Origin of the sequence: Bifidobacterium sp. H6bp9 (assembly GCF_032193695.1) — a bacterium.
GTDB classification, from domain to species: Bacteria; Actinomycetota; Actinomycetes; order Actinomycetales; family Bifidobacteriaceae; genus Bombiscardovia; species Bombiscardovia kimbladii.
In genome coordinates this window covers 115343-230685 of sequence record NZ_JASTZY010000002.1, presented here as the reverse complement: position 1 = coordinate 230685, position 115343 = coordinate 115343, and the positions used below count along the sequence as shown (strand labels likewise).

Genomic DNA, 115343 nt, shown 5'->3' with positions numbered 1-115343 from the left:
CAGCCCCAAGTGGCGGCAGGCAGCGGGTGCCTTCCTGGCCTCCTGGCTCTTCTCCGCAGTCAGCCTCATGGTCGCCTACATCTTCGTCCGCACAGTCTGCGGCGTGCAGACCGGCGGTCGCGACCCGATAGCCCTCATAGCCATCGCCGTGGGCACATTTATGGCGACCGCTTTCGGCTCTATGATGGGCGCCATTCCCAAACTCCCCACTGAAACGAAGGTCGGCCTGGTAATAGCGATCGACTGCACGCTGAGTGCCTTTATCGGCCTCTATGGCAGCCTGGCTATGGACCTCAACAATGCCATCCAGGAACATGCTCCCATCTTTCATCTGCTCAACCCCGTCAAGCAGGTCTCCAACCTCTTCTACGACATCGTCTACTACGACAGCCTGGCACCCTTCGCCCGCACCTGCGGCATCCTGGCCATTATGGCCGCTATCTTCCTGGCCATCTGTGGTCTGCTCCTAAGGAAACAACGGTATGAATACTTGTAAAACAGCACTGCGCGTCGTCTGGGCGCATAAGTTCTACCTCCTCCTGTATCTAGTGGGCATGAGCCTGATCATGATTGTCATCGGCTCCACGAACGTGCAGGCCGCGGTACGTGCCAACACCTCAAGCTCGATTGGTCGCTTTGAGCCCGCACGTGCGAAGGTGGTCGTCATCAATAGGGATTGCGGTAACCAGGCTGGCTGCGAGCTGGGCCAGGGTCTGAAGAAGTATCTGGGCAAATCGGCCCGATTGGTGACAGTCGAAGATAAGCCCCAGGCCCTGCAGGACGCCAATGTATCGAGTAAAAGCGATTTGACCGTCATCATCCCAGCCGGATATGGACAACGGTTCCTTGAGACGCTTGAAGACACTGCTGCCCAAGCTCACAGCGGCGGCAAGACGACTGCTTTCCCTAAGGTTGAAACGGCTGCCTCCTACAATTCCAGCCGTGGCAGTCTGGCACAATTGCAGGTGGACAGTTATTTTGATGCTCTTCGTGCTGCTTTGCTGAGCGGTCTGGGCCAAAACGGTTCGACGGATCTGCACTCGCCGGCTGCGGTCAAGGATGCGGCTGCCTATGCAGTAGCCCACTATGCCGGCAACCAGCCACATGTGGGCATCCATGCCAGCCCCAAGACTGATAACCATGGAGCTTTGTTGAAAGGCTTCGCTACGACAGTCGGCCTGGCCGCTTTTCCCTTGATGACAGCGCTGACGGTCTGCGTTGCCACGCTCTTCGGAGCCTTCAGTTCTCCCGACCGACATCGACGCCTGCTTGCCTCTCCAGAGCGGTCAAGCAGCCTGAATGGACAGGAGCTCATGGCAGCCCTCATTCTGGCAGGCATCTCCTGGGCATACTATGTGGCACTCGTTGCCTTCAGCATGACGGCATCGGGGGTGTCCTTGGCTTCGCTTGGCTGGGGGAGGGTGCTGCTGAGCTTTTTCGCCATGCTGGTATTCGCTGTGTCGGCGGCATCCTTTGGATTCATGCTTGCCCAGTTCAATCCCTCCTCTTCGCTCATAAACTCAGTAGGCGTCACCTTCGGCCTGGTGGTGATGTTCACCTCCGGGTCCAGTTCTGGCGGCCCCCTGCCTCCGGTCATGCAGACCATCGGCAAGCTGACTCCGGGCTGGTGGTACAACACTGCAGTCCAATCAATCATGGATTCAAGCGCAGCAGGTCTGGCCTCCTGGGCTCTGCCGCTGACCGTGGTTGCCCTGTTCGCTCTGGCCTATGCCTGTATCGGCCTTATGGTCTCACGCCTTACACGCACCCGTGCCACCCTGGTCGCTCCCGTCAGCTCCGACCCCAGTATGATCGGGTAGTTTTTCCGCATTCATATCATCTTTCTGTCAACGGTTTTGCTTTCGGTAATCTACCGAATATAAAATAATTTTGGAGAATAGAGCCAAAACCAAATGCAGCACAACTGAAGAAGTAAATGATATGAACATACTCGTTATTCAAGGATCACCCTATGGAGGTAGTTTCAGCCACACCAACGCCCAGGCTTATGCACAAGCTGCCCGGCGTAAAGGCCACACGGTCGAAATGATCGACCTCAGCCAGGAAGACTTTGACCCAGTGCTTCGCTACGGCTATGTCAAGCACATGGAGGACGAATCAGCGCCTAAGCGTTATCAAAACATGGTTGCACGAGCCGATCATCTGGTCTTCGTCTTCCCCATTTGGTGGGCGGGCGAACCGGCCATCCTCAAGGGCTGGCTGGATAGGGTACTCACGCCCCAATTTGCCTACAGATATGAGAGCAGCCTTAAGTCGGAGGGGCTGCTCAGAGGCAAGACGGCGCAAATTATCAGTAGCAGCCATGGGCCGGCCTTCGTCTCCAAGATGTATGGCTCCACCGTGACCCGATGGAAGTACTCCATCCTGAAATTCTGCGGTATCAAATTCACCGGGGCCAGCATTCTGGGCTGCATAGATTCGAAGATTGATACACCTGAACGCCGCGACGCCTTCACTCGGAGGATTTGCGAGACAGTCCCCTCAGCAAAGTAAGGCCTGTCAGCCTTATTGAGACGCTTTTGTGTCTATGTCGCTAAGCGATGGATCCTTGGTCGCCAATGGCGAAAAAGCGCCGGCGCGGCATTCAAAAGGCCTTCACCTCGTTGATCATTCATCCGGCTTCATGGCCAGTCTGGCAATCAGACATGTCAGCAGTGTCACCATGACAACACCAGTGATGATCAAGGTCATGGGGCAGTGGTCGATCAGCGGGCCGAAGGAGGCTTGCCCCAACGGAATCGCGCACATGCATAGACTGTTGGTCAGCCCTATCACTTTGCCTATCAGCATTGCAGGGGTATGAATCTGCTCATAGGACAGGGAAGTGATGTTGACTGTCTGCACCATTCCCGCAGCCAGAGCCATGCACCCGGTTACCAGGGCGAAGAGGGCATATGTAGGCAAATGCAAAAGCAGTCCTGCCGCAATGGGCAGGAGAACCAGGGCGCTGCCCGAGAGCAGTATGGGTATCCGTTGCAGATAGAACCAGTCTGGACGGATGGACACCAAGATGGCTCCAAGCAGGCTCCCGCAGGCCAGTATTCCTTCGGCCAGCCCCTGCATTGCATTGCTCAGACCCAGCGTCTGAGTGACCATATAGGGCAGGGCCACGTTGATGTAGGAGGCAAAGATCAGGTTGGCCGCCAGACTGAGTCCTATGACCACTTTGAGGTTGCTATTCCTGACCAGAAATTGTGCAGCTGTTTTCGTGTCCGCGACCAGATGGCTCACGAGTGCTCTTGGGCCTTGGGAGTGGCTTTGTGCTGGTTCGGGAATTCTGACGGCGATCCTGATCCAGGCAGCCGACAGAAGGCAGACCGAGGCCGAAACCCCGACTACCTGCATGATTCCGAAGATTCCCATGACCATGCCGGCCAATACTGGTCCGATCATTCCCACCAGGGAGATCGCCTGCGAAACCAGTGCCGATGCGCGGGTCAGGTCTTTGCTGTCTACCAGGCAGTGAAGGGCTGCTTGCACCGTTGGGCTGTAACAGGCCCTGTAGGCATTCACCAGCATCATGCAGGTCACAGTCAAAAAAACCGGGTCGATCTTGTGACTGATCAGGATATATAAGAAGGCAGTCAACGCTGACAGAATGTCCAGCACTGCCATGGTGGACTGCTTGTGCAGCCGGTCGGCCAGAGCTCCGCCCAGAGGCGTCAGGAGTATGGATGGAAGGACGGCCATAGCGGAGGCCATGCCATAGAGGGATACTGATCCTGAGATGTTCAGCAGATGAAGCGGAAGGGCGAAGACCAAACATGTCTGCCCTAGATTGGAGAGAATCTCAGTCGTCAGAAGAGCAATGAATGGCGGTGCCAGCAGTCCTTTGCTTGAAGTTTGGGCCTGATCGGGCGGGTTCATATGCCGGCTTCGCCTTTGGCTTCGGTGCCGAAGGAGGCCAGAAGGTCGGAGAACCCCTGATCCTCCAGGGGGATGCCCAAGCCCTGCATGATTGAGAAAAAGCAAGCGGCTCTGGTGCGCAGCTCAGCCTGTGTTCCCTGGCGGAAGAAAGGCAGGAGCCACATATTAGCTAGCAGCCGGAAAATCTCTGTGGTTTGTTCGACATGGTTCACGTGCATTGAGCCGTCCTGATTGCCCTGCTTGAAAAGGTCGACAAAGTCATCCCTTTCATCCACCAAGGCCGTGAACTCCATGCCGATCATCTTGGGATTGGCCTTTGGGTTGAATTTGCGGAACATCAGGTCCGCGGCCTTCAGCCTCTTGCGAGCTCGCTCAGGGGAGAAGAGCGACTGCAGCTGTTCCAATGCCGTGCCTTGCTTCGACCTCGCATTGGTCTTGCCGGTCTCCTCGCTCATGGTGTTCATCAACCTGTCGGCCACAGCGTCGAAGAGGTCTTCTTTGGACCGAAAATGGTGGTAGACGGCCCCCTTGCTCAAGCCTCCGGTTGCATTGATGATGTCCTGCATGCTGGTTTTGTCGTAGCCCTGGCTTGTGAAGAGTTCGGTGGCGGCTTCGATGATTCTCTCCTGTGTCAGCTCTGGATGTGCGTTGCGGGCCATGGTCGTCTTCCTTTCAGATCGCTGAGATGGGTCGTTGTTGATCGGTCGGGGGAGTCTGCCTGCCTTGGATCAATATCATACCGACCGTTGGTATGAATATAGCACAACATACATCTACTCCCAGGTCGGGCTCATGTGGTTTAATAAACACTTGGTTTGCGTGTTTGTGCGTGAACCTATCTGGAGTCTCAGCCCATCAATGGGTCGGCGGCCGCAAGGTCGTTCGTGCTTGGCACGGTGAAGCATTGGAGAGGCCTGACTCGACGGTTCCGGCCGTCTTCGTTCAGATAACGACAGAAGCAAGTAAGGATTGCATCAATGACTAACATTCAGCGTGCGCGCCGCCAGGTTCGCCTGTCCCGCGCTCTGGGCATCGCCCTGACCCCTAAGGCCCAGCGCCTGTTCGAGAAGCGCCCCTATGGCCCCGGCGAGCACGGCCGCAGCCGCCGACGCACCGAGTCCGACTACGCTGTCCGTCTGCGCGAGAAGCAGAGGCTGCGCGCTCAGTACGGTGTCTCCGAGAAGCAGCTGCGCGCCGCCTATGAGCGGGGTACCCACGAGTCCGGCCAGACCGGTGCCGCCATGCTTCGCGAGCTGGAGTGCCGCCTGGACAACCTGGTCCTGCGCGCCGGCATCGCCCGCACCACCGCCCAGGCCCGTCAGTACGTGGTTCACCGCCACATCCTGGTCGACGGCAACATCGTGGACCGCCCCTCCTACAGGGTCAAGCCCGGCCAGACCATCCAGGTCAAGCCCAAGAGCCAGACCATGGTGCCCTTCCAGATCGCCGCAGAAGGCGTCCACCGGGACGTGCTGCCCGCGGTCCCCGGCTACCTGGACGTGGACCTGGCCTCCCTGAAGGCCAGCCTGGTCCGCAAGCCCGAGCCGGAGGAGATCCCGGTTCAGATCAACATCCAGTACGTGGTCGAGTTCTACGCTCGCTGACCACCAGGAACTTTGGGGCCCCGGTTCGTCCGGGGCCCTTTGCGTGTCAGGATCTGCCACTCCTTCATAGGTATGGGTGGGATAATAGGGACATGTTGCTCCATCTGTATGCCGTCCGCCATGGGCAGACCTATTTCAATCGTTACAACCGTCTCCAGGGCTGGTCCAATTCACCCTTGACCTTATCGGGGCTGGAGGATGCCGACCGTGCGGGCCAGAAATTAAGCAAGGTGAGCTTTGCGGCAGCCTACTGCTCGGACACCACACGCGCCCAGGAGACAGTCCGCAGGATCCTGGCCCAGAACCAGTCGGAGAAGAAGCCTGAGCCGGTCAGCGACAGCCACTTCCGCGAGCAGTTCTACGGCTACTTCGAGGGGCAGGACATGGCCATGGCCTGGTGGGCCGCAGGCGCGCCTCATGGAGCAGGCACCTACCAGCAGATTGTGGACCAGTTCGGTCTGGCCGCCACCAGGGACTTCCTCAAGCAGGCCGACCCCTTTGGCGATGCCGAGTCCGACAGCGAGTACTGGACTCGCATTGCCGGCGGATTCGCCCTGATCGCCGCCGACCCGCATCTGAAGAATGCCGACCGCGTCCTGCTGATCTCGCACGGCAACACCTTGCTCAGTCTGGTCAACCGCTTCGGCGGCGGGCGTTACGACACCAGCAGTCGCCCAAGCAATGGAAGTGTCACCATATTCGACTTCGATACGGAGGCCCCCTTTGACCGCGCCCTCCAGGTCCGGTCCTTCAATCAATGAACCGGCTTCAATAGGCTAGTCATGGCCTGGACTGATAGACGGCGCGTGCTAGCGTTGTCCCCAGTATCGTACCAATGGAAGAGAGGTAGCAGATGGACGTAGGACAGATTGCCGGCCTGATAGCGGCCATTGCCTTCGCTATCCTGGCGGGGTTTCTGATCTATCCCCTGATTCGTCTGGGGAAGCTCTTCGATCAGCTGGCGCAGACCATCAAGCAGGCGGGCGACCATGTCGTGCCCACCCTGGACGAGTCTACCAGCACGGTCACCCAGCTCAACCAGACCCTGACTGACGTCAATCGCATCTCAGCAGCGGCTTCGACCACGGCAGGCAACGTTGGCGCCCTGACAGACCTGTATGGATCAATGCTGGGCAAGCCGGTCATCAAAGTGGCGGCCTTCTTCTACGCCCTGCGCAAGACGATCTCGTCATTCCTTTCAGGAGGCCGCAACAGCGCCGAATCCAAGTCCTCCACCGCACAAAAGTCCACCGCACAAAAGGCCAATGACGGCCAAGGGAACGAGGGGAGGACCCGCTGATGTTCAAACGGATCTTCTGGATGGGGCTGGGCGTCACGGCAGGCGTGGTCCTGGTGACCAAGGCCGAGGCCTATGTCAGGGCCAATACCCCCAAGCGTGCAAGGGAATTCGTGCTGGGCGAGGATCAGGACCAGGTGGCTTCACGGACCCTGTCCGGCCTGGTGCGCCAGTTCACCCAGACAATGCACCAGCGGCAGGAGGAGCTGGACCGCCGCTATCTGGACCGTTTCCAGGGCTGAGCCTGGGGCGGACAGGCCAGGACAGATGCGCCTGGCCGGTGTAAAATCACCATATTCAGCTATGAGTCCGGAGTGCGGGCGACTTGTTCGCGCCCCGGACAACCGAGTCATTTGGACAACCCGCAATCCCCTCGGCGTTCAACGGGTCTGAAGGAGCAGAAGCAGCATGCGCACATCGGAAATCGCCAAGCGTTTCCTCGATTATTTCCAGGGCAAGGATCATCTGGTGGTTCCCTCCGCCTCCCTGATCTCGCCCAATCCCACCACGCTCTTCACCATCGCCGGCATGGTCCCCTTCATCCCCTATCTGCTGGGGGAGCAGACCCCGCCCAGGAGCCGGATGGCCAGCAACCAGAAGTGCGTGCGCACCCTGGACATCGACGAGGTGGGCAAGACCACCCGTCACGGCACCTTCTTCCAGATGCTGGGCAACTTCTCCTTCGGAGACTACTTCAAGGAGGAGGCCATCCACTACGCCTGGGACCTGCTGACCAAGCCCCAGGACCAGGGCGGCTACGGCTTCGACCCCGATACGATCTGGGTGACCACCTACACCGATGACGAAGAGGCCCGCTCCCTGTGGAAGAACGAGGGCTTCGACCCCGAGCACATGGAGATCCTGGGCATGGAGGACAACTTCTGGACCACTGGCGGCCCCGGCCCCGGCGGCCCCTGCTCCGAAATTTACGTGGACCGCGGCCCTGCCTATGGCAAGGAGGGCGGCCCCTCGGCAGACGAGAACCGGTACATCGAGATCTGGGATCTGGTCTTCGAAAACTACGAGGTGGACAATGTCCGCTCCAAGACCGACCTGCACATCGTGGGGGAGCTGGAGCACAAGAACATCGACACCGGCGCCGGCCTGGAGCGGCTGGCCTACCTGCTTCAAGGCAAGCAGAACATTTACGAGACTGACGAGGTCTACCCCGTCATCCAGGCTGCCGAGAGCCTGTCTGGTCGGCACTACGGCGACGATGCCCAGGATGACGTGCGCTTCCGTGTGGTGGCCGACCATGTCCGCTCGGCTTTGATGATCATGAGCGACGGCGTCCGCCCCAGCAACGTCGGCCGTGGCTACGTGCTGCGCCGTCTGCTGCGCCGGACCATCCGCTCCATGAAGATGCTGGGCGTGGACCAGGAGGTCCTGCCCCAGCTCTTCCCGGTTTCCAAGGAGGCCATGGCCCCCAGCTACCCAGAGCTCAACGACACCTTCTCCGAAGTGGCCGAATCGGCCTACGGCGAGGAGCTGGCCTTCCGCCGGACTCTGGACAAGGGAACCACCATCCTGGACACAGCCGTCAACAAGGCCAAGAAAGACAAGGGTGATCCCGAAGTCTCCGGCAAGGATGCCTTTACCCTGCATGACACGTATGGGTTCCCCATCGAGCTGACCCTGGAGATGGCTGCCGAGCAGGGCGTCAAGGTGGATCAGGACGAATTCCGAAAGCTCATGAACGAGCAGAAGTCCAGGGCCCGCGCCGATGCCATGAAGAAGCGGCACAACGTGGATCTGAGCGTCTACGACGATATGCGCAAGACACTGGACGAGCCTCAGGTCTTCCTGGGCTACACCGACTTTTCCAGCCGCTCGACCGTCCTGGGCATCATTCAGGAGGGCAAGGGCGCGGTTCCGGCCGTCAAGGCACCTGCTCAGGTTGAGGTGATTTTGGACCGCTCGCCCTTCTACGCCGAGGCCGGTGGCCAGCTGGCCGACCAGGGTGAGATCCTGACCGACGACGGGGCCGTCCTGGAGGTGGACGATGTGCAGAACCCCGTCAAGGGGCTGACCGTCCACCGCTGCCGGCTGACCGAGGGAACGTTGACCCTGCAGGCCAAGGTTACGGCCACCATTGACCGGAACCGGCGTGGGGCCATTGCGCGTTCGCACACTGCTACGCACATGGTTCACAAGGCCCTGCGCGAGGAGTTGGGCCCCCAGGCCACACAGCGCGGCTCCGAGGATGCGCCCAACAGGCTGCGTTTTGACTTCCAGTGGTCGCAGGCCCCCAGCCGCCAGGCCATGGATGCGGTGGAATCCCGTGTCAACGATCGCCTGCGTGACAACCTGGCTGTGACCGCTCAGGAGATGAAGTACGACGACGCTATCGCCCTGGGTGCCATGCATCTGTTCGGGGAGAAGTACGGCGATGTGGTCCGTGTGGTCTCCATAGGCGAGGACGGCTGGAGCCGGGAGCTTTGCGGGGGAACCCATGTGGATCACGTGGGCAAGATCGGCGCGGTCTCCATCATGTCCGAGGCCTCGGTGGGCACCGGCGTTCGTCGCGTTGATGCTGTAGTGGGCCAAGGGGCCTACGAGTACAACGCCCGCGAGCACGCCTTGGTCTCACAGCTTTCAGACAAGCTCAACGCCCGCCCCGATGAGCTGGAATCCAGAATCTCGGCCCTGCTGGCCAAGCTCAAGGAGTCTGACCGCCGACTGGCGGCCACCTATGAGCAGCAGATGGCCCAGGCTGTGCCCGAACTGGCCAACCAGGCCCTGCATGCCCCGGAAGATGTCAAGATCGCATCCCGGAATATGGGCCGTTTCGGTTCTGTGGATGCCCTGCGCAAGACGGTGACCGACCTGCGGGCCCGCATGGGCGAGGAGTACCCGGTTGTGGTCGCCCTGGCCGGTGTCAGCGAGGATGACAAGCCGGTCATCTTCGTAGCCACCAATCAGGCTGCCCGTGATCGCGGCCTCAGGGCTGGCGACCTGGTCAGGACAGCCTCCAAGGTCCTGGGAGGCGGCGGAGGAGGCAAGCCTGACTTCGCCCAGGGCGGCGGTCAGGATGCCTCGGCTATTGATCGGGCCTTGCAAGCCCTGAGTGATCAGGTACGAGAGGGCTGAGCTTCCCGTGCGATCACATACAGCCGTATGGCTGGGGGTGGATCTTGGCGAAGCCAGGGTGGGTCTGGCCCTGTCGGATCCGGAGCTGACCCTGGCCTTTCCCGCTGGCAACATCAGGGTTCAGGGCGACTACTTCCAGGCCCTGGACCAGGTGGAAGACCTGATCCTGGACAAAAGCGTGTCCAGGGTCGTTGTCGGATATCCTCTGCTCCTGAGCGGTCAGGCTGGTCGCAGCGCCAAAAAGGCGTCCCGTTGGGTGCGCGCCTTGACCGGACGCCTTCAGGAGGCTGCCCGGGATGCCGACATTGCCCCTGACCAGCTGCCCAGTGTAGTATTGCGAGACGAACGACTGACGACCGTCAGCGCCCATCGTCAGCTATACGATGCCCGCGTGGACGGGCGAAGACATCGTCCTGTGGTCGATCAGCAGTCCGCTGTTGTGCTGCTGCAGTCGGCCCTGGACAACCAACGTGCCGACAAGGAGTGGTAATTGGCCGACGACATGCAGGAATTCTTCCAGGATAAGGTCCAGTGGGTGGCCGATGGGCAAGCCCCGGTCTCCGCTTTGCCGCCGCGCCCTCCTCGTTCGCGTCGTGAGATGCGTCGTCGGCGTGAACGTCGCCAGCGCCGTCAGCGGATCATGGTTCTCCTCATAGCTTTGGCCGTGGTGGTTGCTGCCTCCTGCGTGGTGATTCTGGTGGGCGGGCTACGCCATGGAACTCCCAGGATCGTAGCCACCAAGGAGGTCGCCCCTGATTATCCCGGCCCTGGCGGAGCGCCGGTGGAGTTCACGATCGAGAGCGGCCAGGGGGCTGATCAGGTCGGTGCCAACCTGGTCAAGGCTGGAGTGGTCAAGTCCACGGAGGCCTTTTTGCACGCCATCACCAGCGCCCAATCCGAGTCCAGGCTGGTGCCCGGCACCTTCGATCTTCGTCTGCGAATGAAAGCCTCCGATGTCGTGACCATTCTGACTGACCGGAACAAGGCAGGCGGCTTCCTGCAGGTGCGGGCCGGCGAGCGGGTACGTGATGTGATTGCCAGGGCCGCTCAGCTCTCTGGTGTGCCGCAGAGCGAATTCGATGCCTTGGTTCAAGCCAAGGGGGAGGGGATTCTGCCCCAGGAGGCCCAGGGAGACTTTGAAGGCTGGCTGCAGCCCGGGGAGTACGATGTGCGCAAGGCCGGGTCGGCCAAGGCCATCCTGACCAACCTGGTCTCCAAGCGTATTGAGCATCTGGATCAGCTGGGCGTACCCGGAGGTCAGGAACGGCAGACCATCCTGAATACAGCCTCGATTACCGAAGCCGAGGTCAACAAATCGGAATACTACGGCAAGGTGGCAAGGGTCATCGACAACCGCTTGGCCAAGGGAATGCCCTTGGGCATGGACAGCACGGTGGCCTACTCCAATAATGTCTCGGCCTTGAAGCTGACCGACGCCATGTTGCAGAACGCCGGCGACCCCTACAACACCAGGGTCCACCAGGGCCTGCCTCCAGGCCCCATCGGCAGCCCGGGAGACGAGGCCATCCAGGCGGCCATGCACCCGGAGTCGGGCAACTGGCTCTATTTCGTGACTGTCAACTTGGACACGGGAGAGACCAGGTTCAGCGACAACCAGGATCAGTTCAACCGCGACGTAAAGGAATACAAGGCCTGGGAATCCCGGCACAACGAGCAGAACGACTAGCGCCCTGCTCTTGGACCGCAATTGCCTAGACGGCGTCAATGATCAGGGCCGCTACTGCTGCGGCGAGGATGACCGGGACGTAGGCCAGCGAGAGCGGGTTGCGTGTTCCGGCCGAACCACGCCGACGAGCCAACCAGGCCAGTGCCAAGGCAATCAGCCCCAGCAGCCCCATCATCGCCCACCAGACCAGAATCGTTGCCCATCCCAGAACTGACAGGCTCAGGGCCACCAGACCTGTGGCCGTCACGTCGCCCAGCCCCAGGGCGCCGGGTCGGATCAGGGCCAGCAGGAGCTGAAGGCCTGCAGAGGCCAGAGTCAGCAGCAGGCACTGCACCAGCAGCATCGGCTGAGCCTGGAACAGTGAAAAGACCAGCAGGGTCACAGTCTGCAGAACCAGTCCCAAGAGCACTGGAAGACGTGGGACTCGCCGAGAGCGGATGTCGATCAGGGCCAGGAGGAGGGCGGTCAGCAGTCCCGGCGCTGGGATGAGGTAGACCATCTTCTAAGATAATCATACGTAGCCCTAACCTGGCAAACGAGGAACGAACGAGGAGCTTGAATATGTTGCGCTGGCAGACGGCAGGGGAATCCCACGGAGAGGCCCTGGTGGCCATGATGGAAGGTCTGCCCGCAGGGGTCGCCGTGTCCACCAAGGACATCGAATCAGCCCTGGCACGTCGCCGGCTGGGCTATGGACGCGGAGCCAGGATGGGCTTTGAACAGGATCGGGTTCGGCTGCTGACCGGGGTCAGACATGGACGGACGCTCGGCTCTCCGGTGGCCATCGAGATCGGCAATACGGAGTGGCCCAAGTGGGAGCGGATCATGAGCGTGGACGAGCTGCCTGCCGACCAGGAGCCTCCGGCGACCGGCCGCAACGCCCCGCTGACCAGGCCCAGGCCCGGCCACGCCGATCTGACCGGCATGCGCAAGTACGGGTTCACGGATGCGCGCCCAGTCCTTGAGCGCTCATCGGCCAGGGAGACCGCCTCCCGGGTGGCCCTGGGATCGGTGGCTGCCGACTTCCTTCAGCAGGCTTTGGGCATACGGACCGTCTCCCATGTCATTTCCATAGCCGGGGTCGGCCGGGAGGGCCATGAAGTCACGCCCGGCCCTGAGGACGGACCTGCCCTGGATGCCTCGCCGGTCAGGACCTTGGATAAGAATGCCGAGAAGCGGATGATGGCCAGGATCGACCAGATCAAGAAGGACGGCGACACCGCCGGAGGAGTCTTCGAGGTTATTGCCTATGGTGTGCCGGCAGGTCTGGGCACCTATGTGGAGGACGATCGCCGTCTGGATGCTGCCCTGGCCAGCGCCTTCATGGGCATTCAGGCCATCAAGGGCGTGGAGATCGGCGATGGTTTCAGTGAGGCTGATCGCCCCGGCTCGCAGGCCCATGACGAGATGGAGCCCGGTCCGGACGGCACCATCCGCAGACTCAGCAACCACGCAGGAGGCTTGGAGGGCGGCACGTCCAACGGCCAGCCCATCAGGGTCAGGGCCGCCATGAAGCCCATCTCCTCGGTGCCCCGGGCCCTGCGCACGGTGGATGTGGCCACCGGCCAGCCTGCCCAGGCCATCCATCAGCGTTCCGACGTGACCGCCGTGCCTGCTGCAGCAGTGATCGGCGAAGCCATGATGAACCTGACCCTGGCGCGATTCGTCTTGGAGAAGTTCGGCGGCGACTCGCTTGAGGAGGTTCGGCGCAACGCCCAGGCCTACCTCCAGTCCTGGCCCGAGCATCTACGGTGAGGGGCGGACTTCCATGATTGAAAGCAGCAGCATGCCCAAGGCCGTCGTCATCGGCATGCCCGGTGCGGGCAAGACCCGGCTGGGCAGGGAGACGGCCGCCCTGATCAAGGCGCCCTTCCGGGATACGGACCAGTGCATCGAGGAGGAAGCAGGCCAATCGGTCAGCGGGATCTTCGATACTCAGGGCGAGCAGGCTTTCCGCGGCATGGAGACCAGGACGGTCCTGGACCTCTTGAAGGACTTTCCTGGCGGCATCCTGTCCCTGGGAGGAGGCGCTCCCATGAGCACCGAGGTCTTCCAGGCGCTGCAGGACTATCGGCTGGCAGGAGGCGCTGTGGTCTACCTGGAAGTCGACCCCGAGGAGGGGGTCAGCCGAGCAGCTCGGTCGGATCATCGCCCCCTTCTACGCGGCGGCGCATCGGAGCGCTGGATGGCTCTCTATCGTGAGCGTCGCAGCGTCTACCAGGAGCTGGCCACCATCACCCTTAAATCCAGAAACACCACCCCCCGGGCCCTGGCCAGACGGCTGGCCGATGCCTTGACTGAGCGGGTTGTTCACGTCAGCGGTCCCGACCCCTACGACGTGAGGATCGGAGCAGGGGTGACCGGGCGACTGCACGAGCTGCTTGGCGACCAGACCATGCGTGTGGCCCTGATCCACACCCAGCCGGTCCAGCGTCATTCCGACCATGCCCGGGCCCTGCTTCGCCAGGCCGGGTATCAGGTGGTGGATCTTACCATTCCCGACGCAGAGGCCGGCAAGACCATCCAGGTCAGCCAGGGCATCTGGGAGCGTCTGGCCACCGAGGGCTTCACCCGTTCCGACGCGGTTGTGGGACTGGGCGGTGGAGCGGCCACAGACCAGGCCGGGTTCATCGCCGCCACCTGGATGCGGGGCATCCGCTATGTGAACTGCCCCACCTCCCTGCTGGCCATGGTCGATGCCTCCACCGGAGGCAAAACCGGCATCAACCTGGAGCAGGGCAAGAATCTGGTCGGCAGCTTCTACACCCCTGCCGGCGTCCTGGCTGATCTGCGGACCCTGCGGACCCTGCCCAATGACATCTTTGTAGAAGGCTTGGGCGAGGTGGCCAAGTCCGGGTTCATCATGGACGGAGGCATCCTGCGCGAGCTGGAGGAGCGGGCTGAGTCCCTTCGTTCCTTCGACGGACAGGAGTCCGACCAGTGGCTTGGCACGGTGGTCCAGGATCTGATCGAACGCACCGTAGAGGTCAAGGCCCGGCACGTCTCAGTGGACCTCAAGGAGTCGGGCTTGCGGGAGTTCCTCAACTACGGCCACACCCTGGGCCACGCCATCGAGAAGATCGAACACTTCACCTGGCGGCATGGCCAGGCAGTGTCCGTGGGCATGGTTTTCGCAGCCGAGCTGGCCAGGATCACCGGCCATCTGGATCAGGATGCGGTCGACTACCACCGGCAGCTTCTGTCCTCCCTGGGACTGAGAACCTGGTGGAACGGGGGCGACTTCGACCAGGTGCTGGCCCTCATGCATCGGGACAAAAAGGCCCGTGGCAACAAGTTGAGGTTTATCATTCTTGATGGTTTGGGCAAACCCACCCACCTGGACGACCCGCCGGTCTCGGCGCTCAAGGAGGCCTTCCAGGCCATACGCAAGGAGGAATGACATATGGCGGATGCCGACAAGGGCAGGCAGACGGTTCTGGTGGTCAACGGACCCAACCTGGGTCGGCTGGGTGTGCGGGACCCTGATGTCTACGGTCGCCAGGATCTGGCGACGCTGACCCGGGACTGCGAACAATGGGGTCTGCAGCTGGGTCTGGATGTCCAGATGCTGCAATCAGATGACGAGGGCCAGGTCATCCGCTGGATGCATCAGGCAGTGGACCAAGGCAGTGCCGTAGTGCTCAACCCGGCCGCCTTCACCCACTACAGCTATGGGCTTGCCGATGCCGCCGTCCAGGTCACCCAGGCAGGGCTTCCGCTGATGGAGGTCCATATTTCCAATCCTTCATCCCGGGAGGCCTTCCGCCGACGCAGCGTCATCTCGCCGGTAGCCACCGGCACCATCACCGGCATGGGCTTCTACGGCTACCGGCTGGCCCTGGAAGCTGTGGCCCACCTGCTGGAGACCGCATGAGCGACAGCGGGGAGACCAGCAAGAAAATCTCCGCACCGCCCAAGGCCATCCTTGTTCGCGGCGCCCGGGTTCACAATCTGCGCAACCTGGATGTCGACATTCCTTTGAATCACCTGGTGGGCATCGCCGGGGTCTCGGGCTCCGGCAAGTCCTCCCTGGCTCTGGGGGTCCTTTATGCCGAAGGCTCCCGCCGCTACCTGGAGTCCCTGTCCACCTACACCAGGAGGCGGATGACCCAGGCCCAGCGTCCCCAGGTGGAGTCGGTGCGCTTCCTGCCCCCCGCCCTGGCCCTGCGTCAGCGGCCGGGCGTGGGCGGCATGCGCTCCACCTTCGGCACCGCCACGGAACTGCTTAACGTGCTCCGGCTGATGTTCTCCCGGCTGTCCAGCCACGTCTGCCCCAATGGCCATCGCCAGGAGCCCACCCTGGCTGTCGCAGCCGAGATGCCCATAACCTGCCCGATCTGCAGCGCTAAGGTGGAGCCTCCCAGCGCCGAGGAGCTGGCCTTCAACTCCCTGGGAGCCTGCCCCACCTGCCAGGGGACCGGGACCGTGCGCGAGGTGGACGATGCCACCCTGGTCCCCGACGACAGCCTGACCATCGACCAGGGGGCCGTGGTGCCCTGGAGGACTTTCGGCTTCAACGTCCAGCCCGACATCGTTCGCGAGTTCGGAGTCCGCACCGACGTGCCCTGGCGGGATCTGACCGATCGGGAGCGGAGGATCGTCTTCGAGGGGCCGGCCGAGAAGAAGCACATCACCATTACTTCGATCAAGGGGGTCCACGAGCTGGACTTCACCTTCCGCAACGCACGGCTGACCGTGACCGAGGAGCTCAAGAGGGCCAACGACGACAAGCGTTTGGCCAAGGTGGCCAAGTTCCTGACCGAGCGGACCTGCCCGGACTGCCAGGGCACCCGCCTCAACCAGCGGGCGCGTCTGCCTCAGATCAACGGCGACAATCTGGCAGAGGTCACCTCCTGGCCCCTGGATAAGGTGCTGGACTGGGGTCGGCAGCTGCCGCCCACGCTGCCTGAACCCATGCAGCCCATGGCTTCGGCCCTCTGCAAGACATTGGATGAGATGGGCAGGCGGTTGATCCAGCTGGGCCTGAGCTACCTGACCCTGGACCGCTCCAGCGCCTCGCTGTCTACCGGGGAGCGGCAGCGGGCCCAGTTGGCCAGGGCTGTCCGCAATGAGACCACCGGTGTGCTCTATGTGCTGGACGAGCCCTCGACCGGTCTGCATCCTGCCAACCTGGAGGGGCTGATAGGGGTCATGCGCGACCTGCTGGCCGACGGCAATTCGGTGGTTTTCGTCGACCATGACGTCAAGGTGTTGCAATCAGCCGACTATCTGATCGAAATGGGTCCCGGAGCAGGGGAGCGCGGTGGCAGGATCCTGGCCCAGGGGGCTCCTGAGCGAATCGCCGCTGATCAGGACTCGCGCATCGCCGGTTTTTTGGATGGCAGCGAGCCCGTTTTGGTTCGGGATCGGCATCCCATGCCTGCAGAGCGTGACTGGATCCGCATGCAGTCAGGGCCCATTCATACGGTCCATCCTCTGGACCTGGCCATTCCGCGTGGATGCATGACGGCGGTGACCGGTGTATCCGGCTCCGGCAAGACCACCATGATCCTGGAGTCTCTGGTCCCGGCCCTGCAGGCCCGCATCCAGGGCGACCCCATGCCCAAGCATGTGCACAGTCTGGACCCGGCCGGCATCGACAGGGTCCGCTTGGTGGATTCCTCGCCCATAGGCATCAACGTGCGCTCCACAGTGGCCACCTATTCGGGGCTGATGGATCGGCTGCGCCGTCTCTTCGCGGCCACTGACCAGGCGAAAAAGGACAAGCTGGGCCTCTCGGCATTCTCCTACAACACAGGATCCCTGCGCTGCCCCCAGTGCGACGGAACCGGGCAGATCAGCCTGGACGTGCAGTTCCTGCCCGACATTCCCATCACCTGCCCCAGCTGCCATGGTCGGCGGTACCGTCCGGAGGCCGAACACTACCGCCTGTCGACGCCGGCACACCCGGAGTCTATGAGCCTGCCTGATCTGCTGGCCATGGAGGTGGGCCGGACCTTGGAGGTCTTCGCGCAGGGCCGCGAGTACACGGCCATCCGCCGAGGCTTGCAGACCTTAAAGGACCTGGGCCTGGACTACCTGACCCTGGGGGAGGACACCCCATCCCTGTCTGGCGGGGAGGCCCAGCGGCTGAAGCTCTCCAACGAGTTGGGCCGCAGGCAGAATGGCTCCATGTTCGTCCTGGACGAACCCACCACCGGCCTGCATCCCTTGGATGTGCGAGTCCTGATCGGGGTGCTGGAGCGCCTGGTCAGCAAGGGGGCCACAGTGGTCTTCATCGAGCACGATCTGGACATGATCGCCAATGCCGACCATGTGGTCGATATGGGCCCGGGCGGCGGCGACCGTGGCGGGAGCATCGTGGCCCAGGGCGACCCTGAATCAGTGGCCCGTAACCCGGATTCAGTGACCGGCCGCTACCTGGCCGACCACCTGCATCTGAGCCGTGCCTGAATCCGTCCCTTCTCCTCGAGTGTTGGCCGCTTTCTGGTCGCTCCTGCCTGATAGGCTGAAGTTCCATGGTCAGAGAACATGGAAATTCGCAAGGGCATATCACCAAACACATTTTCGTCACCGGCGGCGTGGTCTCTTCACTGGGCAAGGGGCTGACCGCATCCTCTCTGGGCCGACTGCTGAGAAGTCGCGGAATCCGCGTTCTTCAACAGAAGCTGGATCCCTACATCAACGTCGATCCGGGGACCATGAACCCCTTCCAACACGGCGAGGTCTACGTGACCGAGGACGGGGCCGAGACCGACCTGGACATCGGCCACTATGAGCGTTTCACCGATGTCTTCCTCTCCCAGAAGGCCAACGTGACCACCGGCCAGATCTACCAGTCCGTCCTGCGCAAGGAGCGGGCGGGGGAGTACCTGGGCCAGTGCGTCCAGGTCATTCCCCACGTGACCAACGAGATCAAGAGCCGCATGCGGGCCCAGGCCAGCGATGACGTGGACGTGATCATCACCGAGATCGGCGGGACCGTAGGCGACATCGAGTCCCAACCCTTCATGGAGGCCGCCCGCGAGGTGCGTCGGGACATCGGCCCGGACAACTGCATGTTCGTCCATGTCTCCCTGGTGCCCTACGTGGCCGCCGCCCACGAGCTCAAGACCAAGCCCACCCAGCACTCGGTCATGGCCCTGCGCCAGCTGGGCATCGCCCCCGACGCCCTGGTGCTGCGCTCGGACCGGCCGCTCAACCAGGGCATCAAGGACAAGATCTCCCTGATGTGCGACGTGGATGCCGAGGGCGTGGTCAACTGCGTGGATGCGCCCAGCATTTACGACGTGCCCAAGATCCTCTACAAGGAGGGTCTGGATGCCTACGTGGTGCGCAAGCTGGGACTGCCCTTCCACGACGTCGACTGGAACGAGTGGGAGGATCTGCTGGACCGGGTCCACAACCCCCGCACCAAGGTGGCCATCGCCATCGTGGGCAAGTACATCGACCTGCCTGACGCCTACCTGTCGGTCATCGAGGCCCTGAAGGCCGGCGGCTTCGCCAACCGGTCCCAGGTCCAGGTCAAGCTGGTGGCCGCCGACACCTGCGAGACCATGGACGGCGCCCGCAAGGCCCTGGAGGGCGTGGACGGCATCGTGGTCCCCGGAGGTTTCGGCATCCGCGGCATCGAAGGCAAGATCGGCGCCCTGCGCTACGCCCGTGAGACCGGCCTGCCCGCCCTGGGGCTCTGCCTGGGCCTGCAGTCCATGGTCATCGAGTTCGCCCGTCACGTCCTGGGTCTGGAGGACGCCAACTCCTCGGAGTTCGAGCCTGACTGTGAGAACCCGGTCATCGCCACCATGGAGGAGCAGAAGGCCATCGTGGCCGGCCATGGCGATATGGGCCACACCATGCGGCTCGGCGCCTACCCGGCAGTGCTCAAGCCCGACTCCCTGGTGGCCCGGCTCTATGGTTCCACCGAGATCTCCGAGCGCCACCGCCACCGCTATGAGGTCAACGTGGCCTACAAGGAGCGGCTGGACAAGGCTGGCCTGCACATCTCGGGTACCAGCCCGGACGGGCAGCTGACCGAGTTCGTGGAGCTCTCCCAGGACCAGCACCCCTTCTATGTGGGCACCCAGGCTCACCCCGAGTTCAAGTCCCGGCCCACCAAGCCGCACCCCCTCTTCACCGGCCTGGTCAAGGCCAGCCTGGAGCACGGAGGCCAGGAGGCGGCCTGAGGCCGATCCTTTTCGAACATTTTCGGTATGATCGCTCGTTTCCCTCTCGCAGGGAAGCGGGCGATCGTCCGTATCGACGGCTTTGTCAAGAGGGCCGGCTGGATTCCTTAGAGAGCGTAAGCCCAGGTCTGGCGGTTTACTACTGTCCTGGTTATTCTGTAAAGGTGTGATCGGCCGCATATGGCGGCCGTGCGTGTGTTAGGAGGTCTCAGCTCGTGGACAGCACCTCGCAGCGGACAGACACATCGCGGGATGTGGAAATGAGCCAGTACGTGGCCGACCGCTCCCGCGTCAATGAAGAGAAAATCAAAAAAGACGACCAGATCATCTCCGAGTTCGGCGACTATACCTATGGCTGGCACGACTCCGACGATGCCGGGCGCAACGCCCACAAGGGCATCGACGAGGACGTGGTCCGGGCCATCTCGGCCGACAAGGGCGAGCCTGACTGGATGCTGCAGATGCGTCTCAAGGGCTATCGGGCCTTCATGGAGAAGCCCATGCCCAAGTGGGGCGTGGATTTGAGCGGGTTCGATGCCGACGACTTCAAGTACTATGTCAAGCCTTTGAAGGAGCAGGCCAAGGACTGGAAGGACCTGCCCGACGACATCCGCACCACCTATGACCGGCTGGGCATTCCCGAGGCCGAGAAGAAGCGGCTGGTCTCCGGCGTGGCCGCCCAGTATGAGTCCGAGGTGATTTACAACTCCATCCGCGACGATCTGCGCAAACAGGGGGTCATCTTCCTGGATACGGACACGGCCCTGAAAGAGTACCCGGACCTCTTCCGCAAGTACTTCGCCACGGTCATCCCTCCGGACGACAACAAGTTCGCCGCCCTGAACACGGCGGCCTGGTCGGGCGGCTCCTTCGTATACGTGCCCAAGGGCGTCCATGTGGACATCCCCTTGCAGGCCTACTTCCGCATCAACACGCCCAACATGGGCCAGTTCGAGCGCACGCTGATCATCGCCGACGAGGGCTCCTACGTCCATTACGTGGAGGGCTGCACGGCCCCCATCTACTCTACCGACTCCCTGCATGCGGCCAACGTGGAGATCGTGGTCGAGCCCCACGCCCGCGTGCGCTACACCACGGTCCAGAACTGGTCCAACAACGTCTACAACCTGGTCACCCAGCGTGCATATGTGCGCGAGGGCGGCACCATGGAGTGGGTTGACGGCAACATCGGATCCAAGGCGACCATGAAGTACCCGGCCTGCATCCTGGCTGAGCCCTATGCCAAGGCCGAGACCCTCTCCCTGGGCTTCGCCGGCAAGGGACAGTACCAGGACACAGGCGCCAAGATGATCCACCTGGCACCCCACACCTCCTCCACCATCGTCTCCAAGTCCATCTCCCGCAACGGGGGAAGGGCCGCATACCGGGGCCTGGTCAAGATCATCAAGGGAGCCGAGAAGTCCTCCTCCTCGGTGGTCTGCGACGCCCTGCTGGTGGACGACTACTCCCGCTCGGACACCTACCCGCACGTGGACGTCCGCGAGGACGACGTCTCCATGGCCCACGAGGCCACCGTCTCCAAGGTTTCCGAGGACCAGCTCTTCTACCTGATGAGCCGTGGCCTGGAGGAGAAGGAGGCCATGGGCATGATCGTGCGCGGGTTCGTAGAACCCATCTCCCGGCAGCTGCCCATGGAGTACGCGTTGGAGCTCAACCGCTTGGTCGAATTGCAGATGGAGGGTTCGGTAGGCTGATGTCACAAAACAGCGAAATAACCATTCCGCATGCGGATCCCAAGGATCCCTATGCTTTCCCGGCCACCATGCCGTCCAGCGCCGACAAGGAGCCCCGCTCCTTCAACCCTGACGACTTCCCCATGCCCACCCGCAAGCAGGATGACTGGCGGTTCACCCCCATCGACCGGATGGAGGAGTTCTTCACCGTCTTCCAGCCCAGCGGCCTGACCAAGGTCTCAGTCACCATGATCGACGGGTCTGAACCGCCTGCAGATCAGGTCAGCTTCAGCCAGGTTCCCATGGATCAGGCCCCCTGCGGCACCGTCCTCAAGCCCAGCGACCGAGCGGCCGCTGTGGAGTGGGCCAGCGGCAAGCAGGCGACTGTGGTCAACCTCAGGGGCACCCTGGATCAGCCTGTGCTGGTCCGTGTCAACGGCGGCGGCCCCGAACTGGATGCCTTCCACCTGGTCATCAAGGCCGAAGCGGGCACCAAGGCCGATCTGGTGGTCGAACACCAGGGCCAGGCACGTCTGGCCGAGGGGGTTGAAATCGACATCGGTGACAATTCGCAGATGTCGACCACCTTCATTCAGGAGTGGGACAAGGGCAGCAAGCACATAGGCAACCACCGCATCCACCTGGGAGCCGAGGCCTCCCTGCGTCACTCGGTGGTCAGTCTGGGCGGCGATGTCGTGCGGCTGCGCATGGACCAGGACTTCGGCGGCGAGCAGGGCGACCTGAACATGCTGGGCATCTACTTCGTCGATCCCGGCCAGCACATGGAGCACCGGACCATGGTGGTGCACAACCATCCCAACTGCAAGTCCCGTGTGGTCTACAAGGGGGCCCTGGACGGAATAGGCGCACACACCACCTGGGTGGGCAACGCGCTCATTCAGCCCACCGCGCCAGGAACCGACTCTTACGAGCTCAACCGAAACCTGGTGCTCACCCCCGGGGCCATCGCCGATTCCGAGCCCAACCTGGAGATCGAGAATGGCGACATCATCGGGGCAGGCCATGCCAGTTCGGTCGGCCGCTTCGACGACGAGGAGCTCTTCTACCTGCAGTCCCGCGGCATCCCCGAGCAGGAGGCCCGCAAGCTGGTGGTTCGAGGCTTCTTCGGCGAACTGGTGGAGGAGATCGACGTCCCCAGCGTCTCCGGGCACCTGATGGGGGTCATCGACCGCAGGCTGGCGGCCGGCGAGGATCAAGAGATGCAGCACGTTTTGGAGGAGAACTGACATGTCCACATTGGAAATCAAGGATCTGCACGTCTCAGTGGAGACCAAGGAGGGTCGCAAGCAGATCCTCAAGGGGGCCACGCTGACCGTCAACTCCGGCGAGACCCACGCCATCATGGGGCCCAACGGGTCTGGCAAGTCCACCCTGGCCTATACTTTGGCCGGCCATCCCAAGTATGAGGTGGATTCCGGCCAGGCCCTGCTGGATGGGAAGGATCTGCTCAAGATGACCCCGGACGAGCGGGCCAAGGCCGGGCTCTTCCTGGCCATGCAGTACCCGGTCGAGGTGCCGGGCGTGTCCATGACCAACTTCCTGCGTACGGCCAAGACCGAAGTCGACGGCAAGGCCCCGGCCATCCGCCAGTGGACCAAGGACCTGAATGATGCCATGAAGCGGCTGCGCATGGATCCCAAGTTCGCCCGGCGCTCCGTCAACGAGGGCTTCTCGGGCGGCGAGAAGAAGCGGGCCGAGGTTCTGCAGCTGGAGCTGCTCAAGCCCAAATTCGCCGTCCTGGACGAAACCGACTCCGGGCTGGACGTGGACGCCCTGCGCATCGTCTCCGAGGGGATCAACAGGGCCAAGGAGAACACCGGCATGGGCGTGCTCATGGTCACCCACTACACCCGAATCCTCAAGTACATCAAGCCCGACATCGTCCACGTCTTCGCCGACGGCCGCTTTGTGAAGACCGGCGGCCCCGAGCTGGCCGACACCCTGGAGGAGACCGGGTACGACCAGTATCTGCCCGAGGGCGCCGACTCGGAATCAGCCCTGGCCTGAGGATAAGAGAAGAGGTCCGCAATGGTCATCGATGACAGCATTCGGCAGCAGTTTCCGATTCTGGACCAGCAGGTGCATGGCCACCCCTTGGTCTATCTGGATTCGGCCGCAACGGCTCAGAAGCCCCTGGCGGTCATCGATGCCGTTCGGGACTTCTACCTGAAGGACAACGCCGGGGTGCATCGGGGCGCGCACGAATTGGCCGCCCGCAGCACCATGGCCTTCGAGCATGCCCGCTCCCGCGTGGCCGCCCTGGTAGGCGCAGAAGGCCAGGAGGGCGGCGAGGAGATTGTCGTCACCGCCGGGGCCACAGCGGCTCTGAACCTGCTGGCCACCGCTTTCGGCAACGCCAGCCTGGGCCGTGGAGGCAAGGCGGCACGTCGATTCGCCCTGAAGCCGGGGGATGAAGTCGTGGTCAGCAAGGCCGAGCACCACTCGGTCCTCCTGCCCTTCCAGGAGCTCTGCTACCGGAGCGGAGCCGTCCTTAAGCATTTCGATCTGGCCCCGGATGGCCGTGTTCTGGCCGATACAGCCGACCAGGTCATCACCGAGCGAACCAAGGTGGTCGCCGTCACCCACGTCAGCAATGTGACCGGCGCCGTCACTGATATCAAGCCCATCGTCCGTCGTGCCCACCAGGTGGGTGCCTTGGTGGTGCTGGACGTTTGCCAATCGGTGCCTCACCTGCCTGTGGATCTGCATGCCATGGATGTGGACTTCGCTGCCTGGAGTGCTCACAAGATGTATGGCCCCACCGGTGTGGGCTTCCTCTACGGCCGCCGTGAGTTGCTGGAAGCCCTGCCCCCGGCTTCATTCGGCGGATCCATGGTGGAGCTGGCCTATCTGGACCGCCCAGCCAGCTATATGGATCCTCCGGCCCGGTTCGAGGCCGGCACCCAGCCGGTGGCCCAGATGATCGGCGCTGGCGTAGCTGCCGATTGGCTGATGGATCTGGGCATGGAGAACGTGGCCGAACACGAGAAGGCCATCACTGCAGGTCTGCTGAGGCTGGGGGAGTTGGACGGGGTACGCATCCTGGGGCCGACCACTCCCGAGGACCGGATAGGCACGGTCGCCTTCGACGTTCAAGGGGTCCATCCCCATGACGTAGGCCAGTATGTGGATTCGCGCGGCATTGCCATCCGCGTAGGACACCACTGCGCTCAGCCGGTCCATCGGCACTTTGGCCTGATGGCCTCCAACCGGGCTTCGACCGGCGTGTACAACACCGTGGCCGACACGGATGCCCTGCTGGATGCCGTCGCCGGGGTCCGCAGGTTCTTCCGGGTGGCCTGAGGGTCTTCACCGGCAGCGCATAGACGGATTTGGCAAAGACATACTGGTAGGTTTGAGGACATGGCGGATTTCGGGATGGATGACGAAGAACTGGAGCAGATGTACCAGGAGGTGATCCTGGACGCAGCCCGGGATCCTCACGGGCGTGTAGGGGATCAGGCTGATGGGGGAGAAGACCCTGATGGCGACGGCGTGACCATCAGGGTGGAGCACGAGGCCTGCCTGGCTGCCGAGTCCCACCAGTTCAATCCCACCTGCGGGGATCAGGCCACCATTCATGTGGAGGTGGCGCCCGGCGAGCAGGGCGGTCCCGACCTCATCCAGCGGATCGTCTGGCAGGGTTCGGGTTGTTCAATCAGCCAAGCCAGCCTGTCCATCATGGTGGATCTGGTCCAGGGACAGACCGTTGACCATGCCATGGATCTGGCTGCAGACTTCCGCCAGCTTATGGAATCGCGGGGAGCCGGAATCGAGGACGAGAGGAAGCAGGACGCTCTCGGTGATGCCATGGTCTTCCAGGGCGTGTCCAAGTATCCTATGCGAATCAAGTGCGCCCTGCTGGGCTGGGAGGGCATGAAGGCCTCGGTGGCCCAGGCCCTGTCAGCTGGGCGAGAGGGCGACAAAGGTGAGAAGGAGGAGCAGGCATGAGCGGCAATACGAATCTGGTACCCGAGCCCCAGGACTCCATCCTGGCCTCGGTGGGCAGGGCCATCAGCGATCCCGGCACGGCACAGGCCCTGGCCAGCAATCCCCTGGGCGCGGAAACGGTGCTGAAGTCGGCCGCAGGCGGTTCCATGCGTCAGGTCGACGGCCAGGCGGACAAGAAGTCCGATTCGGCCAAGTCTGACGATCAGCGTGCCAACTCAGCTAACTCTGAAGGCTCCCCTGAAGGCCCGTCAGCGGACCAAGGCTCGAGTGCCCAAACCCCGGCCAGTGCGTCGGCCGCCAATGGTGGGAAGACTGCGGATCAGAATGCCGCTGATGCTGAGGCCGCCGCTGAGGAGGCCATCCCTCTCAAGGCCGTCGACGACATCGGCCGGGCCACTGCTGAGGATGTCAGGGAGGCCCTGCACCAGGTCATCGATCCCGAGCTGGGCATTGACGTGGTCGATCTGGGATTGGTCTATGGCATCGAAATCGACGAACTGGGACGGGCCATCATCACCATGACCCTGACCACGCCGGCCTGCCCGCTGACCGATCTGATCGAGGACCAATGCGCCAGCGTCTTGGCGGGCCTGGTCGAGGAGTTCCGCATCGACTGGACCTGGTCGCCGCGTTGGACCCTGGACATGATCACTCCTGAGGGTCGTGAGCAGCTGGCCGCCATCGGCTTCAACTTCGAGAACATGCCCACCTATCAGTGAGGGTGTCCGCCCGGTAGACCGACCCGGGTCCTCCCATGCGAATATACTGATGTTTCCGGTCCGCCGTGACCGGCACGGCGCATGAGAGAAAGCACAGTGAAATGGCATTGTCCATGGGCTGGAAACTGCATGGCGACGGGAAAACATTGGCTCCGGGCGAAGTGGTGGAACCCGATGAGCGACTCACATGGCCACGAACAGCTGGCATCGGCGCCCAGCATGTCATCGCCATGTTCGGCTCCACCTTCCTGGTTCCCATTCTGACCGGATTTGACCCCTCTACCACCCTCTTCTTCACGGCCATGTCCACGGCCCTCTTCCTGCTGATCAACCGCAACCGGCTGCCTTCCTACCTGGGCAGCTCCTTCGGCTTCATCGCTCCCGTCCTGGCAGTGACCACCGCCCACAAGGGTCTGGCTGTAGCCTCTTTCGGTATCATGGTCACCGGCGCCCTGCTCTTCCTGATCGGCCTGATCGTGCACTTCGCCGGCTCGCGATGGATCGATCTGATCATGCCCCCGGTGGTGAACGGCGCCATCGTGGCCATCATCGGCTTCAATCTGGCGCCCTCAGCCTGGAAGAACTTCAAATCAGCCCCGCTGACCGCCCTGGTCACCCTGGTGGCCGTCATGCTGATAGCCGTCCTCTTCAAGGGCCTGATCGGCCGGCTCAACATCCTTTTGGGAGTCATCGTCGGCTACATCTTCGCGGTCACCCAGGGCCAGGTCGACTTCGCGGCTGTGGAGAAGGCCGCCTGGTTCGGTCTGCCTCACTTCCACACTCCTCAGGCCGACCCATCAGTCCTGGCTATGTTCATCCCCGTGGTGCTTGTCCTGGTGGCCGAGAACATCGGTCATGTCAAGTCAGTGGCCCTGATGACCGGCCGCGATTATGACGACCAGATCGGCACCGCCCTGATGGCCGACGGTCTGGGCACCACGCTGGCCGGGCTGGGCGGTGGCTCGGGCACCACCACATACGCGGAGAACATCGGCGTCATGGCCGCCACCAAGGTCTACTCCACGGCCGCCTACTGGTGCGCCGCAATCTTCGCCTTCCTGCTCTCCCTCTGCCCCAAGTTCGGGGCCATCATCAACACCATTCCCACTGGCGTTCTGGGCGGGGTCACCACCATGCTCTACGGCATGATCGGCATGCTGGGCATCCGCATCTGGGTGGAAAACAAGGTGGACTTCGGCAAGTCCGTCAACATGACCGTGGGCGCCGTCGTCATGATCGTGGGCATCGCGGACTTCACTTTTGCTGTGGCCGGGGTCAGCTTCAACGGCATCGCTATCGGCTCTGTGGCAACGCTGGTCATGTACCACGGCCTCAAGGCCATCGGCCGCTGGCGGGGAACCATCGATCCTGACGACTACATTCATGAGGATTCGCAGGCCGTCTCCCAAGAGCGCTGATTGCGTCAGGTTCGTCTGGCCTTCCGTGGCTTCCCGACTGACACTCGAAGATGCCTGATGCCAAGGTTTGCCTGTTTGTGCAGCTGGCAAGGCTCAGCCAGCCTGTTCGGGTCTGGTCGCGTAGAAGGCCACGGCACTTGAGGCAGCAACATTCAGGCTGTCCACGTCGTGGCTCATGGGGATGCGCACAGTCAGGTCCGCCCGGGCGATGGTTCTGTGGCTCAGCCCGTCGCCTTCGGTACCGAATATGAGGGCCAGGCGATCGATCCGGTCCGGACCTGGCCTTAGCCGTTCCGCCAGCTCATCCAGGCTGATGGCATCCCGGTTCAGGGCCATGGCCGCCGTGGTGAAGCCCAGATCATGCAGCTGGCTCATGCCCTGGTCGGGCCAGGCGTGGATGTCGTCGCCGCCAATCCTGGTCCAGGGAACCTGAAAGACCGTGCCCATGGAGACTCGTGCGGCCCTGCGGTAAAGAGGGTCGGAGCATGAGGGAGTGACCAGGACCGCATCCACCTGCAGGGCTGCCGCCGAACGCATCATGGCGCCGATGTTGGTGTGGTCTACAATGTTTTCCATGACGGCCACCCGCTTTGCCGAGCGGCAGATCTGCTCCACGGTTGGCAGGGGCCAGCGTCTCATGGCGGCAAGCGCGCCCCGATGCAGCCGGTAGCCGGTGATGGCCTTGAGCTGTGCGGGGCTGGCTACGTAGACGGGAATGTTGGGCCCGAAGGCTGCGTCCACCTGGTCGAACATGGGGCGCATCCCCTCCAGCCAGGGCTCTTCCACCAGGAAGGAGATGGGCTCGACCCCGGCATCCAGGGCGCGGGCGATGACCTTGGGGGACTCGGCGATGAACAGGCCCTTGGCTGGCTCCAGACGATTGCGCAGCTGAGGCTCGGTCAGCCTGGTGTAGGCCTCGATTCTGTCATCCTCTATGGAGTCGATGTTCACCCTGAGCACGCCTGCCGCTCCTCCTTCTCGTTCTGACAACAGCATAGGCGGCGCAACCGAAAACATACGGTCGCGCCGCCTAAGGCAGTCGGAGTTTCAGCTCTGCTGAGCTATCACTTCTTCTCTTCTGCAGCCTGACGGTCGGAGGCAGCGATGCGCTTGGCGATCTCGCCTTGAGGGCCGAGCTCGGGCAGGAGCAGAACGAAGACATCGGAGAGCAGGAAGATCATGCTTTCCAGTCCCAGGTTGAGCACGTAGTTGCCCTTGCTGACCGAGGAGATGATGATGGGCAGCAGGAAGGCGCAGAGAAGGCCAACAGTGCTGACCAGACCGCCGGCGCTTCCGGCATACTTGCCGCGGATCTCAGGCAGGGCGAAGGGCATAGCCTGGACGATGGGGCCGTTTATGGCACCGAAGGCGCCCGAAACAAACATGATGCAGCAGAGCAGACCCACGACCGGGGCCTTCTTCAGCATAAGCACCACTGCCCAGAAGTAGACCATGAGTGCAGTACCCACCAGAATGGTGGCGAAGAGGTAGCCCTTCCACTTGCCCAGACGAGAGCTGATCATGGGTCCGATGATGGATCCTGCGATGGATCCCAGGGCAGCTGCAGAGGCAACCAGACCGGCTGAGGTCTTGTTGAAGCCGTTGTTGTTGATCAGCGTCTGGGGAATGAATCCAGCGAAGGCGGTGGACGCGGCCATGGAGCAGCCGTAGCAGAGGGCGATCAGCCAGACATTGCGGCTCCTTGCCGCGACATTGAAGTACTTGAGCGGAGAATCGGTGGCTGGCGGCAGCTGCACTCCTTCAGGAGCGTCACGAATCAGGAAGACCCAGAGCAGGCTTGCCACGGTCAGGATGATGGCTGCGCTCAGATAGGAGGTGCGCACCGAGAACCGGGGAGCAACCATCTGGGCCAGGATGACCCCGATGCCGGCCGAGCCGTAGAAGAATCCCATGGCGATCTGCGTCTGATCGCCGAACCAGACGCTGAAGATCTTGACCAGGTTGGCGTTCAGGGCAGCGATGCCAGCCCCCAACAGGAACATCGAGAGCATCTGCAAGGGGAAGTTGAGGCCGAAGGTCCTGATGTAGGCGCCGACCACGGCGATGGCCAGACCGGTCAGCACTACCTTCTTGGGGCCGACACGGTCACCGATGGTGCCCATGGGGATGCTGAGGAATACTGCGGTCAGCATGGGCATGAGCAGCAGGGTCGAGAATCCGGCCTGGTCGATGTGCAGCATGGGCATCAGGTAGACCGCAAGGGCGGATATCTGGTACTGCATGTAGTTGGACAGAATGCCGATCAGGCAGACCACGGCCGCGATGACCCAGCGGTAATTGGATGATTTTCGAGTGTTCATGTTCTCTCCCTCCACGATTTACGTGGAACAGGCGGCCTAGTGACGGTCTCCGTCCAGCAGGCACTCCTCGAATGCCGGCCGAAGCAGGTCGATGTTCTCCTTGTTGACGTCGCGGCGCAGGTTCCAGCCGTTCTCGTCGATGACCATGGTGTCTGGATGGTCGACGCTGTAGGACTCCCAGGCATCCCCGGCGCCGCTGACAGGACGGCCGGTGGTTGCGAAGGAGCACCAGGCGTCGTTCATCTCATCAGACAGGTGCATGGGCGGCACCTCGCCGGTCAAGGTCTTGGGCAGGTCAGGCCGCTGGGTGTTATGCAGCACGAAGGGCAGCTCAATGGCATGGCAGGAGCCCATGCCGGGGATCTTGGAGGCGTAGGTGAACAAATACTGGTAGACGGTGTTGTACTTGGACTGGTACTCGCACATGAGGTTGGTGCCAACCCTGAAGCCGATCTGGTTGGTGTACTCCAGATAGCGCTCGGCGGGGTCTTCTCCGGGGTGAGCCTGCTCCCAAAGCTTCTCGTAGCGCTCGGAGTCCAGCTTGCCGTCAAAGTGGAAAATGGCCTGATGGTGCCAGAAGTCGGGCATTTCGTTGGCGAAGTCCTTGAAGTAGAGCTTCCAGTAAGCGAACTCGTCGGCGTTGCAGCCCAGCATGATCTCCACGTCCTTTGCGGTACCGTCCTTGAATGCCTGGAGAGGCTTGGCCGGAAGGTAGTCGCCGTCGGTGGTAGGAGCGAAGATCAACGAGATCTCATGGATATGCTTGGCGAAGAAATCTCCGGTGAACTTCATCATGATGTCGCCGACGGGCAGGGCCGCCAGCTCCTGGGCAGTCTTGCAGCCCATCATCTCCATGAATTCCTGGGCATAGGGAGCCGTGGATTCCGGGGTGTTGTAGAGCTGGATGGGGCCGGATTCGCCAATGGCCCTTTGGAAGAGTCCCTTGGCGGCTGGTGCGACGGTCAGCAGCATGGTGGAGCCCGAACCGCAGGATTCGCCAAAGAGGGTGACCCGGTCAGGATCTCCGCCGAAGGCAGCGATGTTCTCCTGGACCCACTGCAGGGCAGCCACCTGGTCCATGAGCCCTAGATAGCCTGACTGCCGGTATTCGTCGCCTCCGGGCAGCCCCGCCAGGTTCATGTACCCGAAGAGGTTGACCCGGTAGTTGATGGTGACATAGACAACATCGTTGCGCTTGGTGAAGTTGCTTCCGTCATACATGGGGTCGGACGAACCACCCTCCACGTAAGCGCCGCCGTGAATGAAAACCATGACGGGCAGCTTTTGGGCGCCCTCATGACCGACCCAGACGTTCAGGCTCAGGCAGTTCTCGCTCTGCTGACGGCGAGAGGCATACATGACGGGATCGTACTTCTGCAGGGCGGAGTCACCAAAGTGAGTGCAGTCGTAGTCCCGGTGCTCAGGATCAAGATGTTCCGGGGCCTTCCAGCGGCGTGCGCCGACGGGAGGCTTGGCGTAGGGGATGCCCAAGTAGGCGACGGTCCCCTGAGAGGTGGTGATGCCATGGTAGGTGCCAAATTCTGTAGTGACGGTTGGCATGATTTTCCTTTCCGCGAGGTAGTGCTCGGTCGGCGGTTGTGTCCCCGTCGACCTTGTATGAATTTCACCCTATGGCCTGGTGTGAGACGAGGGTCAAATCGAGCAAACGGTCATTGCGGAAGTTTGAATCTGAAGATGCAGACAGGGGGCAAAACCTTGGCAGAGCAAGGTTTCTAGGCTGATATGATGGATCACGTCCATAAAAGGTCCAGGTGAGAGGGGCATGAAAAACCTTAGGGTCGGACCAGACCCTTGCAGGAGGTAGTTATGGAAGTCAAGGATGACGAAACAGCAAGCCTGATAGAGGAGGGCTACACCATCCGTCAGACGGCACGCTTGTATGACATCACCACAGAGACCCTGTATTACTATGAGCGGATCGGCCTGGTGGTGCCCCGGCGCAATCCGGTCAACGGTTATCGACTCTATGGGCCGGAGGATTTCGCTCGGCTCAACGTCATTCAGGCCCTTCGGAAGCTGGATTTCAGCCTGGACCGCATCGGTCATTACTTGGAGAATCGCACCTTCGACGCCACCCTGTCCTTAATTGACGAGGAAGTGGAACATGTGGACAGCCAGATGCGATATTTGGCCTCCATCAAGCGGGGACTGTTGAGCAGCCTGCAGAAGTATACGCAGGCCATGACCTCCATATCCCCGGCACGGACCGTAATCGTCCACCGTCCCCTGCGTCACTGCGCTCTGGTGGCGGACCACATGATCGGCTATGACCGGATTCCCTTTGCATTCGCCCACTACACGGCATTGCACCATGAGGCGCTGCAGATTCTCAATACGCTGACCTGCTATCAGGTGGATGCCTCGCATCCGCTTAAGGGCTGGTTCCAGCCCAAGGCCATCCTGCTCTACTGTCCCGATCCAGGGTTCCGTGGTGGCTACGATCTTCCAGCAGGCACCTATGCCTCTTGCACCTTCGCGGGCAGTTTCACCCGGTGCAGACAAATCCATGCCAAGATGCTCGAAGATCTGAAGACCATGGGCTACCGGGTGGACGGAGATCCTCTGGAATTCTGTCTGATTGGCGAATACGAGTCCAATGACTTCGATGAGTATGTGAGCAGGATGGAGATCCCTGTAGTCCCCATTGATAAGGAATCGAGTGTCCGGAACGGGAGTTGAACCCGTACGCCTGTATATATATAGGCACTAGCACCTCAAGCTAGCGCGTCTACCATTCCGCCACCCGGACAGGTGCGTAATCGCAACGGAGATAATCATAGCATCTCAGACGATATTGCGCACTGGGCGATTGGGGGAGCGTGTCGTCACGGAAGAGCGCTTTTCGGCGGCGGGCTGTAGCCTAACACCATGACTGCACCCCTCTTCCTGCTGGATCCCGACCACGATGATTCCCCACTGGCCAGCGATGAGCTCCATACCGGCTGGCGCCTGACTCTGCCCGAGCGCATCCGTCGCCATGCCCTGGGCTCTATGAGGCTAAAGAACGGGGACCAACTGGATCTTTCCGACGGAGACGGACTACATATCAGCGCTCTGGTCAGGGATGCTTCGACCGGCCTGGTGGAGGTCACCGCAGTAGGGCGGCAGGCACCACCCGAGCAGGAACTGATTCTGGTCCAGGCCCTGGCCAAGGGCGGCAGGGACGAGCAGGCCATCGACATGGCCACCCAGATCGGAGTCGATCAGGTCATGCCCTGGCAGGCTGACCGGTCCATAGCCAAATGGCGGCCGGGCCGCAACGACCGGCACTGGCAGTCCGCCTTGGATGCCGCGACCGAGCAGAGCCGGAGGGCCTACCGTCCTCGACTGCTCAATAAGGTGGACAGCCATGGTCTGGCCGCCTGGTGCCGGAAGGCGACCGATCAGGGAAGTATGGTCCTGATACTGCACCAGGATGCTGACCTTGGATGGGATGCGGTCCGTAAACGTGTAGACAATCTGCCGGCCGGTTCGTCCGTAGCCGTGGTTGTGGGACCCGAGGGCGGGATTGCCGATCAGGAGATTCAGGCCATGATGAGGGAGGGGGCTTTGCCGGTCCGGCTGGGCGGCAACATCCTCCGGGCTTCCCTGGCCGGATCTGTAGCCCTGACCCTGCTGGCGGACATGATGGGCCGCTGGCAGTCAGCAGCCCCTGAGCCCAGCGCATGAAGTCGCGCGCAATATACAACCTCGACAATAAGATGGAAAACAGCGAAAATACCAAAAACAGCAACGTCGGCAAAGAATAAGGAGTGGTCATGAGCGATGACGATCGGCAGGAGGACTGCATTTTCTGCAGAATCGTGGCAGGGGAGGTTCCCAGCGAAAAGGTCTATGAGGATGAGACCGTCTACGCTTTCAAGGATGCCAACCCCAAGGCAGCCGTCCATGTCCTGATCGTCCCGCGGCATCACTACGCGTCGGTGGCCGAATTGGCCAAGGCCGACCCTGACACTCTGGCCCACATCGTCCAGGTGGCTCAGCAGATCGCCGACCAGGATTTCCACGGAGCCTACCGACTGATCTTCAACACGGGGGAGGATGCCGGCCAATCGGTCTTCCATGTCCACGCCCACGTCCTGACCGGACAGGTGCTGCCCGAGTGAGGCCCATGTCCACCATCGTCATCGTGCAGGAAGGGAATCCGTGGCGGTAACTACGCGAACCCTGGAGATTCCGGAGGGGATCGACCCGGTTCAGGTGCTGGGGCCGGAGGATGCAGTCATCGACAGGATCGAGCGCGCCTTCCCAGCGGTCTCCATCCTGGTTCGGGGCAACCGGATCATGCTGAGGGCCCGGGATCGACAGGGAGATGTGCAGGCGGCCCAGATCCGTGACCTGCTGACCGAACTCATGCAGACCGCCGATCAAGTTCCCCTGGATGCCGATCAGGTGGGACGAATACTGGACCACCGCCGTCTGGGGACCGCCGATGCAGCTGCAGCTGATTACTCACCTCCAGCAGAGCAGAAAACTACGGACAGCAATACGGCAGACCGAACCTCTGTAAGCCGCAAATCTCAGGATCGCAATACGACGGACCATACTTCGGTAGACCGCAATTATCAGGAGACGGCTCTTGCAGAGCCGGAGAGGTTCAAAGCCATCGAAGACATCAACCAGTCGAGTCAGGCAGCTCCTGCTGCAGTTCGTCGCCGTCCCCTGACCCAGGCCTCCAAGGGCCCGATCAGGCCCAAGACCGCCGGCCAGTCCGCCTACGTGGCCGCCATTGAAACGCATACCATCACCTTCGGCATCGGACCGGCAGGCACCGGCAAGACCTATCTGGCAGTGGCCAAGGCTGTTCAGGAATTCCGGGCCGGACGCATTGGGCGCATCATTCTGACCAGGCCTGCCGTGGAGGCGGGGGAGAGCCTGGGCTTTCTGCCCGGCACCCTCAATGAGAAGGTGGACCCATACCTGCGGCCCCTCTACGATGCCCTGGCCGACATGCTGGGCACCTCGCGGCTCCACCGCCTTCTGGCCGATGAGACCATTGAGGTGGCCCCGTTGGCCTACATGCGCGGGCGCACCCTGAATGATGCCTTCGTCATTCTGGATGAGGCGCAGAACACCACCGGCAGGCAGATGAAGATGTTCCTGACCCGCCTGGGCTTCAATACCAAGATGGTCATCACCGGCGACGTCACCCAGGTGGATCTGGGCGGGCCTGCATCTGGTCTGGCCACCATCGAACAGGTGCTGCACGGCATCGACGACATCGCCTTCGTGCACCTGCAGGCGGCCGACGTGGTGCGCAATCGGCTGGTCGGGCGGATTGTCCGGGCCTACGACCGTGCCGATCAAGCCCGCAGCCGGAGACGGGAGCAGGCATGAGCGTGGAAGTGACCAACGAGACCCAGTGGCTGATCGATGCCAAGACCTTCTCCGACCTGGGAGTATGGGTGCTGGACCAGATGCGGGTGAGCACCCAGTCCGACATGACCATCATCTTCAACGACCCCGAGCCCATGGCGGTGCTGCACGAGCGCTGGATGAACCTGGCCGGCCCAACCGATGTCATGAGCTTCCCCATGGACGAGCTGCGCCCCGGCGACGAGAACCATCGGCAGGAGGGCATCCTGGGCGACATCGTCATCTGCCCTTGGGTGGCGGCACAGCAGGCCCTGGCAGCCGGTCATTCCACCATGGAGGAGATGCTGCTGCTGGCCATCCACGGCACCCTGCATCTGCTGGGTTACGACCACACCAGCAGGGAGCAGGAGGAGCAGATGTTCGGTCTGCAACGCCAGCTGCTGCTGACCTTTCTGGCCCTGAGGCAGGGGCCCATTGCGGAGGCCGGGCTGCCGGCCGGGGCCACCAACGCTCTGGAGATCTATGAGCGGTATGGCCGTGGTGCCCACCGGAGAGGCAGATCCCATGAGTGACCGGGCCATAGTTGCCTTGGTGGTCATGGCTCTGGCCGCCATCGCTCTGGTCGTGCTCTCCCTGGCTCTGGCCGAGGCCCAGGGGGCGCTCAACAGGGTGACCCGATCCAGTCTCAACAATCTGATTTTGGGCCTGCAGACCGACCAGGAGCTCAGCCAGTTCTCCAGGATGAAGCGGATCGACCGCATTCATCGGGCCCAGAGTCTGATCTCCCAGCGTCAGGTGACGGGCAGCGCTTGCGCTTACGTACGCATCATCTGCGACATCCTGGTCGGTGTCCTGGTGGCCTGCATGGCTGCCCTTGGCGGTCTGCCCCTCTGGGAGCAACTGCTGTGCGGAGTGGTCATGGCCGTCCTGGTGGCCGCCATCTCCGTCACCCTGGGTCCTCATGGACGTTCCCGCCAGCCCATGGAGGCACTGCTCAAGCATGTTCGCCTGGTCGGGCTGGCTGTTCTTCTGACGCCTTTCAAGCGTCGGCGGCAGGCCGAAGCCCGCTCCCGCAAAAACCATCGCGGCGACCTTTCCGACGACGAGGAGCTGGAGAAGATCCAGATCGAGCAGGGTCGAGCCATGGTCGACCAACTGGTGGAGGCCGGCGCCTTCGATCCCGAGATCTCCGAGATGCTGAAGAACGTGTTGACCCTGTCGACCACGCTGACGCGCGAGATCATGGTTCCCCGCACCGACATGATCTGCATCTCCAAGGATGCCAGCCTGGATTCGGCCCTGAAGCTCTTCTCCCGGTCGGGATTCTCCCGCATACCCGCCATTGGGGACGACGTGGATGACCTGGTCGGCATCGTCTACTTGAAGGACGTGGTCCGCGCCCTGGCCTTCAACCGCAAGGGCGACAGATCAGTCGCCTCCATCATTCGCCGGCCGGTTCTGGTACCTGAATCCAAGCCGGTGGACGACCTCTTCCACTACATGCAGCGCTCCCGCCACCACCTGGCCGTGGTCGTGGACGAGTACGGGGGCATCGCCGGTCTGGTCACCATAGAGGATGCCATCGAGCAGATCGTGGGCGAGCTGGAGGACGAGCACGACCGGGTCCAGCACGACGAGCCCAAGCAGATCGGCCCGCACACCTGGCAACTGCCGGTCCGCACGCCCATCACCGACCTAGAGGAGCTCTACGAGATCACCATCGACGAGGACGATGTGGACACAGTCTATGGCCTGCTGACCAAGCTGCTTGGTTCAGTGCCCGTCTCGGGCGCATCGGCGGTGACACGCGGAATCAGGCTGACCGCAGGCGAGGCGGTCGGCCGCCGCAAGAAGATCGCCACCATCGTGGTCGAGCCAGCCAACGGATCTAGCATCGCCCTGGAGGACGGTGCAGAACAAGAAGAAGAACAGGCCGACGGGGATCAACCCGAGCAGGACAGTCAGGAGAATTCATGACCAAGGAAGAACAGAGCGATGCCAAGGCGCCGGCCCACCGATCGGGGTTCGTGGCAGTAGTGGGCCGACCCAATGTGGGCAAGTCCACCCTTATGAACGCCCTGGTTGGCCGACCCATCGCCATAGCTTCCTCCCGGCCGGAGACCACCCGCAAGGCTATCCGGGGGATCATGACCCGTCCCGAGGCCCAGGTGGTCCTGGTGGATACACCGGGCATCCACCGTCCGCGCACCCTGTTGGGCCAGCGGCTCAACGACGTTGTGGAAGCCTCCCTGTCGGATGTCGATGCCATTGCATTCCTGCTGCCTGCCGACCAGGCCATCGGCCCCGGCGATCGCCGCATTTTGAGCCGGCTTCGGTCCGAGTTCGCCCGCAAGGACAAGGACGGCAAATGGATCTGGCGAAAGCCATTGATCGCCGTGGTGACCAAGATTGACCAGCTGAGCAGGGGGCAATTGGTGGACAAGCTCCTGGAGATAGGCGCCTTTGCCGACTTCTCCCAGATTGTTCCGGTCAGCGCCTTGGAAGCTGACAACGTGGACGAGGTGGCCCAGGTGTTGATGGATGCCATGCCCGAGGGCCCTCAGCTCTACCCTGACGACCAGCTGACCGAGGAACGTCCCGAAGACATGATCGCCGAACTGGTCCGCGGAGCCTACCTGGAGGAGCTCAACGACGAGTTGCCCCACTCCCTGGCCGTCCGCGTGGAGTCCATCGATCCGGATTCTCAGGGCGGGCGCGACACCATCCATATAGGGATTTATGTAGAGCGCGACTCCCAGAAGCCCATCGTCATTGGACGGGGGGCCGAGCACCTGGTTCGGGTGAAAAAGAAGCTGCGCACCGCCGTCAACCGGACCATGGGTCGCAAGGTCCGGCTGGATCTGCATGTCAAGGTGGCCCGCAACTGGCAGACCGACCCCAAGCAGCTGGAGCGCCTGGGGTTCTGATCCTGCTCAGCGGCGCGGTGCCGGGGTGCGCTTGGCTGTGTACATCCGGGTGTTCAGAAGGTCGGCGTAGCGCTCGATGACCTTGGGCCGGATCACCTTCATGGATGGCGTCATCAGCCCGTTGTCCTGGGTGAACTCCTCGGGCAGGATGATGAACTTGCGCACTGACTCGGCCCGGGAGACGCCTTCGTTGGCCCGGTCCACATACTCCTGGACCTCTGCCCGGACCACGGCGTTCTGGGCCGCCTCCTGCAGGGACATGTTGCGATCCAGTCCCTTGGATGCCAGCCAGGGCCGCAGGGCGGACTCGTTCAGGGTGACCAGGGCCGAGATGAAGGGACGCTTGTCGCCCAGAACCAGGGCCTGGGAGACGATCTCGGAGCGCTCGATGACCTCCTCGATGGGCCCGGGGGAGACGTTCTTGCCGCCAGCTGTGATGATCAGATCCTTCTTGCGCCCGGTCAGGAAGAGGAACCCGTCGCGGGAGAGCCGGCCCAGGTCGCCTGTGGCGTACCAGCCGTCCTCGGTGAAGGATGCACGAGTGGCCTCCTCATTCTTGTGGTAGCGGTGGAATACGCAGACGCCCTTGATCTGCACCTCGCCGTCCGAGGCGATGCGGATGGTGAATCCCGGGAAGGGGATGCCCACTGAGCCCCGGTGGTAGGGGGTGCCCAGGGGGTTGAAGGCGCAGGGTGCGGTGGTCTCGGTCAGGCCGTAGCCCTCATAGACCGGAACATTGGCGCCACGGAAGAACCCCAACAGTTCAGGATCCAGGGGAGCGCCTCCGGAGACGATCCACTTGGCCCGCCCGCCCAGGACCTGGCGCAGGGAAGCGTAGACCAGCGGGTCATAGATGGCTCGCCGCAGGGCGCTGCGCTTGGTCGGCCAGCCCTTGCGGGAGATGTCCTCCATGTAGGTGCGCGCCGCCCGGGCCGCCCCGTTGAAGATCCTGCCCTTGATGCCATGCCCGGCCTTCTGGGATGCGGCGTTGTAGACCTTCTCGAAGACCCTGGGCACGCCGATGATGACCGTGGGCTTGGACTCCTGCAGGTCGGACAGCAGGGTGGCCAGCCCGGAGGAGATGTACACCTGCATGGTCCCGTAGACGACCCCGTAGCTGATGGCCCGGGCGAAGGTGTGGGCCTGGGGCAGGAAGAGCAGGATGGATCCATCCGGGTCATGGGTCAGATTGGGGATGAAGGCGTTCAGGTTCCTGGCCAGCTGGCAGTAATGCTCATGGGTCATCTCCACGCCCTTGGGCGCCGCTGTGGAACCGGAGGTGTAGACGATGGAGCAGAGGTCGGTCTTGCGGATGGAGTTGATCCGCTCGTCGAGTTCGGCGTCGCTGACCGACTCCCCGTAGGCCTGCAGCTCCTGCAGGGCCCCGGACTCCAGGCAGGCGATCCGCTCCAGGGTGGGGCAGTCCTTATCGGCCCCCTCGGCCTTGGCGCGCATCTCGGTGGTCTGCACCACCAGCAGCCTGGCGTCGGAGTTGTTGACGATGAATCGGATCTGTTCGGCCGAATCGGTGTCGTAGATGGTGGCGATGACCCCGCCGATGGACAGGACCGCGGCATCCACGATGTCCCACTCATAGCTGGTCCTGCACATGAAGGCCACGGCATCGCCCTTCTTCAGCCCGTAGTGCATGAAGCCCTTGGCAGTGGTCCTGATGTCATGCAGGATCTCCCGGCCGGTCCGGTAGGTCCAGCTGCCGTTTTCCACAAAGTGCAGGACCGGCTGGTCGGGGGTGCGGCGGGCCCGATCAGCGTAGATGTCATAGACGGTCATGTCGTCAGGCACCGGACCCATGCCGGCGGTGGTGGCCGAGAGCAGTCCCGAGGCCGGATCCATGCGCGTGGTGGTGGCGTAGTCAGCTGACCAGAAATGCGTATTGGGCAGGGCGAGGGCTTCCTGGGCGGCACCTGACGGATCCGCGGCCTGTTCGCCAGTCGGTCCCTCCCCATGACCCACCTGGTGTGCCACAAAAGATTTGACCGATGCTAGTAACGACACGTTGTCTCCTTCAATAATCGCGGGATATGTCCAGAATAGCCGCCTACTTGGAGAAGGGAGGGCCCGGTGCTAAAGTAGGCACGTTGCTTTGGCGAGGGAGGCTTCATGGCCTCCGTTATCGACTCGGCTGGATCATCGGCGGCCTTTCCTTATGGGCGGTCCGGAATCCGACGCGGCGATGCGCCAGGACCGGCCCAGGTCGGTCTTGAGGAACTAGACAAGGAAGGAAGCCAACATGGCTAACACCATTAAGCTCGAGGGCGAAGTCCGCGATCAATTCGGCAAGGGGGCGGCACGCCGCATGCGCGTGGCCCAGCAGATTCCCGCCACCATCTACGCCGGCGGCGCCCAGCCCGACTACATCAAGCTGCCCATGCGCGAGACCACTCTGGCCCTGCGTCGCGCCAACGCCCTCTTCTCCATCAGCTTCGGCGGGCAGACCAAGACGGCCGTGGTCAAGGACGTGCAGCGCAACCCGGTCAAGCGCCAGGTGGAGCACATCGACTTCTATGAGGTCCGCGCAGGCGAGAAGGTCACCGTGGAGGTGCCCGTCTTCGTCAGCGGCGAGACCAAGGGCGCCGCCGTGGCCCTGATCGACACCCAGAACCTGCAGGTCCGGGCCGACGTGTCCAACCTGCCCGAGCGCATCGACATCAGTGTGGAGGGCCTGTCCGAGGGCGACAGGATCCTGGCCAAGGATGTCAAGCTGCCCGAGGGCTCCGAGCTGATCATCGACGATATGGAGGAATCCATCGTCTCCGTCGAGATCCCCAAGGAGGAGAGCCTGGAGACCCCCACCGAGGAGACCGAACAGGCCGATGCGGAAGCCGCGCCGGAGGCTGACGCCCAGAGCGAGTGAACCCAGAGGTTCGTCACTGCCAAGGCGTTTGCTGCTAAGGCCGTGGGATCATCACGATCCCGCGGCCTTTTTGCCTATGACGGTCACTATGCGAAATGCGCTGAACAGGTCAAGGCCTGCCTATGCGATAGTTCGGGTACCGGGCATCGCCATAAGCATTGCACCCGAGCAAACAAATACAGCAGCAAGAAGAAGTGGTAGACAATGGCAGAGCAATCACATCACGACCCGAAGGCACTCAATGAGTTGGCGGACGCTTTCAAGGTCATTCCCAACGATCATCCCGCCTCTGACGAGGAGCGTGCCCGGCTGATTGACAAGCCCGCCTTCGGCCAGCTCTTCTCAGACAACATGACCCACATGGGTTGGACTTCGGACGACGGCTGGAAGGATCGCAGGGTTGAGGCCTACGGACCGCTCAGCCTGGATCCGGGGGCATCGGTGCTCCACTATGCCCAGGAGGCCTTCGAGGGACTCAAGGCCTACTACCACGACGACGGCTCCATCTGGCTCTTCCGGCCCGATGCCAACGCCCAGCGCTTCTACAATTCAGCCAAGCGTCTGGCCCTGCCTCCGCTTGAGCCCGATGACTTCCTGGGATCGGTCGCGGCCCTGGTCCGCCGTGACGCGGCCTGGGTGCCCAAGCGGCGCGAGTACACGCTCTATATGCGCCCCTACATGTTCGCTTCCGAGCCTTTCCTGGGCGTGCGCGCCCCGCATGCGGTGGACTATTGCGTCATCGCCTCGCCCTCGGGACCCTATTTCGCCGGCGGGGTCAAGCCGGTCAGCATCTGGGTGGAGGACAAGTGGTTCCGCACCGGCCCTGGCGGCACCGGCTTCGCCAAGTGCGGCGGCAACTATGCGGCCTCCCTGCTGGGTGAGAACCGCGGCGCCGAGCATGGCTGCGAGCAGGTCTGCTTCGTCGACGCGGCCACCAAGACCTACCTGGAGGAGCTGGGCGGCATGAACATGTTCACCGTCCACAAGGACGGGCACCTGGAGACCCCCAGCCTGACCGGAACCATTCTGCCCGGCGTCACCCGCAACTCCCTGATCGCCCTGGCCCAGGATCACGGCAGGGATGTGGTGGAGACCATGATCCGCCTGGACACCCTGCTGGACGACATCCGCTCGGGCGAGGTCACCGAGGTGTTCGCCTGCGGAACCGCCGCCATCATCACCCCCATCGGACGCTTCAAGTCCGAGAACTTCGACGTCCAGGTGGCCGACGGCGGCTCTGGCAAGGTCACCATGGACCTGCGCAACGAGCTCCTGGGCATTCAGCTGGGCGAGATCGAAGACCCGCACGACTGGATGTGGAAGGTCTGCTGAGCGCTGACCCCATTCCTGCCTGACAGGTCTTGAATGGAAGGCGACTTCAGGGCGACGTTTTGCCTTGGGTCGCCTTCCTTCATATTTGTGGCCTTGCGCACATCACCGGCCTGTTCAGCTCTGTGCTTGGCTAATCTATAGACAGACTTGAGTGCGGGACGATTCCAGGAGGAGAAGCGCGGGATGAAGACGGCCTTGGAGGGGAACCTGATCTTCATGGTCATCGAGTACCTGGGCATATTCAGCTGCGGGCTTTCGGGTGGCCTGGCTGCCGTGCGCAAGGGCTACGACATCATCTCCATTCTGCTGGTCTCCTGGATCAGTGCCCTGGGAGGCGGGGTGGTCCGAGACGTTCTTCTGGGTCAGGTGCCGCCCAGCGGCATTACCGACAAGGGCTCGGTCATCGTCACCCTGGCATCCGGCCTGGTGGTGGCTGTCGCCCATCCTGAAATCAGCAGGATGACCTGGTCCATGCTGGTCACTGATGCCATGGCCCTGGGATCCTTTGCCGTCAACGGCACGGCCAAGGCGCTGATGAGTGGAACCGGTGGCATGACGGCCATCTTCATGGGCATGGCCACGGCCCTGGTCGGCGGCCTGCTGCGAGACATCCTCCTCAACCAGGTGCCTGCGGTCATCCAGGACCAGCATTGGTATGCATTGCCCTCCCTGATCGGCTGCATGCTGACCCTGGCCTCCACGCGCGCCCAGCAGCATGGGCTCTATCCGGCCCGGGTCGACATGGCCCTGGACCTGGCCATCGTGGCCCTGGTGGTCGTCCTGCGCATCATCTCGGTGAAATTCAACATTCTGGTGCCTGGGGCGGTGGACCGGCGCTCGGCCCGGCTGCCGCTCAACGATGCCCAGCTGGCCAGGGCCATCCGTCATCTGATGCGTGGCCGGTCGAACATCAGTGTCACCATCAAGCACACCGACGAGGATTCCGACCTGAAACCGGATACGAAGAAGGGCCGGTGACCCAAGCGCTTGGATCACCGGCCCTTCTGGGCACCCGGTTCAGAGGGCGTTGACGGCGTTGGCCAGACCGGACTTGCGGTTGGCGGCCTGGTTGCGGTGAATAACACCCTTGCCGGCGGCCTTGTCCAGACGGCGGGCGGCCACCTGGTAGGCAGCCTGAGCGGCCTCCTTGTCACCGGCATCCACGGCCTTGCGCACGGAACGCACGGAGGTCTTGATTGCGCTCTTGACCTCCTTGTTGCGCAGGTGCGCCTTTTCGTTGGTGATGACCCGCTTCTTCTGCGACTTGATGTTTGCCAATGTTGCTCCAAACGATGAATGTATCTGTACAGACAACCCACCATAGTAGCACCCGACCGGGAGAAGAATCCGCCATAGGCGGGCGCTTCGGCCCAGGGCATCGTCTAGAATCGTTAGACCAGACGTACGTGAGGAGAGCAGACCGGTGCAGGAAGCCAAGAACCAACCAGGATTCACCGACCAATCGCTGATCCGCAACTTCTGCATCATCGCCCACATCGATCACGGCAAATCCACGGTGGCCGACCGGATCCTGCAGCTGAGCGGGATTGTGCCCAAGCGCGAGATGCACGACCGGTTCCTGGACAGGATGGACATCGAGCAGGAGCGTGGCATCACCATCAAGTCCCAGGCCGTTCGCCTGCCCTGGGTCAAGGACGGCGTCGAATACACCCTGGGCATGATCGACACCCCGGGCCACGTGGACTTCACCTACGAGGTATCCCGGGCCTTGGAGGCCTGCGAGGGCGCGGTTTTGCTGGTGGACGCCACCCAGGGCATCGAGGCGCAGACCCTCTCCAACCTCTATATGGCCCTGGAGGATGACCTGACCATCATCCCCGTCCTCAACAAGATCGACCTGCCTTCGGCCGAGCCGGACAAGCACGCCGAGGAGATCGCCAACCTGATCGGCTGCTCCACGGACGAGGTGCTCCGGGTGTCGGGCAAGACCGGCCAGGGGATCCGTGAGCTGGTGGACCGCATCGTGGACCAGGTGCCGGCCCCCAAGGGGGATCCCAAGGCCCCGGCCCGGGCTCTGATCTTCGACTCGGTCTACGACTCCTACCGGGGAATCGTCACCTACATCCGGATGGTGGACGGCGAGCTCAAGGAGCGCCAGAAGATCCGCATGATGGGCCGGGCGACCGTGCACGACCCCATCGAGCTAGGGGTGATCAGCCCCGACATGACACCCACCAAAGCCCTGGGTGCCGGGGAAGTCGGCTATGTGATCACCGGCGTCAAGGACGTCAGCCAGTCCAAGGTGGGCGACACGGTCACCACCGAGGCCAACCCGGCCAAGGAGCCCCTGCCCGGCTATCAGGACCCCCAGCCCATGGTCTATTCCGGGCTTTTCCCCATCGACAACGCCCAGTTCCCCGAGCTGCGCGATGCCCTGGACAAGCTCAAGCTCAACGATGCCGCCCTGGTCTACGAGCCGGAGACCTCGGTAGCCCTGGGCTTCGGCTTCCGCTGCGGCTTCCTGGGGCTGCTGCACATGGAGATCGTCACCGAGCGCCTGAGCAGGGAGTTCGGCATGGATCTGATCGCCACGGCCCCCAACGTCACCTATCAGGTGACCATGGAGGACGGCAGCGAGCACACGGTGACCAACCCCAGCGAGTTCCCCGACGGCAAGGTTCGCCGGATTCTGGAACCGGTGGTCAGCGCCGATATCATCACCCCCAAGGAGTTCATCGGACCGGTCATGGAGCTCTGCCAGGACCATCGCGGGCAGATGGGGACCATGGAGTATCTGAGCCCCGAGCGCGTCGAGATGCACTACAGGATGCCCCTGGCCGAGATCGTCTTCGACTTCTTCGACCAGTTGAAGAGCCGGACCAAGGGCTACGCCAGCCTGGACTACCAGCCCGACGGCACCCAGTCCGCCGACCTGGTCAAGGTGGACATCCTCATCCAGGGGGAGAAGATCGACGCCTTCTCGGCCATCGTCCACAAGGACAAGGCCTACGCCTACGGGGTGATGATGACCAAGAAGCTGCGCAAGCTGATTCCGCGCCAGCAGTTCGAGATCCCCATCCAGGCGGCCATAGGGTCGCGCATCATCGCCCGGGAGACCATCAGCGCCCTGCGCAAGGACGTGCTGGCCAAGTGCTACGGCGGGGACATCACCCGCAAGCGCAAGCTGCTGGAGAAGCAGAAGGCCGGCAAGAAACGCATGAAGATGCTGGGACATGTCGAGGTGCCCCAGGAGGCCTTCATCGCCGCCCTGAGCACCGGCCAGGCCCAGGACCGGGACACCAAGGACAAGATCCGGGCCGCAGCCAGGAAGGAGGGCTGAACGGGTGGGATCCTACCAGGTCTACATCCATGTGCCCTTCTGCATGCGCCGCTGCGGCTACTGCGACTTCAACACCTACACGGCCCGCGACCTGGGCGGGGGCGCCAGCCGGGAGCACTATGCCGACCTGGCCATCCAGGAGATGCGCATGGTCCGCGACTGGCAGACCTCCCGAGGCCTGATAGAGCCGCCCGTGTCCACCATCTTCTTCGGCGGAGGCACGCCCACCATTCTGCCGGCCCAGGATCTGGTGCGCATGGTCGAGGCCGTGGCCGACCTTTGGGGGCTGTCCCCCGGGGCCGAGGTCACCACCGAGGCCAACCCCGACACCGTTGATCGGGCCTATCTGGAGCAGCTGCTTCGGGGCGGCATCAATCGGGTCTCCTTCGGCATGCAGTCAGCGGTGCCCAGCGTCCTGGCCACCCTGGACCGCACCCATACCCCGGCCAATGTGACCACAGATGTGGCCGCCGCCAAGGACTTGGGACTCAGGGCCAGTGTGGACCTGATCTACGGAACGCCGGGGGAGCGGCTTGAGGATTGGCGGACCAGCCTGCAGGCGGCCCTGGACCTGGGCGTGGACCATGTCTCCGCCTACGCCCTGACCCTGGAGCCCACCACCAAGATGGGCCGAGCCGTGCGCCGGGGCCAGCTGCCCGCCCCCGATGATGACGACGAGGCAGCCAAGTACGAGATGGCTGACGACATGCTCTCCCAGGCAGGCCTCTACTGGTATGAGATCTCCAACTGGGCCCGCCCCGGCCAGGAGAGCCGCCACAACCTGGGCTACTGGCACAACGTGGACTGGGCCGGCATCGGCCCCGGCGCCCACTCCCACTATCGTGCTCTGGAAGGCCAGGACACAGGCATGGCGCCGGTGGATGAAGCTCGGGAACAGGAGCCTATGCCGTCCGTCTCGCCCGGGTTCAGGGCCACAGGAACAGCAGCGGCGCAAGAGGCCGATACCGGGGCACGCTGGTGGCTATCGCCGGAGCCCGGCCTGGGGGAGCGGCGTGCCAGGGCCATTCGCTCCTGGGACATCGCCCACCCCAGGGACTGGGCCGCCGCCATGGACGCCGGACTTGTGCCCTGGCAGGATGCCGAGCTTCTGGGCTTCAGGCAGGACCTGGAGGAGACGGTCATGCTGGCCCTGCGCCTGCCGGAAGGCCTGGGGCTGGATCGGCTGACCAGGCAGGCGGGTCGTCCGGCCGACCCGAAGATTCTTAAGGATCTGGTCGATCAGGGCCTCCTGCTGCCCGTGCGTGACCGAATCCAGGTGACCCGCCGGGGCCGCCTGCTCAACGATCTGGTCATCGACCAGGTCCTGGAGGCGGTAGGAATTCGTTAGACACTGCGGAACGTTACACGGATGTCACCTGTGGATGCATTATTCTGTTGATTCACCATTGACAAGGCTCCTCAAGGGTGGAGCATGCCGGCCCCGCCCCCGTCCACGAATGAGGTGATTGCGGTGTCATTCACGGCCCCTCTCGATCTGCATGTCCACGGCCCGCAAGGGCTCTACGACCCTGATACGGAACACGATGCCTGCGGTTTCGGCATGGTGGCCACCCTGAACCGACGGGATGAAAGACTGATCGTCGAACAGGGCATCCGCGTCCTGGTCAACCTGGACCACCGAGGGGCCGTGGGAGCCGAGCCCAACACCGGCGACGGGGCCGGCATCATGCTCTCCATGCCTGACGAGTTCATGCGCACCCGGGTCTGCCGGGATCTGCCCGAAGCCGGCCACTATCTGGCGGGCATGGCCTTCCTGGACAGGGACCCGGCTCAGGCTGCCAGCCAGGAGGAGGCCATAGCATCGATCGCTGGCCAGGAGGGGCTGCGCGTCCTGGCCTGGCGGTCAGTGCCCACCGATCCTGACGGACTGGGTCTGCAGGCTCTGGCCTCCATGCCCAGATTCCTTATGCCCATCATGTGCGACGCCGGGCCGGATAGCCGCGGAGGACTGGATCTGGAGCGGCTGGGCTACCGGGTCCGCAAGCGGGCCGAGCACGAGCTGGGCGTCTACTTCGCCTCCCTGTCCTGCCGTACCATCACCTACAAGGGCATGCTGACCACCAAGCAGCTGCAGGGCTTCTTCCCCGATCTGGGTGACTCGGTCTTGAAGGCCCGCCTGGCCATCGTCCACTCCCGCTTCTCCACCAACACCTTCCCCTCCTGGCCGCTGGCCCAGCCCTTCAGGATGATCGCCCACAACGGTGAGATCAACACCATCCAGGGCAACCGCAACTGGGTGTCGGCCCGCGAGGGAAAGCTGAGCTCGGAACTGCTGGGCGACATGGCCCCGTTGCTGCCGGTCAACACCCCTGGAGCCTCGGACTCAGGCACCTTCGACGAGACCCTGGAGCTGCTCCACCTGGCCGGGCGGTCCCTGCCCCACGCCGTCTCCATGATGATGCCTCCGGCCTGGCAGCAGGATCCGGACATGGATCCGGACCTGAGGGCCTTCTACCAGTACAACGACGCCCTGATCGAGCCATGGGACGGCCCGGCGGCCATCGTCTTCACCGACGGAACCCTGGTGGGCGCCCAGCTGGACCGCAATGGCCTGCGCCCAGGCCGCTGGCAGCTGACCGAGGACGGCCACCTGGTCCTGGCCTCGGAGGCCGGCGTCCTTGAGGATACGCCCCAGGAGTCCATCGTCGCCAAGGGCAGGCTGGAGCCTGGACGCATGTTCCTGGCCGACACCAAAGAGGGCCGGATCGTGCCCGACAGCGAGATCAAGCGCCAGCTGGCCGGTCTGCACCCCTACAGGAAGTGGATCGCCGAACGGACCGTCCGCCTGGACGACCTGCCCGAGCGCGAGCATGTCAATTACTCGCGCATCTCGGTCCATCGCCGGCAGCAGGCCTTCGGCTACACCCGGGAGGACCTGACCATGCTGCTGGGGCCCATGGCCGAAACCGGCAGCGAGCCCATCGGGTCCATGGGCAATGACGCGCCCATTGCCGTGCTCTCACGCCGCTCGCGCATGCTCTTCGACTACTTCACCCAGAAGTTCGCCCAGGTCACCAACCCGCCCCTGGACTGGGAGCGCGAGGAGCTGGTGACCAGCATCGCCTCGGCCATCGGGCCCGAGCCCAACCTTTTGGAGGACACCCCCGAGCACGCCTGGAAGATCCACATCGACCTGCCGGTGGTGGACTCCGTCCAGATGGCGCAGATCAAGCGCCTGGACCGGGCGCCGGTCCTGGAAGGCCGCTTCCGCCCCCGTCTGATCCGCGGCCTCTACCAGGTGGCCGGAGGCGGCAAGGCCCTTGAGGAGCGTCTGGAGGCCATCGAAGGGGAGGTGGATCGGGCCATCGAGGAGGGCTGCAATGTGCTTGTCCTGTCCGACCGGGACTCCAACCACATCTGGGGGCCCATACCCTCCCTGCTGCTGACCGGTGCCGTCCAGCACCACCTGCTCCGTCGGCACACCCGCACCCAGGTCTCCCTGGCAGTGGAGGCCGGCGACGTGCGCGAGGTCCACCATGTGGCCCTGCTGATCGCCTACGGCGCCGCCTGCGTCAACCCCTACCTGGCCCTGGAGTCGGTGGAGAACCTGGCCAACAGCGGCGACCTGCATGTGAGCGCCGAAAAGGCCTCCGCCAACCTGGTCCGGGCCCTGAGCACCGGGGTCCTGAAGATCATGAGCAAGATGGGCGTGAGCACCATCATGTCCTACCGGGGCTCCCAGCTCTTCGAGGCCGTCGGGCTGAGCCAGGAGGTCATCGACCGCTGGTTCACCGGCACCACCTCCCTAGTGGGCGGCATTGGCCTGGATGAGATAGCCGCCGAGGTGGCCCAGCGCCATCGGGTGGCCTACCCCATCGAGTGGACCGCCGGATCCGGGCATGATCTGGAGACAGGCGGCAACTACCACTGGCGACGCACCGGCGAGGACCACCTGAACGACCCCGAATCCATCTTCCTGCTCCAGCAGTCCACCAAGCGAGGGGACTACGGGCTGTTCCGGGCCTACACCGACCATGTGAACGCGGCGGCCAAGCAGGGCATGACCCTGCGCGGCCTCATGGAGCTGCACTCCGACAGGGCGCCCATACCGCTGGACCAGGTGGAGCCCGCCGAGTCCATCGTCACCCGCTTCTCCACCGGCGCCATGAGCTACGGGTCCATCTCCCAGGAGGCCCATGAGACCATGGCCCTGGCCATGAATCGGCTCGGCGCCCGGTCCAACTCGGGCGAGGGCGGCGAATCCCCGGACCGGATTGCAGACCCGGCTCGGACCAGCCGCATCAAGCAGGTGGCCTCGGCCCGGTTCGGGGTGACCAGCGACTACCTGGTCTCGGCCACCGACCTGCAGATCAAGCTGGCTCAGGGAGCCAAGCCGGGGGAGGGCGGCCACCTTCCCGGTGCCAAGGTCCCGCCCTGGATCGCCCAGGTCAGGCGTTCCACACCCGGTGTCGAGCTCATCTCGCCTCCGCCCCACCACGACATCTACTCCATCGAGGACTTGAAGCAGCTGATCCACGACCTGAAGATGGCCAACCCCCAAGCCCGCATCCACGTCAAGCTGGTCTCCGAGCACGGGGTGGGAACCGTGGCCGCGGGCGTGGCCAAGTGCCATGCCGATGTGGTCCTCATCTCGGGCCAGGACGGCGGCACGGGGGCGGCGCCGCTCAACGCCATCAAGCACGCGGGCACCCCCTGGGAGCTGGGTCTGGCCGAGACCCAGCAGACCCTGGTCATGAACGATCTGCGCTCGCGGATCGTGGTCCAGTGCGACGGGGAACTCAAGACCGGCCGCGACGTGGTCATAGCCGCCCTGTTGGGGGCCGAGGAGTTCGGCTTCGCCACCACGGCGCTGCAGGTGGAGGGCTGCGTCATGATGCGGGCCTGCCACAAGAACACCTGCCCCCAGGGCATAGCCACCCAGGATCCGGAGCTGCGCTCGCGCTTCACAGGCCGGCCCGAGGACCTGGTCAACTTCTTCATGTTCATGGCCCGTCAGGTGCGGGAGATCCTGGCCTCCCTGGGATTCGCCAGCCTGGAGGAGGCGGTCGGCCACGTGGAGTGCCTGCGCCGGGACCCCTCCGTGCGCACCTGGAAGAGCCAGGGCATCGACCTGGATGCCATCCTGCGCAAGCCTGGCCCCACCCCGGGCACGGTGCTGCACCACACGCAGGCCCAGGATCACGAACTGGACAAGTCCCTGGATGTGGACCTGATCAATCAGGCCGTCGACGCCCTGGACGAGGGTCGTCCGGTGGCCATCAAGTCAACCGTGCGCAACGTCAACCGGAGCGTGGGCACCATGCTGGGCTACAGGATCACCCGCCAATACGGAGCCGCCGGCCTGCCTGTGGACACCGTGGACATCACGTTGACAGGTTCTGCCGGTCAATCCCTGGGTGCATTCATCCCCAGGGGCGAGACCATCCGGGTGATCGGCGAGGCCAACGACTATGCAGGCAAGGGCCTGTCCGGCGGCCGTCTGATCCTCCAAGCTGCCCAAGGCGTCAGGTTCGATCCGCACCAGACCGTCATCTGCGGCAACGTGGCTGGATTCGGCGCCACCTCGGGCGACATGTTCGTGGCCGGCCGGGCCGGGGAGCGCTTCGCCGTCCGCAACGGGGGCGGCCGTTTCGTGGTCGAGGGCTTGGGCGACCACGGTTGCGAGTACATGACAGGCGGCCTGGTGGTGGTTCTGGGTCCCACAGGGCGCAACTTCGGCGCCGGCTTCTCGGGAGGGGATGCCTACCTGCTGGACATGGACACCTCCCGGCTGAATCCGCAAGCCTGGAATGACGGCTCCCTGCTGGCCTTGGAGCCCGACCAGGACCAGGCGGCCATGCTCAAGGAACTGATAGCGGAGCATGTCCGGCTGACCGGGTCAAAGGCTGCGGCCGGGCTGCTGGAGGACTGGCCGAGCGCGCTGGCCCGGTTCACCCATCTGGTTCCCCGTCGTTATCTGGCCATGAAGAAGGCCATGGAAGAGGCCGAACGCGAGCAGGTGGACTTCAACGAGCCCGGCGTCTGGGACGCCACCTACGCCCAGGTCATGGAAGGAGCGCACTGATATGGTCGACCCCAAGGGATTCCTCAAGGTACGCACCCGGCACGAGCTGGCCGAGCGCCCGGTATCCGAACGCCTGAAGGACTGGCGGGACGTGCACCAGACCACTGGCCCTGGTCCCTGGACCGCCGAGCAGGCCGCCCGCTGCATGGACTGCGGCACCCCCTTCTGCATGACCGGCTGCCCCCTGGGCAACCTGATCCCCGAGTTCAACGATTTGCTGTCATGGGGCCGCTGGGAGGAGGCCTACGAACGGCTGAGCCTGACCAACAACTTCCCGGAGTTCACCGGACGGATCTGTCCGGCTCCCTGCGAGTCCTCCTGCGTGCTCTCCATCCACCAGCCGGCCACCACCATCAAGCTGGACGAGCAGACCATCATCGACCAGGCCTGGTCCCTGGGCCTGGTCAAGCCCAGGCCGCCCCAGCGGCTGACTGACATGACCGTGGCCGTGGTCGGGTCGGGCCCTGCAGGGCTGGCCTGCGCCCAGCAGCTGACCCGGGCCGGGCACACGGTGGTGGTCTATGAGCGCGCCGATGCCATTGGCGGACTCCTGCGCTACGGCATCCCCGCCTTCAAGCTGGAGAAATCCCTGCTGGACCGTCGGCTGGAGCAGATGGAGGCCGAGGGGACCCGATTCCGCACCGGCGTCGAGGTGGGCCGGGACCTGGGCTGGGACCAGCTGCGGGCCCGCTATGACGCCCTGGTGGTGGCCATCGGTTCCACCGATCCCCGGCGGGTGGACCTTCCCGGCAGGGAGCTGAAGGGCATCCACTACGCCATGGACTTCCTGCCCGACCCTACCCGCAAACTCATGGGCCGCGAGCCCATCAACAACATCGATGCCGCCGGCAAGGACGTCATCATCATCGGCGGCGGCGACACAGGTTCGGACTGCCTGGGCACGGCCCTGCGAGATGGCGCCAAGTCGGTCACCGTCCTGCAGATCCGACCCAAAGAGCCCTCATCCAGGCCCGATAACCGGCCTTGGCCAACCTACGCCCGGCTCTACAATCCCACCTCTTCCATGGAGGAGGGCGGCCACTACGAGTACGCGGTGGACAGCCTGGAATACCTGGGCGATGGTTCCGATGACCGGATCAGCCTGGACCAGACCAGCGCCCCGACAGGTTTTGACCGGGACCATGAGGGACGGGTTCGCGGCGTTCGCGTGGTGGATGTCAGCCGTGACGACCAGGACCGAATCATTCCCCAACCCGACACCGAGCGGGTCCTGCCTGCCGACCTGGTGCTGATCAGCATTGGCTTTGCCCATCCCGAGACGGCCACCCTGACCGGACAGACCGGCCTAGGGCTGGACCCGCGCGGCAACGTGGCACGGAATGCCGACTACGCCACCGAACGTGACGGCATCTTCGTGTGCGGTGATGCCGGACGCGGCCAGTCCCTGGTGGTCTGGGCCCTGGCCGAGGGCCGTTCCTGCGCGGCGGCCGTGGACCGGTATCTGACTGGCGCCACTGAATTGCCCGCCCCCATCCGAGCCGATGAGCGCGCCATGGCCCTGCCTGCGGCCGACAAGCGCCCACGCTAATATGAAAAGGTATGGTGCCGATCGAAGGGATGGAGGCAGTGGGATATGACCAACCGCGCTGAACGTAGGGCGCAGGCCAAGCGGAGCCGCCGTGGCGGCAGCGACGACCGGAGGATGACGGCCAAGGGCAGGGCAGGAGTGATGGACGAACGGGCCTTGCAGGAACGCTCCCGCCGGCTGGAGGCTGGCCAGGGCGCCGAGTGGAAGCCCACCGGGCATACCGATGACCTGGTGCAGAAGGACTCCGTGGACCCCAATGACCGCAATCCCCGTCTGCTCAGGGCTCCCAGCGGCGTGCGTCAATGGCTGCGAATCCTGGTCTGGGCCCTGATCATCTGCTCTGGCCTGGCCTTCCTGGTCTGCATGTGGCTGCCCCACGTTCCCATCTGGGCCACCATCGCCATCGCGGCAGTCTTCTGCTTGGGCGTGCTGGGGCTTTTCCTGGTCGGCGGCAACCGGGACAATCCACGCCTGGACTCCTACGGAACGGCCCTGTGACCATGACCGAAAGCGTGGCAGAACAGCAGGCCGTGCTCATGCAGCACGTGGGATTCCGCCGTCAGGGCCGGGTCATACTGAACGATGTCAACCTTGAGGTGGGCCAGGGGCAGAAGTGGGTGCTCTTCGGGCCCAACGGCGTGGGCAAATCCACCCTGGTGGCCATGATGAGCACCCGAGGCTTCCCCAGCACTGGCAGCGTGGAGATCCTGGGCAACCGGCTGGGCAAGGTGAACGTCTTCTCCTACCGGCATCGGATTGGTCTGGCCTCGGCTGGCCTGGCCAAGACCATCAGCCCCCAGGAGGATCCCTACGACGTGGTGCTGACAGCCTTCAGCGATACCACCGGACGCTGGAGGGAGACCTTCACGGCCAAGCAGGAAGAGGCCACCCTGGCCCTGATGGACCGGTTCGGCATCGCCTACCTCAAGGGCAAGCGCATGTACCGGCTCTCCGAGGGGGAGCGCGGCCGGGTGCTGATATGCCGGGCGCTGATGGCCAATCCCGACCTGCTCATCCTGGACGAGCCGACCACCGGACTGGATCTGGGCGGCCGGGAGCTGGTGCTCAGGGCCTTGAGCGACATCGGCAGGGAGGACAAGGACCGCACGGTCATCCTGGTCACCCACCGGCTTGAGGAGATTCCTCTGGGCTTCGATCGGATAGCCATGATGGGCCGGCGTCCTGCCGACACCGCAGACACCGGCGACCCGGATCCGGGCACCATCGTCTACCAGGGCCCCTTGGAGGGTGGACTGACCGGTCCGCGCCTGAGCGAGCTCTTCGGCCTGGATCTGACCGTGGTCCACCGTGACGGACGCTGGGGTGCCTTCGCCGTCTGAACGCACTGCTGCTGACCACCTTCTGACACGCCCATATCAGCTCAAGGAATAGCAAAGTCGTTCTCCAAGGCACGGGTATAGACTGTGGTGGTTTGTCTGCCCGGGGACCGTGGCAGACCTGTATGCGTGAAGGATGTTGACGTGATCAAGATATGGACTCGCTACCTGCGGCCTTACTGGCTTCAGGTGGCCGTTCTGGTGCTCTTTCAGGTGGCGCAGACGGCCTTGAACCTCTACCTGCCCAACTTGCAGGCGGACATCATCGACAAGGGCGTGGCCGTGGGCGACCAGGATGCCATTTACAGGATCGGCTGGCAGATGATGGGGATCACCGCCCTCCAGATCGTGGCCAACGTGGTCGCCGTCTACTGCGCCACCCGGCTGGCCATGAGGATGGGCTACGAGCTGCGCAGGGACCTGTTCGCCTCGGTGGAGGGCTTCAGCCTCAATGAGATCGAGCGCTTCTCGGCCGGTTCCCTGATCACCCGCACCACCAACGACGTCCAGCAGATGCAGATGACCACCATGCAGACCCTGATGATCATCCTGCAGGCCCCGGTCATGCTGATCGGCGGGCTGATTCTGGCCCTGCGCCAGGACGGCCCCCTGACCTGGTCCCTGGCGGTCATCATCCCCCTGATTCTCCTGGTGGCCCTGGTGCTCATGGGCAGGATGGGCCCCCTGTTCACCCGCCTGCAGAACATGCTGGACTCCGTCAACCGCCTGGTCCGCGAGCAGATCTCCGGCGTGCGGGTCATCCGTGCCTTCGTCCGCGAGAAGACCGAGGCAGCCCGCTTCGACAAGGCCAACCGCGACGTCTACGGCGTCCTGATCTCCACCGGCCGGCTGATGAGCATGATGGTGCCGCTCATGTGGTTCCTACTGAACATGTCCAACGTGGCCATCATGTGGTTCGGCGGCCGCCGCATCGACTCCGGAGCCATGCAGATCGGCGCCCTGCAGGCCTTCATCCAGTACCTGATGATCATCCTGTCAGGCCTGATGATGGCCGCCATGATGTCGGTCATGCTGCCCAGGGCCGCTGTGGCCGCCCGAAGGATCAACGAGGTCCTGGAGGCCACCAGCGAGATCGCCGCTCCCGAGCATCCCTACCGCAACGAGCATCCTCAGGGGCTGCTGGAGTTCAAGCATGTGGACTTCAGCTATCCGGGCGCCCAGGACCCGGTCCTTTCGGATATCTCCTTCACTGCACGGCCGGGGACAACGACGGCCATCATCGGGGCCACGGGATCCGGCAAGTCCACCATCATCCGGCTGGCCAACCGCATGTTCGACGTCACCAACGGCCAGGTCCTGGTGGACGGGCACGATGTGCGCGAGTACGACCCCGACCAGCTGGCCCTGATCTTCGGGCCGGTCCCGCAGAAGGCCACCCTCTTCACTGGCACCATCCGCGACAACATGCACTACGGGGACCCCGATGCCGATGACGACCGCATCTGGCAGGCCCTGCGCATCGCCCAGGCCGAGGACTTCGTCCGTGAAATCCCCGAGGGCCTTGATGCCCGCGTGGCCGAGGGCGGCACCAACTTCTCCGGCGGGCAGAAGCAGCGGCTCTGCATGGCCCGGGCCATTCTGCGCAACCCCCGCATCTACACCTTCGACGACTCCTTCTCGGCCTTGGACATGACCACCGACCGAGCCCTGCACGAGGCCCTGGTGCCGGTCACCCGCGAGGCCACCCAGATCGTCGTGGCCCAGAGGGCGGCATCCATCCGCGAGGCCGACCAGATTCTGGTCCTGGACCGAGGCCGCATCGTCGGCCGGGGCACCCACGACGAGCTCATGGAGGACTGCCCCACCTACCAGGAGATCGTCCAATCCCAGGGCGGGCAGGGTCCCGACGTGGAAGAGCTCAGCATTGACGAGGGGAGGGCCGAGTAGATGGCAAGGAACTTGAGCGCAAATACAGGCTCGAAGGCCGTAGGCGGCCGCCGCCACACCGTGGGCCGGCTGGTCCATTACCTGCTGGCCAGCCCCTGGAGGGTCATCGTCATGGTCCTCTCCGGCATGATCGCCGTGGCCATGATCGTCATCGGGCCCAAGGTCATGGGCGAGGCCACCAACGTCCTTTTCGAGGGGCTGCTGGGTTCCATGCTGGTCAAGATGGGCGCCAAGCCCGGCACCCCCAGGCAGGCTGTGGTCACCTACCTGCAGTCCCGCGGGCAGGACAAGTTCGCCCGGATGATCGACTCCATGAACGTCCAGGTGGGCGTGGGCATCGACTGGGGGCGCTTCGGCACCATCCTCATGTTCGTCATCGGCATCTACCTGATCTCCATCCTGGTCAGGCTGGTGCAGAACTTCCTGATGACCCGGCTGGTCTCAGACGCGGTCTATACCATGCGCAGGCAGATCGAGGACAAGCTGGACCGGCTGCCCCTGCAGTACTTCGACCGGACCCCGCGCGGCGAGGTCATGAGCCGGACCACCAACGACATCGACAACATCTCGGGCACCCTGCAGCAGATCCTGGGCGAGCTGCTCTTCTCGGTCTTCTCCATCATCGGCGCCTTCATCATGATGCTGACCATCTCGCCCCTGCTGACCCTGATCGCCTTCGTCATCATCCCGGTCATGGCCCTGTGCGCGGGCGTCATCCTCAAGAAGACCCAGCCCCAGTTCACCAGGCAGTGGATACGCACCGGCCAGGTCAACAGCCACGTGGAGGAGATGTTCTCAGGCCATTTGGTGGTCCGGGCATTCGGACATCAGCACAAGGCTGAAGAGGAGTTCGAGGAGCGCAACCAGGAGCTCTACCAGGCCAGCTTCAAGGCCTCCTTCTACTCGGCCCTGGTCACGCCCATGTCGACCTTCTTCGGCAACCTGAGCTTCGTGATCGTGGTCATCATCGGCGGCGTGCATGTGCTCAATGGCAGCATGAGCCTGGGCGGCCTGCAGGCCTTCACCCAGTACACCCGTCAGGCCTCCCAGCCCATCGGCCAGCTGGCCTCCATGGGCACCATGCTCCAATCCTCCCTGGCCTCCTGCCGCAGGGTCTTCGACTTCCTGGACGAGGCCGAGGAGGTGCCGGACATCGAGCATCCCGACCATCTGGGCCAGGAGACCGGAGGCAAGGTCGAGGGCCACGTCCGCTTCGACCACGTCCGCTTCTCCTACGATCCGGCCGAGCCGCTGATCAAGGACCTGTCCATCGAGGCCAAGCCCGGGCAGACCATCGCCATCGTCGGGCCCACCGGCGCCGGCAAGACCACCCTGGTCAACCTGCTCATGCGCTTCTACGAGATCCAGGGCGGGCACATCACCATCGACGGCGTGGACACCTCCAGGGTGACCCGCCACGACCTGCGCAGCCACTTCGGCATGGTCCTGCAGGACACCTGGCTTTTCGACGGCACCGTCCGCGACAACCTGCTCTACGGGCTGGACGAGGGGCAGACCATCCCCGAGCAGACCATGATCGATGGCGCCAAGGCCACCCACGTGGACGAGTTCATCCGCAAGCTGCCCCAGGGCTACGACACCGTCCTCAATGAGGACAGCAGCGAGCTCAGCCAGGGCGAACGCCAGCTGATGACCATCTGCCGGGCCTTCCTGTCCGACCCCGATATCCTGATCCTGGACGAGGCCACATCCTCGGTGGATACCAGGACCGAACTGCTGGTCCAGCAGGCCATGAACACCCTGCGCAAGGGCAGAACCTCCTTCGTCATCGCGCACAGGCTGTCCACCATCCGCGACGCCGACCTGATCCTGGTGGTCAACCACGGCTCGGTGGTCGAGCAAGGCACCCACGACCAGCTGCTGGAGCGCGGAGGCGCCTATGCCTCCCTCTACAACTCCCAGTTCACCAAGGGCGAGGAGGACTGAGGGGGCATGAGCCTTAGATACGGTCCGCTGAGCGTAGGGGAGCGGGTCCAGCTGACCGATCGGCGTGGCCGCAGGCTGACGGTCATGCTGGAACCTGGCGGCCTGACCCAGACCGACCACGGGCTCCTGCCGCACGAGGCCATGATTGGCCTGCCCGAGGGATCCGTGGTGGTGACCATATCGGCTGACAAGTGGCGGCGGATGCGCCACAAGCAGGATGCCGGCACTGCCACAGAAGCACCTGACAGGGCCAAGCCCTGGAAGTCCTCGCGAAGCATAGGGGGATGGGCCTTCACCGTCATGCGCCCCCGGCTGGAGGACTATATCCTTTCCATGCCACGCGGCGCCCAGATCATGTACCCCAAGGACGTGGCCAGGGTCATCCTCCTGGGCGACATCCGTCCGGGCATGAGGGTCCTGGAGTCGGGAGCCGGATCAGGGGCCATGAGCCTGGGCCTGCTGGATGCCATCGGCACGGAGGGGAAGCTGACCAGCATCGAGCGACGGGAGGAGTTCGCCCGGGTAGCCATGGGCAATGCCACCGTCTTCTTTGGACAGCGCCCTGCCCAGTGGGACCTGCGCACCGGCGACTTCGACACCCTTGCCGCCGACCTGCCCGAGGACGAATTCGACCGTATTGTTCTGGACATGCTGGACCCCTGGAACCGTCTGGAGCAGGCCTACCGGGTCATGGCCCCCGGCGGCGTGCTGACCGCCTATGTGACCACTACCACCCAGCTCAGCCGGCTGGCCGAGGCCCTGCGCGCCGACGGCCGGTGGACCGAGCCCGAGATCATGGAGAGCCTGGAGCGCTCCTGGAAGGCCGACGGTCTGGCGGTCCGACCCGAGCATGAGATGATCGGGCACACCGGCTTCCTCTTGACCAGCAGGGCCATGGCTTCCGGCCAGCAGGCTCTGCGCAAGCATATCCGGGCCACCAAGGACTACCAGACAGACGTGGATCAGGGCCGGGGGCCTGCCGAGACCAGCGGCTCCAATCGCGAGCGCAAAATGGAGGACCTGGAGGATCTCGAGGATCTGGAGCTGCGCCGGGTCTCCGATCGCAAGCTGCGCAAGGTGCTGCGTGACCTGGACCATCAGGTGCGAACTCTGCAAAGCGGACAGGATCAGGAAGACTGATCACCCATGACCGGCGTATCCACTGGGCTCTGTCATAATGGGAAGGGCGACTGATGAGATTGTCGGGAAAGGAAGCATGGATGGGTTTGCGAAAGGGTCTGAAGGCTGAGGATCTACGGCGGTGCAGCCGAACCCTCATGCTCATGCGTCACGCCAAGACCGGACGCCAGGGATCGCAGGGCGATCGCAGCCGCCAGCTGACCGACCGTGGCCAGAGACAGGCTCGGACCATGGGCCGTGGCTTGACCGCTTTGGGCCTAGTGCCTGACCGCATCATCTGCTCGGGCGCACCCCGGGCCCGTCAGACCCTGGACGGCATGCTCAAGCCCTTGGGGGATGGGCCGCGTGTCGATTACCGGGAATCCCTCTATGAATCCGGCATGCAGGCGGTCTTCGACGAGCTGGCGCAGACCGAGGATCGTGACCGCCGGGTCCTCATCCTGGGTCATGAGCCCACCATGTCTATCTGCTCACAATGGCTGGCCGAGGACAACTCCGATCCCGACCTTTTGGACCTGCTCAATCTTGGACTGCCCCCGGCCACTATGGTCGTGCTGGGCTCCGAGCGGCCCTTGACCGACTTGGGAACCCACCAGGCCCGTTTGCTTGGCATTCTGGGCCCCCAGGACCTTGAAGACTGACCGGCGGAACAAGCTCAAGGCCACCCGCTGCAGGCAGTCTTGACGCGCTTCAGTCCCCCGCTTGCCGTCCTGCCGTTATCGATTCAGGTTATGGCGACACCTTATTTGCACCAATTACCCGCCTCCTCCCGCCGCTGATAGGCTGACCAAAGACATCAGGACGAAACTGGGAGGTTTCATGGCAGCGATTACATCCGTGTCCGGATTCCCGCGCATAGGCGCGCACCGCGAACTCAAGAGGGCCATCGAGGGCTATTGGAAGGGCGAACGGAATCTGGACGAGGTTCGGCGCACGGCCGCCGATCTGCGGGCCAGGCACTGGCAGCTTCAGCAGGAGGCCGGCGTCGACCTGATTCCCGTCAACGATTTCAGCTACTACGACCAGGTCTTGGATACGTCCATCCTCCTGGGCGTCGTGCCCGAGCGCTATCGGAAGCTGGGCCTGGGCCCAGAGGACACCCTCTTCGCCATGGGCCGCGGCTACCAGGGGGAGCAGGGTGACGTGACCGCCCTGCCCATGAAGAAGTGGTTCACCACCAACTACCACTACCTGGTTCCCGAGATCGACCAGGACACCAAAATCGCCCTTGAGGGCGACAAGCCTTTCAAGGAGTTCCAGGAGGCGCGCGAGCAGGGCATCGCCGCCAAGCCGGTGCTGATCGGCCCCTACACCTTCCTCAAGCTGGCACGCGGCCCCCAGGGCGAGCTGCTGGATCCTGACCCGGCACTGGTCCAGGACCTGGCCAAGGCCTATGCGACCATACTGGAGCGGTTCATTGGCCTTGGCGCCGACTGGGTACAGCTGGACGAGCCCTATCTGGTCCTGGACAAGGAACCGGGCGACCAGGACCTCTTCGATACCCTCTATGGGCCCATTCTCAAGGCCCGCCAGAGCGGCCAGGGCAAGGTCCGTATCCTGCTCAACACCTACTTCGGCCATATTGGCGACTGCTATGCCCGGCTGGCTGACCTGGGCTTCGACGGCATCGGCCTGGATCTGGTCGAGGGCAGGGATGAGAACCTGGCGGCCCTCAAGGAGCATGGCGTGCCGGAGGGAACGGCCATCTTCGCCGGCCTGGTCAACGGCCGCAACATCTGGCGCAACGACTATGCAGTCAGCCTGGGCCTGCTGGATGCCCTGCACCAGGTGACCCCGAACGTGGTGGTGTCCACCGCATGCTCACTGCTGCACGTGCCCTATACCGTGGCCGACGAGGATGGGCTGGATGCCGACACCGTGCGGCCCCACTTCGCCTTCGCCCTGGAGAAGCTGGGCGAGCTGCACGACCTGGCCCAGCTGGCCGATGCCGACGAGGATCAGCGTCGCTCCAGCAAGGCCCTTGCCGACAACCAGAAGCTCTTCGACGGCAGCCGCGTCCAGCCCGACCCCCAGGTGCAGCAGCGCCTGGCCGGCCTTAAGGACGAGGACTTTGTGCGTACCCCGGCCCGGCCCGAACGCCAGAGGATCCAGGCCCAGGAGCTGGGTCTGCCCCTGCTGCCGACCACCACCATCGGCTCCTTCCCCCAGACCGCCGAGGTCCGCGCCGAGCGTGCCCGCCTGCGCAAGAAGGAGATCAGCCAGGAGGACTACGACGACTTCATCGCCCGCAAGATCGACCAGGTCATCGACCACCAGGAGCAGATCGGCCTGGATGTCCTGGTCCACGGCGAGTTCGAGCGCAACGACATGGTCGAGTACTTCGGCCAGAACCTCAAGGGCTACCTCTTCACCCGGAATGCCTGGGTCCAGTCCTACGGCACCCGCTGCGTCAAGCCTCCCATCGTCTGGGGGGACATCTCCCGCGCCCGGCCCATCACCGTCCGCTGGTCCTCATATGCCCAGTCCCGCACCAAGCATGTGGTCAAGGGTATGCTGACAGGTCCGGTGACCATTCTCAACTGGTCCTGGCCCCGCGAGGACATCGATCACAAGCAGCAGACCCGCCAGCTGGCCCTGGCCATCCGTGACGAGGTTCTGGACCTGGAGGCCGCGGGCATCCGCATTATCCAGATCGACGAGGCCGCCCTGCGCGAGAAGCTGCCGCTGCGGCGCTCCGACTGGCACAGCCGATACCTGGACTGGGCCATCCCCGCCTTCCGGCTGGTGCATTCCGGGGTCAAACCCACTACCCAAATTCACACCCACATGTGCTACTCGGAGTTCAACGACATCATCAAGGACATTGATGCCATGGACGCCGACGTGATCTCCTTCGAAGCCTCCCGCTCCGACCTGACCGTCCTGGATGCCATCCAGGAGGCCAGGTTCGAGACCGAGGCGGGCCCCGGAGTCTACGACATCCACTCGCCGCGCATCCCCTCCACCGAGGAGATCGTGGACCGGATCCACGCCATCCTCAAGAAGCTGGACGCGGCCAAGGTCTGGATCAACCCCGACTGCGGTTTGAAGACCCGAGGCGACAAGGAGACCTGGCCCAGCCTGGAGCACATGGTGGCCGCCGCCCATCAGGTGCGTGCGGAACTATCGTCCAGTCAGGAGTCGGATCATGCATGAGCCTATCTTTTCCCTGGAGGTCTTTCCCCCCAAGCGCGATGCCCCGGTGGGCACCATCTATGACACCCTGGACGGTCTGGAAGGGCTGATGCCCGACTTCATCTCGGTGACCTACGGGACCGGCCGGCGCTCGGACCGCACAGCCACGGCCCGCATAGCCAAGACCATCCATACCGAGTACGGCATCCCTGCCGTGGCTCATTTGACCGCCCAGTATGCGGACCGCGAGGTGATCGACCAGGCCCTGGACATGTTCGATGATGCAGGGGTGGCAGCGGTGCTGGCCCTGCGCGGCGACAGCGTGGAGGGCCGCGAGCCCGCCGGAGTCTTCGACCATGCCAGCGACTTGGCCGCCTACATCCGCTCCCGTCGGCCCAACCTGTCGATATACGGGGCCTGTTATCCTGAGACCCACCCTGAGGCCGCCTCGCCCGAGGAGGACATTGAGAATCTGCGAATCAAGGTGGATTCCGGCGTGGATCATCTGGTTTCGCAGCTCTTCTACGACAACGCCGATTTTCTGGACTTCCTGGACCGGGCCCGGGCAGCCGGCATCCAAGTGCCCATCGAGGCCGGCATCATGCCCATCACCAACGAGGGCCAGGTCCGGCACATGAGCGAGGTCTGCCAGGCGCGGATCCCGGCGGCGGTTGAATCCATCCTGGAGCGCTGGGGCGACGACCGGGCCAGCCTGCGCGAGGCGGGCATCATCTACGCCTCACAGCAGATCGCCGACCTGGTGGCCCATGGGGTGGACGGCATCCACCTCTACTCCATGAACCACTCCGGCGTCACCAGGCGCATCTGGCACAACGTCCGCCACCTCTTTCATCAGACGGGTGCCAAGGAGTAGCCGGTCAGCAGCCAAAAATAATTGCATAGGAGCGGGGGAGGCCCCGCATCGATGACGGCAAAAGCGTGATCGCCAGCTTTCAGCGGCGCTTTTGGCCCTGATTGTCGGTGCGGGGCCTCAGCCATGGCCAGACCTTGAGTGCAGCCCTGTTCAGCGGCGGTATCATGCCAATCAACAGACCGAGGATCATCCCTCCGATGGTCACCCAGGAGGCCAGGTCGCGCCCCAGCAGAATAAGGATCACCACCAGGCCGACCCCGATCAGGGACAGGACCTGTGTCCAGCGCTGCTGCGAATCGGTCAGTCGGTCGTTTTTCTTCGGCAGAAGTCCGTAGATCAGTCCCACTGCCAGCCCTATCAGGGCGCAGGCAATGGTCAGGAGGATATCGGTCAGCTGCATTCCAGGATTCCTTTGTTCATGATTGCTCGGGCAATATCTTTCTGGTGCCGCGCAGGGCGTGGACGCGGGCGTTGGCTCTGGCCATGGCATCCAGCTGCTCCTGGTCCTGTATGACATCTTCGGGATCAATGCCCGAAATCAAGGCTATTACAGTCTCATAAGATGTCTTGGCCGTAGGAAGGACTCCTACCAGCCGTCCCTGGCGCATGACTGCTATGCGGTCGGAAACCGCGAAAACGTCCGGCAGATCGTGGCAGACCATGAGTATGCTGCGCCCCTCGGAACGCATGCGCTTGATGTAGTTGAGCACCTCTGCGGACTGCATGACTGACAAGGAGGCCGTCGGCTCGTCGAGCAGGATCAGCTCCGGATTGTCCAGCAGGGTCCTGGCGATCGATACAGTCTGTTTTTGCCCCAGGGAAAGGGTTGCCATGGGTTGTCCCACGCGGATGGGGGAGGACAGCGACTGGAGGACCTGACGGGTGCGCCGACGCATGGCTTCGTCGTCACGCCGATGGTGACGATCGCGCAATTCCTTGCCCAGGAAGAGGTTGGAGGAGACATCCAGGTTGTCGCAGAAGTCCTGCCCCTGGAAAACGGCTGCAATGCCCAACTGATTGGCGACTCTGATCGAGGGAATGCTGGTCGGTCGGCCCTTCCAGAGCAAGGTACCCTGGTCGGGTCGGATCAAGCCGGACAGAATCCTGACCAGTGTGGACTTGCCTGCTCCATTGTCGCCTACGATGGCGAGCACTTCGTGTTGGCGGATATCCAGGTTGATATGTTTGAGGGCCTCAACGAACCCGAACCTGATGCAGAGGTCGTCCATCTGCATCAAGACAGCGGTTTTATGCAATCCAGGTCACCTCCTCTACGATGATCGACCTGCGGACTTGTTGGACACATCAATGTGTTCGTTGACGCTATCGACAGCCATCATAGCCGCCCCCAAAGCGGAACCGGTAATCGGATAGCGGGCAGGGAGCACCTCCATGGGAACCATGGCGTCAGGGAAAAGCATGCGCTGAAGGGTCTCCCGGAGGGGTTCCAGAAACACGTCTTCGGTTGTGCTCAGAATGCCTCCCAGAATCACCACCTCGGGATCCACGGCGTTGCACAGATCGGCTACTACATTGCCGATGCGGATGGCCGCGTCGCCCACAATCCGTCTGCAGCCCGGGTCCCCCTTGACGGCATTGCCCACCAGATCCTCCAGGGTCATGTTCCCGTGTGTCACGCTGAGCAAGGAGACCAGACGGCTCTCGTCCACCACCGTATTCAGGCACCCGCGGTTGCCGCAGATGCAGATATCGCCCAAGGGATCCACCTGGACATGGCCTATTTCGCCTGCCAGCCCGGTGGTGCCCCGCCACACCTCGCCGTTGATGACGATTCCCGCACCCACACCGTCATTGGCGTGGATGTAAACGAAGTTTCGTCTGCCGACTGCCGCGCCCATTCTCAGCTCGGCCATGGCTGAGAAGTTGGCATCGTTGTCCACCTGGACCGGCACCTGGAAAGCCTCATGGAAGGTGCCTATCAGATCCTCCTTGTCCCAGCCTCGCAGGATGCCGGGAATGGCCAGCTGGTGAGTTCTGCAGTCCACTGGGGCCCCCATGGCCAGGCCCAGGCCGACAAGCTCATCCGATTGGGCGCCGATGGAAGTCAGCGTCTCCTTGATCAGGATCATGGCCCGTTCCAGGGTTGTGTCAGGCTTGTGCTGCCGTGGCAGCGCCATATCATGCTCTGCCAGGATGGCATGGCTGGCGTCGACAACTTCCAGCCGCATTTCGTGACGGCCGATGTAGAGCCCGACTCCGAGGCCCTTGCGGCGGGCCAGCATGACCAGGGTGGCGCGGCGGCCGTTTCTGGTGGTGGAAGATGTCTCCAGAAGTCCTTGCTCGCCCATCAGGCGTACCAGGTTGGAGACAGTGGCCGTTGAAAGCCCGGTATTTTCAGCCAATTCGATCTGGGTCATGGCGCCGAATCTTCGGATCGTATCCAGCAGGAGGGCACGGTTGGCCTCACGCAGTGAGGACTGTGAACCGAACAATCGATGTGCCATAGGTTCCAGTGTAGCCAAGATCGTGGCTTGCCCCCTCCCAGTGCACCCCTTGCGCCGATAAAGCCAAAAGTTCGAGCGAATTATTAAGTTCATGTACGAAACAGATAAATAGATAATCAGCTTTGTTGAGTTGATAAAGTAAACACAAATGGCTATGCTGACCACTGGGCCTGCAATGAAGGGACCCAGGCAGACGGAGATGCCTGCCGGAGAATTCAAGGATGAAGGAGTCTTCATGAAGATGATGCAACGAGCCATGGCGGCGGTCATCGGCGTCGCCATGCTGACCGGACTGGGTGCTTGCGGAGGTTCACGTGCCTCCAGTTCCTCCCAGGAGGGAGGATCGATCGGCAAAGGCGCCACCATCGGCGTGTCCATGCCCACCAAGTCCGAGGAACGTTGGAACAAGGACGGCAACAACCTCAAGAGCAAACTGGAGAAAGCAGGCTACAAGGTAGTGCTCTCCTTCGCGGATGACAAGCCCGCCCAGCAGAATGCCGACATCGAGAACATGGTCAACAAGGGCGCCAAGATCGTTGTGGTGGCTTCCAAGGACGGCACAGCTGTCGGGCCGGCTGTCGAGAAGGCCAAGGACGCCGGGGCCAAGGTCATCGCCTATGACCGGCTGATCATGAACACCAAGGCCGTTGACTACTATGCGACCTTCCAGCTTGAGCGCACCGGCGTGCTGGAGGCCAACTGGCTGATCGACCAGCTGGGGCTCAAAAACGGAGCCAAGGGTCCATTCAATATTGAGCTCTTTACCGGTTCTCCCGACGACAACAACGCCAAGTACTTCTTCAAGGGCGCCTGGGAGCTGCTGCAGCCCTACTTCAAGTCGGGCGTTCTGGTCAGTCCCTCCCAGCATGGCGGCGGTGTGACCAAGGACTTCAAGCTTTCAGACTGGCAGAAGATCTCCGTCCAGTCCTGGAAGACCGAGCAGGCCCAGAAGGACATGGAGTCCATTCTTGATTCGACCTACGCCCATGGCGAGCGGTTGGATGCAGTGCTGAGCCCTTATGACGGCATCAGCCAGGGAGTCATCAACGCCATCCAGTCCAAGAGGCCCGACATCCAGCCCAATACCGACAACTGGCCCAAGATCACCGGGCAGGACGCCATGGAGATCTCCGTGGCCAACATCTCCAAGGGACTGCAGGGTCAGACCGTCTTCAAGGACGTCAACAAGCTGGCCCAGGCCGTCTACGACATGATCATCGAAATCGCCGAAGGCAAGAAGGTCACTGGCATCAATGGCACCTTTGACAACAACAGCATCAAGGTGCCCTCGAAGCTGCTGGATCCCAAGGCCATCACCAAGGACAACCTGACCGATCTGGTCAAGGCGAACTACCTGACCCAGGCACGATTCGATCAGCTGACCAAGTGAGGTTGGCATCACAGTCGCGCCGGACCGTCCCGCTTCCGGTCAAGGGGAGGGACGGTCGGCGCACAGGAGGTGAAAGCATGTCCGACGAGGACATCTTGTTGCGAATGCAGGGAATCACCAAGACCTTCGGTCCGGTAAAGGCCCTGTCCAATGTCGACATGGATGTGCGCAAGGGCGAAATCCATGCCATCTGCGGGGAAAACGGGGCCGGCAAGTCAACCCTGATGAATGTGCTGTCCGGGGTCTACCCTCATGGCAGCTATACCGGCGAAATCCTGTTCGACGGCAAGCCCTGCCGCTACCGGACCATCAATGATTCGGAGGACGACGGCATCGTCATCATCCACCAGGAGCTGGCGCTGAGCCCTTTCCTATCCATTGCCGAGAACATCTTCCTGGGCAATGAGCAGGCCCACAATGGCGTAATGGACTGGGACACGACCAGGGCCAAGGCCTCGCGTCTGTTGGAGCGTGTGGGGCTGGACGAGAAACCCGACACCAGGGTCATGGACCTTGGAGTGGGCAAGCAGCAGCTGGTGGAGATCGCCAAGGCGCTGTCCAAGCACGTCAGGCTGCTGATTCTGGATGAGCCCACAGCCGCCTTGAACGACGATGATTCCGATCATCTGCTGGATCTGGTCAGACAGCTGCGTGACCAGCAGGGAGTGACCAGCATCCTCATCACCCACAAGCTGGGCGAGGTGGGGCAGATTGCGGATGGTGTGACCATTCTGCGCGATGGCTCCACGGTGGGCGGCATGCGAATCGACCAAGACCACCCGCTGGATCAGGATCTGCTCATCCAGAAGATGGTCGGCCGCGAGCTGACCAACCTCTATCCCGAGCACGTGCCGCACATCGGCAAGGAGGTGCTCAAGGTCAGCGACTGGACCGTCCACCATCCGCAGGATCCCTCCCGCACCGTGGTCGATCATGCCAATCTGGTGGTTCACCAGGGTGAGATCGTCGGACTGGCGGGACTCATGGGTGCGGGCCGCACCGAGATGGCCATGAGCATCTTCGGGCGATCCTATGGCAGCCACATCAGCGGCAGAATCGAGATGCATGGCCGTCGGGTCGAGCTGCCGAACGTCCAGTCGGCCATCGATTCTGGCCTGGCCTATGCCACTGAGGACCGCAAGGTCTTCGGACTCAACCTGCTGCAGAACATCAGGGAAAACGCCTCCTTGGCCTCGCTCAAGAAAATGAGCCGCCATGGGGTCATGAACGAGAACCTGGAGAGGGCACGGGTGGAGGAGTACCGCAAGGACTTCAACATCAAGTGCAGCAATATCGATGTGCCCGTCTCCACCCTTTCCGGCGGCAACCAGCAAAAGGTCGTGCTGGCCAAGTGGGTGATCTCGGATCCTGATGTGCTCATCCTGGACGAGCCCACCCGAGGCATTGATGTGGGAGCCAAATACGAGATCTACGAGATCATCGACCGGCTGGTCGACCAGGGCAAGGCTGTGGTGGTCATCTCCTCGGAGTTGCCCGAGCTGATCGGCATCTGTGACCGGATTTATACGGTCAGCCAGGGGGTCATCACCAACGACGTGGAGCGCCGGGACTTCTCGCAGGAATATCTGATGAAGGGCATGACCCAGGAAAAGAAGGGAGTGGCAGCCAGATGAGCTCGCCCAACAGCAACAAGAGCACCGCCCAGGCGGTGGAACAAGAACAGGCAGGACCTGGCATTCTGGCCTCCCTGGCCAGCAACGCCCGGCAGTATGGCATCGTCGGCGCTCTGGTGGTCATCGTGGTCGTCTTCGAAATACTGACCAAGGGGGTGCTGCTCAAACCCAACAGCTTCGTCTCGCTGATCCAGCAGAACGCCTACGTGATCATCCTGGCCATCGGCATGGTCATGGTCATCATCGCAACCCACATTGATTTGTCGGTGGGCTCGCTGGTGGCCTTCATCGGAGGCGTGTGCGCCATCCTCATGGAACATATGGGGGTCAATTGGATCGTGGCCATCGGCCTGTCCCTGATCGTAGGTCTGCTGATCGGCATCTGGCAGGGCTTCTGGGTCGCCGTCATCGGCATTCCAGGATTTATCACCACCCTGGCCGGCATGCTGATCTTCCGTGGTCTGGCCACAGTCATCGTCGGCGAGTCCGTGCCTATCACCTCCGCACAGTTCAGGGGGATCGCCCGTGACTACCTGCCCAACATCCTGGGATGGTGGGGCCCCTTCGACGGCCTGACAGTGGTGCTGGGCCTGATCTGCATCCTGGCATACGCCTGGTCGCAGATTGCCCGCCGCCGCAAGACCCTGGCTGTAGGTCTGGTTCCCGAGCCCAAGGCCTTGATGACCGGCAAGATCATCGTGGCCGCAGTCGTCATCCTCTTCGTGACCTACCTGCTGGCCTCCTCCGGCAATGAGAACCAGGGCGGGACGCCCATAATGCTGGTCATCGTGGCCGTATTGGTCCTGATTTACAACTTCATCCTCACCAGGACCGTCTTCGGCCGGCATGTATACGCAGTGGGCGGCAACCGCAAGGCTGCCGTGCTCTCGGGCATCAACGCCAAACGGGTGGACTTCACGCTATTCGTCCACATGGGCTTCCTGTCCGCTGTGGCAGCCATCTGCATGCTTTCACGACTGGCCTCGGCCACCGCCCAGGCTGGTATGGAGTTCGAAATGGACGCTATCGCATCCTGCTTCATCGGCGGCACAGCTGTCACCGGCGGCATCGGCACCATTCCCGGGGCGGTCGTCGGAGCCTTCGTCATGGGTGTGATCAACCAGGGACTGTCCATCATGGGCGTGGACACGGCCATCGTCAAGACCATCAAGGGGCTGGTGCTCCTGCTGGCCGTGGCTATCGACGTCATGTCCAAGCGCCGCAAGAGCTAACCAATCATCGGCATGAGGGATGGGCACTTGCCGTCCCTCATGCCGATCAACCATCTTTGGAACATCGGTAAAAAGGAGCACAATCGTGCGTATCACCGGCAAGGCTCGTTCTCGGATGTATGGCCTGACTGCTGCAGCCTGCGCCATCTGGCTGGTCCAATCCCTGGCTGAGGCTGTGCGGGACGGAAGCCTGCTGACATGGCCCACACTGATCTTCTCCGTGTGCTTAGCCGTCGTCACTGTATACTGCGCTGTCTGCGCCTTCCGGGAGGGCCGCAAGGGCTGACGACCCGTCACCCCTATAATGCCTGTACCGGCTCCGCAGACATCAGAGTCGTCGCGGAGCCTTAAGCAAAGGCAGGGGATGAGGCATGGAAGATCCGGCGCAACCGACCACTTCGACCCTGATCCACCTTGGGCTGCACGACCTGGACAAGGCCCGGGTCCGGCTGGATCGGCTTGCCCGCCTGGTGGACGACGAGGCTCTGGCGCAAACCCTGGTCCAGAGCCTCGACCAGGCCTGTGATCCGGACGAAGCCCTTGCGGGGCTGATACGAATTCTGGAGCAGTATCCGCAAGGAGCCCGACCGGGCTTTCTGGCCGGATCCCCGCAGGAAAACCAAGAGGCCGCCCAGTCGCTGATCAGGGTGTTGGGGGCCTCGGAGGCCATGGGCCGACTGATGCGCTCGCGGCCGGAACTGGCAGAGGCGGCCGCCCTCGACCCCGACCACCTGGCTGACTGCCCGGCGGAAACCAGGCAGAGGCGGGTCCTTGACGCCTTGGACAAGGTGGAGAAGAATTCAGAATCCTCGCCTTCACTGGCCGCGTATGCCGATGCACTGCGGTTCGAATACCGGCTGCAGCTGGCTGCAGTCATGGCCCGAGACCTGGCAGCTGAGGACCCTCTGGAGCTGGAGCCATCAATCAGCAGGGCCCTGTCAGACATGGCCGATGCCGCACTCCAAGGGGCCCTGAGCATTGCCTGCCGTCAGGTCCCCAATGCGGATTCATGCCGTCTGACCGTCATTGGCATGGGCAAGCTGGGCGCCCAGGAGCTCAACTACGTGTCCGATGCGGATCTCATGTACTTGGTGGAGCCGGCTTCGGGGGCGGACCCGAATGGGACTGATCTTATTGCCGTCGGCACTGCCATGGCCGTCCTCCTGCAGCGGGTCTGCCAGGCGGTCATTCCCGGATCGACCGAGCCGCCGCTATGGAAGGTCGATACCGCCCTGCGGCCCGAGGGACGTGACGGCCCCCTGGTGCGCCGTCTGGCCTCTTACGCCGACTACTATGCCCAGTGGGCTGAGAACTGGGAATTCCAGGCCCTGCTCAAGGCCCGTCCTGTCGCTGGCGACAAGGCCCTGGGACAGGACTATTCGGCCATGGTCGAGCCCCTGGTCTGGGAGGCTTGCCAGCGTCCCAACTTCGTCTACGACTGCCAGCGGATGCGCCAGCGTGTGGAGCGGCTGATACCCGAGGACCGCAAGGAGCGCGAAATCAAGCTGGGCCAGGGCGGACTGCGGGATGTGGAATTCACCGTCCAGATGCTCCAGCTGGTCCATGGCTCCAGCGACCCGGATCTGCGTTGTCCGGCCACTCTGGATGCCCTGCAGGCCCTGTCCCGCGGCGGCTACATTTCACGCAAGCACGGCGACCAGCTGGACCATGACTATCGCTTCGAGCGGGTCATGGAGCATCGCCTGCAGATGTGGCAGCTGCGCCGCACTCACCTCTTCCCGAAAATCACCCGTTCAGGCAAACTCGGCCAGCGGCCGCCCAGCCTGGAGGAGCTGGAGAGCAACCGCGATCTGAGGCGGCTGGCCCGGGCCTTCGGTCTGCACGCCGACCAGATGCTGGCCCAATACCAGGCCACCAGAATCGAGGTCCGCAACCTTCACCAGGCCATCTATTTCCGTCCCATGCTGCCCATCAACGCCCAGGTGGACGAGGACGAGGTCAGCCTGCGCCCCCAGGCGGCCCGCGCCAGGTTCGCCTCCACCGGCTTCGCCGACCCCGATGCAGCCATTCGCCACGTCACAGCCCTGACCACAGGGGTCACCCGATCGGCGCGCATCAACCGCATTCTCATGCCCGCCGTCCTCCAGTGGCTGGGGGAGGGGCAGGATCCGGACATGGGACTCCTGGGCTGGCGAACCCTTGAGGAGCACTTCGGCGGCAAGAGCACCTACCTGGGATTCCTGCGGGACTCCACCTCGGCCGCCCGCCGCCTCTGCCATGTTCTGTCCAACTCCCGCTATCTGTCCGGCGCCCTGGCCCGGTCCGTCCAGTCGGTGACCTGGCTGGGCCATGACCAGGACATGATCCCGCGTGATCGGGCCACTCTGGACAAGCGCGCCGCAGCCTATCGAACCAGGCATGCAGACTCGCTGGAGGAGTTCGCCACAGCCGTCCGGGCCATGCGCCGACAGGAGATCGAACGGATCGGGCTGGGCTGGATGAGCGGGGTGGACGATCAGCAGGCCTGCCTGGCGGGCATGTCCGATGTCTACGATGCAGCCATCAATGCAGCCCTGGACTGGGCCGTGGACCACCGTTCGGAACAGGCTGGCGCACCAGCCGATCTGGCCGTGATCGGCATGGGTCGATACGGGGGCAGGGAGGTCAACTTCAACTCGGATGCCGACATCATGCTGGTCTACCGTCCGGCATCAGGCGCCGACCAGGACCAGGCGGCCGAATTCGCACGTGGAGTGACAGCCGACCTGCGGGCCGTCCTGGCTGGACCAGCCAGCCTGGAGCCCGGCATCGACCTGGACTTCGACCTGCGCCCCGAAGGACGTCAGGGGCCTCTGGTGCGTTCCCTGGACTCCTACCAGCGCTACTACCGCGACTGGTCGGAGACCTGGGAACATCAGGCCCTGATCCGGGCCAGGTTCGCAGCTGGGGACGCCGGCTTGGCCAAGGACTTTCTGGAGGGCATAGCCAATCCGCTCCGCTACCCCGAGCAGCAGCCCGACGAGGAGGAGCTGGGGCAGATCCGCCGTCTCAAGGCCCGGATGGAGGCAGAGCGGCTGCCGCGCGGCGTGCGTCGGGACCGGCATCTGAAGCTGGGCCGGGGAGGGCTGTCTGACGTGGAATGGACGGTCCAGCTCCTCCAGCTGCGTCATGCCCACGATCTGCCTGAGCTGCAGGTCACCGGCACGCTGACCGCCCTGGATGCCCTGGAGGCCGCGGGACTTATCAAGGCCAAGGATGCCAAGGCCCTGCGCCGCAGCTGGGTGCTCTGCACCGCAGCCCGGAACGCCAACTTCCTCTGGTCCGGAAGGGTATCCCAGGCGGACATCCTGCCTGACGACGGACAGGTGCTGGGAGGCATTGCAGTCTGCCTGGGCTACCCGGCCCACCGAGGCCAGCACTTCGTCAACGAGCTGCTGGCGGCCATGCGCCGCTGCAGGCAGGTCATGGAACGGCTCTTCTACGGCGGCTGACCTGGGTCCATCCGGGGTCGTATGCTTGTTCAGGTCACATAAGGTGGCCACCTTGAGGAAGGTGAGCCGTTGTCCCAACAAGTTGATCACGCATCCAACACCTCTTCCGCCGTCGTTCCCCTTCGTGGGCGAAGTGTGGTAACCCTCGACGACATTCCCATGACCCAGATCCTGGACCTGCTGGATCGGGCGGCCTACATCGACACCCATCGCCGTCAGGTGGCCCATACCTGCGACGGCCGTGTCCTGGCCACGCTCTTCTATGAACCCAGCACCCGCACCCGGCTCAGTTTCGAGACGGCCATGCTCCGTCTGGGCGGCCAGGTCATCGGATTCGCGGGCGCCCAGCTGGCCAGCGTCTCCAAGGGGGAGTCCATCAGCGACACCCTGAAGACGGTCTCCAACTACGCCGACATCGTGGCCATCCGCCACCCCAAGGAGGGTGCCGCCCTGGTGGCCTCCCAGGCAGCCACGGTCCCGGTCATCAACGCCGGAGACGGCGGACACATGCACCCGACCCAGACCCTGACCGACCTGGCTACCATCCGCGCCCGCAAGGGCCGGCTGAACCACCTGACCATCGGCCTGTGCGGGGACCTGACCTTCGGCCGCACCGTCCACTCCCTGATCACCACCCTCTGCCGCCTGGGCCATGTGGACTTCGTCCTGATCAGCCCCGACGAGCTGCGCACCCCCGAATACGTTCTGGAACGAATCCGTTCCTCGGCCGACTGCACCTACCGGGAGACCGGGGACCTGAATGGGGTCATCGGCGACCTGGACGTGCTCTACATGACCCGTGTCCAGCAGGAGCGCTTCTTCAACGAGGACGACTACCTGCGTCTGCGCGACACTTACATTCTCAATGCCGACAAGCTTCGGTCCGCGCGCCCCGACATGGCCATCCTCCACCCGCTGCCCAGGGTCAATGAGATCGCCGTGGAGGTGGACGACGATCCGCGGGCGGCCTACTTCCAGCAGGTCCGCAACGGCATGCTGGTCAGAATGGCCCTGGAGAGCGCCCTGCTGGGCGACGAGCTGCCCGGTTACCGCAAGCAGAAGGAGGTGGCCGCATGAAGGTCACCAGCATTGTCGACGGCATCATCATTGATCACGTTCGTGCGGGCACAGCCCTGAAAGTCTTGCACTACCTGCGCGTGGACCCGGCGAAGACCCGGCTGGCCCTGATCATGAACACGGACAGCCGCAAGTACGGGTCCAAGGACATCATCAAGATCGAGCAGACCGGGGATCTGGACCTGACCGCCCTGGGGTTCATCGCCCCTGAGGCCACCGTCGACGTGGTCCGGCAGGGCAGGATCGTCAGCAAGCATCAGCCTGACCGCCCCAACCATCTGGTCAACGTCATCACCTGCGTCAACCCCCGTTGCGTCACCACGGTGGAGACCGGCGTGGACCAGCGCTTCCACCTGGACGCTGCCGGGGTCTACCGCTGCGATTACTGCGACGAGAAGGCTGAAGACTGACATGCGGCTGCTGGGGTTGACCGATTGGCGCAGCGGCAGGGCGGTCGATCTGGTGCTTCCCCAGGCCGTCGACAGTGCTCTGATCGACGAGACCGGTGCCATGTCAGCAGGGGCGGATCGGATAGATGCCTCGGGGCTGGTGCTGGCTCCGGCCCTAATCGACCCCCACGTCCACCTGCGTGACCCTGGCCAGACCGACAAGGAGGACATGGTCACCGGCACCGCTGCCGCAGCGGCTGGAGGCTATGGGCTGATACTGCTCATGCCCAACACCCAGCCTGCCATGGACGGCCGAGCGCGGATGGCCGACGGGCGCACGGTCATCGACTATCTGGAATCCTATGAGCGGGACCATGGGCTGCGCCTGCCGGCGGACTACGCCCTGTGCGTGGCGGCCACCATGGACCGGGCAGGCCGTCAGGCCTCAAACCCAGACGACTGGTCGGGGCACCTGCCCGGCCACGGCTGGGACCATCCCGTAGTCGCCATCAGTGACGACGGCTCGGCCGTCACCGATCAGACCCTGGAGGCTGTGGCCGCCAACGCCCGGGAATTCGACCTGCCCATTCTGGACCACTGCGAACATCACGAGCACGGTCAGGTCAATCTTGGCGCTGTCAGCCGTCAACTGGGGCTGGAGGGGATTCCCGCCTCAACCGAGACCGCCATCATCCATCGCGACATCGCCCTGGCGGAGCGCACCGGCACCAGGGTGCATCTGCAGCATGTCAGCACTGCCGGGGGATTCGAAGCCGTCCGAAGCGCCAAGGCCCATGGGCTGCCGATTACCTGTGAGACCGCGCCCCACTATCTGGCCCTCTGCGACGAGGATCTGCTGCGTTGCGGCAGCATGGCCAAGATGAACCCTCCGCTGCGCTCCCGCGCTGACCAGCAGGCTGCGCTTGAGGCCGTGGCCGACGGCACTGTCGACATGATTGCCACCGACCACGCCCCCCACACCGCTGCCGAGAAGGCGCTGGGGCTCAAGGACGCCCCCAACGGCATCATCGGCCTGGAGACTGCCTACGCGGTCTGCAACCAGGTCCTGGTCACAAGCGGGCTCATCGGCCATGACCGCCTGATCGAGCTCATGTCCCTGGCGCCGGCCGAGCTCATGGGCATGCGGCGACTCCTGCCCGAAGACCTGTCCTCGCGCAAGGCCCACAAGGTCAATCAAGTCGACACCGGTCACCTTCTGTTGGAAGTCGATCAGCACAGCGAGGCCGACCAGCCACCCGTCGACCTGGTCATCTTGGACCCCGAGGCCAAGTGGAAGGTTGATCCCAGCCGCTTCCACTCCAAGGCGAGGAACACCCCCTTTGCCGGGGCAGAGCTGACCGGACGGGTCATGGCCACCATCAAGGAGGGGCGTCTGGTCTTCTCCCGCCTGCCTGAAAGCCGTGTCATCACCAGGGAAAGGAACTGAGCATGGACCGACTGACCGCGCTCATCCAGGACAAGCAGAATCCGACCGTGGTCGGCCTGGATCCGCGACCGGAACTGCTGCCCAGCCAGCTGATCGAGCAGGCCAGGCAGCGCGCTGCCGGGAGCATGGCCCGGATGGGCCTGGACCCCAAGGACCCGCAGCAGGCCCAGGGCGAGCAGGCTCAGGCGGTCTGGGCGGACCACCTGGCCCGGGCCTATCTGCGCTTCAACCTGGCCATCCTGGAAGGCGTGGCCGACCTGGTGCCTGCAGTCAAACCCCAGATCGCCATGTACGAGGCCCTGGGAGCCTGGGGCATCAGGGCCTACACCGGCACCTGCCGGGCCGCAGCCGATCGAGGCCTCTACGTCATCGGGGACGTCAAGCGCGGGGACATCGGCTCCACGGCCGAGGCCTACGCCGCCCACCTGGACGGGCTTCCCCTGCCCTTCGCCCCGGAGCAGGCTGTGGATGGCCCGGACCGAACAGGCGGGAGGTTCCCCTGGTATGAGGATGCCCTGACCATCAACGTCTACCTGGGCTCCGACGGGGTGGAACCCTTCCTGCAAGCGGCCGAGCACATCCAGGGCGACCTCTTCGCCCTGGTCCGCACCTCCAACCCCTCGGGCAGCCAGATCCAGGAGCTGGGCCTGGATACGGACTCAGGCGGCGGCACCATCTATCAGCGCCTGGGCGAATTGGTCGAATCCTGGGGGCGGCCCTCCATAGGCGAATCGGGCTATTCCCGGCTTGGAGCCGTGGTCGGCGCTACCCACCCCGAGGACGGGGCCCTTCTGCGTCAGGCCATGCCCCACACCTTCTTCCTGGTCCCCGGCTACGGAGCCCAGGGCGGTTCGGCGGCCGACGTGGCGCCCATGTTCGACCGGTCCGGCGGCGGTGCTGTGGTCAATTCCTCTCGGGGAATCATCGCCGCTTGGCGAAAGGATCCGGACTACAGCCCGCAGCTCAGCGTTCAGGCGGCCCTGGGCATGGTCACACGCGATGCCCGCCAAGCCGCGCAGGCTATGAAGGACGATCTCAATCAGGCGATCAAGGAGGCCCGATGAAACCCAACCTCTTCATATCCACCAGCCGGGTGGAGGAGCAGGCCCAACAGGCAGGCCGGATGCCCGGACGCCGCACGGCCCAGGTCACCGGCATGGAGCCGTTGGACCGGCAGGTCTGGCGGATGACCATCTGCGACCCCTACCTGGCAGCCCATGCTCCTGCAGGAGCCTTCATCAACCTCTACTCGGCCGACCGCATGACCATGATGCCCAGGCCCTTCGGCATCAGCCGGGTCCTGGAGGGCGAGCAGATCGAGATCATCTTCGCCGTCGTGGGCCAGGGGACCTATGAGTTCTCCCGGTTGCAGCCAGGCATGGCTGTGGACCTGCTGGGGCCCCTGGGCCATGGCTTCGACCTGGGGAAGCCGGCTGACTATCTGCTGGTGGGCGGCGGCCTGGGCGTCCCCCCGCTGATCCGCGCAGCCCAGTGCCTGCAAGGCCGGTCCGGTGTGCGCACCACCGCCCTGCTGGGCTACCGTGACCATCGGTTCGCCGATGCCATCATGGGCCCGCTGACCGATCGATTGGAATCCATCGACAATGCCTCCGGGGATGTCATAACCCTCTTGAACCGGGTGCGCGGCGACATCGATCCCGAGCGGACCATCATTCTGACCTGCGGACCCCTGCCCATGATGCGGGCCGTGGCTGCCTGGGCCCATAAGGCCGGCCTGCCCGCCCAGTGCTGCATGGAGTCCCGGATGGGTTGCGGCTATGGCACCTGCGTGGCCTGCGTGGTCGACACCGTGGACGGCAGGCTCAAGGTCTGCAAGGACGGCCCGGTCTTTGCCGCCGACCGTCTGATCTGGGATGCAGGCGAGGACAAGAAGGAGGCACGATGAGCGGGCTGACGATCATGGACCCTCTGGAGCCGCACGCCTGGCGGCATGGCACTGTTGTGGCCGGCACGCCCTGGAAGAATCCGGTGGGCACGGCCTCGGGCACCTTCAACCTGGATGCATGCGGCGACTATTACGACGTCTCCCAAATGGGCGCCATCTCCACCAAGGGGGTTTCGCCGGTGCCCTGGGAAGGCAACCCCACGCCCAGGACAGCCGAGAGCCCCGCCGGCATGGTCAACTCCGTGGGCCTGCAGAACCCGGGCGTGGACCATTACCTGGTGGACGAGCTGCCCAGGCTCAAGGCCCTGGGAGCCAACGTGGTCACCAATGTGGCCGGCCACAGCGACGAGGACTATGCCACAGTCGTGGAACGGCTGGCCGACTCCCCTGCTGACATGCTGGAGATCAACGTCTCCTGCCCCAACGTCTCACATGGTGGAATGTCCGTAGGCACCGACGCCAAGGCGCTGAACCGGCTGATCACCAGGCTGCGGGGTCTGACCGACAAGCCCATGGTGGTCAAGCTGACCCCCAACGTCACCGATATCGTGGAAGTGGCCAAGGCGGCCGTCGATGGGGGAGCGGATGCCCTCAGCCTGATCAACACCCTGGTGGGCATGCGCATCGACATCAACACAGGCAGGCCCATCCTGGCCCAGGGCACCGGCGGCGTCTCCGGCCCCTGCATCCTGCCCATAGCTCTGTCCTTCGTCTGGCGGGTGCGCCAGGCACTGCCCGAGGTTCCCATCATCGGCATCGGGGGCATCGACTCGGGACGCACGGCCTTGGAATTCCTCTATGCCGGAGCCAACGCCGTGGAAGTGGGGGCTGCGGCCCTGGTGGATCCTGTGGCGCCCATGAGGGTGGCCCGGGAGCTGGACGATCTGTTGGACGAGCGGCCCAAGCTGGCCGATTTGCTCAAGAAAGGGGAGTGCTGGCGATGAACGCATCCGCAGCGGAAAACAGGGCCGAACATGACGGGGATGACCAGGAGCAGACCCGCCGCATCCAGGAGGGCTTCACCAGCTTCCTGCTGCAAAGCGGAGCGCTCAAGTTCGGTGACTTCACCCTGAAGTCGGGGCGGCGCTCGCCCTACTTCATCAACGCCGGGGCCTTCAACGACGGACGGCTGATCGCCCTGCTGGGAGAGTTCTACGCCCGGACCATCGTGCAGGCCGTGCAGCAGGGGACCCTGCCCGCCGACATCGATACGGTATTCGGTCCGGCCTACAAGGGGATCCCTCTGGCCGTCTCCACCGCCATCGCACTGAGCGGGGCGCACGGCATGCCGGTCGGCTATACCTTTGACCGCAAGGAGGTCAAGGACCACGGCGACGGAGGGCTCATGGTCGGCACCCAGTTAAGGGATGGCATGAGGGTGCTGCTGGTGGATGACGTCATGACCGCCGGGACCGCGGTCCGCCAGGTGGTGCCCAAGATCATGTCCCAGGCCAAGGTGACCATCGTCGGCCTGGTGCTCTCCGTGGACCGGATGGAGCGCACCGGAAAGGGCCAAGGCTCGGCTGTCGAATCCATCATGGACGAATTCCACTTCCCGGTCATCAGCATCGTCAACGTCCGCCAGATCTTCGACGCGGCCGCCTCCATGAAAGGCCCGGACGGGTCGCCCATTCTGGATCAGCGCACGGCCGATGCCGCCAGGGACTATCTGGAGCGCTACGGGGCCTGAGCAAGTGACCAGCTCATATCGGCGCACATTCTCCGGACGGTCATCCCGTCGGCCGACCCTCGTGTAGATTGGTAAAGGTCCGACGGGCAGGCCGACGGATCATCATCGCAAGGAAGGCCATGGATCATGACAAAACCGCTGGAGCAGAACAGTCATGAGGAACCGGACCAGACTGGGGACGACGCGGTGAATGCGACCAAGCCTACCGTTTCGGCCACAGCAACTGGCACAGCGGACTCTTCGCAGGCTGCAGAACCTGCAGGCCAGCCTCAAGAGAGCGAGCCTGAAGAAAGCGCACCTGCACAGAGCTCGCGGAGGGTTCCGTTGATACTGGTGGCTGTAGCTCTTGTGCTGGTACTTGCGGCAGGCATCTACATGCTGTGGGCTGATCATTCAGCAGGCAACCAGCCAGCCCAAAAGCCTTCATCAGGAGCCTCGGCCGCGCAAATCAGCCAGGGCCCCAGCGGGGATGCCAAGGCCTACAAGGCCCTGCAGGAGGTCACCGTCAAGCCATCGGTGGCCGACGACCAGGGAGGGCTGACCGTTTCAGCCAAGGGTGTCGGCAGCAAGAAGAAGGTTGCCGACGCACCGACCCTTGAGATCTTTATGGACCCCATGTGCCCCTGGTGCGGCAAGGTGGGCCGGGTCATTGATCCCCAGCTGCAGCGCATGATCAGCGCTGGTCAGATCAACGTCACTTACAACTTTTTGAACTTCCTGGATTCGGCCTCCAGCGACCAGTACTCCATCCGCGTGGACAACGCCCTGGCCATGGTGGCCCAGGAGGATCCGGACCATCTGCCGGCCTTTGCTGCCGCCGTCTTTGCATCCGACTTCCAGCCCGATGAAAGCTCCTATCAGGCGGTCTCTGACGCTCGACTGGCCGACAAGGCCTTGGGGGTAGGGGTCCCTAGGTCTCTGGCAGACCGTTTCGCCCAGGGAACCTACAGGCCGTGGGTGGACAAGGTCAACGCCTACGCCATCACCCGCAAGGATGCCAAGGATGCCAAGGGGGAGTTCTCGACCCCCACCATCATGATCAACGGCAAGGTCTGGGATCTGACCGCAGCCGCAAAGAGCCAGGGCGGACTGGAACATCTGGACCGGGCCTTGCTCAAGGCCCTGGGACTCAAATCGCAGGATGTAGGCCACCAGGGGAAGATGCCCTCCATCGGAGCCCAAGGAAAAGCGCTGAAAATAGAGTAAGCCACGACCACTGAGATAGCTGTCACAAGCAACTGGCAACCAGCAACGAAATTCAATAATTATCGTTGAGAATCGGCTGTTGCCGTTTTTGGCTGATGCCTGCTTTGCTGCTACTCGCCTGGCTCCTGCTCGATCAGCGAGTATCCGTGGCTGGACACCACCTGGCGCAGCTTGTCCAGGTAGAGTTCGGCGGCATGGGACAGCTTGGTCCGGCTGTTGACGATCCAGCCCACCAGCATGGATTCGTCCGACTCCAGGGGGACGCTGACGATCTTCTCGTTGTTGAGGTCCTCGTTGTCGATGCCGGTGCAGACCGTGTAGGCGTTGAGCCCGACGATGAAGTTGAGCATGGTGGCCCGGTCACTCACGGTGATCTGCTTGGGGGAGTAGTCGGGCCAGACCGCCTCCTCGGCGAAGTAGAAGGAGCCCTCTTCGCCCTGCTCGTACTGCAGGAAGGGGTAGGGCTCCAGGTCCTTCATGGTCACCATGGCCCGATCGGCCAGGGGGTTGGTTCGTGCGATGAAGACATGCAGGTTCGCCCGGAAGAGGGGGTGGAAGTCCAGGTGCTTCTCCCGGAGCATCTTGGACAGCACCCGCTTGTTGAAGTCGGACTCGTAGATGATGCCGATTTCGGACTGGAGGGTGGCCACCTGGTCGATGATGTCCCTGGTGCGCGTCTCCCGTATGGTGAATTCGTACTCGTCGGAATCGATGGAATTGATCATCTCCACGAAGGCTTCCACTGCGAACATGTAGTGCTGGGTGGAGACCCGGCAGAGCTGCTTGCGGGGCCTGACCTGCTTATAGCGGGCCTCCAGCAGGTCGGTCTGGTCCAGAATCTGTCGGGCGTAGGTCAGGAATTCCGCCCCGTCCACGGTTAGAGCGATCCCCTGGGAGTGGCGGGTGAAGATTTCGATGCCCAGCTCGTTCTCCAGCTCCTTGACCGATGAGCTCAGTGCCGGCTGGGAGATGTAGAGCTCGTGCGAGGCCTCGTTCATCGAGCCGCATTCGACGATCTTGACGATGTAGCGCAGTTGGAGCAGTGTCATATAAGCCAATCTATACCTAAGGCCCTATCGGCCCAGGGCCGCGGTTTCAGCCATACCCTGGTCGGCGGCCTCCTGATCCAGATAGCGACCCGGACCCTGGACCTGGGGGTTGCCGTCTCCGCCGTTCACGAAGCTGTAGACCATGGGCACGCCGGTGGGCACATTGATGGATCTGATGTCCTTGTCGTCAACCTCTTCAAGGACCTTGATCAGGCTGCGGACCACGGACCCGTGGGTGACGACGAGCACAGTCCGGCCCTGGGCCAGGTTCGGGGCTATCCGGCTGCGCCAATAGGGTTGCAGGCGGAGCAGCAGGTCCCTGAGGCACTCGGCACGGATCTCGGCCGGATTCCGGCTGTCCAGCCCGTCGCGCATGGCCGGGGCATAGCGCGGATCCCCTCCCTGAAAGTATGGCGAATCGGTTGCGATGGCAGGCGGCCGAACATCGTAGGAACGCCGGTAGATGTCGAATTGCTGCTGGCCGTAGCGTTCCAGCATGGCCGGTCGCGTCTGCCCCTGGAAGGCGCCATAGTGGCGCTCGTTCAGCCTCCAGGTGCGCTCCACCGGAATCCAGGCCCGATCAACCAGATCCAGCACCGTATTGGCGGTGACGATGCTGCGGGTCAGCAGGGAGGTGAAGACCAGGTCGGGCAGCAGGCCTGACTCCTTGAGCAGCCGTCCGGCATGGCGGGCCTGATCCAGTCCGCGTTCCGTCAGGGGCACGTCCATCCAACCGGCGAAACGGTTGACCGACTTCTGAGTCCAGACGCTTTCCCCATGACGCATGACGATGAGCTGCGCGGTCATCGAATAGACTCCTTTGCTGATGACATGTTTAGAACCAAAGCGAGCTGTTCTCGAAGAACTGAGAGGCATCGTCCCCATCCTGGGCGGATCGGTCGTTCTGGTCGGCAGTTCCCTCGGCTCTTGACATGACCAGCCCTATGGCCCTGGGCAGGGCATCGGCCACCTGCCCGGCGCGAATCGGTTGTCCCATGGGTCCTGCAACAGTCCCCTGGCCATCCCGCTGGCTGTCCTGGGCTACCAGATCGGCGAAATCCTGGGGCTTGCGGGGATCGAAGATCAGCGGCTGCTCCCAGCCGGTCTGTCTGCCGCCGCTGGCCAAAGAACCGGCCAGTCCGTGCAGGAAGGCCGCAGCTGCCGTCAGATCCGCCATCAGGGTGGCATCATCCTGGATCGGTCCGGCGTTCTGGGCCAGCAGCGCTCCGATGGTGCCGGAGAGCACGTCCCCTGATCCGGCCGTGGACAGCCAGGCCGGCCCGAAGCCGGTGGTCATGACCCGGGGGCGGTCGGTGCCGTCCTCGCCGACAACCAGTGTGATGGCCCCCTTGAGCAGAATGGTGGCCCCGGTCAACTGGCAGGCGCGGACAGCCCAGTGCAGGGGTTCCGCCATGACCTGGTCGCCGTCCACGTTCTCGCCATGCGAGTTGAGCAGGGCGGCCATTTCGCCCGCATGCGGGGTCAGGACGGTGCGTGGCCCCAGCCGGTCCGGCAGCAGGTCCAGGGCTCCGGCATCGGCGACCACCGGCGGATCGGCTGCTGCCTCGTCCTCGTCCAGATCGGCGGCCTGCCGGCTGAGTATGTCGGCAATCAGATCCCGCTGATCGTCCTGGCCTTCAGGTCCAGCGGCCTCCTGGGCCTGCCGGGTGGGCACACCCGAACCCAGCACCCAGGACTCGACCCTTCCGCGGCCCAGGACAGTCTCGGGCAGCTCCTGCAGGATCAGATCGCCCACCTGCTCGGGGCCGCAGTAGCGGATCATGCCCACGTTGCCGCTGGCCGCCGCCCTGCTGGAGAGCAGCCCCGCGCCATGGTAAAGGGCGGATCCCGTGACCAGGCCGACCACGCCTCTGGTGTACTTGGTGTCATCCACCCGGGGCGCCCGCAGAAGTCCGGCGCAGTCCTCGGCGTTCATGCAGGAGACGCTGGGGACCAGGGCCGAGGTGTCGAAGCCGAAGTCCACCAGGACGACTCTTCCGCAGACGTAGGCGGCCGGAGGCAGCATCAGGCAGGGCTTCATGGCTCCCATGGTCACGGTCACATCCGCCGGTATGTAGGCCCCGGGCAGGGTGCCTTCATCAATGTCCACGCCGGAGGGAGTATCCACGGCCAGCACCAGGGGCCCGTCTTGACCGGCGGGGTCGTGCCAGGCTGGCCTGTCGGGCAGGCCGCCCTCCATGCCCAGTTCCGCGGCCAGAGCGGCGGGGATGCCGCGCAGCGCCCCCTTGAGGCCGATGCCCGTCATGGCATCGATGATCAGATCCGCCTGTCGGCACAGCTCCAGGGCCTGGTCCAGCTCTTCGGAGGCCTGGTCCGGGCCGGCCGGTGCCTCGCAGCCAGGAATGGCTGCCTGGGGATCCAGGGCCGTGACCACTCCGCCGGCACGCAGGAGGGCATCCAATCCGCCCTGGTGCAGGCTGCGCCCGGTCGCCACCACCGTCACGTCGGCCCCGTGCCCGGCCAGGTCAGCCGAGGCGTAGAGCCCGTCGCCGCCATTGTTGCCGGCTCCTGCCAGCAGGACGATCCGGGCTCCTGCCGGCTCCAGCCCGGCCTGGGTCAGCATGACGTCGGCCACGGAGGCCAGGGATCCGGCGGCGATACGCATCAGGGGCACCCCGTCATCCAAAAACGGCTGCTCCAAGGATCGGATCATGTCGGCGGTATAGGCGCTGGTGGCCAGAGTCCGGCGGGCTTCGCGGCGTTCATCTGGTGACGGCTTCATGGCATCACACCCCTCATTCAAAAGGTCCACGTGCGGCGGCGGCACGGCCGGCCACGTGCTGGCTCCACTCTATCCGATGGCCTTGTCCTGCAAGCGTTATAAGGTCTGCCTATTTGCGAGGGTAGGAAGGAAATCCATGCAGGGATTCGCAATGCCGAATCAAGGGCAGATTATGGCGGTGGTCCTGACGGTGGTGCTCTGTGGCCTGATCGGCTTCGAGCGCGAGTTCCTCAAACACGACGCTGGCATCCGCACCCACATTCTGGTGGGCCTGGGCAGCTGCCTGTTCACCATGGTCTCCCTTTACGGCATCCAGGCCGCTGTGGGCAACTACTCCTGGGACGCCTCGCGAATTGCGGCCGGCGTGGCCTCAGGCATCGGCTTCATCGGTGCCGGGGTCATCTTCTTCAACCACGACTCGGTCAAGGGCTTGACCACGGCCAGCGCCATCTGGGTGGCTGCCGCAGTGGGCATGGCCTGCGGGGTCCAGCTCTTCGCCATCGCCATCCTGGCGGTCGTCTTCTACTTTCTGGCCGTCCTGGTCATCGCGCCCATCCTCAAGTGGTTCCTGCGCAACCGTCAGAACACGGTCCTGCGCATCGTATATCAGGATGGCCACGGCTGTCTGCGCGAATCCCTGCTCCTGGCCACCCGCATGGGATTCGAATCCCGGGTGCTGACCATCCACGAGCTGCACCGGGATGCCTGGAAGGGCGCCGATGTCACCGTCAACCTGCTGGGCAAGGGGGATGTGACCGAGCTGGTGGAATCCATTGGTCAGACCCCAGGGGTCAAGGGCGTGGAGGTCCTGGGGGAGGACGACTGACCCGCTCGCTATTGTGGCTGCCTACTCTTCGGCCACCAGATCCAGGTAGTCGTCGCTCCAGAGGTCCTCATCACCGTCGGGCATGAGCAGCACCCGCTCGGGGTTGAGCGCCTTGACGGCCCCCTCGTCGTGGGTGACCAGCACGATGGCCCCCTCGTACTTGGCGATGGCCTTGAGTATCTCCTCGCGTGAAGCGGGGTCCAGGTTGTTGGTGGGCTCGTCCAGCAGAAGGACGTTGGCCCGGCTGGTCACCAGGGTGGCCAAGGCCAGGCGGGTCTTCTCGCCGCCCGAAAGCACCTTGGTGGGCTTCATGGCGTCGTCCCCTGAGAAGAGGAAGGAGCCCAGGATGGTCCGCGCCTGGGTGTTGTCCAGGTCAGGGGCCACATGCTGCAGGTTCTCCAGAACGGTGACGTCGTTATCCAGGGTGTCGTGCTCCTGGGCGAAGTAGCCGATCTTGGCCCCATGCCCCAGGGTCACCTTGCCCGTGTCGGGCTGTTCGATGCCGGCCAGCAGGCGCAGGGTGGTGGTCTTGCCAGCGCCGTTGTAGCCCAGGATGACCACCCGGGAGCCCTTGTCGATGGCCAGGTTGATGCCGGCGAAGACGATGTTGGAGCCGTAGGCCTTGGACAGGTCCTCGGCCATGATGGGCGTGCGGCCGCAGGGAGCAGGATCCGGGAAGCGCAGGTCCGCCACCTTCTCGGCCTTTTCCGCCTCCTGGGTGTCGGCCAGCAGGCGCTGGGCGCGGCGCATCATGTTCTGGGCGGCCACGGCCTTGGTGGCCTTGGCATGCAGGCGGATGCCCTGCCGCATCAGGCGATCGGCCTTCTTCTCGGCCACCTCGCGTTCGCGGCGGCGGCGCTCCTCATCCACCACCCGCTGGCGCAGGTAGGCCTTCCATCCCATGGTGTACATGTCGATGCAGGAACGCTGGGCATCCAGGTGCCAGATGCGGTTGACGGTCTCGTCCAGCAGCTCGGTGGAGTGGGAGATGATCAGGAAGCCGCCCTCGAACCGGCGCAGGTAGCCCTTGAGCCATTCGATGGAGTCGGCATCCAGGTGGTTGGTGGGCTCGTCCAGAATCAGGGTATCGGCGTCGGAGAAGAGGATCCTGGCCAGCTCGACCCGTCGGCGCTGACCGCCGGAGAGGGTGCCCAGTGCCTGCTGCAGAGTCTCCTGGCTCAGCCCCAGGCTCTCGCCCATGACGATGGCCTGCGACTGGGCCGCATAGCCGCCGGCGTTCTCGAAGTCCTGCTGGGCCTTGTCGTAGCGCTTCATGGCCTTTTCCATGACCTTGGGGTCGGGACTGGTCATATCGGTCTCGGCCTTGCGCATCCGTTGGATGATGGATGCGATGTCCCTGGCGCTCATGACCCTGTCCAGGGCACTCTGCTCGGAGTCGCCCGCATGGGTGGACTGGGGCAGGTACCCCAGCTGTCCGGTCACCCGCACCTTGCCGGCCGAGGGGAGCATGTCGCCGGTGATGACCCGGGTCAGCGTGGTCTTGCCGGCGCCGTTGCGGCCCACCAGACCGATCCGGTCGCCCTTGGTCACGTGGAAGTCGGTGGCTTGCAGGAGTAGTCGGGCACCTATCCGGATCTCAAGTCCCTGCGCCTCAATAGCCATGCCGCCTCCGACCCCGCTTTCCTTATGGATTCAAATCTTGCAAGGAATCATGGTAGCAAGAAGCAAGCCCCGCCAGTGCGTCTCGGCTGACGGGGCAATGGATGGATCAGCGACGGACCAGCCTGAACTTGTCCCAGGGGAAGTAGACCAGGAAGGCGCCCACGGCGGTCAGGGCGATGACCAGCACGCCCATGGCGGCCGCGAAGGAGAAGATCCTGATGCCGATGCCCAGGCAGGCCCAGATGACCACCAGGCCGAAGACCCAGTCCTTGCCGTGCCTGTTCATCAGGTAGGCGACGGCCAGGAGGGCGCCGACCACGATGATGGTGGCGAATCCCTGGACGGCGTCGCCGACCTTGTGCCCGGCGACCACCATGTATCCGGCGTTGACCAGGGTGGCCACGCTCAGCCAGCTGGCGTAGATGGACAAGGGAATCCAGTCCAGGGCCTTGGCGGCGGTGGGGGTTCCGGCCTTGGTGGCGTCCCGGCGCACCAGGGCGTAGAGCATCCAGGTCAGTACGGTCAGAATGAGGATGATGACCAGGGCCCAGAAGTTGCGTTCCATGTGCCACAGGGCCAGCCAGGCGATGTTCAGGCAGCAGGTGGCCACGAAGAGCAGCCCGCTCAGCGTAAAGGGCAGGAAGCCCAGGCGTTTGCGGCTTGGCCCGGCCAGGCAAAAGCGGAAGAGCCAGATGGCCAGGGCGATGTAGATGACCCCCCAGATGGCGAAGACGTAGCCGGCGGGCATGATCCACAGATCGACCTTGCGAGCCAGGCCACCCACGGTCGTGCCATTGAAGTGGTAGACCTCCGCGTAGCCGTTGAAGCCCACCATGGCCACCCAGGCCACCCAGAGCAGGATGTCCTCGAACAGCTTCCAGCCGTGACCCTTGGAGGGTTCCTGCTCCTTCTCGGGCTGACCCTTCTTGTTCTGCTGTTCCTTTGCTTGGTGCTGTGCTTGATTTGATTCCTGTGCTGCCTTAGTGCTGCTGTTATCAGAGCGTTTCTCGCCTCTACTGGCGGTCTCATCTGTGCTGGTTTTTTCAGTCGAGGCCTTCTGCGACGAATCAACAGACTGCTTGGCTGAGGCACTTGAAGACGATGAACCTGAACTAGACGAATTTGAAGCCGAAGAATTTGAAGCCGACGCACCGGAAGATGCTGAACTCTCATTCCTCGAACTCCGGGCTGCCGATGACGAGCCCGAGGTTGATTGGTTGCCCTGCATGGCAGGGGAGGTGCGCTTGGCCCTCTCGACCGGGTCCTCGTCGTCGGTCCAGAGTCTGCGCGGATTGTCCTTGTCAGTCATGGCACATGCTTCCTCTCCTTGCCGGCCGCAACCGTACTGCCGCCATGGGGATGGCCCCGGGCATGGGCCGACCGGCCTCTGCTTCAACTCTAAAACGACCTGCCAGACTCAGCGGTATTGACCACCCGGTCCGGGCGCCCGTCGGTGCTAGCCTGAAGCCGAAAACTGGAGAGGGGAGTGCCAAATGGCCGAACCTGTATATCGATGCGACTGGGCTCAGGTGGACGATCCGCTCATGCGCAGCTACCACGACCATGAGTGGGGCCGCCCCCTGCACGGCTCCCAGAGGCTTTTCGCCATGCTCTCCCTGGAGATCTTCCAGTGCGGTCTCAGCTGGCAGCTGGTCCTGCACCGCCGCCAGGCCCTCTTCAAGGATTTCGACAACTTCGATATTCAAGCAGTCGCCGCCTTCGATGCCGACCACATCAACCGTCTCATGGACGACCCGGCCATCATCCGCAATCGCCGAAAGATCGAAGCCACTGTGACCAACGCAGCCCTGATCGCCAGCCAATTCCCCGGCGAGGCATTCGACCGCTACTGCTGGTCCTTCACCGGCGGCCAGACCATCAACCACGACTATCCGGACGATCCCTCCATACCGCGCTACGACCACCTGTCGGCCATCGTCTGCAAGGACATGCGCGACCTGGGCCTGCGCTTTCTGGGTCCGGTGACCGTCCATTCCTTCCTCCAGGCGGCCGGCATGATCAACGACCACCAGCACGACTGCTTCCTCAACGGCTGCGGCCGTCCGCCCCTGGATACGCCGGCCCCGTCCATCTAAGCCGTCATCGAACACCTGTTCGAATTATTCGGCCCCGGCGATAGTATGGTCAGGCTTTGGCCTCAGCCTTGGCCATGGGTCTTCAGGGAAGCGGATGGGAAGCACGTGAAGCAGCAGAACAAGCCTAAGTCGACAGTGGACGCGGCCATCGAGAACCCGCGCATGATCGAATCCAAGGGGTCCCTGGTGGCGGACCTGTCCACGGTGCCCAACGACCGCAAAATCGTCATCCAGGGCGCCCGGGCCCACAACCTCAAGAACGTCAACCTGTCCATACCCCGCAACCGGATGGTGGTCTTCACCGGCCTGTCGGGCTCCGGCAAGTCCTCCCTGGCCTTCGACACCCTCTTCGCCGAGGGCCAGCGCCGCTACGTGGAGTCCCTCTCCGCCTATGCCCGCCAGTTCCTGGGCCAGATGGACAAGCCCGACGTGGACTTCATCGAGGGCCTGAGCCCGGCCGTCTCCATCGACCAGAAGACCACCAACCGCAACCCCCGGTCCACCGTGGGCACCATCACCGAGGTCTACGACTACCTGCGCCTGCTCTTCGCAAGGACAGGCATTCCCCACTGCCCGGTCTGCGGGGCCGAGGTGCGGGCCCAGTCGCCGCAGCAGATCGTCGACACCCTCATGTCCAGGCCGGAGGGGACCCGTTTCCAGCTGCTTGCCCCCATCGTCAAGGGCCGCAAGGGCGAGTTCGTCGAGACCCTGGAGCTTCTGCGCTCCGACGGCTACTCCCGGGCCATCATCGACGGGGACATGCACCAGCTGTCCGACTCCATCAAGCTGACCAAGCAGAAGAAGCACACCATCGAGGTGGTGGTGGACCGGCTGGTCATCCGCGAGGGCATGCGCCAGCGCTTGACCGACTCTGTGGAGACCGCACTGAGGCTGGCCAAGGGCACGGTGGTGGCCGACTTCGTGGATCTGGGTGCCAAGGATCCCGAGCGCCGCCAGCCCTTCTCCGAAAAGCGTTCCTGCCCCAACGGCCATGAGCTGGAGCTGGACGAGATCGAGCCCCGGACCTTCTCCTTCAACGCCCCCTACGGAGCCTGCCCGGCCTGCACCGGCCTGGGATTCAACCTGGAGATCGACCCCGAGCTGGTGGTGCCCGACCCGGAGAAGAGCCTCAAGGACGGGGCTGTAGAGCCCTGGAGCGGCACCAAGAGCCAGCAGCGCTTCTACGGCCACCTGCTGGACGGCCTGGCCAAGGAGATGGGCTTCTCCACCTCGACCCCCTGGAAGGACCTGCCTGATGAGGTCCGCCATGCCGTCATGTACGGGCACGACTTCAAGGTGGACGTCTCCTACCGGAATCGCTGGGGCCGCCTGCGCGAGTACACCACCGGGTTCGAGGGCGTGGTCCGCACCCTGATGCGCCGCCACGACGAGACCGACTCGCAGCCCATGAAGCAGTACTACGAGTCCTATATGCGCGAGGTGCCCTGCCAGGTCTGCCAGGGCAAGCGCCTGAAGCCCGAGGTCCTGGCCGTGACCGTGGACGGCCTGTCCATCGCCCAGGTCTGCGACATGGCCATTTCCGCCAGCCTGAAGTGGGTTGAGGGCCTGCACATGGAGGGCGCCCAGGCCAAGATCGCCGGGGAGGTCCTCAAGGAGATCCGCGCCCGCCTGCGCTTCCTCAACGACGTGGGACTGAACTACCTGACTCTGTCCCGGGCGGCAGCCACCCTCTCCGGCGGCGAGGCCCAGCGCATCCGCCTGGCCACCCAGATCGGCTCGGGCCTGGTGGGCGTCATGTACGTGCTGGACGAGCCCTCCATCGGCCTGCACCAGCGGGACAACGACCGGCTGATCAAGACCCTGCAGCGGCTGCGCGACCTGGGCAACACCCTGATTGTGGTCGAGCACGACGAGGACACCATCCGCCAGGCCGACTGGCTGGTCGACATCGGCCCGGGAGCCGGGGAGCACGGCGGGGAGGTCATCTTCTCCGGGCGCTCGCAGGACCTGGTCAAGGCCTCGCGTTCAATCACAGCAGACTACATCGCCGGACGCCGTTCCATCGAGGTGCCCAAGCGCCGTCGAAAGACCAGCAAGACCCGTCAGCTGACCGTGGTGGGGGCTCGCGAGAACAACCTGAAGAATCTCAAGGTCTCCTTCCCGCTGGGGGTCATGACCCTGGTCACCGGCGTCTCCGGCTCCGGCAAGTCCACCCTGGTCAACTCCATCCTCTATCCGGTGCTGGCCGACCAGCTCAACAACGCCCGCATCGTGCCCGGCAAGCACACCCGGGTGGAGGGCGTGGACCAGGTGCGCAAGGTCATCCACGTGGACCAGAACCCCATCGGCCGCACCCCGCGCTCCAACCCGGCCACCTACACCGGCGTCTGGGACAAGATCCGCCAGCTCTTCGCCAAGACCCCCGAGGCCCAGGTGCGCGGCTACGGTCCAGGCCGTTTCTCCTTCAACGTCAAGGGCGGCCGCTGCGAGACCTGCCACGGTGACGGAACCATCAAGATCGAGATGAACTTCCTGCCCGACGTCTACGTGCAGTGCGAGACCTGCCACGGCAAGCGCTACAACAGGGAGACCCTGGAGGTCACCTACAACGGCAAGACCGTCTCGGATGTGCTGGACATGCCCATCGAGGAGGCCGCCCGCTTCTTCAAGGCCTATCCCTCCATCGCACGCTACCTGGACACCCTGGTGGACGTGGGCCTGGGCTACATCCGCCTGGGCCAGCCGGCGCCCACCCTGTCCGGAGGGGAGTCCCAGCGGGTCAAGCTGGCCACCGAGCTGCAGCGGCGCTCCGACGGCAAGACCGTCTACATCCTGGACGAGCCCACCACGGGCCTGCACTTCGAGGACGTGCGCAAGCTGCTCAAGGTCCTGCACGGCCTGGTCGACAAGGGCAACACGGTCATCGTCATCGAGCACAACCTGGATGTGATCAAGACCGCCGACTGGATCATCGACCTGGGACCGGAGGGCGGCGACGGCGGCGGCACCGTGGTGGCCCAGGGCACCCCGGAGCAGGTGGCCGCCAACCCAGACAGCTGGACCGGCAAGTACTTGAAGCCCATGCTCGATCCCGCCAAGGTAGCCAAGGCCACACGATCATGACCCGCAGCTGCTTCGAGCGGCACACGCCGCAGGTATGGCGACGCACCGCCCAAGCCCTGGAGGAGGAGTCCGCCACCGGCGCCACGACCGGCGTCAACAAGAACGGCGCGCCCCTGCTGGGAGACAGCCGGGACCTCTTCCGCCCCAAGACCTCCGACATCCCCGCCCAGCCGGGGGTCTACAAGTGGCGGGACGGCGACGGCCGGGTCATCTACGTGGGCAAGGCCAAGAACCTGCGCAACCGTCTGACCAACTACTTCCAGCCCTTGGAGAACCTGCACCCGCGCACCCAGACCATGGTGCTGACGGCCCGGAGCCTGGAGTGGACCGTGGTGGGCACCGACCTGGAGTCCCTGACCCTTGAATACACCTGGATCAAGGAGTTCGATCCGCACTTCAACGTCAAGCTGCGCGACGACAAGACCTACCCCTACCTGGCCGTCTCCGTGGGCGAGGAGTTCCCCCGGGTATGGATGACCCGCGTTCGCAAGCGGCACGACACCCGCTACTTCGGCCCCTATGCCAAGGTCTGGGATATGAAGCACACCCTGGACGCCCTGCTCAAGACCTATCCGGTGCGCACCTGCACCCCCGGCGTCTTCCGCAAGGCCAAGCTCAGCGGCCGCCCCTGCCTGCTGGCCTCCATCGGCAAGTGCTCAGCCCCCTGTGTGGGCCGGATCAGCGCCAGCGACCACCGGCGTCTGTGCACGGAGCTGACCGGGGTCATCACCGGCAGGCTGGGCAAGAGCTACCGGGCCGGGCTGACCAGGAGCATGCAGAAGGCCAGCAAGGAGCTGGACTTCGAGAAGGCCGCCCGCCTGCGCGACCAGATCGCCATGCTGGACACGGTCATCGAGCAGAATGCCGTGGCCTTCGCCTCCAACGTGGATGTGGACGTCTTCGGCGTGGCCTCTGACGAACTGGAGGCCTCGGTCCATGCCTTCTTCGTGCGCTCGGGCGCCATTCGCGGCGAACGCAACTGGAGCGTGGAGCGGGTCGAGGACGTCTCCGACAGCGAGCTGATCAGCGACCTCTTGGTGCAGGTCTACTCGGATCTGATGAATGAGAACGACAGCGAGCTGCACAAGCTGCCTGGGGATTCCGAGACCCAGGTCTCCATCAGCCAGGACAGGGATGCCATGGGCTCCACCCAGAGGGTCACGGCCCTGGATGCCGAGGCCCGGGCCAAGGCCACCAGGAGCCGACACCAGCATCAGGATCAGACCGGACGCGCCGACCTGCTGGCCCCCATCTCCCCGGTGCCTCCCGAGGTGATCGTCCCCATCCAACCTGACCGGACCGGCGACATGCAGGAGTGGCTGCGGGGGCTGCGGGGGTCCTCAGTGACCATCCGGGTGGCCAGCCGGGGTGAGAAGAAGTCCCTGATGGACCGGGCCAACGCCAACGCCCGCCAGGCCCTGCAGCGCAGCAAGCTCAGCCGCATGAGCGACATGGGCACCCGCACCCAGGCCATGAACGACGTGGCCAAGGCTTTGGGTCTTGACCGCGCCCCGCTGCGCATCGAGTGCTACGACATCTCCAACACCGTGGGCGGCCAGTTCCAGGTGGCCTCCATGGTGGTCTTCGAGGACGCGGTCCCCAAGAAGTCCGAGTACCGCCGATTCGCCATCCGAGGCGAGGACGGCAAGGGCGCTGTGGACGACATGAGCGCCATCTACGAGACCCTGACCAGGCGCTTCCGCCACGGCAACATCGCAGGCGACAGCGGCGACAGCATGGAGGCCGAGCGAAAGGCCAACGACAAGGCACCCGAACTGGTGGAGCAGGAGGAGGGGGCCATCGTCCAGCAGAACACCGCCGCCCGCCACTTCGCCTACAAGCCCAACCTGATCGTGGTCGATGGCGGCAAGCCCCAGGTGACCGCCGCCGCCCGGGCCCTGCACGACTGCGGGGTGGACGACGTGGCCCTGTGCGGGCTGGCCAAGCGCCTGGAGGAGGTCTGGGTGCCCGACGACGACTATCCCATCATCCTCAAGCGCCAGTCCGAGGGCATGTACCTGCTGCAGCGGGTGCGCGACGAGTCCCACCGCTTCGCCATCACCTACCACCGGCAGACCCGGCGCAAGGGTGCCCTCCGGTCGGCCCTGGACGAGATTCCGGGCATCGGCCCCGCCTACCAGAAGAAGCTGCTCAATCACTTCGGGTCGGTCAAGCGCATGCGCCAGGCATCCCAGGAGGAGCTGGAGGCCGTCAAGGGCATCGGCTCCGCCAAGGCCGAGGCCATCTACCAGGCCCTGCACAGCGACCAGGATCAGGCCGGGGACAGCCAGCGATAAAATGGCTCAGAAGGCTGGCAGAAGGCCATGCCCTGATCTTGATTGGTGCGTGATTGCAGATATGAATGGACCTGATCGTCGTTGTGCCGTCCTGGGCGACCCCATCAGCCATTCCCTTTCGCCACTTTTGCATAGATCAGCCTATGCCGCGCTTGGCCTGGACGGCTGGCGTTACGACCGTGTGCGCATGGACGCTGACGGCCTGGCGGACTTTATCCACGGCCTTGACCCGTCCTGGGCCGGTCTCAGCCTGACCATGCCCTTGAAGAGTGCCGTCGGATCCTTGGGCGATTTTCGTGACTGCTGGTCCCAGACCCTGAAAGTGTCCAACACAGCAGTCTTTGCACAGGGCGGCCCAGCCAATGGGCTGTCCCTGTACAACACCGACGTGGAGGGGATCGTGGCCGCCCTGCTGGAGGCTGCCGACCGCTGCCGGGCCGACGACGACCCTGACGATCTGGCCGCCCTGCTTAAGGCAGCCGGTCAGGGTCGGCAGGACCGGCTTCCTGACCAACCGTATGGGGGAGCGCAGGCCCTGGTCATCGGCAACGGGAACACCGCCGAGTCCGCCTTCTGTGCCTTGAAGGTGCTGGGGGTCGAGCGTGCGGACCTGCTGGCCCGCAACCCGGAGCACTGTGACCACATGCTGGACCTTTCCTCCCGATTGGGCCTGCCTGAACCAAACGTGACCGCCATGGACCGGGCTGAGGCAGCTGAAAGGGCATTGACCAAGGCTGATATTGTCGTCTCCACCCTGCCTTCGGGTGCAGCCGACCCCCTGGCCGATTTGTTCAATACGGCTGATGGCGGCAGTCGCATGAGCCCGGTCCTGCTGGATGTGGTCTATGACCCCCGGCCCACCCCGCTCATGAAGGCCTTCTGCCGACGGCCGGGCGCACGGGCCATCAGCGGTGAACGCATGCTGCTTTATCAAGCCGTGCGTCAGGTGGCGCTGATGACCGACCGACCCTTGGCCGCTGTTCCGGTGGCCGCTATGGACCAAGCCTTGAGGGAGGCATGACGATGACGACGGAAAAACCGCCCTTCGCAGGCTTCGAGGTACTGCTGATCACAGGCATGTCCGGCGCAGGCCGCTCCCGCGCCGCCGACTCCATGGAGGACATGGGCTGGTATGTGGTCGACAACATGCCCCCGCGCCTGCTGGTCCCCCTGGTCGACATGATGACCTCCGCCGGAAGCTCCCTGCACCGCCTGGCGGCCGTCATCGACGTCCGGTCCCGCTCCTACTTCGACGACCTGTCGGCCGTGCTCAGCCATCTGGACGACCTGGGCGTGCGTTGCCGCATCCTCTTTCTGGACGCCTCTGACCAGGTGCTGGTCAAACGCTATGAGTCCGTCCGCCGTCCCCACCCCCTGCAGGGCTCGGGCCGCCTGATCGACGGCATTCACGAGGAGCGCCGCCTGCTGGGCGGTCTCAAGGAGCGTGCGGACATGGTCATCGACACCTCCACTCTGAGCATCCATCAGCTTTCTACCCGCCTCTACGAAATGGTCCTGGGCTCCGGCCCGACCACCGTGGGCGTGCACATCATGAGCTTCGGATTCAAGTACGGCCTGCCCATCGATGCCGACTTCGTAGCCGACGTGCGCTTCCTGCCCAACCCCTACTGGGTCCCCGAGCTGCGGGACCTGAACGGCCATGACGGCCCGGTCCGCGACTATGTGATGGCCAGCAAGGGCGCCAAGGAGTTCCTGGATGCCTACACCACCGCCATCTTGACCGCGCTCAGCGGCTATGCGCGCGAGGACAAGCACTATGTGACCATCGCCTTTGGCTGCACTGGCGGACAGCACCGCTCAGTGGCCATGGCCGACGCTCTGGCCGCCCGTCTGCGGTCCCGGGGAATGGAGGTGACGGTCTCGGCCCGCGAGCTGCCGCACCGTTCCCGCGGATAGCCAAAGGCGCAATTTGTCCAAGATATTCGGTATCACAGTAATCCGGTGGTCGCCACGGCAGGTGTGTCGTGCGGCCGAGAAGTATTCATTTTTCAGTATTTTTTCGTAGGAGGACGGCTCTTGGCCCTACTTGATGATGTCAAAAGCGAGCTGGCCGCGATTGACAACGAACCCCCCTCTGCCAAGAAAGCACAATCGGCGGCCATGATCCGCTTCGGCGGCGGACTGCACATCATTCAGCGTCACATTGTGGTGGAAGCGCAATTCGACTCCCTGCCGGCAGCGCAGTGGTTGCAGAACACCATCAGGGACGTCTACGGTCATGATTCCGATCTGATCCAGGTCAAGCGGCAGGCCCCCACCGGCAACCTGACCCGCTACTCGGTCCGCGTGCTGCGGGCGGGCGGCGCCCTGGCCCTGCAGACCGGTCTGCTGGACCGCCGCAAGCATCCGGTTCGCGGTCTTCCCGCCGACATCGTCTCCGGCAACATCGCCCAGGTCAAGGCCGCCTGGCGAGGGGCCTTCCTGGCCCATGGCGAGCTGTCCGACCCGGGCAAGGCCTCCTACCTGGAGATCGTCTGCCCAGGATCCGAAGCCGCCCTGGCCCTGGTGGGCGCCGCCCGCCGCCTGGGCATCAACGCCAAGGCCCGCCAGGTGCGCAGCTCCGAGCGCGTCACCCTGCGTGATCCGGACGTCATCGAACGCATGCTCAACCTGATGGGCGCCCCCAAGTCCTCCCGTGAGTGGACCGGCAAGCGCAGCGACGGTGAATCCCGCGGCAAGGCCAACCGCCTGGCCAACTTCGACGATGCCAATATGCGCCGCTCCGCCAAGGCCGCCGTTGAGGCCAGCGCCAAGGTCACCAAGGCCTTTGAAATTCTGGGCGACGACATCCCCGAGAACCTGCGTGCGGCCGGCCAGCTTCGTCTGGACCACCGCGAGGCCTCCCTCGAAGAGCTGGGTCGCCTGGCCGACCCGCCGGTCACCAAGGATGCCATCGCCGGACGCATCCGCCGTCTGCTGCAGCTGGCCACCAAGGTCGAAAAGAAGAGGGCCGAGGAACAGGCCAAACAAGAGTGAGATAGCTCACACAGGTCGGTCTGCCTGAGTACCATGGCAGGGGAGCGGGCGCATGGACCCGCAGTCAGAAAGGATACGCATGAAAACACTGAAGAGCCTCGGTGATCTCAAGGGCAAGCGCGTGCTCGTCCGCGCGGACTTCAACGTGCCGCTGGACGGCACCGCCATTACGGACGACGGCCGCATCCGCGCCGCCTTGCCAACCATCGAGCAGCTTCGTGGCCAGGGCGCCAAGGTCATCCTCATGGCCCACCTGGGTCGCCCCAAGGGCAAGGTCGTTCCCGAGTTGAGCCTGGCTCCCGTGGCCGCCCGCCTGGGCGAGCTGCTGGGCGTGCAGGTTCCTCTGGCCGAGGACACCTATGGTCCCGATGCCCATGCCAAGGTGGCCGCCATGAACGACGGCGACGTGGTCCTGCTGCAGAACGTGCGCTACAACCCCGAGGAGACCAGCAAGGACGAGGCCGAGCGCGACGCCTACGCCCGCAAGATCGCCGACCTGGGCGATGTCTTCGTCTCCGACGGCTTCGGCGTGGTTCACCGCGCCCAGGGCTCCAACTACTCCGTGGCCAAGTTCCTGCCCTCTGCCGCAGGCCTGCTGGTCGAGAAGGAAGTCAAGGCCCTGTCCAAGGCGACCGAGAACCCCGAGCGGCCCTTCACTGTGGTCCTGGGCGGCTCCAAGGTCTCCGACAAGCTGGGCGTCATCGAGAACCTGCTCAGCAAGGCCGACCGCCTGGTCATCGGCGGCGGCATGGTCTTCACCTTCCTCAAGGCCGAGGGCTATGAGGTCGGCTCCTCCCTGCTGGAGGAGGATCAGGTCGACACCGTCAAGGGCTACATGGCCACCGCCCGCGAGAAGGGCGTGGAGCTGGTCCTGCCCACCGACATCGTGGCGGCTGACGAGTTCAAGGCGGATTCGCCCCACCAGGTTGTTCCTGCCGACGGCATCCCCGCAGACAAGATGGGTCTGGACATCGGTCCGGACTCCCAGAAGCTCTTCCACGACAAGATCGTGGACTCCAAGACCGTGGTCTGGAACGGCCCCATGGGCGTCTTCGAGTTCCCGGCATTCGCCGACGGCACCCGGGCTGTGGCCCAGGGCCTGGTCGACGCCACCAAAGCCGGAGCCTTCACCATCGTCGGCGGCGGCGACTCCGCCTCGGCTGTGCGCAACCTGGGCTTCCCCGAGGATGGCTTCTCGCACATCTCCACCGGCGGCGGCGCCTCTCTGGAGTTCCTTGAGGGCAAGGAGCTTCCGGGCCTTAAGGTGCTGGAGTAAGATCGGCAGACAGACGGGCAATGCCGGGTCACCGGGTTTCGCATCCGGCGGCCCGGCATTGTTGTTGTTGCGCGGATGGAAAGGTCTGGTATGGCACGCATTCCCCTGGTGGCCGGCAATTGGAAGATGAACTTCGACCACCTGGAAGCCACCTATTTCGTGCAGAAGCTGGCCTGGCTCCTGCGCGACGCCCACTTCGACCGCAGGCGCTGCCAGGTGGCTCTGATGCCCGCCTTCACCGCCCTGCGTTCCGTCCAGGTGCTGGTGGAGGCCGACAACCTGCCCATCGAATACGGGGCGCAGGCAGTCTCAGTCACCGCCCAGGGCGCCTTCACCGGGGATGTGTCCGCCGACATGCTGGCTCAGCTGGGCTGCAGCTACGTCATCGTGGGCCACTCCGAGCGGCGCAAGTACCATCCCGAGGACGATGCCAACATCGTCGACCAGGTCCGTGCCGTCCTGGCTGCGGGCATGAAGCCCATCCTCTGCGTGGGGGAGAGCTATGAGGAGCGCCGCCAGGGCATCCAGCTGGACTTCGCCGTTGGCCAGGTCAATGACGTCACCCGCGACCTGGCCAAGGAGGACATGGAAAACCTGATCGTGGCCTACGAACCGGTCTGGGCCATCGGCACGGGCATGGTGGCCACCCCGGACACCGCCCAGCAGGCCGCCCGGGCCATCCGCGACCACATCTCAAGCAAATTCGGGGAACCGGCCGGCCAGGCCGTGCGCATCCTCTACGGCGGCTCGGTCACCTCCAAGAACGCCTCCCAGATGATCACCCAGCCGGACGTGGACGGTTTTCTGGTGGGCGGCGCCTCCCTGGATGTGGAGGAGTTCTCTCGAATCGTGCGACTGGCCGCCAAGGGCTGATGCGTTTTTCCCTGGGTGTCTGTATACTTGTTCCCAGTTCCTTACATGGAGGTATGTGCCGTGACCATTGTCAAGATTGTGCTCGAAGTCGTTGTGATCCTCGCCAGCATACTGCTGACCATGCTGATTCTGTTGCACAAGGGCAAGGGCGGCGGCCTGTCCGATATGTTCGGCGGTGGAATCGGTTCCAACGCGGGCACCTCGGGCGCAGCCGAGAAGAACCTGAACCGGCTGACCATTATCGTGGCCCTGATCTGGGTGGCCATCATCATCGCTCTGGATCTCATTTCCAAGTACAAGCTGGCCTGATTCCCGCAGATAATATCTGAAATACCTGACCCCGGCATCGACCGGGGTTTTTCCATATCTAGGCGACTTTAGTGCAAGGTCCATAGTCCTTGACTATTACCACAATATGTCATTCACAATGCATCGATAATCCAACAATTCAGCCGTCTGACGGATAGAGTGGAGAACGGTGTGCCCGACGAGCGGCGCATCACACAATGCCGTGCAAGCTAAGCAAGCGAAAGGAAGTGCTCATGGCTGAGCAAGCTGCACCGAGCCTGGAGGGCTGGTTCTGCCTCCACCTCTTCTGGAAGATCGATTGGACCAAGTGGCGCCGAGTGCCCCAGGGCGAACGCCGGGAATGCCTGGATGGGTTCAAGGCCCTGGCCGCACAGCTGGACGAGGTCCAGTCCCAGGGCAAGGGTAGCCACTACTGGTGCCAGGTCAACGGGCAAAAGGCCGACCTGGGCCTGATGGTCCTCAGGGAGAGCCTGGACCAGCTGCAGGAGGTCGAGACCTCCCTGGAGAAGCTGCGCATCTCCGATTATCTGGAGCCGACCATCTCCTATGTGTCGGTCACCGAGGTGGGCCTCTACTCGGGCGAACCGACCACGGACCGTGGCTGGTCCTACGTCAACGCCAGCCTGCATCCCAAGACGCCCGACAAGCCCTACATCTGCTTCTATCCCATGTCGAAGACCCGCGTCCCCGGCGCCAACTGGTACACGCTGCCCTACGACCAGCGCAAGGCCTACATGCACGACCACGGCAAGATCGGCCGCTCATACGCCGGCAAGGTCTCCATCATCCTGACGGGCTCCATCGGCCTGGACGACTACGAGTGGGGCGTCACGCTCTTCGCCGACGACCCTGTCCAATTCAAGAAGATCGTCACCGAGATGCGCTACATCGAAGCCAGCTCCATCTACGGCGAATTCCCCTACTTCCTGGTAGGCACCCATACCGATCCCGAGCGCATTGACAGGCTGCTCACGGACCAGATGGGACAGTAACACCATGTCTGCAAGAGAGAGAAGATCGATCCTTTCCACGCCCATATGGTTCTTCATGGTCATCGTCTTCATCACCCAGCTGGATGGGGGAGCGGTGCCGACCATGCTGCCGTCCATCACACGGACCTTCGGCCTGACCACCATGGGCTCCTCCTGGGTGGTCGGACTCTACACCCTGGGACTGGTGGTGGGCACCCCCATCACCTCCAACCTCTCCGACGCCCACGGGACCAGGAAGGTCTTCCTCTGGGAGCTGGCCTTCTGGTTCCTTGGATGTCTGATGACGGCGGTCTCGCCCAACTATGCGGTCATGCTGCTGGGCCGGTTCATCCAGTCCCTGGGAGACAGCGGCATCATGGTCCTGTCCATGAACGTCCTTCTGCAGCGCGCCCGCAGGAACAACCAGGGCAGGAAGGTCTCCACGGTGGGCATCATCGCCGGCCTTTCCGCCATGGTCAGCCCGGTCCTTTCGGGCATGCTCCTGGGCATCACCCACGGATGGCGGGCCTACTACTTCATGATGCTGCCCTTCCTGGCCATTTTGTTTATTCTGGCCTGGTTCATGATGGGCGACTCCCAGACCGACCGCGCCTGGAAGACCGACTACCTGGGCCTGGGCTCCTTCAGCATCGCTCTGGCCCTGCTGATGGTGGCGATCACCTTCCTGCAGTACGGCACGACCTATCTGGGCCTGATCATCGGATGCCTCCTGGTCGCCGTGGTGGCCGGCGCTGTCTTCCTGGTGCATGAGCGCAATCTTGGCGGTTCAAGCGAGACCATGCCCTTCCTGCCCATCCGCCTGCTGAAGCTGCCCTCCTACGGGCTCACCCTGCTGCTGGGAACGCTGGGAGGCATGTTCTTCTCCCTCTTCGTCTACATTCCGACCTATGTCCACTCCGTCTTCGGGCTCCCGGTCCGCTCGGCCGGCATGGTCATGGTCGGCGTCGGGCTCGGGTCCGTGGTCGGGTCCTGGCTGGGCGGTCTCCTGGTCGACAAGTTCGGCTACCGGACCACGCTGGTCTTTTCGTCGTCGCTGATAGGCCTGATGGCCTTGGTGATCACCCTGACCCTGCACAACCTGCAGCTCTTCATGGTCCTGTCCTTCCTGATGGGGGTCGGCATGGGCTCCATGATGTCCTCGCCGCTCCAGGTCATCGCCGGAAGGCTGGCCGGGCCCGAGAACCGCATGCAGGCCATCGGCGGGCTGTCGGCCTGCAAGAAGATCGGCACCACCATCGCCCCACTGCTCTTCGCCTCGGCCATTGAATTGGGCAAGGCGGGCGGACAGGCCGGTCTGGCCTCCTACAGGAACATGTTCCTGGTGGTCATCGTCATAGCCCTGGTCAATATCGGCCTGACATACTGCATTCCATTTTCACAGAAAGAAGTTGCTGATGACTGAACCTACAGCAGTCCTCCTCATGGCGTACGGCACCCCCTACCAGGAGTCCGACATCAGGGGGTACTACACCAACATCCGCCATGGGCAGGAGCCCCCCAAGCCGCTCATGGACCAGCTGGTCGGCCGCTACAAGGCCATCGGCCTGCCCTCGCCCCTGGCCAGGATCACCACGGCCCAGCGCGACGGCCTCCAGGCTGCGCTGGACAAGGCCCACCCCGGCGCCTACAAGGTCTACGAGGGACTGAAGTATATAGCTCCCTTCATCAAGGATGCCGTCGACCAGATTGCCGCCGATGGCATCACCAGGGTGATCGGCCTGCCCCTGGCCCCGCAGTACTCCTCCTATTCGAGCGAGGACTACCACAACCGCGCCCGCAAGGCCATCGAGGCCCATCCGGGCATGGAATACCTGCCGGTGCGGTCCTGGTGGAACCACCAAGAGCTGATCCACTTCTGGAGCGACCAGCTGGTGGCCAAGAAGGATCTGACCGACCGGCCGGACACCAAGGTGATCTTCAGCGCCCACTCCCTGCCCCTGCGCATCATCCAGGGAGGGGACCCCTACAAGGATGAGGTCATCGGTCTGTCCAATGCCGTGGCCCAGGCCGCCGGCCTCAATGAGGACCAGTACGTGCTGGCCTGGCAGTCGGCAGGCCGCACCCAGGAGCCCTGGATCGGGCCTGATTTCGTCAAGGTGGCCAAGGATCTGATCACTGAGAGCGGCATGAAGACCATCGTCTCCGCCTCCATCGGCTTCATCGCCGACAACCTGGAGATCTGCTACGACGTGGACATGGAGCTGGCCAAGGCCATCGAGTCCGCCGGCGGCACCCTGACCAGGCTGAACATGCCCAACGACAGCCCAGCTCTGATCGCCACCCTGCGGCAGGTGGTCGAGGAGGCCAAGGCAGAGTAGTCACACGTCTGCTTGAAATATAGTTGAGATAATAATTGTGCCCCCGTCCGGTTTGAGCCGGACGGGGGCACAATCTTTATTGGCAGCCAGTGTCAGTCAGCAGCTGTCAGTCAGGCGCTCAGCCGTTGACGCGGTCGATGCCCTTCTGCACGTCGGAGAGGACCGAATCCCAGGAGTCGATGAAAGCGGCGACGCCATCGGCCTCCAGCTTGTCGGTCACATCCTTGATGTTGATGCCCAGGTCTGCCAGCTTCTGCATCACCTGGTGGCTCTCCTCGTAGGTGCCCTTGACAGAGGGAGCGCCGTTGCCGTGATCGGCCAGAGCGTTCAGGGTCTTCTCAGGCATGGTGTTGACCACGTCAGGGGCCACCAGCTCGTCCACGTACTTGCAGTCGGAGTAGGCGGCGTTCTTGGTGCCGGTGGAGGCCCAGAGCGGACGCTGACGCTTGGCGCCCTTGGCTTCCAGGTCGGCCCAGCGAGGATCGCTGTCGAAGGCCTTCTCGAAGAGCTCGTAGGCCAGGCGGGCGTTGGCCACAGCGGCCTTGCCCTCCAGGGACTTGGCCTCGTCGGAGCCATTGGCCTCCAGTAGCTTGTCAACCGCAGTGTCCACGCGGGAGACGAAGAAGGAGGCGACCGAGCCCATGTGCTTCAGGTCATGGCCGTTCTTGTCGGCCTGGACCATGCCCTCGATGAAGGCGTCGATGACCTGCTTGTAGCGCTCCAGGGAGAAGATCAGGGTCACGTTGACCGAGATGCCCTTGGCCAGGGTGGCGGTGATGGCAGGCAGACCCTCCAAGGTGGCGGGGATCTTGATCATGGCGTTGGGTCGATCGACCTTGTTCCAAAGCTCTTCGGCCTGCTTCTCGGTCTCTTCGGTGTTGTGGGCCAGACGAGGATCGACCTCGATGGAGACGCGTCCATCCACGTAGTCGGTCTTCTCTGCAACCTCGCGGAAGATGTCGGTGGCGTTGCGCACGTCGGTGGTGGTCAGCTCGCGGACGGCCTCATCGACGGGGATGCGGCCCAGCTGCTTGAGCTGTTCGTCATAGGGACCCACCTGGCTCAGGGCCTTCTGGAAAATCGAGGGGTTGGTGGTCACGCCCACCACATTGCGCTCGGCGATCAGTTGCTGCAGATTGCCCGACTCGATGCGGGTGCGGCTCAGATCGTCCAACCAGATCGAGACACCTGAATCGCTGGTGCGCTGGGTGTTTGCATTTTCTGCCATCTTGTCACTCCTTATTTGGGTTCCCGATGGAATCACATTCACTATGCACTACCGGGAAGTCTGTTGCTGTATTCCCGCAGGCCCGCGTTTCGGGCGTGCCTGCAGGGGAGGGGGCCGGCGTCGCGGACGGCCCCCGATTGATCACGATGCCGGGTTCAGCGGGCCCGACGGACTTCCTCCAAGGAGGCCTGTGCTGCTTCGACCACATGATCGGCGGTGATGCCCAGGTCGCGCATGTTCTCGTCGCCGCTGCCCTGCAGGCCGAACTGCTCGATGGAGACGGGCTTGCCATAGCTGCCCAGGTACTTGTACCAGGGCGTGGCCAGTCCGGCCTCAACGGAGACGCGGGCCTTGACGGAGGCGGGCAGAACGGCTTCCTTGTACTCGTCGTCCTGCTCCTCGAACCACTCCAGCGAGGGCACGGAGATGACGCGGGCCTTGACGCCCTGCTCGGCCAGGGTCTTGGAGGCGGCCACAGCGTGCTGCACCTCGGAGCCGGTGGCCATGATCAGCACATCCGGCTGGCCCTCGGTGTCGACCAGCACGTAGGCGCCCTTGCGCACGCCTTCGCGGGCCTTGGCCTTGGTCTCCTCCAGGGTGGGCACGCCCTGCCTGGTCAGGATCATGGCCGTGGGGTGGGTGTTGTCCTTCTCGAAGAAGGCGCGGTAGGCCTCAGCGGTCTCATACTGATCGGCGGGGCGCACAACCTCCATCTGGGGGATGGCGCGCATGGCGGTCAGGTGCTCGATGGGCTGGTGGGTGGGGCCATCCTCGCCCAGGGCCACGGAATCGTGGGTCCAGACGTACAGGTTGGGGATGTCCATCAGGGCGGCCAGGCGCACCGAGGGGCGCTCATAGTCGCTGAACTGGAAGAAGGTCCCGTTGTAGGGCCTGGTGTCCGAACCCAGCAGGATGCCGTTGGTGATGGCGCCCATGCCGAACTCGCGCACGCCGAAGTGCAGCTGGCGGCCGTACTTGCTGGCCTTGGGCCACTGGACGGTCTTGTCGGCCTCGGGGGCGAAGGAGACTGCACCGTTGATGTTGGTGTTGTTGGAGCCGCCCAGATCGGCGGATCCTCCCCAGAGCTCGGGCATGATGGGGGCCAGGGCGTTGATGACTGCGCCGGAGGCCTTGCGGGTGGCCACCTTGGAGCCGGGCTCGAAGCCAGCCTCCAGGTCGTCCAGGGCCTTGTCGAAGCCCTCGGGCAGCTTGCCGGCATGGATGCGGTCGTAGAGGTCGGCCTTGTCGGGGTTGGCCTTGCGCCAGGCCTGGTACTTCTCGTCCCAGTCCTTGTGGGCGGCCAAGCCGCGCTGGGCGACCTCGCGGGCGTGGGCCAGGGCCTCCTCGTCGATCTGGAAGCTCTGCTCAGGGTCGTAGCCCAGGGTCTTCTTCAGGCCGGCGACAGCCTCGGCGCCCAGGGCTGAGCCGTGGGCTGAAGGATCGTTGGTCTTGCCGGGGGTGGGCCAGGCCATCAGGGTGTCCACCTTGATGAACTTGGGCCGGTCGGTGACCTGCTCGGCCTTCTCCAGGACGGCAGCCAGGCCCTCGACGTCCTCCTTGTAGGAGCCGTCGGGCTGGATGAAGCTGAACTCGTCGGTGTACCAGCCGTAGGCCTGGTAGCGCTTGAGGATGTCCTCGCCCAGGGCGATGCGGGTGTCGCCCTCGATCTGGATGTGGTTGGCATCGAAGATGACGGTCAGGTTGCCCAGGCGCTGGTCGCCGGCCAGGGAGCTGGCCTCGGAGGAGACGCCCTCCTCGACGTCGCCCTCGCCGCAGATGACCCAGACCTTATGGTCGAAGGGGGACTGCCCTTCGGGAGCATCCGGATCCAGCAGACCGCGCTCGTAACGCTGTCCATAGGCGAAGCCCACGGCCGAGGCCAGACCCTGGCCCAGCGGGCCGGTGGTCATCTCGATGCCGGGGGTCAGGCCGTACTCGGGGTGGCCGGGGGTCCTGGTGCCGGCGGTGCGGAAGCGCTTCAGATCGTCCAGGGTCAGTCCATACCCGGAGAAGTAAAGCTGCACGTACTGGGTCAGCGAGGCGTGGCCGCCGGAAAGAATGAACCGATCACGCCCGACCCAGTCGGGGTCGTTGGGGTCGTGACGGATGAAGTGCTGGTAGAGCGCGTAAGCGATAGGCGCCAGCGAAATAGGGGAGCCGGGGTGGCCGCTTCCGGCCTTCTCGACCGCGTCGGCCGAGAGGACCTTGGCCATCTTGACAGCCCGCTCATCGAGTTCGGACCATGTGAAATCTGCCATATGGTGCTGCTTTCCTTCCAATCTAGAGGTCTTCATGTTCGACTTGTGTCGAAAATGTTCGATTACCTTCACATTGCGCTTCCATCGTATCGGTTTGAGACGACACAATTCGGCTCTTCGCGCGACATTTTGGCACTCTCATGGCCCGAGTGCTAATAATGAAACCATGACGGAAGGAGCGACATTGCCTAATACCAGACGCATGCTGGTGCTGCGCGCGGTCGTCGAGGACTATATCCGTTCTCGCGAGCCGGTAGGGTCGGGTTCGCTCACCAGAAATCATCAGCTTGGAGTCAGCTCCGCCACCGTGCGCAACGACATGGCGGCCCTGGAGAGCGAGGGCTACCTGGTCCAGCCCCACACCTCGGCCGGCCGCATCCCCACCCAGAAGGGCTACCGTTACTTCGTCGACAGGCTGGCCACCATCGTGCCCTTGTCCGCCGCCCAGCGCCGGGGGATCAACGCCTTCCTGTCCGGGTCGGTCAACCTTGAGGACACCCTGCAGCACGCCGCCCGGCTTCTGGCCCAGATCACCGGGCAGATCGCCGTGGTGGCCTCGCCCTCCCTGGCCAGCTCGAACCTGCGCCGGGCCGAGCTCATAGGACTGAGCCGGGGGACCGTGCTTATGGTGGTCATCACCGACACCGGCCGGGTGGTCCAGCGCACCCTGCACGGGCCCCTGCAGGAGGATCCGAACGCCCTGGCGGACCTGTCCGACCAGATCAACAGGCAGTGCCAGGACCTGCCCCTGGACCGCGCCGCCGACCGCTGCCGCATGCTGGCCGACTCCCTGACCGAGGGTCGCGACAAGTCCATGCTGCGCCTGGTGGCCACGGTCTTCGACGAGATGGCCACCCGGGAGCAGACCAGCGGCCTCTACATGGCCGGCACCTCCCAGCTGACCCACAGCCAGGCCGTCTCCCTGGGGGACCTGGGCTCGCTGCTGGACGCCCTGGAGGAGCAGGTGGTGCTCATGCGGCTCATGCGGGCCCAGAGCGAACTTTCCCGCGAGAGCAACGGCGTCAGCGTGGCCATCGGCACCGAGACCCGGACCCCTGAACTGGCCCACGCCTCGGTGGTGACCAGCGGATACGGGCATGCCCGGTCCAGGCAGACCGACGGCTCCGAAGCCGACGAGCCCGTGGCCTTCGTGGGCTCCATCGGCCCGACCCACATGGACTATCCGGCGACCATGAGCGCGGTTCGTGCCGTGGCCTCCTATCTGACCGGTTTCCTGGCCGGCGGCGGGGAGCCGTGAGCGTCAAGGCAGCGACATAAGCCATAGGTATCGTGGGCCCATGCAACTATGGGTCGAGAGGGCATCAAACGAAAAGGATGATCGGTGGCAGATTACTACGAGGTTTTGGGAGTCGAGCGCGGCGCGAGCGATCAGGACATCAAGCGTGCCTATCGCAAGATGAGCCGCAAGTACCACCCGGACATCGCCGGGCCTGAATACGAGGACAAGTTCAAGGAGGTCAACAGCGCCTACGAGGTGCTCTCCGACCCCGAGAAGCGGCGCATGTACGACGCGGGCGTGGACCCCAACGACCCGCAGGCCTCCCAGGGAGGCAGCCCCTTCGACATGGGCGACGTCTTCAACCAGTTCTTCGGCGGCGGCTTCGGGGGCGCCGCCCAGGGGCCCATTCCGCGCACACAGCCCGGCCGGGACGCCCTGGCCCAGGTCTCCGTGGACATGAAGACCGCCATCTTCGGCGGGGTGGTGCGCACCCCCATCAGCACCTACGGCCTCTGCCAGGAGTGCGGCGGCTCGGGGGCCCAGAAGGGAACCTCGCCGGTGACCTGCCCGGTCTGCAACGGCAAGGGCTATGCCCAGAAGGTGGTGCGGACCCTGCTGGGGCAGATGATGAGCCAGGCACCCTGCGAGCGGTGCGAGGGCCACGGCACCATCATCGAGCACCCCTGCCCGGTCTGCAACGGCCACGGCCGCGTGCGCACCCGGCGCGAGGTGGGCGTCAACGTGCCCGCAGGCGTGGCTGACGGCTCCCGCCTGCGGCTGGCCTCCCAGGGCGAGGTGGGCGAGGGCGGCGGTGCCGCCGGCGACCTGTATGTGGACATCACCATCAAGCCCGACAAGCACTACACCCGCAGCGGCCAGGACCTGCACTGCTGGATCGCCGTGCCCATGACCTGGGCCGTGCTGGGCCACCAGGTCGACCTGGAGACCTTCGACGGCCAGCGTCAGGTGGACATCCCCGCCGGCTGCCAGCCCGACCAGGAGATCACCATCAAGGGCCTGGGAGTAACCAGGCTCGGCAACCGGGAGGAGCGCGGCGACATCATCGTCCACGTGCTGGTTCAGATCCCTACCAAGCTGGACGACGATCAGCGCCGCCTGATTGAGGACTTCGCCAACAGCCACGACTCCGAAGCCAGGCAGGTCCCGCAGAGTGCCAAGCCTGCCGGAGCCGGGGGCCGCAAGGGGATCTTCGGCAAGCTCAAGGACATCTTCAGCTGAGTCGGCTGAGTCAGCCCAGCAGCGACCGGCACATGGACCGGTACTCGCTCACATAGCCGCCGCCGAAGAAGGCGCAGTGCCCGGCGATGGCGTAGAGCTGCCAGAGCGTGGTCCGGTTCCGGTAGCCGGCCGCCAGCGGGTGCACGCTCTGGTAGCCGTCCAGAATCTGCCCCAGGTAGGGGATGCCGAACAGCTGCAGCATGGCCAGGTCCTCCTCGCGGTGGCCGCCGTGGGCCGCAGGGTCGATCAGGACGGCCTGGGTGTTCCCGTCGTTCCTGGTCCACATGACGTTCCCGCTCCACAGGTCCCCGTGGACCCGGGCGGGCTTGTCATTGGCGGCCGCGCCCAGCAGCTCCGGCAGGGCCTGGATCACCTCTTCGGTCATCTTCATGTCATCGCGGTTCAGGGCCCGCCGATCCAAGGCCATGCCCACCATGGGCTCCAGCCGTCCCTTGGCCCAGTAGGTGGCCGGGTCGTCCCAGGCGCCCACGTCCATGGGGAGCGGATCCTGCAGGGGTCCGAAGTAGCAGGTGCCCGTGTAGCCCTCGGGCGCGGAGCCGAAGTGGTCGGCCCCGGCATCATGCATGTGGGCCAGCTGGGCGCCGAAGCGGTAGGCCGCGCCAGGCGTGGGGGAGGCGGAGGTCACCTCCTCGATGTCCAGGTAGTCCGGTCCCCAGCCGTAGACGTCCACCACCCGGGGACCGCCCTGCGCCTGGGCCTGGCCCAGCCATTGCAGCCCGCGCCCCTCGCACTCGAAGAATCCCGCCGGGGCCCCGCCCCTGGATTTTCTGTAGGTCTTGGCCATGATGATCCACACCCCTATTCGTCGAGTCGTCGATTCCGACAAGACCCATTGTGGGCATTCTGCGAGACATGCCCGGCCCTTGGCTCTGCCTGCCCTGCGCGGTGGCTATGCTTGCCATTGTTGTCCGACATAGCAAGAGGGGTCCATGAATTTCTTCGAAGCCATTCTGTTCGGCCTGGTGCAGGCACTGACGGAGTATTTCCCCGTCTCATCCAGCGCCCATATCCGCATAGTGGGCGGCCTGCTGGGCCAGGACCCGGGCGCGGCCTTCACAGCCATCATCCAATTCGGTACCGAGCTGGCGGTCCTGCTCTACTTCCGGCATGACATTGCCCGCATACTGACCCACTGGTTCCGCTGCCTGGCCGGCAAGGACGGCTCCTCCTGGCGTGAGCGGATGGGCTCCAAGGACCATGATGCGGCCCTGGGCTGGTACATCATTCTGGGAACCCTGCCCATCGTGGTGGCGGGACTGCTCTTCCAGAAGATCATCGAAACCAAGCTGCGCAACCTCTGGATCACCGTGGTGGTGCTGATCGTCTTCGGCCTGCTGCTGGACTACTTCGACCGCCACGGCCGCCAGAATAAGGAGATTCGCCAGATGAGCGCCCGGGACGCCCTGCTCTTCGGCATCGGGCAGATGCTGGCCCTGATCCCCGGCGTATCCCGTTCGGGCGGCACCATGACCTTCGGCCGCGCCCTGGGCTACACCCGCGAGTCCGCCACCCGGGTCAGCTTCCTCATGGCCATTCCCGCCGTCTTCGGTGCCGGCATCCTCGAGACGGTCAAGTCCTTGAAGAACATCAACGCGGACGCCGCCTTCCCCGGCTGGGGGGCCACCATCTGCGCCACCGTGGTCAGCTTCCTGCTGGGATACATCGTCATCATCGCCTTTTTGAAGATCGTCTCGCGCTTCTCCTACCGGGGATTCGTCATCTACCGGATCGGCCTGGCCATCTTCGTGGCCATCATGCTCATGGTCGGCGCCCTGCCCGCAGTAGGCGGCGTGGCGGCCAGCTGAGCCTTAGTGAACTGCCGGGGGATTCGACGCTCATATGGCCCCGTGATAGGATTTGCTCATGCGCTGCCCATGGTTGCGGGGGACTGGGTCAGCCAAGCGTTTTGAATCCTTTGGGGAGGTTTGTTGTGGTTTCGTCGTCGACGTCTGCCGGTTCTCGTACGCATGGGTTTGGCCTGCGGCCGCTCATATCAGCATTGGTGCTGATACCCCTGCTGCTGACCGGCATGGCCACCGGCACCGTCTTCGCCTCCGGCTCAGATGTCAACGGGGGGGGGGGGTCGTTATACCGCTCAGGTAGATAATGGTTCCCTGAGCGATCTACAACCATCTAATCTGCCTTCCCCGTCGCCGCTGAAGGCGTCATCTGTTTCTTCTTCCCCTGTTCAAACCCCGACAGGTTCTTCCCAATCCCTTGGAATCTCGCCATCGAGCTCTTATTCACCTACTGTGACCCAGTCTGCTGCTGATTCTCATATTGTGGTGTTCGACCCTGCCGATGGAAGCAAAGCGGAACGTGTAACTGTGCCGGATGGCTCCTTGGCGTCGCCTCCTGCCGATAATCCGAAGCGCGACGGCTACCGTTTCGACGGCTGGTCCGAGCATGACGCAATGATGGATTTCCGCACCCCGATCACCAGGGACATCACCTTGAAGGCCAAGTGGACCCCGGTGACTGATTGGGCGCTCAGCCCCGACCATGGTCCGGCTTCCGGCGGCACCAGCATCACCATCACACCCCCGAGTGCGGACTCACCATCGTTCAGCGCATTGGAAGCCCATGACGACAAGCTGATCGGCGTGACCGGCGATGGCCGCCTGTTCACGTGGACATCAAACGATAAGAAGCCTATTCAGGTGCCATCACCTAGAGATACGTCTGGCGAGGTGCGATTCATAACTGGAGTTGTTGGCGATGACAGATACGCGGCCCTGAGCCGGGACCACCGCATCTACACCTGGAGCAAAGTCGGGGAGACACCAGCCCTGCTCGACACAGGCTCCACGACCTACACCAGCATTACCATGGTTGCCGACCGACTCATAGCAGCGGACCGAAAAGGTCAAGTCCATATTTGGACCAGTAAGGGCGAGCCAACAGGAAAGGCCATAAGCCTGCCTAAGCAGGCCTTAGCAATCAAGGCGGCTGGCAATGCTGATCGCATGCTCGCCTTAGATAGCAAGGGCCAAGTCTGGATTTGGTGGCAAGATACTTTTGATACCGGTCAGATCCAACCTGTTAAGCTTGCCAACCGAATTGTTCAGATATCAGCCATGGATCACGGCTTTATGCTGCTGGACTCGACAGGCCAGACCAGCTATCTAGATAACAAACAAAACCAGCCAACACCGATGGATTCGTCCCAACTTTCTGCCGTAACAGCTATGAGCAGTAACGTTATGCAAGCAACTCTTATAGACTCAACAGGCCTGGTCTGGGCCTGGAAGCCCGGAGAAGCAACCATGCGCGCAGACGACGGGAAACAGCCGTACTTGCAGGCCGCAAGCATCGGCAGCAGGATCACCGCCATCAACCGGCAAGGCGACATGTTCATGTGGAGCTTGGACACCCAAGGCAATCAAGGCGACCCAGCCCGGCTCGACACCACATCACCCTCCATCCTGGAATCAGCCAGCATGGACAGCCATCCACTCAAACTCACCAGGAGCAACGACTCATGGCAGGCGGACATACCCGCCCACAAGCCCGGGCCAGCCGCCATCACCATCAATGGCAGGCAGAACGGCCAGCCCTTTACCAGAAGCCTGAAGTACACGGTCGACCAGCCGCTGACACGAGATACCGAACCACGTTCCACGCTCACAGTTCACTTCGACACGGGAAGAGGAAGCCCGAAACCAGCAGACCAGACTGTCTCCTCCCCATACGGCAGGGTGAAGCGGCCCTCCCCCGACCCGTCTCGTGACGGTTTCCTGTTCGACGGGTGGTTCATCGGCAGCATCGCCTATGATTTCAGCAGGCTTGTCACCAGGGACCTGACCCTGACCGCCAAGTGGTCGCCGGCAGGCCGGAACAACTCGTGGAGCATCAGCCCTGATAAGGGCAGCCAGCTGGGCAGGGAATCCACGACCATCACCCCGCCTGACAGCGCCAGCCGGGGCATCAGGTTCAGCCAGGTCAGCGGATCACAAATGGGCAATTTTTCCTTGGCTGTGGGCAGCGACGGGAACGCCTACGCCTGGGGAAGCAACAACCGTGGACAGCTCGGCGACGGGACGACCAGTCAAAGGACTACGCCGGTCGTGGTGAGGACGCCTGACCGCAGCACGTACCCGGACCTGCCCAAGGATTTCACCTATGTGCAGGTCAGCGCCGGAGCAAATCATTCGCTGGCCCTGGGCAGCGACGGCAACGCCTACGCCTGGGGAGACAACGGCAATGGCCAGCTCGGCAGCAACACCACCAGCCGGAATACGCCTGTCAGAATTGGAAAGCCTGCGGACCTGCCCAAGGATTTCACCTATGTGCAGGTCAGCGCCGGAGACCAGTATTCGCTGGCCGTGGGCAGCGACGGGAACGCCTACGCATGGGGAAGCAACAACCGTGGACAGCTCGGCGACGGGACGACCAGTCAAAGGACTACGCCGGTCGTGGTGAGGACGCCTGACCGCAGCACGTACCCGGACCTGCCCAAGGATTTCACCTATGTGCAGGTCAGCGCCGGAGCAAATCATTCGCTGGCCGTGGGCAGCGACGGGAACGCCTACGCATGGGGAAATAACAACCGTGGACAGCTCGGCGACGGGACGACCACCAGCCGGTCTACACCGGTCAGGGTGAGGACGCCCGACCGCAGCACGTACCCGGACCTGCCCAAGGATTTCACCTACGTGCAGGTCAGCGCCGGATACATGCATTCGCTGGCCGTGGGCAGCGACGGGAACGCCTACGCATGGGGATTAAACGACAGTGGCGAGCTCGGCGACGGGACGACCACCAGTCGGTCTACACCGGTCAGGGTGAGGACGCCCGACCGCAGCACGTACCCGGACCTGCCCAAGGATTTCACCTACGTACAGGTCAGCGCCGGATTGGATCATTCGCTGGCCGTGGGCAGCGACGGATACCCCTACACCTGGGGATGCAACATCGATGGCCAGATCGGCAACGACAGCAACAGCTACACTGCGAATCCTGTTCCTGTGCGCGTGCGCGACCCCGCCAACCCCACCGACAAGAATAAAGGGCTGCAAGCCGCACAGCTCAGCGGCGGATACCATCTTTCGCTGGCCGTGGGCAGCGACGGCAACGCCTACGCATGGGGAAAGAACAGCTCTGGCCAGCTGGGCAATCCCAATGCAGGAATACGGAGTCTTGTTCCTGTGCCGGTGTCGTTCAACCTGCAGCTGGTGATCACCGGCGTCAGGTTCGACCAGACTGCCGTATCAGGGCTGACGCGCGGCGACGGCAATAGTGTCAGCGTGCTCACGCCCGCACACCAGCCGGGCACGGTCACGGTCAGCGTGGACTACACGCTGGGCGGCGCACCCCAAACGCCGGACACCTCCCTCAGATACACGTACCTGCCTGCAGGCGTGCTCCCCAATGCCGGAGGGGAGGGCATCCTGCTCGCCCTGGCCACGGGCATGACCGGGATGGGCGGGATCCTCGCCTCACGC

Annotated in this window: 93 protein-coding genes and 1 tRNA gene (2 of these 94 running past the window's edge); 74 read left to right on the top strand and 20 right to left on the bottom strand. The window is 63.7% G+C overall.

Going from position 1 to position 115343, the window contains the following annotated elements; genetic code table 11:
• The 3 genes from QRX40_RS04635 to QRX40_RS04625 form a co-directional block, all read left to right on the top strand.
• Positions 1–496: the end of an ABC transporter permease gene (locus QRX40_RS04635; RefSeq protein ID WP_313836619.1), read on the top strand. The gene continues 698 nt to the left of window position 1, outside the view; the window shows 496 of its 1194 coding nt (coding positions 699–1194); its start codon lies off the left edge, out of view; it ends in the stop codon at positions 494–496.
• The gene (locus QRX40_RS04630; RefSeq protein ID WP_313836617.1) at positions 483–1820 is read left to right on the top strand and encodes an ABC transporter permease; all 1338 of its coding nucleotides are present in this window, start codon (positions 483–485) and stop codon (positions 1818–1820) included. Before QRX40_RS04635 ends, QRX40_RS04630 begins: the two co-directional genes overlap by 14 nt.
• Positions 1821–1941: 121 nt before the next feature.
• Positions 1942–2514 (top strand): NAD(P)H-dependent oxidoreductase, encoded by a 573-nt coding sequence (locus QRX40_RS04625; protein WP_198179781.1) that lies wholly within the window; start codon positions 1942–1944, stop codon positions 2512–2514.
• A 114-nt stretch (positions 2515–2628) separates the two neighbouring features.
• Here the strand turns inward: QRX40_RS04625 and QRX40_RS04620 are convergent, their stop codons facing one another.
• Together QRX40_RS04620 and QRX40_RS04615 are read right to left on the bottom strand one after the other, a co-directional pair.
• A complete protein-coding gene (locus QRX40_RS04620; protein ID WP_313836613.1) occupies positions 2629–3888 on the bottom strand; it encodes an MFS transporter in 1260 nt (419 codons plus the stop codon).
• Positions 3885–4547, bottom strand: a complete 663-nt coding sequence (locus tag QRX40_RS04615; RefSeq protein ID WP_313836611.1) for a helix-turn-helix domain-containing protein — start codon at positions 4545–4547, stop codon at positions 3885–3887. The genes QRX40_RS04620 and QRX40_RS04615 overlap by 4 nt, the downstream gene beginning before the upstream one ends.
• A 318-nt stretch (positions 4548–4865) precedes the next feature.
• Between QRX40_RS04615 and rpsD the strand changes: the two genes are divergently transcribed.
• From rpsD to mltG, 7 genes are all read left to right on the top strand, one after another.
• The gene (gene rpsD, locus QRX40_RS04610) at positions 4866–5492 is read left to right on the top strand and encodes a 30S ribosomal protein S4 (protein ID WP_015021916.1); all 627 of its coding nucleotides are present in this window, start codon (positions 4866–4868) and stop codon (positions 5490–5492) included.
• Between the two features lie 92 nt (positions 5493–5584).
• Positions 5585–6253 (top strand): histidine phosphatase family protein, encoded by a 669-nt coding sequence (locus QRX40_RS04605; RefSeq protein ID WP_313836609.1) that lies wholly within the window; start codon positions 5585–5587, stop codon positions 6251–6253.
• 92 nt (positions 6254–6345) lie between these two features.
• The gene (locus tag QRX40_RS04600; protein WP_313836607.1) at positions 6346–6792 is read left to right on the top strand and encodes a DUF948 domain-containing protein; all 447 of its coding nucleotides are present in this window, start codon (positions 6346–6348) and stop codon (positions 6790–6792) included.
• Positions 6792–7031 (top strand): hypothetical protein, encoded by a 240-nt coding sequence (locus tag QRX40_RS04595; protein WP_101432447.1) that lies wholly within the window; start codon positions 6792–6794, stop codon positions 7029–7031. Before QRX40_RS04600 ends, QRX40_RS04595 begins: the two co-directional genes overlap by 1 nt.
• Positions 7032–7197: 166 nt before the next feature.
• Entirely contained in the window at positions 7198–9879 is a 2682-nt protein-coding gene (gene alaS / locus QRX40_RS04590; RefSeq protein ID WP_313836605.1) for an alanine--tRNA ligase, read from the top strand.
• A gap of 7 nt (positions 9880–9886) precedes the next feature.
• Complete coding sequence (gene ruvX / locus QRX40_RS04585; protein ID WP_313836604.1) at positions 9887–10369, top strand: Holliday junction resolvase RuvX; 483 nt, start codon at positions 9887–9889, stop codon at positions 10367–10369.
• Positions 10370–11566: an endolytic transglycosylase MltG gene (mltG, locus tag QRX40_RS04580; RefSeq protein ID WP_313836602.1), complete on the top strand. Its 1197-nt coding sequence runs from the start codon at positions 10370–10372 to the stop codon at positions 11564–11566. It begins immediately after the preceding gene.
• 25 nt (positions 11567–11591) lie between these two features.
• Here mltG and QRX40_RS04575 read toward each other — a convergent pair whose 3' ends face one another.
• Positions 11592–12065, bottom strand: coding sequence for a hypothetical protein (locus QRX40_RS04575; RefSeq protein ID WP_313836600.1), 474 nt, complete (start codon positions 12063–12065; stop codon positions 11592–11594).
• 62 nt (positions 12066–12127) lie between these two features.
• On the opposite strand from QRX40_RS04575, the gene aroC reads away from it, so the two are divergent.
• The 12 genes from aroC (at position 12128) to QRX40_RS04515 (ending at position 27513) form a co-directional block, all read left to right on the top strand.
• Positions 12128–13321, top strand: coding sequence for a chorismate synthase (gene aroC / locus QRX40_RS04570; protein ID WP_313836599.1), 1194 nt, complete (start codon positions 12128–12130; stop codon positions 13319–13321).
• A gap of 13 nt (positions 13322–13334) precedes the next feature.
• Complete coding sequence (locus QRX40_RS04565) at positions 13335–14966, top strand: bifunctional shikimate kinase/3-dehydroquinate synthase (protein WP_313836597.1); 1632 nt, start codon at positions 13335–13337, stop codon at positions 14964–14966.
• 3 nt (positions 14967–14969) lie between these two features.
• Positions 14970–15440 (top strand): type II 3-dehydroquinate dehydratase, encoded by a 471-nt coding sequence (locus QRX40_RS04560; RefSeq protein ID WP_313836596.1) that lies wholly within the window; start codon positions 14970–14972, stop codon positions 15438–15440.
• Positions 15437–17980 carry an excinuclease ABC subunit UvrA gene (locus QRX40_RS04555; RefSeq protein ID WP_313836594.1) on the top strand — a complete coding sequence of 848 codons (2544 nt, stop codon included), beginning with the start codon at positions 15437–15439 and terminating at the stop codon, positions 17978–17980. The genes QRX40_RS04560 and QRX40_RS04555 overlap by 4 nt, the downstream gene beginning before the upstream one ends.
• Before the next feature lie 65 nt (positions 17981–18045).
• Positions 18046–19710 (top strand): CTP synthase, encoded by a 1665-nt coding sequence (locus QRX40_RS04550; protein WP_313836592.1) that lies wholly within the window; start codon positions 18046–18048, stop codon positions 19708–19710.
• A gap of 260 nt (positions 19711–19970) precedes the next feature.
• Positions 19971–21425, top strand: coding sequence for a Fe-S cluster assembly protein SufB (gene sufB / locus QRX40_RS04545; RefSeq protein WP_081581024.1), 1455 nt, complete (start codon positions 19971–19973; stop codon positions 21423–21425).
• Positions 21425–22651 (top strand): Fe-S cluster assembly protein SufD, encoded by a 1227-nt coding sequence (gene sufD, locus QRX40_RS04540; protein ID WP_101432437.1) that lies wholly within the window; start codon positions 21425–21427, stop codon positions 22649–22651. The genes sufB and sufD overlap by 1 nt, the downstream gene beginning before the upstream one ends.
• A 1-nt stretch (position 22652) precedes the next feature.
• Positions 22653–23432 carry a Fe-S cluster assembly ATPase SufC gene (gene sufC / locus QRX40_RS04535; protein ID WP_313836590.1) on the top strand — a complete coding sequence of 260 codons (780 nt, stop codon included), beginning with the start codon at positions 22653–22655 and terminating at the stop codon, positions 23430–23432.
• A 21-nt stretch (positions 23433–23453) separates the two neighbouring features.
• Positions 23454–24728, top strand: a complete 1275-nt coding sequence (locus QRX40_RS04530) for a SufS family cysteine desulfurase (RefSeq protein ID WP_313836588.1) — start codon at positions 23454–23456, stop codon at positions 24726–24728.
• A 60-nt stretch (positions 24729–24788) separates the two neighbouring features.
• The gene (sufU, locus tag QRX40_RS04525; protein WP_198200508.1) at positions 24789–25376 is read left to right on the top strand and encodes a Fe-S cluster assembly sulfur transfer protein SufU; all 588 of its coding nucleotides are present in this window, start codon (positions 24789–24791) and stop codon (positions 25374–25376) included.
• Positions 25373–26095 carry a metal-sulfur cluster assembly factor gene (locus QRX40_RS04520; protein WP_045924502.1) on the top strand — a complete coding sequence of 241 codons (723 nt, stop codon included), beginning with the start codon at positions 25373–25375 and terminating at the stop codon, positions 26093–26095. Before sufU ends, QRX40_RS04520 begins: the two co-directional genes overlap by 4 nt.
• Positions 26096–26196: 101 nt before the next feature.
• Positions 26197–27513, top strand: a complete 1317-nt coding sequence (locus QRX40_RS04515; RefSeq protein WP_045924501.1) for a uracil-xanthine permease family protein — start codon at positions 26197–26199, stop codon at positions 27511–27513.
• A 93-nt stretch (positions 27514–27606) separates the two neighbouring features.
• On the opposite strand, the gene QRX40_RS04510 is transcribed toward QRX40_RS04515, so the two are convergent.
• From QRX40_RS04510 to QRX40_RS04500, 3 genes are all read right to left on the bottom strand, one after another.
• On the bottom strand, positions 27607–28473 hold the full coding sequence (locus tag QRX40_RS04510) for an RNA methyltransferase (protein WP_313836583.1): 867 nt from the start codon (positions 28471–28473) through the stop codon (positions 27607–27609).
• Between the two features lie 104 nt (positions 28474–28577).
• Entirely contained in the window at positions 28578–29834 is a 1257-nt protein-coding gene (locus QRX40_RS04505) for a nitrate/nitrite transporter (protein WP_306220903.1), read from the bottom strand.
• A gap of 36 nt (positions 29835–29870) precedes the next feature.
• Complete coding sequence (locus tag QRX40_RS04500; protein ID WP_313836580.1) at positions 29871–31394, bottom strand: carboxylesterase family protein; 1524 nt, start codon at positions 31392–31394, stop codon at positions 29871–29873.
• A gap of 267 nt (positions 31395–31661) precedes the next feature.
• Here QRX40_RS04500 and QRX40_RS04495 point away from each other — a divergent pair, with 267 nt between their 5' ends.
• The gene (locus QRX40_RS04495) at positions 31662–32534 is read left to right on the top strand and encodes a MerR family transcriptional regulator (RefSeq protein WP_313836579.1); all 873 of its coding nucleotides are present in this window, start codon (positions 31662–31664) and stop codon (positions 32532–32534) included.
• On the opposite strand, the gene QRX40_RS04490 is transcribed toward QRX40_RS04495, so the two are convergent.
• Positions 32516–32604: transfer RNA gene (locus tag QRX40_RS04490), tRNA-Leu, on the bottom strand. The two genes, QRX40_RS04495 and QRX40_RS04490, sit on opposite strands and share 19 nt — an antisense overlap.
• Before the next feature lie 119 nt (positions 32605–32723).
• Here QRX40_RS04490 and QRX40_RS04485 point away from each other — a divergent pair.
• The 6 genes from QRX40_RS04485 to era all read left to right on the top strand — a co-directional run bounded on the left by QRX40_RS04485 (position 32724) and on the right by era (position 38098).
• Positions 32724–33524 (top strand): 16S rRNA (uracil(1498)-N(3))-methyltransferase, encoded by an 801-nt coding sequence (locus tag QRX40_RS04485; protein ID WP_313836577.1) that lies wholly within the window; start codon positions 32724–32726, stop codon positions 33522–33524.
• Between the two features lie 89 nt (positions 33525–33613).
• On the top strand, positions 33614–33961 hold the full coding sequence (locus QRX40_RS04480; protein ID WP_024627960.1) for a histidine triad nucleotide-binding protein: 348 nt from the start codon (positions 33614–33616) through the stop codon (positions 33959–33961).
• A 40-nt stretch (positions 33962–34001) separates the two neighbouring features.
• A complete protein-coding gene (locus QRX40_RS04475; RefSeq protein WP_313836573.1) occupies positions 34002–35192 on the top strand; it encodes a PhoH family protein in 1191 nt (396 codons plus the stop codon).
• A complete protein-coding gene (ybeY, locus tag QRX40_RS04470; protein WP_101432424.1) occupies positions 35189–35743 on the top strand; it encodes an rRNA maturation RNase YbeY in 555 nt (184 codons plus the stop codon). Before QRX40_RS04475 ends, ybeY begins: the two co-directional genes overlap by 4 nt.
• Positions 35736–37148: a hemolysin family protein gene (locus QRX40_RS04465; protein ID WP_313836740.1), complete on the top strand. Its 1413-nt coding sequence runs from the start codon at positions 35736–35738 to the stop codon at positions 37146–37148. The genes ybeY and QRX40_RS04465 overlap by 8 nt, the downstream gene beginning before the upstream one ends.
• A complete protein-coding gene (gene era, locus QRX40_RS04460; protein ID WP_313836570.1) occupies positions 37145–38098 on the top strand; it encodes a GTPase Era in 954 nt (317 codons plus the stop codon). Before QRX40_RS04465 ends, era begins: the two co-directional genes overlap by 4 nt.
• Positions 38099–38104: 6 nt before the next feature.
• On the opposite strand, the gene QRX40_RS04455 is transcribed toward era, so the two are convergent.
• Positions 38105–40114, bottom strand: coding sequence for an AMP-dependent synthetase/ligase (locus tag QRX40_RS04455; RefSeq protein WP_396184304.1), 2010 nt, complete (start codon positions 40112–40114; stop codon positions 38105–38107).
• A 235-nt stretch (positions 40115–40349) separates the two neighbouring features.
• On the opposite strand from QRX40_RS04455, the gene QRX40_RS04450 reads away from it, so the two are divergent.
• The 3 genes from QRX40_RS04450 to QRX40_RS04440 all read left to right on the top strand — a co-directional run bounded on the left by QRX40_RS04450 (position 40350) and on the right by QRX40_RS04440 (position 43283).
• Positions 40350–40973, top strand: a complete 624-nt coding sequence (locus QRX40_RS04450; RefSeq protein ID WP_045924467.1) for a 50S ribosomal protein L25/general stress protein Ctc — start codon at positions 40350–40352, stop codon at positions 40971–40973.
• Positions 40974–41177: 204 nt separating this feature from the next.
• Positions 41178–42305 carry a branched-chain amino acid aminotransferase gene (locus QRX40_RS04445; RefSeq protein ID WP_313836568.1) on the top strand — a complete coding sequence of 376 codons (1128 nt, stop codon included), beginning with the start codon at positions 41178–41180 and terminating at the stop codon, positions 42303–42305.
• Between the two features lie 183 nt (positions 42306–42488).
• The gene (locus QRX40_RS04440; RefSeq protein ID WP_313836567.1) at positions 42489–43283 is read left to right on the top strand and encodes a TRIC cation channel family protein; all 795 of its coding nucleotides are present in this window, start codon (positions 42489–42491) and stop codon (positions 43281–43283) included.
• 39 nt (positions 43284–43322) lie between these two features.
• On the opposite strand, the gene rpsT is transcribed toward QRX40_RS04440, so the two are convergent.
• Complete coding sequence (gene rpsT / locus QRX40_RS04435) at positions 43323–43583, bottom strand: 30S ribosomal protein S20 (RefSeq protein ID WP_015021872.1); 261 nt, start codon at positions 43581–43583, stop codon at positions 43323–43325.
• Positions 43584–43728: 145 nt separating this feature from the next.
• On the opposite strand from rpsT, the gene lepA reads away from it, so the two are divergent.
• From lepA to metF, 12 genes are all read left to right on the top strand, one after another.
• Positions 43729–45606: a translation elongation factor 4 gene (lepA, locus tag QRX40_RS04430; RefSeq protein WP_101432419.1), complete on the top strand. Its 1878-nt coding sequence runs from the start codon at positions 43729–43731 to the stop codon at positions 45604–45606.
• 4 nt (positions 45607–45610) lie between these two features.
• On the top strand, positions 45611–46954 hold the full coding sequence (hemW, locus tag QRX40_RS04425) for a radical SAM family heme chaperone HemW (RefSeq protein WP_313836563.1): 1344 nt from the start codon (positions 45611–45613) through the stop codon (positions 46952–46954).
• A gap of 123 nt (positions 46955–47077) precedes the next feature.
• On the top strand, positions 47078–51652 hold the full coding sequence (gene gltB, locus QRX40_RS04420) for a glutamate synthase large subunit (RefSeq protein WP_313836561.1): 4575 nt from the start codon (positions 47078–47080) through the stop codon (positions 51650–51652).
• Between the two features lies 1 nt (position 51653).
• Complete coding sequence (locus tag QRX40_RS04415) at positions 51654–53201, top strand: glutamate synthase subunit beta (RefSeq protein WP_313836559.1); 1548 nt, start codon at positions 51654–51656, stop codon at positions 53199–53201.
• Between the two features lie 45 nt (positions 53202–53246).
• On the top strand, positions 53247–53699 hold the full coding sequence (locus tag QRX40_RS04410) for a hypothetical protein (protein ID WP_029678776.1): 453 nt from the start codon (positions 53247–53249) through the stop codon (positions 53697–53699).
• 2 nt (positions 53700–53701) lie between these two features.
• Positions 53702–54541 carry an ATP-binding cassette domain-containing protein gene (locus QRX40_RS04405; protein ID WP_313836736.1) on the top strand — a complete coding sequence of 280 codons (840 nt, stop codon included), beginning with the start codon at positions 53702–53704 and terminating at the stop codon, positions 54539–54541.
• 141 nt (positions 54542–54682) lie between these two features.
• Complete coding sequence (locus tag QRX40_RS04400; RefSeq protein WP_313836556.1) at positions 54683–56446, top strand: ABC transporter ATP-binding protein; 1764 nt, start codon at positions 54683–54685, stop codon at positions 56444–56446.
• A gap of 12 nt (positions 56447–56458) precedes the next feature.
• A complete protein-coding gene (locus QRX40_RS04395) occupies positions 56459–58393 on the top strand; it encodes an ABC transporter ATP-binding protein (RefSeq protein WP_313836555.1) in 1935 nt (644 codons plus the stop codon).
• Between the two features lie 6 nt (positions 58394–58399).
• Positions 58400–59533 carry a tRNA (adenine-N1)-methyltransferase gene (locus tag QRX40_RS04390; protein ID WP_313836553.1) on the top strand — a complete coding sequence of 378 codons (1134 nt, stop codon included), beginning with the start codon at positions 58400–58402 and terminating at the stop codon, positions 59531–59533.
• Between the two features lie 80 nt (positions 59534–59613).
• A complete protein-coding gene (locus QRX40_RS04385) occupies positions 59614–60174 on the top strand; it encodes a histidine phosphatase family protein (protein ID WP_313836551.1) in 561 nt (186 codons plus the stop codon).
• Positions 60175–60352: 178 nt separating this feature from the next.
• A complete protein-coding gene (metE, locus tag QRX40_RS04380) occupies positions 60353–62689 on the top strand; it encodes a 5-methyltetrahydropteroyltriglutamate--homocysteine S-methyltransferase (protein ID WP_313836550.1) in 2337 nt (778 codons plus the stop codon).
• Complete coding sequence (gene metF / locus QRX40_RS04375; protein ID WP_313836548.1) at positions 62682–63542, top strand: methylenetetrahydrofolate reductase [NAD(P)H]; 861 nt, start codon at positions 62682–62684, stop codon at positions 63540–63542. Before metE ends, metF begins: the two co-directional genes overlap by 8 nt.
• Before the next feature lie 79 nt (positions 63543–63621).
• Here the strand turns inward: metF and QRX40_RS04370 are convergent, their stop codons facing one another.
• Genes QRX40_RS04370 through QRX40_RS04360 form a run of 3 tightly spaced genes read right to left on the bottom strand, consistent with a single transcriptional unit; the run spans position 63622 to position 66007 of the window.
• Positions 63622–63942 (bottom strand): hypothetical protein, encoded by a 321-nt coding sequence (locus tag QRX40_RS04370; protein ID WP_306220883.1) that lies wholly within the window; start codon positions 63940–63942, stop codon positions 63622–63624.
• 16 nt (positions 63943–63958) lie between these two features.
• Entirely contained in the window at positions 63959–64798 is an 840-nt protein-coding gene (locus QRX40_RS04365; protein ID WP_313836546.1) for an ATP-binding cassette domain-containing protein, read from the bottom strand.
• A gap of 15 nt (positions 64799–64813) precedes the next feature.
• Positions 64814–66007, bottom strand: coding sequence for an ROK family transcriptional regulator (locus tag QRX40_RS04360; protein ID WP_313836544.1), 1194 nt, complete (start codon positions 66005–66007; stop codon positions 64814–64816).
• Between the two features lie 235 nt (positions 66008–66242).
• Here QRX40_RS04360 and QRX40_RS04355 point away from each other — a divergent pair, with 235 nt between their 5' ends.
• The 13 genes from QRX40_RS04355 (at position 66243) to QRX40_RS04295 (ending at position 81430) form a co-directional block, all read left to right on the top strand.
• Positions 66243–67397 carry a sugar-binding protein gene (locus tag QRX40_RS04355; RefSeq protein WP_045924497.1) on the top strand — a complete coding sequence of 385 codons (1155 nt, stop codon included), beginning with the start codon at positions 66243–66245 and terminating at the stop codon, positions 67395–67397.
• 77 nt (positions 67398–67474) lie between these two features.
• Positions 67475–69031 (top strand): ATP-binding cassette domain-containing protein, encoded by a 1557-nt coding sequence (locus tag QRX40_RS04350; protein ID WP_313836542.1) that lies wholly within the window; start codon positions 67475–67477, stop codon positions 69029–69031.
• A complete protein-coding gene (mmsB, locus tag QRX40_RS04345) occupies positions 69028–70263 on the top strand; it encodes a multiple monosaccharide ABC transporter permease (protein WP_024627987.1) in 1236 nt (411 codons plus the stop codon). Before QRX40_RS04350 ends, mmsB begins: the two co-directional genes overlap by 4 nt.
• 85 nt (positions 70264–70348) lie before the next feature.
• A complete protein-coding gene (locus QRX40_RS04340; RefSeq protein WP_024627988.1) occupies positions 70349–70549 on the top strand; it encodes a hypothetical protein in 201 nt (66 codons plus the stop codon).
• Positions 70550–70634: 85 nt separating this feature from the next.
• Positions 70635–73715, top strand: coding sequence for a bifunctional [glutamine synthetase] adenylyltransferase/[glutamine synthetase]-adenylyl-L-tyrosine phosphorylase (locus tag QRX40_RS04335; RefSeq protein WP_313836540.1), 3081 nt, complete (start codon positions 70635–70637; stop codon positions 73713–73715).
• Between the two features lie 69 nt (positions 73716–73784).
• Entirely contained in the window at positions 73785–74792 is a 1008-nt protein-coding gene (gene pyrB / locus QRX40_RS04330) for an aspartate carbamoyltransferase (RefSeq protein WP_024627990.1), read from the top strand.
• Complete coding sequence (locus QRX40_RS04325; protein WP_015021856.1) at positions 74789–75202, top strand: aspartate carbamoyltransferase regulatory subunit; 414 nt, start codon at positions 74789–74791, stop codon at positions 75200–75202. The genes pyrB and QRX40_RS04325 overlap by 4 nt, the downstream gene beginning before the upstream one ends.
• A 1-nt stretch (position 75203) precedes the next feature.
• A complete protein-coding gene (locus QRX40_RS04320; RefSeq protein WP_313836538.1) occupies positions 75204–76628 on the top strand; it encodes a dihydroorotase in 1425 nt (474 codons plus the stop codon).
• Between the two features lie 2 nt (positions 76629–76630).
• A complete protein-coding gene (pyrF, locus tag QRX40_RS04315) occupies positions 76631–77692 on the top strand; it encodes an orotidine-5'-phosphate decarboxylase (RefSeq protein WP_313836536.1) in 1062 nt (353 codons plus the stop codon).
• Positions 77689–78534 carry a dihydroorotate dehydrogenase electron transfer subunit gene (locus QRX40_RS04310; protein ID WP_313836534.1) on the top strand — a complete coding sequence of 282 codons (846 nt, stop codon included), beginning with the start codon at positions 77689–77691 and terminating at the stop codon, positions 78532–78534. Before pyrF ends, QRX40_RS04310 begins: the two co-directional genes overlap by 4 nt.
• On the top strand, positions 78531–79478 hold the full coding sequence (locus QRX40_RS04305; protein ID WP_101432402.1) for a dihydroorotate dehydrogenase: 948 nt from the start codon (positions 78531–78533) through the stop codon (positions 79476–79478). The genes QRX40_RS04310 and QRX40_RS04305 overlap by 4 nt, the downstream gene beginning before the upstream one ends.
• Entirely contained in the window at positions 79475–80224 is a 750-nt protein-coding gene (pyrE, locus tag QRX40_RS04300; RefSeq protein ID WP_313836532.1) for an orotate phosphoribosyltransferase, read from the top strand. The genes QRX40_RS04305 and pyrE overlap by 4 nt, the downstream gene beginning before the upstream one ends.
• A gap of 126 nt (positions 80225–80350) precedes the next feature.
• Positions 80351–81430: a thioredoxin domain-containing protein gene (locus tag QRX40_RS04295; RefSeq protein WP_313836531.1), complete on the top strand. Its 1080-nt coding sequence runs from the start codon at positions 80351–80353 to the stop codon at positions 81428–81430.
• Positions 81431–81540: 110 nt separating this feature from the next.
• On the opposite strand, the gene QRX40_RS04290 is transcribed toward QRX40_RS04295, so the two are convergent.
• From QRX40_RS04290 to QRX40_RS04280, 3 genes are read right to left on the bottom strand one after another with little or no spacing between them, the layout of a single operon-like run.
• The gene (locus tag QRX40_RS04290; RefSeq protein ID WP_313836529.1) at positions 81541–82479 is read right to left on the bottom strand and encodes a LysR family transcriptional regulator; all 939 of its coding nucleotides are present in this window, start codon (positions 82477–82479) and stop codon (positions 81541–81543) included.
• Positions 82480–82503: 24 nt separating this feature from the next.
• On the bottom strand, positions 82504–83286 hold the full coding sequence (locus QRX40_RS04285) for a 2,3-bisphosphoglycerate-dependent phosphoglycerate mutase (protein ID WP_313836528.1): 783 nt from the start codon (positions 83284–83286) through the stop codon (positions 82504–82506).
• 28 nt (positions 83287–83314) lie between these two features.
• Positions 83315–85222 carry an NAD(P)H-hydrate epimerase gene (locus QRX40_RS04280; RefSeq protein ID WP_313836527.1) on the bottom strand — a complete coding sequence of 636 codons (1908 nt, stop codon included), beginning with the start codon at positions 85220–85222 and terminating at the stop codon, positions 83315–83317.
• 136 nt (positions 85223–85358) lie between these two features.
• Here QRX40_RS04280 and QRX40_RS04275 point away from each other — a divergent pair, with 136 nt between their 5' ends.
• The gene (locus QRX40_RS04275; protein ID WP_015021846.1) at positions 85359–86048 is read left to right on the top strand and encodes an MgtC/SapB family protein; all 690 of its coding nucleotides are present in this window, start codon (positions 85359–85361) and stop codon (positions 86046–86048) included.
• Positions 86049–86069: 21 nt separating this feature from the next.
• Here QRX40_RS04275 and QRX40_RS04270 read toward each other — a convergent pair whose 3' ends face one another.
• The gene (locus QRX40_RS04270) at positions 86070–87671 is read right to left on the bottom strand and encodes an ABC-F family ATP-binding cassette domain-containing protein (protein ID WP_045924443.1); all 1602 of its coding nucleotides are present in this window, start codon (positions 87669–87671) and stop codon (positions 86070–86072) included.
• A gap of 106 nt (positions 87672–87777) precedes the next feature.
• On the bottom strand, positions 87778–88980 hold the full coding sequence (locus QRX40_RS04265; RefSeq protein WP_313836523.1) for a TspO/MBR family protein: 1203 nt from the start codon (positions 88978–88980) through the stop codon (positions 87778–87780).
• Between the two features lie 184 nt (positions 88981–89164).
• On the opposite strand from QRX40_RS04265, the gene QRX40_RS04260 reads away from it, so the two are divergent.
• The 12 genes from QRX40_RS04260 to hemH all read left to right on the top strand — a co-directional run bounded on the left by QRX40_RS04260 (position 89165) and on the right by hemH (position 103913).
• The gene (locus tag QRX40_RS04260) at positions 89165–89767 is read left to right on the top strand and encodes a DNA-3-methyladenine glycosylase I (RefSeq protein WP_313836522.1); all 603 of its coding nucleotides are present in this window, start codon (positions 89165–89167) and stop codon (positions 89765–89767) included.
• A gap of 162 nt (positions 89768–89929) precedes the next feature.
• Entirely contained in the window at positions 89930–92851 is a 2922-nt protein-coding gene (uvrA, locus tag QRX40_RS04255) for an excinuclease ABC subunit UvrA (protein WP_313836734.1), read from the top strand.
• Positions 92848–95148 (top strand): excinuclease ABC subunit UvrC, encoded by a 2301-nt coding sequence (gene uvrC, locus QRX40_RS04250; RefSeq protein WP_313836520.1) that lies wholly within the window; start codon positions 92848–92850, stop codon positions 95146–95148. The genes uvrA and uvrC overlap by 4 nt, the downstream gene beginning before the upstream one ends.
• A 61-nt stretch (positions 95149–95209) precedes the next feature.
• On the top strand, positions 95210–96169 hold the full coding sequence (locus QRX40_RS04245; RefSeq protein WP_313836519.1) for a shikimate dehydrogenase: 960 nt from the start codon (positions 95210–95212) through the stop codon (positions 96167–96169).
• A gap of 2 nt (positions 96170–96171) precedes the next feature.
• Positions 96172–97065 (top strand): RNase adapter RapZ, encoded by an 894-nt coding sequence (rapZ, locus tag QRX40_RS04240; protein ID WP_313836516.1) that lies wholly within the window; start codon positions 96172–96174, stop codon positions 97063–97065.
• Positions 97066–97185: 120 nt separating this feature from the next.
• Positions 97186–98145 (top strand): DNA-binding protein WhiA, encoded by a 960-nt coding sequence (whiA, locus tag QRX40_RS04235; protein WP_045935384.1) that lies wholly within the window; start codon positions 97186–97188, stop codon positions 98143–98145.
• Between the two features lie 79 nt (positions 98146–98224).
• Positions 98225–99421 carry a phosphoglycerate kinase gene (locus QRX40_RS04230; protein WP_313836512.1) on the top strand — a complete coding sequence of 399 codons (1197 nt, stop codon included), beginning with the start codon at positions 98225–98227 and terminating at the stop codon, positions 99419–99421.
• A gap of 90 nt (positions 99422–99511) precedes the next feature.
• Positions 99512–100294 carry a triose-phosphate isomerase gene (gene tpiA, locus QRX40_RS04225; protein WP_045924435.1) on the top strand — a complete coding sequence of 261 codons (783 nt, stop codon included), beginning with the start codon at positions 99512–99514 and terminating at the stop codon, positions 100292–100294.
• 60 nt (positions 100295–100354) lie between these two features.
• Complete coding sequence (gene secG, locus QRX40_RS04220) at positions 100355–100603, top strand: preprotein translocase subunit SecG (protein WP_045924434.1); 249 nt, start codon at positions 100355–100357, stop codon at positions 100601–100603.
• A gap of 233 nt (positions 100604–100836) precedes the next feature.
• Positions 100837–101595, top strand: coding sequence for a hydrogen peroxide-dependent heme synthase (gene hemQ, locus QRX40_RS04215; RefSeq protein WP_313836509.1), 759 nt, complete (start codon positions 100837–100839; stop codon positions 101593–101595).
• 4 nt (positions 101596–101599) lie between these two features.
• Positions 101600–102997 (top strand): MFS transporter, encoded by a 1398-nt coding sequence (locus QRX40_RS04210; RefSeq protein ID WP_313836508.1) that lies wholly within the window; start codon positions 101600–101602, stop codon positions 102995–102997.
• Positions 102990–103913 (top strand): ferrochelatase, encoded by a 924-nt coding sequence (gene hemH, locus QRX40_RS04205; RefSeq protein WP_313836507.1) that lies wholly within the window; start codon positions 102990–102992, stop codon positions 103911–103913. Before QRX40_RS04210 ends, hemH begins: the two co-directional genes overlap by 8 nt.
• Positions 103914–104031: 118 nt before the next feature.
• Here hemH and tal read toward each other — a convergent pair whose 3' ends face one another.
• Both tal and tkt read right to left on the bottom strand, forming a co-directional pair.
• Positions 104032–105141, bottom strand: a complete 1110-nt coding sequence (gene tal, locus QRX40_RS04200) for a transaldolase (RefSeq protein ID WP_313836505.1) — start codon at positions 105139–105141, stop codon at positions 104032–104034.
• Between the two features lie 155 nt (positions 105142–105296).
• Positions 105297–107399, bottom strand: a complete 2103-nt coding sequence (gene tkt / locus QRX40_RS04195) for a transketolase (RefSeq protein ID WP_198200551.1) — start codon at positions 107397–107399, stop codon at positions 105297–105299.
• Between the two features lie 184 nt (positions 107400–107583).
• Between tkt and hrcA the strand changes: the two genes are divergently transcribed.
• Together hrcA and dnaJ are read left to right on the top strand one after the other, a co-directional pair.
• Positions 107584–108657, top strand: a complete 1074-nt coding sequence (gene hrcA, locus QRX40_RS04190; protein ID WP_313836501.1) for a heat-inducible transcriptional repressor HrcA — start codon at positions 107584–107586, stop codon at positions 108655–108657.
• An 84-nt stretch (positions 108658–108741) separates the two neighbouring features.
• On the top strand, positions 108742–109878 hold the full coding sequence (gene dnaJ / locus QRX40_RS04185; protein ID WP_313836500.1) for a molecular chaperone DnaJ: 1137 nt from the start codon (positions 108742–108744) through the stop codon (positions 109876–109878).
• A 10-nt stretch (positions 109879–109888) separates the two neighbouring features.
• Here dnaJ and QRX40_RS04180 read toward each other — a convergent pair whose 3' ends face one another.
• A complete protein-coding gene (locus tag QRX40_RS04180; protein ID WP_313836499.1) occupies positions 109889–110683 on the bottom strand; it encodes a fructosamine kinase family protein in 795 nt (264 codons plus the stop codon).
• A 145-nt stretch (positions 110684–110828) separates the two neighbouring features.
• Between QRX40_RS04180 and QRX40_RS04175 the strand changes: the two genes are divergently transcribed.
• The gene (locus QRX40_RS04175) at positions 110829–111704 is read left to right on the top strand and encodes an undecaprenyl-diphosphate phosphatase (RefSeq protein WP_029678827.1); all 876 of its coding nucleotides are present in this window, start codon (positions 110829–110831) and stop codon (positions 111702–111704) included.
• A 447-nt stretch (positions 111705–112151) separates the two neighbouring features.
• Positions 112152–115343, top strand: partial view of an InlB B-repeat-containing protein gene (locus tag QRX40_RS04170; protein WP_313836497.1) — the 5' portion only. The gene runs 48 nt beyond the window's last position; the window shows 3192 of its 3240 coding nt (coding positions 1–3192); it begins with the start codon at positions 112152–112154; the stop codon falls past the right edge of the window.

Excerpts from the sequence above, each read along its gene's own strand:
- QRX40_RS04630 (WP_313836617.1), top strand. The coding sequence starts at position 483 with ATGAATACTTGTAAAACAGCACTGCGCGTCGTCTGGGCGCATAAGTTC.
- QRX40_RS04625 (WP_198179781.1), top strand. The coding sequence starts at position 1,942 with ATGAACATACTCGTTATTCAAGGATCACCCTATGGAGGTAGTTTCAGC.
- QRX40_RS04620 (WP_313836613.1), bottom strand. The coding sequence starts at position 3,888 with ATGAACCCGCCCGATCAGGCCCAAACTTCAAGCAAAGGACTGCTGGCA.
- QRX40_RS04615 (WP_313836611.1), bottom strand. The coding sequence starts at position 4,547 with ATGGCCCGCAACGCACATCCAGAGCTGACACAGGAGAGAATCATCGAA.
- rpsD (WP_015021916.1), top strand. The coding sequence starts at position 4,866 with ATGACTAACATTCAGCGTGCGCGCCGCCAGGTTCGCCTGTCCCGCGCT.
- QRX40_RS04605 (WP_313836609.1), top strand. The coding sequence starts at position 5,585 with ATGTTGCTCCATCTGTATGCCGTCCGCCATGGGCAGACCTATTTCAAT.
- QRX40_RS04600 (WP_313836607.1), top strand. The coding sequence starts at position 6,346 with ATGGACGTAGGACAGATTGCCGGCCTGATAGCGGCCATTGCCTTCGCT.
- QRX40_RS04595 (WP_101432447.1), top strand. The coding sequence starts at position 6,792 with ATGTTCAAACGGATCTTCTGGATGGGGCTGGGCGTCACGGCAGGCGTG.
- alaS (WP_313836605.1), top strand. The coding sequence starts at position 7,198 with ATGCGCACATCGGAAATCGCCAAGCGTTTCCTCGATTATTTCCAGGGC.
- QRX40_RS04575 (WP_313836600.1), bottom strand. The coding sequence starts at position 12,065 with ATGGTCTACCTCATCCCAGCGCCGGGACTGCTGACCGCCCTCCTCCTG.
- aroC (WP_313836599.1), top strand. The coding sequence starts at position 12,128 with ATGTTGCGCTGGCAGACGGCAGGGGAATCCCACGGAGAGGCCCTGGTG.
- QRX40_RS04565 (WP_313836597.1), top strand. The coding sequence starts at position 13,335 with ATGATTGAAAGCAGCAGCATGCCCAAGGCCGTCGTCATCGGCATGCCC.
- QRX40_RS04560 (WP_313836596.1), top strand. The coding sequence starts at position 14,970 with ATGGCGGATGCCGACAAGGGCAGGCAGACGGTTCTGGTGGTCAACGGA.
- QRX40_RS04555 (WP_313836594.1), top strand. The coding sequence starts at position 15,437 with ATGAGCGACAGCGGGGAGACCAGCAAGAAAATCTCCGCACCGCCCAAG.
- QRX40_RS04550 (WP_313836592.1), top strand. The coding sequence starts at position 18,046 with ATGGTCAGAGAACATGGAAATTCGCAAGGGCATATCACCAAACACATT.
- sufB (WP_081581024.1), top strand. The coding sequence starts at position 19,971 with ATGAGCCAGTACGTGGCCGACCGCTCCCGCGTCAATGAAGAGAAAATC.
- sufD (WP_101432437.1), top strand. The coding sequence starts at position 21,425 with ATGTCACAAAACAGCGAAATAACCATTCCGCATGCGGATCCCAAGGAT.
- sufC (WP_313836590.1), top strand. The coding sequence starts at position 22,653 with ATGTCCACATTGGAAATCAAGGATCTGCACGTCTCAGTGGAGACCAAG.
- QRX40_RS04530 (WP_313836588.1), top strand. The coding sequence starts at position 23,454 with ATGGTCATCGATGACAGCATTCGGCAGCAGTTTCCGATTCTGGACCAG.
- sufU (WP_198200508.1), top strand. The coding sequence starts at position 24,789 with ATGGCGGATTTCGGGATGGATGACGAAGAACTGGAGCAGATGTACCAG.
- QRX40_RS04520 (WP_045924502.1), top strand. The coding sequence starts at position 25,373 with ATGAGCGGCAATACGAATCTGGTACCCGAGCCCCAGGACTCCATCCTG.
- QRX40_RS04515 (WP_045924501.1), top strand. The coding sequence starts at position 26,197 with ATGGCATTGTCCATGGGCTGGAAACTGCATGGCGACGGGAAAACATTG.
- QRX40_RS04505 (WP_306220903.1), bottom strand. The coding sequence starts at position 29,834 with ATGAACACTCGAAAATCATCCAATTACCGCTGGGTCATCGCGGCCGTG.
- QRX40_RS04500 (WP_313836580.1), bottom strand. The coding sequence starts at position 31,394 with ATGCCAACCGTCACTACAGAATTTGGCACCTACCATGGCATCACCACC.
- QRX40_RS04495 (WP_313836579.1), top strand. The coding sequence starts at position 31,662 with ATGGAAGTCAAGGATGACGAAACAGCAAGCCTGATAGAGGAGGGCTAC.
- QRX40_RS04485 (WP_313836577.1), top strand. The coding sequence starts at position 32,724 with ATGACTGCACCCCTCTTCCTGCTGGATCCCGACCACGATGATTCCCCA.
- QRX40_RS04480 (WP_024627960.1), top strand. The coding sequence starts at position 33,614 with ATGAGCGATGACGATCGGCAGGAGGACTGCATTTTCTGCAGAATCGTG.
- ybeY (WP_101432424.1), top strand. The coding sequence starts at position 35,189 with ATGAGCGTGGAAGTGACCAACGAGACCCAGTGGCTGATCGATGCCAAG.
- QRX40_RS04465 (WP_313836740.1), top strand. The coding sequence starts at position 35,736 with ATGAGTGACCGGGCCATAGTTGCCTTGGTGGTCATGGCTCTGGCCGCC.
- era (WP_313836570.1), top strand. The coding sequence starts at position 37,145 with ATGACCAAGGAAGAACAGAGCGATGCCAAGGCGCCGGCCCACCGATCG.
- QRX40_RS04450 (WP_045924467.1), top strand. The coding sequence starts at position 40,350 with ATGGCTAACACCATTAAGCTCGAGGGCGAAGTCCGCGATCAATTCGGC.
- QRX40_RS04445 (WP_313836568.1), top strand. The coding sequence starts at position 41,178 with ATGGCAGAGCAATCACATCACGACCCGAAGGCACTCAATGAGTTGGCG.
- QRX40_RS04440 (WP_313836567.1), top strand. The coding sequence starts at position 42,489 with ATGAAGACGGCCTTGGAGGGGAACCTGATCTTCATGGTCATCGAGTAC.
- QRX40_RS04415 (WP_313836559.1), top strand. The coding sequence starts at position 51,654 with ATGGTCGACCCCAAGGGATTCCTCAAGGTACGCACCCGGCACGAGCTG.
- QRX40_RS04410 (WP_029678776.1), top strand. The coding sequence starts at position 53,247 with ATGACCAACCGCGCTGAACGTAGGGCGCAGGCCAAGCGGAGCCGCCGT.
- QRX40_RS04405 (WP_313836736.1), top strand. The coding sequence starts at position 53,702 with ATGACCGAAAGCGTGGCAGAACAGCAGGCCGTGCTCATGCAGCACGTG.
- QRX40_RS04390 (WP_313836553.1), top strand. The coding sequence starts at position 58,400 with ATGAGCCTTAGATACGGTCCGCTGAGCGTAGGGGAGCGGGTCCAGCTG.
- QRX40_RS04385 (WP_313836551.1), top strand. The coding sequence starts at position 59,614 with ATGGGTTTGCGAAAGGGTCTGAAGGCTGAGGATCTACGGCGGTGCAGC.
- metE (WP_313836550.1), top strand. The coding sequence starts at position 60,353 with ATGGCAGCGATTACATCCGTGTCCGGATTCCCGCGCATAGGCGCGCAC.
- metF (WP_313836548.1), top strand. The coding sequence starts at position 62,682 with ATGCATGAGCCTATCTTTTCCCTGGAGGTCTTTCCCCCCAAGCGCGAT.
- QRX40_RS04370 (WP_306220883.1), bottom strand. The coding sequence starts at position 63,942 with ATGCAGCTGACCGATATCCTCCTGACCATTGCCTGCGCCCTGATAGGG.
- QRX40_RS04360 (WP_313836544.1), bottom strand. The coding sequence starts at position 66,007 with ATGGCACATCGATTGTTCGGTTCACAGTCCTCACTGCGTGAGGCCAAC.
- QRX40_RS04355 (WP_045924497.1), top strand. The coding sequence starts at position 66,243 with ATGAAGATGATGCAACGAGCCATGGCGGCGGTCATCGGCGTCGCCATG.
- QRX40_RS04350 (WP_313836542.1), top strand. The coding sequence starts at position 67,475 with ATGTCCGACGAGGACATCTTGTTGCGAATGCAGGGAATCACCAAGACC.
- mmsB (WP_024627987.1), top strand. The coding sequence starts at position 69,028 with ATGAGCTCGCCCAACAGCAACAAGAGCACCGCCCAGGCGGTGGAACAA.
- QRX40_RS04335 (WP_313836540.1), top strand. The coding sequence starts at position 70,635 with ATGGAAGATCCGGCGCAACCGACCACTTCGACCCTGATCCACCTTGGG.
- QRX40_RS04325 (WP_015021856.1), top strand. The coding sequence starts at position 74,789 with ATGAAGGTCACCAGCATTGTCGACGGCATCATCATTGATCACGTTCGT.
- QRX40_RS04320 (WP_313836538.1), top strand. The coding sequence starts at position 75,204 with ATGCGGCTGCTGGGGTTGACCGATTGGCGCAGCGGCAGGGCGGTCGAT.
- pyrF (WP_313836536.1), top strand. The coding sequence starts at position 76,631 with ATGGACCGACTGACCGCGCTCATCCAGGACAAGCAGAATCCGACCGTG.
- QRX40_RS04310 (WP_313836534.1), top strand. The coding sequence starts at position 77,689 with ATGAAACCCAACCTCTTCATATCCACCAGCCGGGTGGAGGAGCAGGCC.
- QRX40_RS04305 (WP_101432402.1), top strand. The coding sequence starts at position 78,531 with ATGAGCGGGCTGACGATCATGGACCCTCTGGAGCCGCACGCCTGGCGG.
- pyrE (WP_313836532.1), top strand. The coding sequence starts at position 79,475 with ATGAACGCATCCGCAGCGGAAAACAGGGCCGAACATGACGGGGATGAC.
- QRX40_RS04295 (WP_313836531.1), top strand. The coding sequence starts at position 80,351 with ATGACAAAACCGCTGGAGCAGAACAGTCATGAGGAACCGGACCAGACT.
- QRX40_RS04290 (WP_313836529.1), bottom strand. The coding sequence starts at position 82,479 with ATGACACTGCTCCAACTGCGCTACATCGTCAAGATCGTCGAATGCGGC.
- QRX40_RS04285 (WP_313836528.1), bottom strand. The coding sequence starts at position 83,286 with ATGACCGCGCAGCTCATCGTCATGCGTCATGGGGAAAGCGTCTGGACT.
- QRX40_RS04280 (WP_313836527.1), bottom strand. The coding sequence starts at position 85,222 with ATGAAGCCGTCACCAGATGAACGCCGCGAAGCCCGCCGGACTCTGGCC.
- QRX40_RS04275 (WP_015021846.1), top strand. The coding sequence starts at position 85,359 with ATGCAGGGATTCGCAATGCCGAATCAAGGGCAGATTATGGCGGTGGTC.
- QRX40_RS04270 (WP_045924443.1), bottom strand. The coding sequence starts at position 87,671 with ATGGCTATTGAGGCGCAGGGACTTGAGATCCGGATAGGTGCCCGACTA.
- QRX40_RS04265 (WP_313836523.1), bottom strand. The coding sequence starts at position 88,980 with ATGACTGACAAGGACAATCCGCGCAGACTCTGGACCGACGACGAGGAC.
- QRX40_RS04260 (WP_313836522.1), top strand. The coding sequence starts at position 89,165 with ATGGCCGAACCTGTATATCGATGCGACTGGGCTCAGGTGGACGATCCG.
- uvrA (WP_313836734.1), top strand. The coding sequence starts at position 89,930 with ATGATCGAATCCAAGGGGTCCCTGGTGGCGGACCTGTCCACGGTGCCC.
- uvrC (WP_313836520.1), top strand. The coding sequence starts at position 92,848 with ATGACCCGCAGCTGCTTCGAGCGGCACACGCCGCAGGTATGGCGACGC.
- QRX40_RS04245 (WP_313836519.1), top strand. The coding sequence starts at position 95,210 with ATGAATGGACCTGATCGTCGTTGTGCCGTCCTGGGCGACCCCATCAGC.
- rapZ (WP_313836516.1), top strand. The coding sequence starts at position 96,172 with ATGACGACGGAAAAACCGCCCTTCGCAGGCTTCGAGGTACTGCTGATC.
- QRX40_RS04230 (WP_313836512.1), top strand. The coding sequence starts at position 98,225 with ATGAAAACACTGAAGAGCCTCGGTGATCTCAAGGGCAAGCGCGTGCTC.
- tpiA (WP_045924435.1), top strand. The coding sequence starts at position 99,512 with ATGGCACGCATTCCCCTGGTGGCCGGCAATTGGAAGATGAACTTCGAC.
- hemQ (WP_313836509.1), top strand. The coding sequence starts at position 100,837 with ATGGCTGAGCAAGCTGCACCGAGCCTGGAGGGCTGGTTCTGCCTCCAC.
- QRX40_RS04210 (WP_313836508.1), top strand. The coding sequence starts at position 101,600 with ATGTCTGCAAGAGAGAGAAGATCGATCCTTTCCACGCCCATATGGTTC.
- hemH (WP_313836507.1), top strand. The coding sequence starts at position 102,990 with ATGACTGAACCTACAGCAGTCCTCCTCATGGCGTACGGCACCCCCTAC.
- tal (WP_313836505.1), bottom strand. The coding sequence starts at position 105,141 with ATGGCAGAAAATGCAAACACCCAGCGCACCAGCGATTCAGGTGTCTCG.
- tkt (WP_198200551.1), bottom strand. The coding sequence starts at position 107,399 with ATGGCAGATTTCACATGGTCCGAACTCGATGAGCGGGCTGTCAAGATG.
- QRX40_RS04180 (WP_313836499.1), bottom strand. The coding sequence starts at position 110,683 with ATGGCCAAGACCTACAGAAAATCCAGGGGCGGGGCCCCGGCGGGATTC.
- QRX40_RS04175 (WP_029678827.1), top strand. The coding sequence starts at position 110,829 with ATGAATTTCTTCGAAGCCATTCTGTTCGGCCTGGTGCAGGCACTGACG.